Origin of the sequence: Phenylobacterium sp. (assembly GCF_019636135.1) — a bacterium.
GTDB lineage: Bacteria > Pseudomonadota > Alphaproteobacteria > Caulobacterales > Caulobacteraceae > Phenylobacterium.
In genome coordinates, this window is sequence record NZ_JAHBYD010000001.1 from 167,861 (window position 1) to 280,297 (window position 112,437).

Sequence of the window (112,437 nt, forward strand, 5' to 3'; positions counted from 1 at the left end):
GAGGTCGGAGAACTCATCGTCACGGCTCAGAAGCGCGCGCAGCGCCTCACAGAGGTGCCGGCCGCCGTCTCCGCCGTGTCTGGCGAACGACTGGAGGCAGAGCGTGTCCAATCCTTGCAGCAGATCGACGGCAAGGTGCCGAGCTTCCGGTTCGTGCGCTTCAACCTGTCCGACGCCCACCTGAACATCCGCGGCATCGGGTCCAGTCCGGACGGCGCAGCGATCGACCGCTCCGTCGCGATCTTCATCGACGACGTCTACATCGGCCGCGCCGCAGCGGCCGCCTCGGACATCTTCGACCTTGAGCGTGTCGAGGTGCTGCGGGGGCCGCAAGGGACGCTCTACGGCAAGAACGTCGTCGGTGGCGCGATCAACTACGTGACGCCGACGCCGGACGGCGCGTTTCGTGCGCGAGTGAGGGCAGGCATTGGCAATCTCGGCCAACGCGAGGCCGCCGGCGTCGTGGGCGGGGGGCTCTCGGAGCGGTTCGCCGCGTCGCTTTCTGGCTCGTACCGCGAGCGCGACGGCTTCGTCACCAACCTGTCGACGGGCAACAAGCTGGAGGCCTACGAGGCCTACACGACCCGCGGTGCTCTGGCCTATCGTGGGGCGCGTGTCCGCGCGCGGCTCTCCGTCGACTACGCGCTCTCGAAGGGCAATGGACAGGGCTGGTTCCCGAACGCGACCGCTACCGGCGCCGCGGGCATCACGCCGGCGCTGATGGTCGGCATCACGCCTCGCGCCATGTACGTCGGCCCGGACGGGTCGCAGCGTGTGGAAACCAGTGGCGTCGCGGCCAGGGTGGATTGGGATGTCGCGGGCGGAAACGTCACTTCCATCACCGCCTTCCGCCGCTCGGACTCGGACATTTCGATCAGTCTCTTCGGCGCCAACGTGCCGCGCAAGCCGAATGGGGACGTCAATCCACCCCAACCCTTCGGCCAGCTGAATGTGATCGATGAGGAGGCCGATCAGTTCAGCCAGGAGCTCCGCTACCTCTGGGAGAACGATGCGTGGACCGTGCTCGTCGGCGGCTTCTTCATGCGCGAGGAGGTCTACAGGTACGAACGAACCGACACGATCACCACGGGCACGGCCGAGCGGCTCAACATCAACGATGGCCGCACGCAAAGCACCGCGGTGTTCGCGGACCTGACCTTCCGTCCCTGGGAACGGCTCGAACTGAACGCCGGCGTCCGCTACACGCGCGACAACCGCAAGTTCGGCCTCTATCATGATGGGACGGGCACGCAGTACGGCCAGTTCCCAAGGCCTGCGCCCTTCATCACGTCGCTCGCGCACACCTGGACCGCGGTGACGCCCAAGGCGTCCGTGCTCTACCACGTGACACCGCGCATCAACGCCTACGCGCTGGTCTCGCGCGGCTTCAAGAGCGGGGGCTTCGACGGGCAGCCGAACAACATCCCCGGCCTCGACCCTATCAACTCCGAGTACGTCTGGAATTACGAGGCCGGCCTAAAGGGCTCCGCGGCCGACGGGCGCGTGTACTTCGAGGTCGCCGCGTTCCAGATGGACTACACGGACCTCCAGGCCACGACGACGCGGATCCTGTCGACCACGCCGTTGACGACGGCGACAGTCCTGCAGAATGCGGCGGCGGCGCGCTCGCGAGGCATCGAGGCGACGCTCAACGCGAAGCTGGGCCACGGCTTCAGCTTCGACGGCACGCTATCGCATCTGAACACGCGCATCACCGACTCCAACACGCGCACGACGATCGCCATCGGCAATGAGCTCGGCAACGCCCCGCACTGGTCCTATTCGGGGAGCCTTGGGTACGAGACCCCGCTGACTCCAGAGTGGGGTCTCGGCGCGAACGTCGAGTATGTTCACGTCGGTCGCACCTTCTCGACCGCCGAGAATGTACCTCAGGGCGTCAAGTCGCCGTACGGTCTGGTCAACGCCCGCATCCGCCTTACCTCGGCAAAGGGTTTCGAGTTCACCGCCTGGGGCGTCAACCTCAACGACAAGCTCTACACCGCCTATCAGGCAGCAGCGGCTGCCGTCGGCGGCCTGGCGCAGTACGCGCCGCCGCGCACCTTCGGAGTGACTGCCGGCTACAGATGGTGAGCCCGCACCACGTCGCAGAGGGCGCAGGCGCCGATCTTCCGAGTGCTGGAGCGCCAAACCTGCGGCGATCGCCGCCGCGGCTGGTGTTACTGAGCGCGGTCGAGATTTCCCGGCCGGGCGGGCCCGAGGTGCTGAAGCATACCGATCGCAACAGAAGTTCAAGTCACGCGCCTCAGCCCAAAGGTTCCTCTTCAGCCACGCCGCCGTCTACAACACCTTCAATCTCCAGCCGCACTTGATCCCCCCTTCGTCAGTGCCGCGCCGAGGCGCATCGGACCGGGGCGGCTGCCGCTGCCGTGGCCTGGCCGCCAGCGGCGAAGGGGCCTCGCGGGGTCAAGCTGACGAGACCCGTGGCGGACCTGTTCAGCATCACGGCTGGTAGGGCCTCCCACCCCCGGTTTCCGATCTGAGGCGCAAGCCGCGCGATGGCCTCTTGCCACGACCCCCGGCTCCGTCGTATTCAAATAGCGAATAAAAGTTCGTAATCCGAATAATGACAAATAGAGGGAAGGATACGCCAATGGGTCGGTCGGGACTCTCAGGACTGCTGTGCGGCGGCGCGAGCCTGCTCGCGATGATGGCGATGGCGTCGCAGGCGTGCGCCCAGGCGGCGGCGGGCGAAGGCGAGACGGCGGCGGTCGACGAAGTCGTCGTCACGGGGAGCCGGATCCAGAACCCCGGCATGACGTCGCCGACGCCGCTGACCGTGCTGGGCGCCGAGCAGTTCAAGCGCACGACGCCGTCGTCGGTGGACGACATCATCACCCAGCTCCCGGCGTTCCGCTCGAACTCGGGCGTGAACCAGGTGCAGCGCAACGCCGGGTCGATCTCGACCGGCCAGAGCCTGGCCAACCTGCGTGGTCTGGGGGCGCAGCGGACGCTCACGCTGATCGACGGCCAGCGGCCCGTGCCGACCAACGCGCAGGGCACGACGAGCACCAGCATCATCCCGGTCGGCCTGATCAAGCGGGTCGAGGTGGTGACCGGCGGCGCGTCGGCGGCCTACGGCTCGGACGCCGTGGCCGGCGTGGTGAACTTCGTGCTGAAGGACCGCATCGACCACCTGGAAGGCCAGGTCATCGCCGGCCGTTCGCAGCGCGGCGACAACGAGGAGTGGGGCGTCAGCCTCGCCGACGGCTTCTCGCTGATGGACGGCCGCCTGCACGTCGTGGTCGGGGCCGACTACAACGACAACAAGGGCGTCGGGAACATCTACAAGCGTGGCTGGGCCTCGGTGGAGGCCGGCAACTCGGGCACCCCGCTGGCGTTCGGCGCCACGCGTCCCGCCGGCACGCCGGCCTTCGGCTGGGCGACGGGCGTGGAGTACGCCACCCAGACCCCGGGCGGCGTGATCAACACCGCCAGGACCGCGACGGGCGCGACGGTGTCCCTGCTGAACCAGCTCGCCTTCGCCCCGGACGGCGGCCTCTACCGGCTGGAGCGCGGGCCGGTCTTCGGCAACCTGATGATCAACTCGTCGAGCAACCGCGTGGCCACGCCGATCGCCCAGTGGAACCTGAAGCAGCCGCTCGAAGCGTTCTCGACCATGGGCAAGGCGACCTACGACGTGAACGAGGACACCAGCGTCTTCGTGCAGGCCGGCTACGCCTGGAGCAACGTCTTCACGCTCTCGCAGTACCACCAGACCCCGACCGTCACGATCCTGGCGACCAACCCCTACCTGCCGGCCGCCACACGTGCGCTGATGCAGGCCAACAACATTGCCTCGTTCGACATGGGCCGGGTCGACACCGAGTGGCTCGGCACCTCGGCGGACAACACCTACAGGACCTTCGAGGTCTCGACCGGGATCAAGGGCAAGGTCTTCGACCGGTTCTCGTGGGATCTCTCGTACATCTACGGCCGCTCGGTCATCGACTCGAAGGTCTACGGCACCCGCGAGGCCAACCTGGCGGCCGCCGAGTACGCGGTGCTCGACGCCAGCGGGAACATCGTCTGCGGGCCGGTCGCCACCAATCCGAACTTCGCGGCCGCGCGGCTGACGAACACGATCCAGCCCGGCCTGGTGCAGCCGGGCTGCGTGCCGCTGAACCCGTTCGGCATCGGCGCCTCCTCGCAGGCCGCGCGGGACTACGTGGCCGGCCTGGAGTTCACCAAGGACGTCATGGTCCGCCACGACGTGGCGCTGAACGTCTCGGGCTCGCTGTTCGACCTGCCGGCCGGCCCGGTCGCGTTCGCCACGGGCCTCGAGTACCGCCGCGACACCCTCGACCAGACGGCCGACCCGCTGCAGATCCTGGGCCTCTACTCGTCGGGCAACAACAAGTCGTACTCCGGCAAGGAGACGGTGCGGGAAGGCTACGCCGAGGTCGAGGTCCCGATCCTGAAGGACATGCCGTTCTTCAATTCGCTCGGCGTCAACGGCGCGGTGCGCCGGACCGACTACAAGATCAGCGGCGCGGTCACGACCTGGAAGGTCGGCGGCACGTGGGAGCCGCTCGACGGCCTGCTGCTGCGGATGACCCGGTCGCGCGACATCCGCGCGCCGTCGCTGTCGGAGCTGTTCCTGGTGGGCGGCATCTCGGCCACGGGCTCGTTCGTCAATCCGTTCAACGGCCAGTCGGCGCGCCTGCCGGTGCAGACCCTCGGCAACGCGAACCTGACCCCGGAACGCGCCGACACCTTCTCGGTCGGCGGCACCTGGCGCGCGCCGTCCGGGCCGCTCTCGGGCCTGCGCGTGTCGGTCGACTACTTCCACATCAGGGTGCGCGACGTGATCGCCTCGGTGAGCGCGACGGACATCCTCCAGCGCTGCTTCCAGAACGTCACGATCTACTGCTCGGCCATCACCTTCGACAACTCGGCCTTCGGCATCTCCAAGGTGCTCACCCAGCCCTTCAACCAGTCGGTGCTGGTGGCCGAGGGCCAGGACTTCGAGGTCGGCTACCGGACCGACCTGGACGGCCTGGGCCTGCCGGGCTCGATCGACATCAACGCCTTCGCCACCCACCTTGCGCACCTGAAGACGACCGACCGGCCGGGCCCCCTGGGCATCACGGTCGACAACGCAGGCGTGCAGGCGGGCCAGTCGAAGTGGGTCGGCTCGGCCTTCATCAACTACCGGCTCGACCCGATCACCGTCGGGCTGCAGATGCGGGCGTTCTCGAAGATCCGCTACTCGGCGCTGTTCTTCGGGCCGGACGAGGACGGCTACAACCCGACGCTGTCGACCAGCATCAACAAGAACGTCTTCCCGTCGCTGGTCTACTTCAACCTGAACGGCAGCTACGACTTCGAGCGCTTCGGCCGGAAGTTCCAGGCCTTCGCCAACGTCAACAACCTGTTCGACAAGGACCCGCCGGCGCTGGCCATCGCGGCGATCAACCTGGGCGGCAACCCCTACGACTACGTCGGCCGCACCTTCAAGGTCGGCCTGCGGTTCGGCTTCTGATGATGGCCCGCGCCGCCTTCCTCCCAGCGCGGGCCGCCATGGTCCTCGGCGCCGCGATCACTGCGATCGCCGGCGCCGAGGCGAGGGCGCAACTCGTCGACTACGAGCCGGCGGCGAAGGCGACACCGGTGCAGCAGGATGCGGCGTGGCGCCTGGCGTTCCGGCCGGGGATGCAGGTGCTGACCCAGACGGTGGGCCAGTTGCGGGCAGGGGCGACGCCGGCCGTCCAGGCGCAGGTCGACGCGCTGGTCGCCGAGGCGGCGAAACAGCCCGAGCCCGAGGCCCGTCGCACGCTCTGGCGCGCGGTCGGGCTGATGGACGGGCTGGCCTGGACGCCGGAGCAGGAGCGCCTCGGCGCGGTCGCGCTGCGCACGCCGAGCCAGATCTGGACCGGCGCGGGCGACGTCCTGACCGCCGAGATGCTCTACCCCGCGAGCGGCCGTGTGACCTATGCGCTCGACCTCTACGCCAGCCAGCCGACGACGTCCGCGACCCCGAAGAAGGGGGCCCTGATCAAGCCGCTGGGACGGGGGCGGCTCGACGCCTATCCGGCGCGGATCAAGGCCGAGCTCTCCGGGCTTCCGGACGGCGCCTACCTGCTGCTGGCCAAGGTCACCGCGGGCGCCGCGACGACCGAGATCGTCCAGCCCGTCTACCTCGTGCGGGACCTGGATGCGCGCTACGCCGCCCTGAAGCGTGAGCTGGCGGGCGTGCCGGGGCACGAGGAGGCCAAGGCGCTGGCCGAGTATCCCTTCGCCCTGGCCCAGGCGATGAAGGCCGGCCGCCGCGAGGTCGTCTCGTACGACTTCCCGGCCGCGATCGAGCGCTCGTCCGACATCGTGGCCGCCCTGAAGGCGGGCCGCGATCCGGTCCGCCAGGCCACGGGGCTGCAGAACCGCGCCTACCGCTTCGCCGAGACGGGCGAGCTCATTCCCTATCAGGTCTACGTGCCCACGGGCTGGACGCCGGCGAGGCGCTGGCCCCTGGTCGTCGCCCTGCACGGCGCGAACCTCGACGAGACCAACATGCTGGGCCGCGACGGCGGCCGCATGCAGAAGCTGGCCGAGGCGCACGGCTTCGTGGTGGTCACCCCGCTGGGCTACCGCCTGAACAGCGCCTACGGCTCCGAGCGCGGCCTTGCGGGGCTGGCGGGCCGCGACATGACCCGCGTGAAGCGCAGCGAGCAGGACGTCCTCCAGGTCACCGCCCTGGTCGAGAAGGAGTTCAACATCGATCCCGCCCGCCGGTACCTGACCGGCAACTCGATGGGCGGCGGCGGCACGTGGTGGATCGGCGGCCGGCACGCCGGGATGTGGGCCGCCATCGCGCCCGGAGCGTACGGCGGGGTCATCCCCGAGGACGTCCCGGCGCTCTCGAAACTGCCGATCCGCGTGGTCGTGGGCGAGCGCGACGACCTGATGCTGGACCGCGTGCGCGAGACGATCGCCACCCTGAAGGCGGGCGGCGTCACACCTGAGTATGTGGAGGTTCCCGGCGGCACCCACGCCAGCGCGTTCGAGATCGAACTGCCGGCGATTTTCAAGTTCTTCGAAAAGCACGCCAAATAGCCCCAGCGAAATGACCATGCAGGGGCACGAGATGAGCGACGACAAGAACATCGTGAAGTCGGTGGCGAAAGCCTTCGCCGTCCTTCAGGCGTTCGGGCCGGATGCGACCGAGATGGTGCTGGCGGACGTGGCGCGCGCGGCGGGCCTCGACAACGCCGGCGCCTTCCGGCTGCTCAATACGCTCGTGATGCTGGGCTATGTGGAGCGCGTCCCCGATACGCGGCGCTTCCGCCTGACGTTCAAGTGCCTGGAGCTGGGCTTCAACGCCATCGCGCGGTCGGATATCCGCAGCCTGGCCCGGCCGCTGCTCCGCGCCATCGTGGGCGAGCGGATCGAGGCGGCCTCGATCGGCGTGCTCGACGGCCACGAGGTGGTCTACATCGAGCGCATCCAGGCGGGGCTCGAGCGGCTGGCGGTGGATATCCGCGTCGGCAACCGGGTGCCTGCGTACTCGTCCGCCATCGGCCGGGCGATCCTCTCGCGCATGCCGCTGAACGCCCAGCGCGCCATCCTCGAGGCCGCCCCGCCCCGGCGGCTGACCGACCGCACCATCATCGACGTCGACACGATCCTCGCGCAGATCGCCGAGACGGGCCGCCTGGGCTACGCCTTCTCCGATCAGGAGACCGTCACGGGCCTGCGCGTCATCGCCGCGCCCATCACCGACGTGGACGGCGTGCCCGTCGCCGCGGTCAGCGCCGCGGCCCCGGCCTTCGGCCGCACCGAGCAGGAGTTCCTGGCCGACACCCGCGACCTGACGGTCGACGCGGCCGCCCGCCTTTCCGAAGCCGTGCGCGCCGCTGGCGGCATGGCGGCCCACCGACATTCACCCTGAATCAGGAGCCCTGATCCCGTGCCGCATTCCCTCGACCTCAAGGGACTGATCCCCGCGATCGCCGTCCCGTTCCACGAAGACTTCAGCATCGATGCGGCCGGGCTCACCCGTTTTGCGCGCTGGCTCAGCGGACAGCGGGGCATCAAGGCCCTGATGACCAACGGCCACACCGGCGAGGTGTTCTCGCTGACGCCGGAGGAGCGCACGGAGGTCACCCGCATCACCGCCCAGGCCGTGGACGGCCGCGTGCCGGTCATCTCCTCCATCGTCTGCGAAGGCATCCTCGACGCGGCCGCGCAGGCCAAGGCCGCCAAGGCCGCCGGCGCCTCGGCGCTCGACATCATGCCGCCGCATCACTGGCTGCGCTTCGGCTTCCGCCCCTCGCACGTGATCGACTACTTCAACGCCATCGGCGACGCTTGCGGCCTGCCGCTGGTCGTCCACGTCTACCCGGCCTGGACCAAGGCCTCGTTCTCGTCCGAGCTGCTGGCCGAGCTGGCCGGGCTCGACCACGTGCATGCCTTCAAGATCGGCACGCGCGAGATGAACAAGTACGCCCGCGACCTGAAGGCGATCCGCGCCGCCGCGCCAGACAAGGCGCTGCTGACCTGCCACGACGAATACCTGCTGGCCTCGATGGTCCAGGGCGTGGACGGCGCCCTCGTCGGCTTCGCCTCGCTGATCCCGGGCCTGATCCAGGACCTGCTGGACGCGGTGGCCGCCGGCGACCTCAAGCGCGCCATGCAGATCCAGGGCGTGATCGATCCGCTGAAGCAGTCGGTCTACGGCGACGGCGAGCCCACCGGCGAGGCGCATGCCTGCATGAAGGCGGCCATGGCCGCCGCCGGCATCTTCGACCGCGGCACGGTGCGCCCGCCGACGGTCGCGCCGTCGCCGGAGGAACTGGCCCGCATCAAGGCCGCCGTCGAAGGCGCCGGCCTCGCCCAGCGCACCGCCGCCTGACATGGCGTCGACGTCGCCATCGGCCGTCCTGGTGACGGGCAGCCGTTCCGGCATCGGCGCGGCCATCGCCCGCCGGCTCGCCAGCGCCGGCTGGTCGGTGGTCGGCGTGGACCTGGCCGTCGATGACGGCGCCGCGCACTTCGCCGCGCAGAAGGCGGCCGATCTGACCGATCCCGCCGGCGTGGCGGCCCTGGTGGCCGACCTTCCGCCGGTCCAGGCGCTGGTCCACGCGGCGGGCTTCATGCGGACCGGCGCGCTGGCCGAACTCGACCCCGCGGACGGCGAGGCGATGTGGGCGGTGCATGTCCAGGCGCTCACGCGCCTGGGCCAGGCGCTGCTGCCGGCCATGGCGCCGGGCGGCCGGCTCGTGGCCATCGGCAGCCGCACCAGCGCGGGCGCCGCCGGCAAGAGCCAGTACGCCGCCTGCAAGGCCGCGGTCGTCGCCCTCGTCCGCTCGTGGGCCATCGAGCTCGCGCCGCGGGGGATCACCTGCAACGTGGTGGCGCCCGCGGCGACGGCGACCCCCATGCTCACGCGCGATGACCGCACCGTCGCGCCCGTCACCCCGCCCATCGGGCGTTTCATCGAACCCGACGAGATCGCGGCCTATGTCGCCTTCCTGCTCTCCCCGGACGCCGCGGCGATCACCGGGCAGGAGCTGCTCGTCTGTGGAGGAGCTTCTCTGTGACTGCGATTCTGAAGCCGGGCGTTTCGGTCGACACCCCGCGCATCGTCGATATCGTCGAGGTGACCAAGCCGATCGCCTCGCCGATCCGCAACGCCTACATCGACTTCTCCAGGATGACCGCCAGCCTGGTGGCGGTGGTGACCAACGTGGTCCGCGACGGCCGCCGGGTCGTCGGCTACGGCTTCAACTCCAACGGCCGCTATGGCCAGGGCGGCCTCATCCGCGAGCGCTTCGCCGACCGGCTGCGCGAGGCCGATCCCGCCGCGCTGCTGGACGACACGGGCGAGAACCTGGACCCCCACCGCATCTGGCGGACGCTGATGACCAACGAGAAGCCGGGCGGCCACGGCGAGCGCTCGGTGGCGGTGGGCACTATCGACATGGCGGTCTGGGACGCGGTGGCCAAGATCGCCGGCAAGCCGCTGTTCCGGCTGCTGGCCGAGCGCAGCGGGCGTGAGGCGGACCCGCGGGTCTTCGTCTACGCGGCCGGCGGATACTACTATCCCGGAAAGGACGACGACGCCCTGCGCGCCGAGATGCGCAGCTACATCGACCGCGGCTACAACGTCGTGAAGATGAAGATCGGCGGCGAGAGCCTGTCCGTCGACCGCCGTCGGATCGAGTCTGTGTTGGCCGAGATCGGCTCGGATGCGCAACTCGCGGTCGACGCCAACGGCCGCTTCGACACGCTCACCGCCATTGAGTACGCCAAGGCGCTCCGGGACTATCCCCTGTTCTGGTACGAGGAGGCGGGCGACCCGCTGGACTACCAGTTGCAGGCGGCGCTGGCCGAGTTCTATCCGGGCCCGATGGCGACCGGCGAGAACCTGTTCAGCCACCAGGACGCCCGCAACCTGATCCGCTACGGCGGCATGCGGCCCGATCGCGACTACCTCCAGTTCGACTGCGCGCTGTCGTACGGCCTGGTCGAGTACATGCGCACGCTGGAGGTGCTGGACACCGCCGGCTGGTCGCCCTCGCGCTGCATCCCGCATGGCGGCCACCAGATGTCGCTGAACATCGCCGCCGGCCTCGGCCTGGGCGGCAACGAGAGCTACCCCGACCTCTTCCAGCCCTACGGTGGGTTCCCCGACGGGGTGAAGGTCGAGGCCGGCCACATCGTCATGCCCGACCTTCCCGGCATCGGGTTCGAGGGCAAGTCCGACCTGATCAAGGTCATGCGCGAGCTGGCCGAGTAACGCGAACAAGACCCCCTCGGCGCACGCCGAAGGGAGGGAGGCGACATGGATCCGACCCATTCGCGCGAGGTGCTGATCGCCGGCTCGGTGATCGTCTACATCGTGCTGACCAGCATCCTGGCCTATGCGTTGCGCAGCCGGACCAGCGCCCAGTTCATGGTGGGTTCGAAGGCGCTGCCGGCCGTCGTGATCGGCATCCTGCTGATGAGCGAGTTCATCGGCGCCAAGTCGACGGTGGGCACCGCGCAGGAGGCCTTCGAGAAGGGCATGGCGGCCGGCTGGTCGGTCCATGCCGCCGCCATCGGCTTCCTGCTGCTGGGGCTGATCTTCGCGCGGAAGGTCTACACCTCGCAGCAGCACACCATCTCCGGGCTGGTCGAGCAGCGCTACGGCAACGGCGCGCGCATCGTGGTGTCGATCATCATGATCTATGCCCTGCTGCTGGTGAACGTGGGCAACTACGTCAGCGGGGCGGCGGCGCTGAGCTCGGCGATCCACACCGACCTGACGGTCTCGACCTTCATCATCGCGGCGTTCAGCGCGGTCTACTACGTGTTCGGCGGGCTCAAGAGCATCGCCTACGTCACCGTGCTCCACAGCCTCGTGAAGCTGGTGGGGATCGCGATCCTGGTGGGCGTCGCGGCCATGCTCAGCGGGGGGCTGGAGCCGATCCGCCATGGCCTGCCCGCCGACTACTTCAGTTGGGACGGCCTGGTCGGGCCGAACAAGATCCTCGCCTGGATCGTCGGCACGGTCGGCGCGATCTTCTCGACCCAGTACATCGTCCAGGCCATCGCCTCGAACCGCAACGAGGGCGCGGCGCGTTCGTCCGTGCTGATCGCCGCGGCGCTCTGCCTGCCGCTCGGCTTCGCGCTCGGGTTCATCGGCGTCGCCGCGCGCTACCTCTACCCGACGCAGGACAGCCTCTATGCGCTGCCGGTCTTCATCGAGCAGATGTCGCCCGCCCTGGCCTCGGTGGTCACCGTCTCGCTGGTGGCCTCGGTGCTGGTCAGCGTCAGCACGGTGGCGCTGGCGACCACGGCGCTGGTGATGCGCGACTTCTACGTCCCCTGGCGCAAGCCGGACGCCGACGCCGAGCTGAAGGCGACGCGGTATGTCGCCCTGGCCGTGGGCATGCTGCCGCTGCTCTGCGTGTTCTTCACGCCGCACATCCTGGAGCTCTCGTTCTTCACCCGGGCGCTCCGGCTCTCCATCGCCATCGTCGCCTGCCTGGGCGTCTACCTGCCGTGGCTGGGCTCGCCGCGCACCGCCGTCGCGTCGCTGATCGCCAGCGGCGTGGCGACCACCGCCTGGTACCTGCTCGGCAACCCCTACGGCGTCGACAACATGTACGTGGCCGCCGTCGTGCCCGCCCTCGTGCTGGCCGCCGACCGCCTCATCCCCGGATCGCGCAACAGCGCCGCCAAGCCCCAGGAGGCCGCCCGATGAGGATCGGCGCATCGATCGTCGCCCTGACCCTGTTCGCCGCCCCGGCCGCCGAAGCCGCGCCCGTCCCGGTCTCGAAAGAGGGGACGACCAGCATCCCGGCGATGGACGTCCCAAGCTCGGCATTGATGAGCCGCGAAGGGAACGACTCCCGCGTCGAGCACATCCTGACCGAGCGCAGCCTGTCCGGTCGCCCGACCGCGGAATTCAACGCCGCGCTGTTCGGCCCGCGCCTGGAGCGGATGAAGGCGGCCTATCCGGTGAAGATCCGCGACGCGACGATCGGCGGCGTGCCGGTCCGCATCTATGAGCCACCGAAAGGCGCGCCCGACGCGCCGGTCCTGCTCAACGTGCATGGCGGCGGTTTCGTCGGCTGCTTCGTGGAATGCGGGGGCCTGGAGTCGATCCCGATCGCGGCGCTCACCGGCCTGCGCGTGATCAGCATCGACTATCGCCTCGCGCCCAAGGGCCGGTTCCCGGAGGCGAGCCAGGACGTGGCCGCCGTCTACCGCGAGGTGCTGAAGACCACGCCGGCCACCCGGATCGGCCTCTACGGCTGTTCGGCCGGGGGGCTGCTGACGGCCCAGTCGCTGGCCTGGTTCCAAGCCGAGGGACTGCCCGCGCCCGCCGCGGCCGGCGTGTTCTGCGCGGGCGGCGATCCCGGCATGGGCGGCGACTCCCGCATCACGGGCATGCTGCTGGGCGACGGCGAGGCGCCGGCCTCCGACGGCGCCGGCGGCGCGCGCCTGGGCTACATGCGCTCGGCCGGCGCGGGCGACCCGCGGGCCTTCCCGGCCTCCGACCCGGCGACCCTGCGAAGATTCCCGCCGACGCTGGTCATCGTGGGGACCCGCGACTTCGCGCTGAGCAGCGCCGTCAACCTGCACAGCCGCCTCGTCGCCGACGGCGTCGACGCCCGCCTGCATGTCTGGGAGGGCGGCCGCCACGCCTTCTTCTACGACTCGCGCGTGCCCGAGGCGCGGGAGGCCTACGCCGTCATCGCGAAGTTCTTCACCGACCGACTTCGCTGAGCCGAACGACTGATGCGGGCTTTCCCGTCTGACGGGAATCCATGTCTTCAGCATCGGGCCGGGGCGCCGGCCTCTCTATGATCCGGATGGCGCGGAACGCCCGCCTTCCGCCGGTCGGGGGCCGAACACCAGCTCAGGCAGGACGGCTTCCCAGTCTTCACGGTGGAGACTGTCCCGATACTCCTCCTTGCTGTCCGCCCTGCGCCAGCGGACAATCGCTCCGACCTCGCCACGCAGGAAAGCGAGGCCGTCAGGAGGGGCGAAGATCCGGGACATCCGGCCGAGGCATCGCCCCTTTGCGTCATGCAGCAGCCATCCTCCGTCGTGGGCCACAAGCGTGACGGGATCGCCGACCCTGGCGGCCGCGATGGCGGCAAGCGTCGGGTGTCCGGCGCGCAGCCGCCCGGCATAGGACAAGTCGACCTGCCGCATGTCGGGCGTCTGATACCGATATCCAGGATCGTGCGAACCGTCGGCATCGACCGCCACGGGCCGTTGCAGCACCGAGTCCTGCGACGCATGCAGGTACGGATGCGCGCCGGCGCCGCCCGCCATCACGGCCAGGCTGCGGCGTGCGCGCGTCATGGCGACATAGAAGAGGCGGCGGGGTGCGTCGGCATCCTCGCCTCTCGACGGCTTCTCCCAGGCGCCGTCCAGGATCACCACGTCGTCGAATTCAAGTCCCTTGGCGCGATGGGCCGTCAACAGAAGCAGCCCTCGCTGTTCGCTCCGCGTGTCGCGGGCCCATTCGGCAAGCCATTCGATGAGGTCGGGCGCCGGCGCCTTCTTGTCGGAAAGTTCGCGGGCCAGTTCGGCGAGGCCCTCGGCGATCAGGTCGGTCCAGCGATTACGCGGCTGGTCGCCCAGCATCTCCAGCACATCCGCCACGCCGAGAAGCCGCCCGGAATCCCCACGCAACGCCGCCGCCAGCCGTTGCATCTCGCGCAGCCGCCAGATGTTCGGCAGGGTCTCGTTCGCCGTCTCGACGGGGACGCCAAGGGCTTCGGCATAGCTTCTCACCGGCTCCAGGCCTCGCCAGTCGCGCGAGATGATGGCCGTGCGCGACCAGTTCCAATCCGGGTCCAGGCGCGAGAGGCGCACGAGTTCATCCACCGCCGCGATGGCCAGCCGCCCCGCATCGCCCGACGGGCAATAGAGCAACTGCACCCGCCCCCTGGCCACCGGGTCGAGGGCGGCCATCACCCCGCCGGGCGGGTCCTTCCTGCGTTTGCCGTCGACGGTGATGTCATGGCCGGTCTTCATGCGATCCGCCGCCGGGGCGATGACCGAATTGGCCGCCGCGATGATGTGGCGGGTCGAACGGTAGTTCTCCGTCAGGAACTCGGGCTTCGCCCTGTAGTCCGCCTCGAATTGCCGAATGAAGCGGATCGACGCTCCGGCGAAGGCGTAGATGTTCTGGTCGTCGTCGCCCACCGCAAACAGGCTGAGCCGCAGATCGGGATCGTCCAGGGATCGGCCTGCGACAGCGGCGATCAACGCATACTCCTCCTGACCGATGTCCTGATATTCGTCGACGAGAATCCAGCGATAGCCGTGGATCAGCGCATCGCGCTGCGCCTCGGCCTCGACCCGGCTCAATCCCTCGCCGTTGAGCTGGCGCACGGCCTCCCTGACGATATCGTCGAAGTCGCGGCTGTCCGCCGGGGTTCCGGCGAAGCTTGCGCCGACCAGCCGCATCGCCAGCGCATGGCAGGTGGAAATGGTGACGCCATTGGCGTCGTCGCCGATGAGACGCCGCAGCCGCCCCCGGATTTCCGCCGCCGCGTGGCGGTTGTAGCTGAGCACCAGGATGCCGCGCGGGTCTTCGCGCCTCACGCGGATCAGATAGGCGATCCGATGGACCAGCGTCCGGGTCTTTCCCGCGCCCGGGCCGGCCAGCACCAGGACATTGGTCTGTTCCCGGTCGTCGCTGACGATCTTCTCCTGCACCGGATTGTCCAGGTCCTCGACGATCGCCTTCCATGAAGCGCCGGTGGTCTGGCGCCAGATCGCGCCCCCGTCGCCGGGCAGCCAGCGGCGCAGGAAGGCCTCGCGATCCAGCGTGAAATAGTCTTCCGACAGCCGCAGCGCCTGATCCATCGATGAAAGACCCTTCTCGGCATAGGCCGCCATCACATGGGTCTGGATGGTCTGCTCGCCATAATGGTCTTCCAGCGGCTCGAAGTGCTTCTGGGTGAAGGAGCCGCCGGCGGGGCGCAGGTATATCGTCATCGCCGGGCGGAATACGGTCAGCCCCTTGCCCAGCGTCACCACGCCCTGCTCGTGCAGCCATATGAGGGCGCGGTCCATGAGCTTCGTCATGTCCTTCGCCTCATCGCGCAGGAAGGCGTCGCCGTTCAGCGACGCCAGCAGATCGCCGAGGGTGGTTTCGACCTGGATGTCCTTGCCGCGCCTGCGCCTGGCGACCTTGCCTGTCAGATGCCTGAGCAGGAGCTCGGCCCCTTGCCGCCGGACCGCCGCCGTCTGCTCCAGTATCGGCCACGGCCGCTGCAACGCCACCATGAGCGTGTTGCGTGACGCCTTGCGCAGCCGGATATTGCCGCGCCCGCCGTCCTGATCGTGGCCGTCGCGGGCTATTCCGCGCAGGAGCTTCTCCACGATATCGGGCCGCACGCCGGCATGGCCCTTGTCACGCAGAACCTGACACGCTTCGGACAGATGCAACGGGAGCGCCTCCGCGCCCTCGGCATCGGGCGCGGCCTCATGCATCAAGGCGATGAGATCGGCCTCGAGGCTCGAAGCCTGCTGCAGCCGTCGCGGCGAACCGCCTTCGACGCCGACATGCACGAAGACCGTCACCGCCACATCGTTGCGCGCGACGCCCAGCACCTCCAGGTCGGCCATCGCCTTGTTCAGCGCGCCGCCGGTCAAACCGCTGACGCCCGCCAGCTCGTCCGTGGAAATCCCCTGATCGGGCGCCGCGTTCATCAGATGGCGCACGATGTCCAGAAGCTGCCTGCGCCGGGCGGCGGTGATCGTGGTCCTGTCGAGGATCGCCCTGGCCTCATCCAGCTTGCGGATGCGCAGCGACGACGGGAAGATTCGCACCCGGTTTTCCTCCCGGGTCAGCAGCGTGGCTTCTTCCAGCCAGGAGATGGCCGTCTTGACGCGCGTATCGTCGGTCGCGCTGTCGCGCTCGAACTGCTGGTCGTGTTCCGCGCGCACGACCTCGCCCGACGTGACGACCACTTCCCCCGTCTTCTTCGTTTTCTCGTCCACCCTGCGAAGGGCTTTGAGGATCGCGCCGATCTCGTGACGTGCGAGCCGCGACCGGGCGGAGAGCGAGAACTGGCGCTCCACGTCGTCGCTCGCAAACAGCAGCACACAGTCGGCATGGGCGCGGTCCCGGCCCGCGCGGCCCGCTTCCTGAAGGTAGTTCTCCAGCGATCCCGGAATATCGCCATGGATCACCAGACGGATATCGGGCTTGTCTATTCCCATGCCGAATGCGTTGGTGGCGACGACGATCCTGAGGTCGCCGACGCGGAAACGTTCCTGGACGTCGCGCTTCTCATCGGACGGAAGACCGGCGTGAAAGCGTTCGGCCGGCAACCCCTGCTGCTTCAGGAATTCAGCCACCAGCTCCGTCTGGTTCCGCGTCGCGCAATAGATCACCGCGCCCGACGCACCCTCCCGCGGCAGCTTCGCCTCGATGACGTCCAGAATGTCGTTGAGCTTGGCGCCCCGCTGCGTAGGGCGCACCTCGAAAGTCAGATTGGTGCGCACCGCGCCGCCGTTGAGCAGCATGAGGTCTGTCCCCAGGCGGGACCGGAAATGCTGCCGGATATCGCGCACCACCTCGGGCTTTGCGGTGGCGGTCAGGCAGAGCACCGGCGCGACGGGACCGTCGCCTGAGAATTCCCTGATGAACCGGCTGACGTAGCGGTAGTCCGGCCGGAAATCATGACCCCACTTCGAAACGCAGTGGGCTTCGTCCAGCACCCAGAGCCCGACGTCCCGTTGCGCCAGGACCGAACGGACGGAGACGCTGCGCAACTGCTCCGGCGAAATCAGCAGCATCGCCGCCTCGCCCATGCGTATCTGATCGAGCGCGTTCTGCCGTTCGGGCGTCGAGAGCATGCCATTGATCGTGACGGCCGACGAGATGCCCGCCCTCGCCATGCCCTGCACCTGATCCGCCATCAGCGCGACGAGCGGCGAGATGACCACCGTCAACGCCCCGATCCTATCGAACTTCGACAGCGCCGGAATCTGGTAGCAGACCGATTTTCCGGCGCCGGTCGGCAGGATGCCGAGCACGCTTTGGCCCTGCATCACTTCGTCCACGATGCGTTCCTGCAGGGAACGGCCCTTGTCGTCCGCCGGTTGGGGACGGAAGGCATCGAAGCCGAACCAGCGCGAGAGCGCGCGCCTGGGATCGTTCATCTCCCGGCACCAGGCGCAATCGGTCCTGCCGCATGTCGTATCGCGCAGATATCGGACGATATGCGAAGCCTCGGCGAATTGCGCGCGCACCCATGGGGGCATCACCGAATCGCCTCCGGCGACGGAGGTCCATGCCAGCGCATAGGCCAGGGGCCAGCCCATCTGCGGATTGGAGAGCCGTTCCAGGATCTCCTCGACCCGTCGCGCGCAGGCCCGCTCCGCCAGCAGGCGCCGGATCGCCGCCTCCGCCGCTCCGACCGACGGAACGGGCGCTCCGCGAACGGCGCTGAACACGGCGTCGAACCCCGCCGACGCCTCCGGCCGCGTGGCGAGGAAATGATAGGCCGTCAGCGCATCGGCCGCTTCGCCGTTCAGGAGCCGGAAGGCGTCGAGCTGGCTTGTGAACACCTGAAACACCAGGCGCGCGTCCAGTTCGGGATCGTTCACATGTCCGGCCTGGAGGCGGCCATCATGATGATGCTTGACGAGGTGATGATAGGGGTTGCGCGGGAAGGCCAGAGGGTTCAGCCACAGCGTATCGATGGCGACCCGCGCCGCAGCCGCCAGCCGGGGCCGTGCAGCCGCCAGATGCGGAAGATCGTGGCGCAGGATGTTGTGACCGATCAGATGGCCGGGCTCGGCCAGGCTCCCTTCCAGCCGATCCAGCGCCTTCTCCAACTGCCCCTTGCGTGACAGGATCGGTGGCGCATCATTGTAACGAACCGCCGCAAGAGCGAAAATTCGCGCCGTTCTGGGATCCACCTCAAGATCAACCGAAATGCATCGCGCCAAGAGGTCATCAAAAGCTTCAGACATGGTAAGCGAAGCATCCCATTGGCTCTTGCCCGAACCACGAGAACCGACAGCGTTGCTGCGCAAGGTCGCGGTGGTCTGGTCCAGACGCTAGTCGGAGACATCGTCGATCACATCGATGTTGGGCCTTCCGAAGCGTGCATCATCCTCGATCCCATCGGCCTTGGCCGTCATCCCGGACGATCGATACAGCAGGACGGCATCATCACTGACCTTGCCCGCCCGAAGACGTCACAACCATCCTACATGGCCCGCATGATCCGGAAAGAGCGGGAAGCGCCGGAAGAGCTCGTGGGGGGCGGAGATCAGCCAGCCGAGGCGCGGCCGGAATGAGGCGCCGCGCGCAGATCAGGGCGCCACGCCTGTGACGTCCTTCTCCATCAGGCGCGCGAACGCGTCCCTGTCGATCCCGAGGAACTCGCGGAGCAGCGCCTCGCCATGTTCTCCGAGACGGGGTGGCGGCGTCTGCGGGCGCGGCGTGCTGCCGGCGAAGCGCCAGGTCGCCCCGTTGTACTTCTGGCTTCCCAGGTCGGGACGGGAGAGTTCGCGGAACCAGTGGCGCGCCACGAGGTGCGGGTCGTCCAGGCCCTCGCGGGGGCCACGCACGACGCCGGCGGCCACGCCGAGGGCCTGCAACCGTCGCATGAGGTCTTCGGGATGGGACGTGCGGGTCCAGGCCGCGAGGTCGGCTTCGATCTCGTCCTCGAACCGGCGCCGGCCTTCGAGCGTGGCGTACCTCGGGTCGTGGAGGCCCGACGCGGCGGCCAGCGCCCGCCAGGCATCATCGTCGTGGACGGCGATGGCGATCCAGCGATCCTCGCCCGCGCAGGGGAACACGCCGTGCGGCGCCATCTGCGGACTGCGGTTGCCGACGGGGCGCGGCGCGTCGCCGACCTGGGCCTCCAACAGGCATTCGCCGATGTAGCCGACCGAGGCGTCGAGCATCGCGGCGTCGATGGCCTCGCCGCGCCCGGTGCGCCGCCGATGGACCAGGCAGACCAGGATCATGGCGGCCATCTGGAACCCGTCGATGGCGTCGGCCTGGTAGAAGCCCATCAGCACCGGGTCGCCGTCGTGGTAGGCGTGCAGGCTGTCCCAGCCGGCCAGCGCCTCGATGGCCGAGCCGTTGGTCTTGAAGAGGCTCCAGAGCCCCGTCTTCCCGAACCCCGACGACGACAGCATGACGATGTCGTCCCGCGCCTCGCGCAGGGCCGGGTAGGCCAGGCCGAACTTGTCCATGACCGTCGGCGTGAAGTTCTCGGCCACCACGTCGGCGTCGCGCACCAGCCGCAGGAACAGGTCCTTGCCCTCGGGCGAGCGCAGGTCGAGCGTCAGGTCGCGCTTGTTCAGATTGACGCTGTTGAAGGCCCAGCACCGGTTGGGCGGCGCGGCCTGCGGCGCGTCGAAGGCGGGCGGCTGCGCCGGAACCGTGCGCCAGATGTCCGGGCGGCGATGGGATTCGATCTTGATCACCTCGGCGCCGAGGTCCGCGAGCAGCAGGGTCGCGAAGGGTCCGATCCAGGCCTGGGTGAGGTCGAGGACCCGGACGCCGGCCAGCGGCGCCTCGCCCCGATCGCCGGCGCGCCTGGGCGGCTCGCGGCGGGCCCAGTCCAGGGCCTCGGGTTCCGCCGCCGGCGCGGGGACGATGGGCGCGGGCCCGGTCGCCTGGAGCAAGGCCGGCGGGCCGGGGAAGCGCAGCCGGCCCAGCCGCGGGTTGTCGCTGTCGTGGAAGAAGCCACGCTCGCCGAGCGGGTCCAGGTCGAGCAGTTCCGCGGGTGTCATCGCCTTGCCGCAGGTGACGCCGCCGACGGTCAGGGCCAGGAACAGGTCCTCGGCGCGCCAGCGGCGGGTGTGGGCGCCGAAGAAGCCGGTGGTCTTGCGGACGACCTCGGCCGGCGCCCCTTCGTACAGGTCGGGGGGAAACGCCTCCGGCGGGATCTCCAGGATCCCGGCCAGGACGTCCTTCGTCGCGGGTGCGTTGACGGCGACGGACAGCCAGCCGTCGGAACAGGGCAGCAGGCGCACGCCGCTCTCCGTGCCGCCTTCCCGGACCTTTTCGCGGCCCGAATACTGGACCTGCAGGTAGGGGACCATGCTGGCCACGGTCTCCATCGCGGAGATCTCCACGCGCTCGGCATGGCCTGTCCGTTCGCGCTTCAGCCAGGCGGCGAGGGCCGCGGTGAAGGCGTTCACGCCCACGGCGTAGGCGGTCAGGTGGCCGGGAGACCGCAGCGGCTCGCGCTCGGCCAGGCCGTTCAGCGCGAGATAGCCGGAGAGCGCCTCCACCACGATCCCGGCGCCGCGGAAGCGGCTGTACGGCCCGGAGAGCCCGAACGGCGTCACCGAGATCACGCAGAGTGACGGGAACGCATCGGTCGGCGCCGCCGGCGAGACGCCGAGGCGTTCGAGGACCGTCGCGTCGGCGTCGGTGACGAGGATGTCGGCGGCGGCCAGCAGTTCGCGGAGCCCATCGTCGCCGTCGACGCGCACGGCGCGCTTGCTGGCGGCGATCCACTCCCAGAGGAGGGAGGTTGGCGACCCGTCCACGGCCTTCGCGAACGGCGCATGCGCGCGGAGCGGCGATGGCCCGCCGAGCTCCGCGACGGCCACGTCGGCGCCCCAGGCCGCGAACTGCTTGGCGCAATAGGCGGCCGGGATATCGCGGGCGAGCTCGAGGACCCGGATGCCGGCGAGCGGTGCGCCGTCTCCGCTCACGCGGCGGCCCCGATTGCAGCGTGGAGATTGCGGTGGAAGTGGGCGATCGCGCCCTCGAACAGGCCGAACTCGAAAGCGTCGTTGGCGCCGCTGGCCAGCCCGCGCTGGATCGACTCCACGATCTCGCGGTCCTCGCGGGCGCCCTCGTGGTCCAGGGCGATGGCCTGGTCGATGCGCGCGCGGGACGTCGCCAGCGCCTCAGGCTCGGCCAGCATGTAGCGGACGTCGCGCGTCACGCCGGGCGACACCGGTTCCAGCACCACCATCAGGACCCGCTTCGGCAGGGTGGCGATCATCACGTTCGGGAAGAGGTGGTAGACGAAGGTCGAGCGGCCGGCCGCGCGCCGCGTCGCTGGCGGAAAGTCCCGCTGCTTCTCGATGTTCTGGTAGGGAAAGGTGACCCGGCTGTTGCGGCCGAAGGCCTCCACGACATTCAGGTTGTCGTATTGCAGGGGGTAGAAGCTCTGCCGGTGGGTCTGGCGGATGTGATAGCCCTCGAGGAACCCCTCGGCCGAGATCTTCCAGTTCGCCGCGACGTCCCGCTCGGTCGCCGACAGGAAGGCCATGCCCTCCGGGAACATGGCCGGCGGCTCGTCCAGGCCCGCATCCGTCGAAGGTCCGGGCTCTTGGGTGACGAAGACCAGCCCGGCGCGCTCCTGTGTCCGCAGCGGCCTGAGGCCATGGGCGGCCTTGTCGAGCCCGGGAAAGCCGTGCTCGCCGGGCAGGCCGCGCAGGGCGCCGTCCAGGCCGTAGGTCCAGCCGTGATAGGGGCAGGCGAACGACTTCTGCCGCCCCATGCCGCAGGCCACCTCGGCCCCGCGATGCCGGCAGGCGTTGCGGTAGGCCCGCGCCACGCCGTCCGCCCCGCGCACGACGAGGATCGGCGTCTGCGCGGCGGTCCGGGCCAGGTAGGCGCCGGGAGTCGGGATCGCCGCCGAGGGGCAGAACGGCGTCGGCGTGCGGCGCATCACCTGCACCTCGGCCTCGAAGCGCGCCTGCGAGAGATAGTTCGCCACCGGCTCGCGCCAGGGGCCTTCGCTCAGGTCGGTGGCCTGGCCGTCGATGTGCGCGAAGACCCGCTCGACGATCTCCGGCTCGGTCATCAGGCTCGTCATGCGGGGACGCCTCCACGCCGCGTCTCGCGGCCAGGGTGTCAGAAGCCGTCCCGGGCGCAAGCGAAGCCGGGCGGCCGATAGGTGAGCCGGCTTCACCCTTGGGCGCCGCCTGTTTTGCTTGATGGGGCGCCCGGCCGGGCCCGACACTCGGCGCGGCGGCGGCAGGCCCGACGTCGAGCGAGGTTCCGTGACCGACTTCCAGGACATCATCTACGCCGTGGACGGGCCGCTGGCGATCATCACCCTCAACCGGCCGAACTACCGCAACGCGCAGAGCTTCCGCACCAAGGACGAAATCGACCTCGCCTTCGACCTGGCCAGGGCCGACGCCGCTGTGCGCGTCGTCATCGTCCGGGGCGCCGGCGGCGTGTTCTCGACGGGGCACGACCTCGGGACGCCCGAGAGCCGGGCCTATCGCGAAGCGCTGGGCGAGAAGTCCGGGATCGAGGCCTACGACCAGTTCCGGCGCTATACCTTCGACGTCCTGCTGAAGTGGCGGAACTTCCCCAAGCCCACCGTGGCGATGGTCGAGGGCTACTGCATCTACGCCGGATGGATGCTGGCGGCCGCCATGGACGTGGTCTTCGCCGCCGACGATGCGCAGTTCCTGGGCGGCTTCGTGGAATACATGTCGCTGCCGTGGGACGTGGGCGTGCGGCGGGCCAAGGAACTGTGCTTCGAGAGCCGCTTCATCCCGGCGGCGGAGGCCCAGGCGTACGGGCTGGTGAATCGCGTCCTGCCCAAGGCCGACCTGGAGCGGGAGACCTATGCATGGGCGCGCCGGGTGGCCGAGAACAGCCCCGAGGTGTTGCGCTTCAGCAAGGTCCAGATCAACAAGGCGCAGGACGCGCAGGGGTTCTCCAACGCCCTGGAGGACTCCATCGGCGACATCCAGGCCATGCTGAACCTGCCCGGCGCCTCGTGGCGGGCCGGCGACCAGCGCCGCGCCTCGACGGTCGAGCTGGCGCTGAAGGGCCTGCGGGGCGAGCGCTTCGGCCAGGCGCCGGGGCCGCCCAAGTCCGCCGATTGAATCCGGCGACTGAAAAAAGGAACCCCGGCGCGAGACGCGCGCCGGGGCAGGACTCGCGGGGGCGCCGGGGAGCCGCCGCAGGGAGGAACAGGGTTCAGTGCTGGCTTTCGGGGAGGCGCACGACGAGGCCGTCCAGGTCCGGCGTGAGGCGGATCTGGCAGGCGAGCCGGCTGTTGCCTTCGACGCCGTCGGCGAACTCCAGCATCGAGTCCTCCATCGCCGTCCGCGCGCCGGTCCGGGCCAGCCAGGCGCCGTCCACATAGACGTGGCAGGTGGCGCAGGCGCAGGCGCCGCCGCAGTCCGCATCGATCCCCGGCACGTTGTTGCGCACCGCCGTCTCCATGACCGTGGAGCCGGCGCGCCCATCCAGCTCGTGGCGGGCTCCGCCATGCTCTACGTAGGTGACCTTGACCATCGATCGACGCTCCAATCCTGATCCTGGGTTGTGGAGAGCCGACCCCTGTCCCCACAAGAGAAACGCGCAGGGGGATCGATGAAAGGGACTCATGCGCCCGGCGGCGGAAAGCGGGCTTCCCGGCGCGTGTGTCCTACACGCAGGAGGCGTCGTCGCCGTGGGCACGGACGTCACTCGCTGTCCATATAGATTATGTAAAACAATGGAATATCGAGGTCTGGCGACCGTGATCGACGGCGCGGCGAGGCACGGGTCGTGCGCCCCGTCCACGCCGGTTCTCCAGCCGCTGGAACGGTGAACCGATCGCGCGCAGGTGGCCCAGGCCGCGCTTGACCTGGCCGCCGCCGCGCCCCGATTTCGGGGCCAGGCAAGACGCAGGCACAGGGGCGCCCATGACATTGTTCGATCTCACCGGCCGCACGGCGATCATCACCGGGTCCTCCCGCGGGATCGGCCGGGCCATCGCCGAGCGGATGGCCGAGCACGGCGCCCGGGTGGTGATCTCCTCGCGCAAGGCCGAGGCCTGCGAGGCGACGGCGCGCGCCATCGACGCCGCCTGGCCGGGCCAGGCTATCGCAGTCCCCGCCAGCATCTCGTCCAAGGCCGACCTCCAGCGGCTGGTGGATACGACGCGGGAGAGGTTCGGGCCGGCCGACATCCTGGTCTGCAACGCCGCCTCGAACCCCGTCTACGGGCCGATGGCGGACCTCGACGACGCGACCTTCCGCAAGGTCCTGGACAACAACGTCGTCGCCAACCACTGGCTGATCCACATGGCGGCGCCCGAGATGAAGGCGCGGGGCGGCGGCGCCATCGTCATCGTCTCGTCCACGGCGGGGCTGCGCGGCACGCCCGTGCTGGGCGCCTATGCGATCTCGAAGGCGGCCGACATGCAGCTCGTGCGCAACCTCGCGCACGAACTCTCGCCCCACAACATCCGGGTCAACTGCATCGCGCCCGGGCTGGTGAAGACCGATTTCGCAAAGGCGCTCTGGGACACGCCCGAGGCCGAGCAGCGCTCCAGCCGCGACACGCCCCTGCGGCGACTGGGCGAGCCCGACGACATCGCCGGCGCCGCCGTCTTCCTGGCCTCGCGCGCCGGCGGGTGGATGACCGGCCAGTCCATCGTCATCGACGGCGGCCATACCGCCTGACGGACGGGAGCCCCGGGGGACGATCCCCGGGGCTCCCGGCTCAGAAGCGCTTGGTGACCGAGACGCCGTAGAGGCGCGGGTCCAGCAGGATCACTTCGCGCGTCGAGCCCACGTTCTCGTCGGCGATGTCGAAGCCCACGATGGTGTCGCGATTGCGGATGTTCTTCACGAACGCCTGGACCGACAGGTCATGCTCGGGGACATCCACGATCAGGCTGGCGTTGAGGTTGTCCCAGGCGCGGATCCTGTCGAAGGCGGCGTTGTTGTAGCGCATCATCGTCGAGGACTGGCGGTAGTAGTCGCCGCGCAGCGTGGCGCTCCAGCCGTTGGCGAAGTCCCAGCGGTATTGGGCGCCCAGGGCCACGGTCCACCTGGGCGCGTTGGGCAGGTCGGCGCCCCTGAGGTCCTGGATCACGCCCTCGCCGGAGCCATTGGAATAGAGCGCGACGTCGGCGCCGTAGCCGTGGACCCCTGCCGACAGCGCGGCCGCCGTGGCCGGCGCGATCCCCGCCGAGGTGAGCAGGGTGGTGAGCGCCGCCGGACCGCTGCAGGCCGCGGCGCCCAGCGCCGCCGGTCCCGCCGCCTGCTGCAGCACCGCGGCGACGCCCTGGGCGTTCAGGATGCAGCCGCCGGCCGAGGAATTGGCGTAGATGTAGGTCGCGTCGCCCTGGGTCCGGTTGAAGGTGTCGACGCCGCGGCCGTCCTTGATGCGGGTGTCCAGGTAGCCGATGTTGGCGTTGAGGCGCAGGCCGTCCACCGGCGCCCACACGCTCTCGAACTCCAGGCCCTTGATGGATGCGTCGATGTTCTCGTTGAAGATCGAGCGGTTCACGCTGCGGCCGATCTGGTAGCCCTTGTAGTCGTAGTGGAAGGCCGTGAGGTTGAGCAGCAGTCGGCCGTCCAGCAGCGTGTTCTTGGCTCCCACCTCGATCGCGTTGACGAACTCGGGATCGTACGAGGCGGCCAGGCCCAGCGCGACCACGCCCGGCGGGTTGAAGCCGCCGCCCTTGTAGCCCTTGGCGTAGGACGCGTAGACCAGGGTGTCGTCGGTGAACGGCAGGTCGGGCGACCAGTCGACGTTGAAGCGGCCCGTCAATTCCTTGAAGCGGACGTCCTGGTAGGGGCCGTAGACCGGCCCGCGGCCGGCCGCGAACAGCGTGGCGCCCGAGCCTCGCGTGCGCTTCTTGTCGTCGGTGTAACGCAGGCCCACCGTGATGCGCAGGTCGTCGGCCGCCTTCCAGTAGACCTCGCCGAAAGCCGCCTTCGAGGTCAGCTCATACTGGGTCTGGTTGACGAAGTAGTTGTGGCCCGTGAAGTCGGGACTGCTCAGCGGGTCGACGTAGGCGGCGGGCTGGATGACCCGCACCGCCGCGGTGGCGATGTTCGACGCGAAGTAGGCGAGGGAGTCGGTCTTGTAGTCGAGGTAGATGCCGCCGACGTTGAAGTTGACCGGCCCGTCGAAGTCGGACTGCAGCCGCAGCTCCTGCGTCCACTGCTCGGCGTGGCCTCGTCCGCCCGACTGGCTCTGGGCGCGGTCGGTCGCGCCGAACTGCCCGTCGGTCAGGATGCCGCCGGGGGCCAGCGGGGAGGCGGCGAACGGGACCGAGGCGCGCACGGCGCCGAAGTCGCCCAGGCTGTAGGTCTCGTTCTCGTTGTAGCTGGACAGCGAGGTGACCTTGAGCGCGTCGGTCGCATCCCACTCCAGATTGAGCTCATAGATGTCGGCCCGCGGCCGGTAGACCGGACGGCCGAACACTTCGACCTCGCGCAGGTTGCGCGAGACCGTCTTGCCGCCGAACGCGTCGACGGCCTGGATGCCCACCAGGCGTCCGACGATGCCGGGGAAGGTGGCCAGGTAGTTGGTCGACCCGTAGCTCGCGTCGTCGAAGACCGAGACCGGCAGGCAGCCCGAGGTGAGCGCCGCCTGCGCCGCGCCCGTCGGCACGCCGCGCACGGTGGCGGGGCCCGGGTCCTTGGCGCAGAGCTGCTTGCGCGCGCCGCGGCTGTCGTCCTCGGCGAACGTGTCCCAGAGCAGGAAGCCGCGCAGCCGCGCGCCGGGCTCGAAGGCCAGCGTCACGCGGCCGGCCCAGATCTGGCGGCTGTCGATGTCCTGGCCGTTCAGGGTGTTCGTCGTGTAGCCGTCGCGGTCCAGGCCGAACGCGGCGATGCGCAGGGCGACCTTGTCCCCGAAGGGCAGGTTCAGGAAACCCTGGTGCTTCATGCTGTGGTAGTTGCCGAACTCGGCGGTGATCCCGGCCTGGAAGTCGCCCTGCACCGGCTTGTTGGTGATCACGTTCACGACGCCGCCGGTGGCGTTGCGGCCGTAGAGCGTGCCCTGCGGCCCGCGCAGCACCTCGACGCGCTCCACGTCGTAGAACTCGGCGTCGGCGGCCCGGTTGGTGGTCAGCGGCACGTTGTTGTGGTGGATGCCCACGCCGTCGTCGCCGCCAGTGGCCACGAGCTGGGCGCCAATGCCGCGGATCTGGAAGTTGGTGCGCAGGGACCGGCGGGTGAAGGTGAGGTTCGGCACCGACTGGACGAGGTTGCCCGCCCCGTCGATCCCCTGGGCCTTCAGCGCCTGCTGCGAGAAGGCCGAGACGGCGATCGGCACGTCCTGGACCGACTCCTGGCGCTTCTGTGCGGTGACGATCAGCTCTTCGAGAACGGAGTCGCCTTCCGCGGCCGCCACGCCCTGCGGGCACATGGCCGCGAGCGCCGCGACCGACGCCGAGACAAGCCAGGTTCTGGCCATCTGAATCCCCCCTGTTGCTTAAGACCCGGCTCTCTGCAGACGGAGCCGTTGGCGTTTCGCACCCGCGGTCGGATGCGGCTCCAGCGTCGCCACGGGGCCGGCCCGTCACAAGCGAAACGCATGATCGGATAGGTGATGTGGGTTCACCGATCCGGCCGTCGGCCAGGGATCAGGGCCAGGGATCAGGGCCAGGGATCAGGGATTGAGCGGCAGCGTCCGCGCGCGCAGCCGGCGCATGCCCGCGAGCCAGCGGTCGTAGTCGGCGGCCTTGCGCTGCATGTAGCCGGCGACCTGCGGGTGCGGGAGGATCAGGAACCGCTCGGCCTCCAGGCCCGCGATCACGCTGTCCGCGACCGCCTCGGGGCTCAGGACGCCGTCCGGCCGGTTCGCGCCCTGGCGGCTGTTGCGCAGCATCGCCGTGTCCACGCCCTGCGGGCACAGGATCGAAACCCGCACGCCCTGGTCGCCGTGGGTGATGGCGATCGCCTCGGCCAGTCCCACCGCGGCGTGCTTGGTGGTGGAATAGACGGTCCCGCCCACCTGGGAGAGCAGGCCGGCCGCCGAGATCGTCTGCAGCAGGTAGCCCTCGCCCCGGGCGACCATGCCGGGCAGCACGGCGCGCGCCGCGTGGACGTGGGCCATCACGTTGATGCGCCAGAGCCTGTCCCAGGCCGCGTCGGTCGCCGAGGCGGCCCAGGCCGGATCGGGGTCGGCGTCGCCCACGCCGGCGTTCGAGCAGAAGAGGTCGATGCGGCCGTTGCGGGCCTCCACGTCGGCGACCAGCGCCTCGACGGCGGCGCGGTCGGCGACGTCCACGGGATAGGCGACCCCGCCCACGGCCCCGGCGACGCGGCCGGCGCCCTCGGCGTTGCGGTCGGCCACGGCGATGAAGGCCGCGCCCTCCCGGCGGAAGCGATGGCACAGCGCAGCGCCGATGCCCTCGGCCCCGCCGGTGACCACCACGACCTTGCCCGCCACCTTCATGCCGCTTCCCCGCGTCGCCGTGGGGCTGCTCTGCGGCGGGCGCGGGGACGCCACAAGCGAAACGGGCCGGACGATCGGTGAGCTACGCTCACCCTGGGACGCTACGGCCGGGCGAGTTCGCCCACGATCCAGCGGCGGAACGCGCGCAGGCTCACGCGGCCCTGGTCGTTCGGCCGGTGGACCAGCCAGTAGCTGCCGTTCGGATGACGGACCGGGATCGGCTGGTGCAGCGGCTGGCCGTCCCCCCGTCCGGAGACCAGGGGCTCGAGGCCCATCGCCACGCCGATCCCCTGCTCGGCCGCCTGCAGCGCGGTGGTGTAGCTGTCGACCCAGATCGTCTGCTTCGGCCTGACCTCGCCGGCGCCGGCCTCGCTGAACCACAACGGCCACGCCAGGGGATAGGTCGTCACCTGGATGAGCGTCGCGCGCTCCAGGTCCTGCGGCGTGGCCAGCTTCAGCTTCCGCGCGATCTCCGCCGTGCAGACCGGGGTGGTGAAGATGTCCATGAGATGGGTGGCGCTCAGCCCCGGCCAGTCGCCGTCGCCGGGGCAGATGGCGGCGTCGAACAGTTCGGTCTCGAAGTCGACGCCGCGGCTGACGTTCTCGATGGAGATCTCCACCGAGGGGTTGGCGGCCACGAAGCCGCCGAGTCGGGGCAGCAGCCAGGCCGAGGCGAAGGCGGGCACGACCGCCAGTTTCAGCCGGGTGTGCGAGGGCGCCAGGTCCTTGTGCGCGGTCGCCCGCGCGAGTTCGGTGAAGGCCCCGGCCGTGATCGCCGCCAGGGCGACGCCGGCGCGGGTGGGGCGCACCATCCGGTTCGCGCGGGTGAACAGCCGGTCGCCGATCACGCGCTCCAGGTTGCGGATCCGGTGGCTCACCGCCGACGGCGTCAGGTGCAGCGCCGTGGCGGCGGCGCGGAAGCTGCCCAGCCGCACGGCCCAGTCGAACGCCTGCAGCGACAAGAGCAGGGCCGAGGTGAGGTGCGTCGGTGCGCGCGGCGCTTCCACGGCGCGCTGCAGGCGAGGCGAGGTGGAGGTCGGGCTGTTGGGCATCGCGTCGCAAGCGGAGCCCCGCCGGACGTTCAGGTCAAGCCGCGCGGTGCGTCGGATCCCACCGCATCGATGAACCTGGTTCAGCTATTCGGGCCCCTGTTTCGCTTGTGGATCGAGGCCTTGTGACGCGTTCTCGGACCCATCGTTTCGCCCCCCCGAGCGCAGGGACCTTCGCCGCAAATGACGACGCTGCTCGCCGAGACCGAGGTCGTCGCCCGGGTCTTCGACCACATCGACCACGGCACCACCGACCTCAGCGCCGACACCTGGCGCGAGCCGGTGGCCAACTACCTCTCGCCCGAGCGTTTCCAGGCCGAACTAGCGCTGATGCGACGCACGCCGACGCCCTTCTGCCCCTCGGCCATGCTGCGGGGGCCGGGCTCGTACCTGGCGCGCAGCGCCGCGGGCGTGCCGCTGGTGGCCGTCCGCGGGTCGGACGGCGTCGTGCGCGCGTTCCGCAACGCCTGCCGGCACCGGGGCGCGCAGGTGGCCTGCGGGGCGGGCCAGCAGAAGTCGTTCGTCTGCCCCTATCACGGCTGGACCTACGGCCTGGACGGCGCGCTGCGCGGCGTCCCTGGCGAACACGGCTTCCCCGGCCTGGACAAGGGCGCGCACGGCCTGGCGCCGGTCAGGGCCCATGAACACGGCGGGCTGGTCTACATCACCCAGGAGCCGGCCGAAGGCGACGACGCGGCCTATGTGGCGACCCTGCCGACGCTGTTCGGGCCGACCTACGAGCTGGTGTCGGACGTGCTGCGCGAGACCCGGGCGAACTGGAAGATCTGCGCCGAGGGCTTCCTCGAGGGCTACCACATCTACGCGACCCACCGGGACACCTTCTACCCGGCCCAGTACGACAACCTCGCCGTCATCGAGACCTTCGACCGCAACAGCCGGGTGACCTTCCCGTACCGCACGATCGAGCGCCTGCGCGGCGCGCCGCAGGACACGTGGAACACCGAGAGCAAGCTCACCTACCTCTACCACCTGTTCCCGAACGTGATGATCGCCACCCTGCCGAAGCGGATCCTGATGGTGGTGCTGGAACCCGTGCATCCGGGGCTCACCCACTACCACCGCTACACCCTGGCCCGCGCCGAGGACCTCGCGGCGCACCGCGACGCGATCGACAAGGGCGTCGCCTTCGGCCTGGAGGGCGAGAAGGAGGACCGGATGATCGTGGAGTCCATCCAGCGGGGCCTTGCGAGCCAGGGCAACGACGCCTTCGTGTTCGGCCGCTTCGAGGGGGCCATCACCCACTTCCATCGCAACCTGCACGCCGTGTTGGCCGACACGGCCTGACGACCTCCGCGCAATGGCGCGGAGCAGAAGAACAGACGACAAAAAGGGGGAAACCATGCGGAAACAATCCGCCCCGGCGCAGTCGCGCCTCGCGTTCCTGATGACCAGCGTCGCGTTCGCAGGCGCCGTGACGCCGGCCCTGGCGGCCGACGCCCCGGCCGCCGTCGAGGAGGTGGTCGTCACCGCCCGCCGCGTCGAGGAGAACATCCAGAAGGTGCCGGTGGCCGTCACCGCCATCGGCGGCGAGGCCGTGAAGGAGCGCGGCATCGTCAGCGTCACCGACGTGATGTTCGCTGCGCCCTCGGTGCAGATGACCACGGCGCTGGGGCGCCTCTCGGGCGCCTTTTCGATCCGCGGCCTGGCCGGCGGCACCCAGGTCTATTTCGCGGAGATCCCCGGCGGCCCGACCGAGAGCGCCGCGCCGTTCTACGACATCGCCAACATCCAGGTGCTGAACGGGCCCCAGGGCACGCTGTTCGGCCGCGCCAACACCGCCGGCGCCGTGCTCGTCACCCCGGCGCGTCCGGACCTCGACAGCCTCGCGGGCTCGCTGGACGTCGCCCAGGGCGGCCTGGGCCTCAGCCGCATCACCGGGGTGCTGAACGTCCCGATCATCAAGGACGAGCTCGCGGTCCGGATCGCCGCCCACCGCAACCATCTGGACGGCTACACCAAGACGCTCGGCAGTTCCGACCGCCTCAACGAGACCAATACGGAGAATGCGCGGATCAGCGCGGAGTGGCGCAAGGGCTGGTTCCGCACCTATTCGGTGTTCGACTACTACGACGTCGACCAGGCCCCGGGCGCGCCGATCCTCTCGGCGATCAACACCAGCCTCGCCATCTTCAACCTGCCGGCCAGCATCGATGCGCCCAATGGGCTGACCGTAGGGACCGCGACCTTCGGCGCCGTCTGCGGCCAGGCCGTGGCGGCCGGCCTGTCGCCCAACGTCAACGCCTGCATCGACCAGCGCCTGCGGATCGCGGCGACCTTCCGCCCGGCGCTGGAGGCCGAGTTCGCGCGCACCAGCCAGGGCGGCGACGCCGTGCGCTCGACACCGCATGACCCCTCGCTCGACCTGCGTGAGACGCTCCGCAAGCTGACCTTCGTGAACCAGTCCGAGATCGACTTCGGGAAGGTGTGGCTGACCACCGTCACCCTGCGCAACATCTTCGGCTTCCAGGCCGCGAAGGGCGCCACGCTCTGGAACACAGACGGCCTGGGCGGCCTGATCCAGAACACACTCTCGGTCTCGCCCTCGGCCGCCTACGCGTTCACGGTCTCGGGCCAGCAGGTCGGCAACCGGGTCGTCTTCGGCGTCGGCCCCTACCAGAAGGTCTACACCAACGAGACCCAGCTCCGGGGCGAGGTGGGCGACGGCCTGCTGGTCTGGAGCCTGGGCGGGTTCTATCAGCGCGCGCCGGGGGTTCAGAACTCCGAAGGCGTGCGCAACATGAACCGGGTCAACTCGGGCGTGACGCTGGCGACGCTGGGCTACAACCCCTCGTTCCCGTTCCCGGACGGCGGCCTGACGACCCAGCGGGCGGTGAACGCCCAGGGCACGCTCAACGTCAGCGGCGTGGCCCCTTTCCTCACCGCGCTCCACGTCACCGGCGGTGTCCGCAAGTCGTGGGACAAGGCCCTGGTGCTGTCCCGCACGGCGCTCACCGACATCCCGACCGGCCGCATCGTCCCGGGCGCCCAGACGCGCAGCTTCACGAAGAGCGACGGCTACAACTCGACCCTGTCGCTCGACGCGCAGGTGACGTCCGATCTCCTCGTCTACGCCGCCACGCGCAAGGGATATCGGCCGGGCGGTGTGAACCTGGGCAGCCTGGCTGTCGGCCTGCCGAACTTCACGCCGACCTATGCGCCGGAGTCGGTGCGCGACTACGAACTGGGCGCCAAGTTCGACTTCCGGCTGGGCTCGGCCGTCGGCCGCCTGAACGCCGCGGCCTATTCCACCAGGTACGGTGACATCCAGCGCACCTTCTCGGCCTCCGTGAACGGCATCGCGGTCAGCTACATCGTCAACGCCGCGGCCGCGAAGATCGATGGGCTGGAGCTGCAGGGCCAGCTCGTGTCGGGTCCCTGGAGCCTGTCGGCCAACTACGCCTACGCCGACGCGCGCTTCACCGACTATACCGCCGCCGACCCGTTCGGCCTGATCCGGCCGGGCGACGCGCGTTGCCTGCCGCAGTCGACGGCGGCCCTCTGTCTGCTGGACCTGTCGGGCAATCCGTTCGCCAATGTCTCGAAGCACCAAGGCAGCGCGACGGCGAAATACGTCCTGCCCCTCGACGAGCAGCTGGGCGAGGCCAGCCTCCAGGCCACCGTCTACATGCAGTCGCGCCGCTACTTCAGCGACACCGCCGAGCGGACCGTGCAGCAGTACGGCGAGGTCACCCGCGATGCGATCTCGCAGAAGGCGTTCGAGCGCATCAACGTGCGCGCCGACTGGAAGCGGATCGGCGGCGGGAACCTGAGCGCGGCCCTGTTCGTCAACAACCTGACGGACCGCAACTACGGCCTGACCACGATCACCCAGCTCCATTCGCTGGGGAACTCGGTGAAGATCTACGGCGAGCCGCGCACCTATGGCGTCGAGCTGCGCTACGCCTTCGGCGAATAGGCGCGGCATGTCGGGCGGCGGGCGGCTGACGTTCCGGACGCGGCTGGTCTACAGCGTGGGCGAGATCGGGGAGGGGGTCAAGAGCGCCGCGCTCGAGACCTTCCTGTTCTTCTTCTACGTCCAGGTGGTCGGCCTGCCGGGCACGCTGACCGGGGCCGCGCTCTTCATCGCGCTGATGTTCGACGCGGTCTCCGACCCGATGGTCGGCGACTGGTCGGATCGCGTCCGCACGCGGCTCGGCCGGCGGCACCCCTTCCTCTACACCGCCCCGGTCCCGCTGGCGCTCGCGCTGGTCTGCCTGTTCAGCCCGCCGCACCTGGCGGACATCCCGCTGTTCCTGTGGCTCACGGGGTTCACGATCCTCGCCCGCGTGGCGATGACGCTCTACTTCGTGCCGCACATGGCGCTGGGCGCCGAGCTCAGCCGCGACTTCGCCGAGCGGGTGGCCATCGGCGGCTCGCGGGTCTTCTTCGGCTACGTCGGCCGGCTCATGGGCATGGGGCTGGGGTTCGCGGTGTTCTTCGCCGACCGCCAGGGCTTCCGGAACGGCCAGCTCGACCCATCGGCCTATCCGCCGTTCGCCGTCGCGCTGGGCCTCCTGGTCGTCCTGTTCGTGATCGGCTCGGCCCTGGGCACCCAGAGGGTCGCGCTGCGGCTCGCCGCTGAAAACCCGGCCCCTGTGGCCAAGGCCGACGCCGGCCTGCTGCGCGCGCTGGGCCGGGCCGTCCGCTCGCCTTCGTTCCGCGCGCTCTTCAGCGCCATCCTGATCATGTCGACCTACAACGGCGTCCAGGGGGCGCTGGCGCTGCACATGAACACCTACTTCTGGCGGCTGCCGCCGGGCGAGGTGCAGTGGATCTTCTACGCCTCGATGCTGGGCTTCATGCTGGGCGTGCCGCTCGCGCGCCCGGCCGCGCGCCGCCTCGACAAGAAGGCGGCCTACGTGGGCGGCGTCGCCGGCGCGGTGGCGTTGGGCGTCGGCCCCACGATCCTGCGGCTCCTCGACCTCGCGCCGCCCAACGGCGCGCCGGAGCTGCTCGCCCTGCTGATCGGCGCGTCGTTCCTGTCGGGCGCCATCGGCTCGGTGTCGGTGGTGGTGTCGGCGGCGATGGTGGCCGACCTGGCCGACGAGTACGACTTCGAGCACCGCGCCCGACCTGAAGGCCTGTTCTTCGGGGTGGTCGCCTTCTGCCGCAAGGCCTCGCTGGGCGTCGGCGGCGCGGTGGCGGGCGTCGTCATCGACGTGATCCGGTTCCCCCAGAAGGCCGAGCCGGGCGCCGTGCCGGCCGACGCGCTGGAGCGGCTGGGGATCACCTACGGCCCCTTCATCGCGGTGGTGGTCTTCTCCGGCATGCTGCTGATGATCCCCTATGCGCTGAGCCGCAGCCGCCAGGCGGAGATCGCCCGGACGCTGGAGGCGCGCGCATGACGCCCGCGACCATGCATGAGCCCGGCTCACCTGTCCGATCATCCGTTTCGCTTGTGGAGGCGAGGGCTTCTGACACGCTGGAGCCAAAGGCCGGTGCGGACCCCGCGCCGGCTCGCCGTGGAGGAAATGGCCAGATGTCGCGCCGCGCGCCGGACCCGGGCGAGGGCCTGTGATGACCGCCGCGATGGCCTGGTGCTTCGCCGCCCTGTGGGACGCGGTGGCCGAAGCGATCCCGGACGCGCCGGCGGTCGCCGAGGGCGCGATCCGCCGCACCTGGCGCACGCACGAGGATCGGGCGGCGCGGCTGGCCGGCGCCCTGGTCGCGGCGGGCCTCGGGCCGGACTCCAAGGTCGCGATCTACGGCTACAATTCCGCGGCCTATGTCGAGGCGCTCTATGCGGTGCTCAAGGCGCGCTGCACGCCCGTGAACGTGAACTACCGCTACGCCGAGCAGGAGCTCACCTACCTGTTCGACAACGCCGACGCCGAGGCGGTGATCTTCGACGCCCGGTTCGGCCCGCGCCTGGCCGCCATCCTGCCGTCGCTGCCGAAGCTGAAGCTGCTGGTCGAGATCGACGACGGGTCGGGCGAGCGCCTGCCGCAGGCCGCGCGGCTGGAGGCGCTGGCCGAGACCTGCCCGCCGCTCGCGCCCCGGGACTATTCGGAAGACGACATCCTGATGCTCTACACGGGCGGCACCACCGGCCTGCCCAAGGGCGTCATGTACCGCCAGGGCGACTACAGCCGCGCCATGCTGGCCGGTTTCGACCGGATGGGCCTGCCGCGGCCCGCGACCCGCGAGGAACTCCAGGACGCCGTGCGCCGGCTCCAGGCCGAGGGCCGGGCGCCGGTCAGCACCCCGGCGTGCCCGCTGATGCACGGCACGGGCCAGAACGGCGGCGTGCTGATGCCGCATGCGATGGGCGGCTGCGTGGTCCTGTTCCGCAACACCCGCTTCGACGCCGACGCGCTGTGGCGGCTGGTGGAGGCGGAAGCGGTCAGCGACCTCACCATCGTCGGCGACGCCTTCGCCCGGCCGATGCTGGATGCGCTGGAGGCCGCCGAGGCCGCTGGCCGGCCCTACGACGTCTCCTCGCTGCGCCGCATCCTGTCGTCGGGGGTGATGTTCTCCCGGGAGACCAAGGAAGGGCTGCTCCGCTTCGCCGACATCACCATCATGGACAGCATGGGCGCGAGCGAGGGCGGCATGGCCGTCTCGGTCGTGTCCCGCGCCAGTCCGCCCGGCGAGACGGCCAGGTTCGTGGCCAACCCCAGCACGAGGGTCTTCCGCGAGGACGGCCGCGAGGTGACGCCCGGCTCGGACGAGGTGGGCCTGATCGCCAACGGCGGCTTCTCGCCGATCGGCTACTACAAGGACCCGGAGAAGACCGCCGCCACGTTCCGCGTGATCGACGGCCAGCGCTATTCGTTCCCCGGCGACTTCGCCAGGGTCGCCGCGGACGGCGGCCTGATCCTGCTGGGCCGTGGATCGAACTGCATCAACACCGGCGGCGAGAAGGTCTTCCCCGAGGAGGTGGAGGAGGCGCTGAAGGCGCACCCGGCCGTCGCCGACGCCCTGGTGGTCGGGCTGCCGGACCCGCGCTTCGGCGAGCGCATCGTCGCCGTCGTCGCGGCGGCGCCCGGCGAGGCGCCCGACGAAGCGGCGCTGATCGCGGCCGTCCGCGCGCGGCTCGCCGACTACAAGCGGCCGCGGGCCATCGTGTTCGCCGACGAGGTGCGCCGCGCGCCCAACGGCAAGGCGGACTACGCCTGGGCCAAGGCCACGGCCGCCGGGGCGCTCGCGCCCGCGGAGGCCGGATAGATGGCGGCCATCCAGGACCTCAGCCGCTCGGTGCGGGGCCGTGTCGTGCTCATCACCGGCGCCGCCAGCGGGATCGGCCGCGCCACGGCCCACGTCTTCGCGCGGGAAGGCGCCAGGGTCGCGGTCACCGATCGGCTCCAGGCGGACGCCGACCGCGTCGCCGCCGAGATCGGGGCCGAAGGGGGTGAGGCCCACGGCTGGGCGCTGGACGTGGCCGATGCTGCGGCGATCGCAGCCGTGGCGCCGGCCGTCGCGGATCGCTTCGGCGGCCTGGACGTCCTGGTGAACAACGCCGGGACGACGCGCGTGCTGAAGATCGACGACGCCCGCTACGACGCCGCCTGGGATGTCCTGCTGCCGATCCTGCTGGGGGCGCACCAGCGGATGGTCCGCGCGGCCCTGCCGCACCTGCGCCGCTCGGACGCGCCGCGCATCGTCAACATCGCCTCGACCGAGGCCCTGGGCGCGAGCTCGCCGGGCAGCATCTATTCCGCCGCCAAGGCGGGCGTGACAGGCCTCACCCGCTCGCTAGCCGTGGAACTGGGACGCGAGGGCATAACCGTCAACTGCATCTGCCCGGGCCCGATCCACACCGGCATGACCGCCGCCATCCCCGCCGAGCACAAGGCCGTCTACGCCCGGCGCCGCACGGCGCTGGGCCGCTACGGCGACCCGGCCGAGGTGGCCCACGCGATCCTCAACCTCAGCCTGCCCGCCTCGTCCTACGTCACCGGCGTGACCCTGCGCGTCGACGGCGGGCTGATGGTGCGCAATGCCTGACCTTTCGCGCCCGCAACGACGGAGGCCCCTGTGACCGACACCCTGGAAGCCGCCCGGGCCGACGCCTACGCGACGCCGCTGGAGGACCTCAACGTCCACCGGCGCGAGCTCTTCCGCGACGACACCCTGTGGCCCTACTTCGAGCGGCTGCGGAACGAGGCGCCCGTCCACTGGTGCGCGGCCGGCGATCCCAACCCCTACTGGTCGATCACCCGCTACGCCGACATCCTGGAGGTCAACTCGAACCACCAGGTCTTCTCGTCCGAGGACGGCATCGCGCTCGGCGACAAGCCCAAGTTCCAGAACATGGGCTTCATCGCCATGGACCCGCCACGGCACGACGCGCACCGCAAGGTCGTGAGCCCGATCGTCGCCCCGCCGAACCTCGCACGCCTCGAAGGCCTGATCCGCTCGCGGGCCGGCAGGATCCTGGACGACCTTCCCGTGGGCGAGACCTTCGACTGGGTCGACCGCGTCTCGATCGAGCTCACCACCCAGATGCTGGCCACGCTGTTCGACTTCCCCTTCGACGAGCGGCGCCGGCTGACGCGGTGGTCGAACGTCGCGTCCAGCGAGCCGGGCTCGGCCTATGTGGAGACCGCCGAGCAGCGGCAGGCCGAGCTCATGGAATGCGGCGCCTACTTCGCGGGCCTCTGGAACGAGCGGGTGAACCGGGAGCCGGGCAGCGACCTGATCTCGATGCTGGCCCACAGCGAAGTCACCCGCAACATGACGCCCGAGGAGTTCCTGGGCACCATCCTGCTGCTGATCGTCGGCGGCAACGACACCACGCGCAACTCCATCAGCGGGAGCGTCGTGGCCCTGAACGAGTTCCCCGAGCAGTACGACAAGCTGCTGGCCGATCCCGCGCTGCTCGCCAGCATGGTGCCCGAGGTGATCCGCTGGCAGACGCCGATCACCTACATGCGCCGCACGGCGCTGGCCGACGTCGAGATCCACGGCAAGACCATCCGCAAGGGCGATCGCGTGCTGATGTGGTACGTCTCGGGCAACCGCGACGACGCGGCGATCGAGACCCCCGAAGCCTTCGTCATCGACCGCGAGCGGCCGCGCCAGCACATGTCGTTCGGCTTCGGCGTGCATCGCTGCGTGGGCAACCGCCTGGCGGAGCTCCAGCTCAGGATCGTCTGGGAGGAGATCCTGAAGCGCTTCCGGCGCGTGGAGGTGATGGGGCCGCCCGACCGCGTCTATTCCACCTTCATCAAGGGCTACGAGCGCCTGCCCGTGCGGCTGCACGCCTGATGACCTACGAAGACATCCTCGTCGAGACCCGGGACGCTATCGCGCTCGTCACCCTGAACCGGCCCGAGCGGATGAACGCCTGGACCTTCCGGCTGCAGGCCGAGCTCAACCACGCCTTCGCCGCCGCCGAGGCGGACGACGCGATCCGCGCCGTCGTCGTCACCGGGGCGGGCAGGGCCTTCTGCGCCGGGGCCGACCTCTCGGGGGGCGGCCAGACCTTCGCGGGCGACGGCGCGGGCGGCATGGGCTCCGAGGCCGACGCCGCGCGGATGGCCAGGAAGGTCCAGCCCTACCGGATGCGCACGCCGATCATCGCGGCCATCAACGGCCCTGCGGTGGGCGCGGGCCTGACGCTGCCCATGATGTGGGACCTGCGCGTCGTGGCCGAGGACGCCAAGCTGGGGTTCGTCTTCAACCGGCGCGGCGTGATGCCCGACGCCGACCTCATCTGGACCCTCCCGCGGATGATCGGCTACGGCCCCGCGATGGACGTGCTGCTCACCGGCCGCATCTTCGACGGCGCGGAGGCCAGGGCGCTGGGGCTGGCGCACCGGGCGGTCCGGCGCGAGGCGGTGGTCGAGACGGCGCTCGCCCTGGGCCGCGACATCGCCGCGAACACCGCCCCGGCCTCGGTCGCGATCACCAAGCGGCTGATGTACGACTTCCTCACCGAGGGCTGGCCCGAGGCCGCCCGTCTCCAGCGCGAGATGTTCGACTGGACCGGCCGCCAGGCCGACGCCCGAGAGGGCGTCCTGTCCTTCGTGGAGCGCCGCCCGCCGGCCTGGAGCCTCTCCAAGACCCGCGACTGGCCCGAGGCCCTGGGCGACTGACCATGTCCCAAGACCTGTCCGCCTTCCGGCGAGAGGCCCGCGACTGGCTGGCGGCCAGCTTCCCCGCCACGCTCGCCGCCGACCCTGCCCTGCAGGCCGTGGACGTCCACGGGCCGCCCAACACCCATCCCGACCATGTCGCCTGGAAGCGGCGGATGGGCGAGAAGGGCTGGGGCGTCCCCACCTGGCCCAGGGCCTACGGCGGCGGCGGGCTGTCACGCGCCGAGGCGGCCGTGCTGGCCGAGGAGATGGCGCGGATCGGCGCGGCCAATCCCATCGCCGGCATGTCGGTGAGCCTGCTGGGCCCCACCCTGCTGGAGTTCGGCGACGAGGCGCAGAAGCGGCGACACCTGCCGCCGGCCGCGCGCGGCGAGACCCGGTGGTGCCAGGGCTATTCCGAGCCGGGCGCGGGCTCCGACCTCGCCGCCCTGCAATGCCGGGCCGAGGACCACGGCGACCATTTCCGGGTGACCGGCCAGAAGCTGTGGACCAGCGGCGCGCACTATGCCGACGGGTGCTTCTGCCTCGTCCGCACCGACACGACGCGGAAGCACGAGGGGGTCAGCTTCCTGCTGATCGACATGCGCGCGCCGGGCGTGGAGGCGCGGCCGATCCCGCTGATCTACGGCGGGTCCACCTTCTGCGAGGTGTTCTTCACCGACGTCGCCGTGCCGAAGGAGAACCTGGTCGGGCCGCTGAACGGCGGCTGGACGATCGCCAAGCGCCTGCTCCAGTTCGAACGCACCGGGATCGGCGGCGCCAGGGAGCGGGGTGACGCTCCGTCGCTCGCCGAACGCGCCAGGGCCTACGGCGGGGCGGCGGTGGACGGCCGCCTGCTGGACGGCGACCTGCGCGCGCGGATCTCCGCCCACGACATCGACGCCCGGGCGCTCGACCTGACCCTCGAGCGCCTGCGCGCCGAGGCTCGCGCCGGCCAGGCCGGGCCCGCCGCGGACTCGGTCCTGAAGAACGCCGCGGCCGCCGTGTCCGCCGAGCGGCGCGAGCTCCTGATCGAGATCCTGGGCGGCCAGGGGCTGGGCTGGGACGGCGACGCCTATCGGTCCGACGAACTGGCCATCGTCCGCGACTGGCTCGCCGACAAGGCCAGATCGATCTACGGCGGCACGACCGAGATCCAGAACAACGTCATCGCCAAACGCATCCTGGGACTGCCGGCCGCCTAGGTGGTCCCGTTGACGGAATGGGCCGGGAATTGTCCAGACGTTTCCGGGACCTGTTCCCCGAGAATAGGCCTAGTCGCGCAGCGATGCGGGGACCTGGCCGCCGTTCTCGGCGAGCTTCTTCCAGACCGCCCTGGAGAGGGCGATGTTCTGTTCGGCGCTGCCGTGCGCGCCGGCGTTGACGCCGAGCTCGGCGGCGAGCTCCTTGCGGGCCTCCAGGCTGGAGTCCAGATCGAGCAGTTTCAGGAGGTCGACGATCGACGTCCGCCAGTTGCCGCCGCCGCCCTTCGCGGCCGCCATGGATTCCAGGACGGCTTCGACGTCGACAGGCGCCGCCGCCGGCGCGGCAGGTGGGGCTGCAGACGTCGCGGCCGGCGGCGTGGCGGGCCGGGGCGCGGCGGGGGCGGCCGTCGCCGGCGCCGCCTTGTGGCCCGTGATCTTGTCCCAGATCTTGCCGAAGAACCCCATCGATCGAACCTCCACCTGCTGTCCAGAGGCTGATCAACGGCGCAGGATCGACCGGTGTTCCCGGCTAGTGGCCGGTCAGGTAGTCGGCGACGGCCTGCTTGTCCTCGGGCGTCAGCCCTTCGGCCATGGGCGTCATGGGGCCGCCGGTCATGGCGGCGATGATCTCGGCCGGGGTCTTCCTGGCGAGCGCGTCGCGCTGCGGGGCGCGGTCGTCGCCGGATTCGTGGCATTCCTTGCAGCGCGCCGCATAGACCTCCTCCCCGCGGGACACGGGCGCGTCCGCGGCGCCGGTTCCAGGCGCCGCGAGCGTCAGGGCCATCAGGGCCGCGCCGCCCCAGGTCGATCTCAGGCGCATCTTTGCGAACTCCGGCGGTCCATGACGCCTTCCCGGGGGCGGGCCGGCGCGTTAGGGATCGTGACTACATAACGAGAGGGAGGGAGACGTCCATGCGCGGCGGAATTTCGGGCATCCTCGGCGCGGCGGTCTTGTCGCTGGCGGCCGTCGGCGCGGCGCAGGCGCAGGTGGCGCGCTCCACGCCCGGCCAGCCCGAGGCCCGCACGGCCGTCGAGCTGATGCCGGCCAAGGGCAAGCTCACCGTGACCAGCCCGGCCTTCAGGGACGGCGGCGACATCCCGTTCGCCAACACGCAGTACCGCGGCAATCACTTCCCGGGCCTCGAGTGGACGAAGGGGCCCGCGGCGACCCGGTCGTACGCGATCATCATGCAGGACAGTTCCCTCCTGCTGCGCAACGCCCCGATCCTGCATTGGACGATGTTCAACATCCCGGCGACCGTGACCTCGCTGCCGGCCGACATGGCGCCCGACGCGAACCCAGCGGGCTCGGCCTACGGTCCGAACTACATGGGCGCGGCCAAGCCGTACACCGGTCCGCGCACCCCGCCAGGGCCGAAGGACCACTACCACTTCGCCGTCTTCGCGCTCGACACCACCCTGCCGCCGGAGGCCGGCGCGAGCTACGAGGCGCTCGCCGCGGCGATGAAAGACCATATCCTGGCCAGCGGACAGGTCGTAGGTCTGGGCGAGAAGGACCCGGAGGCGCCGCCCCCGGCGCCGCGCCCCGCGGCCCAGTAGGAGACCGACCATGATCCCGATGCGCCCGGCCCTGATCGCCGCCGCGACCCTGGCCGCCGTCGCCGGCCCCGCCTGCGGCCAGGTGGAGACCCGCCCGCCGATCACGCCCTACCAGCCCGCCTTCGCCGGCCAGACCCGCGCGCCGGAACAGAAGCTGGGCGTGGCGTTCGAGCAGACCGTGGTGACGCCGGGCCTGCAGTACCCCTGGTCGCTGGCCTTCCTGCCGGACGGCCGGATGCTGGTGACCGAGCGGCGGGCGGGCAAGCTGCGCATCGTGGGCAAGGACGGCCGGCTGACCGAGGCCGCGGTCGAGGGCGTTCCCGCGGTCATGTCCGGCGGCCAGGGCGGCCTGCTGGACGTGGCGCTCGACCCGGCCTTCAGGACCAGCCGGCTGGTCTACCTGAGCTATGCCGAGCCCAACGCCGACAACACCAACAACACCGCCGTCGCCCGCGGCAAGCTGGTGGACGGGCCGACGCCGAGGCTGGAGGGGCTGACGGTGATCTACCGCCAGCGGCCCTCGCTGAACTCGCCGCTGCACTTCGGCTCGCGGCTGGTCTTCGCGCGCGACGGCAAGCTGTTCGTCACCCAGGGCGAGCGCTCGATCCCGGCCGGCCAGAAGCAGGCGCAGGACCTGGCCAGCGGCCTGGGCAAGATCGTGCGGATCAACCCCGACGGCTCGATCCCCAAGGACAACCCCTTCGTCGGCAAGGAAGGCGCCCGGCCCGAGATCTGGAGCTACGGCAACCGCAACATCCAGGCGGCCGCGCTCCATCCGCAGACCGGCGAGCTCTGGGAGGTCGAGTACGGCCCGCAGGGCGGCGACGAGGTCAACGTGATCCGCAAGGGCCACGACTACGGCTGGCCCACCATCAGCTACGGCGTGAACTACGGCCCCGCCAAGCAGCCGATCACGGGCGGCGAGACCCAGCGGCCGGGCATGGAGCAGCCGCTCTACTACTGGGACCCGGTGATCGCGCCGGCGGGCATGATCTTCTACACCGGCAAGCTGTTCCCGAAGTGGCAGGGCAGCATGCTGATCGCCGGCAAGCAGCCGCAGGGCCTGCCGGGCGGATTCATCACCCGCCTCACCTGGAAGGGTGAGAAGGTGGTCGGCGAGGAGCGGATCGACGTTCCCGGCGGCCCCTACAACTGGCGCGACATCCGCCAGGGGCCGGACGGCGCGGTCTACCTCCTGAAGGACGGCCCGGCCGGCGCCATCGTAAAGCTGACGCCAAAGGGGTGAACGGGTAGAATTGCGGTTGCGAATTAGTCGCAACAACGTACCGTGGCCGGCAAGGCTGCGGACGCGACCCCTTATCGCCTGTTCGACCTGACGCTGGTGCGGCGCGCGGCGCTGACGCCCTGCCTCACGCGCTTCACCTTCACCGGCCCCGACATGGCGCGGATGACCACCATCGCGCCGGACCAGCGGATCAAGGTGTTCTTCCCGGACTCCCGGGGCCGGGCGGCGGACATCCCGCGGCGGCCCGACTGGTACGCGTGGTGGAAGGCGCAGCCGGAGGCGGACCGCTCGCCGATGCGGACCTACACCATCCGCGCGCTCCGGCCGGCCGCCGCCGAGGTGGACATCGACTTCGTGCTGCACGGCGAGACGGGGCCGGCGTCGCGCTGGGCCATGCGGGCGCAGCCGGGCGACGCGGTGCAGATCACCGCGCCGGATCGCGCCTTCGCCGGCGAGGCGGGCGGCTACGAGTGGAAGCCGCCGCGCGACGTGCGCGACGTCCTGCTGATCGCCGACGAGACGGCCCTGCCGGCGCTCTGCGGCATCCTCGAGGACCTGGCGGCGTGGCCGGCGCCGCCGACCGTGCAGGCGTTCATCGAGACGCCGGGGCCGGACGACCGGCTGCCGCTGCCGGCCTGGCCCCGCCTCAGCGCGACCTGGATGGACCGGGCGGGCTGGGCCGAGGACGAGCCGCCGATGGTCGCGGCCGCACGGCGCGCGCGCCTGCCGCAGCCGAACGCGGTGGGCCAGGCGCTGCCCGACGTCGACGTGGACGCGGGCATCCTGTGGGACCGCGCCGAGGCGCACCGGCACGGCTTCTACGCCTGGGTGGCCGGCGAGGCGGGCTCGGTGCTCGCCATCCGCCAGCACCTGGTGAAGGACCGCGGCCTCGACCGCCGCACGCTGAACCTGATGGGCTACTGGCGCAAAGGCCGCGTGCTGGACTAGGGCCGATCCTGGCCGCCCGCCCTGCGGGCCTTCTCCCTTGCGTGAGAAGAGCTTGCCCGGACTCGATCCGGGGTATCGGCCACGGGCTGACAGAAGCGCTGACCTGTTGGCGCAGCCTGCGCCGCAGGCGCCCTGATTCTCACCACCAAGACCACGAAGACCACGAAGGGAGCCCGTTGGCGCTACGCTCAGCTCATCCGCGACGCCTTCGTGACCTTCGTGGTCTTGGTGGTGAGAATCAAAACGGCGCTGCGGCGCGCTCGAAGCCGACAGGCCCGGGGCAGGCTCTTCTCCCTGATGGCAGAAAGACGACCGGATGACCGCTGTGCGGCCGTGGACCGTGGATCGTTCCTACGGCTTGAGCTGCGAGGCGAGGTATTTGCGGACGCCTTCGCCGTAGGGCGGCCTGAGCGCCTTCATCGGCCCGAGGTCCTTCTTGAGCTGCTTGTAGATCGCCTTGCGGTGGCTGAACTCGCGGAAGCCGTCGTGGCCGTGGTAGCTGCCCATGCCCGAGGGCCCGACGCCGCCGAACGGCAGGTCCTCCTGCGCCACGTGGAAGATCACGTCGTTGACGGTGACGCCGCCGGAGGTGGTGTGCTCCAGCACCTTCGCCTCTTCCGCCGGATCGGCGCCGAAGTAGTAGAGGCCGAGCGGCCGCTCGTGGGCGTTCACATAGGCCAGCGCGTCGTCGAGGGTGCGGTAGGTCATCACCGGCAGGACGGGGCCGAAGATCTCCTCCTGCATCACCTTCATCTCGTCGGTGGGATTGAGGATCAGCGTGGGCGGGATCTTGCGGTGCTCCTGCTGGCTGAAGTCCTCGCCCGCGGGGTTGATCTCGACCACCTCGGCGCCCTTGGCGCGGGCGTCGTCGACGTAGCCCTTGATGCGCTCGTAGTGCCGCTCGGCGATGACGGAGGTGTAGTCGGGGTTGTCCTTGACGGTCGGGAACATGGCGGCGACGGCGGCCGTCGCCTGCCCTACGAACTCGCCCACGCGGTCCTGCGGCGCCAGCACGTAGTCGGGCGCCAGGCAGATCTGGCCGGCGTTCAGGGTCTTGCCCGCCATGACGCGCGCGGCGGTGGTGGCCATGTCGGCCGAGCGGCCGACGATCACCGGGCTCTTGCCGCCCAACTCCAGGGTCAGGGGCACCAGGTTCTCGGCGGCGGCCTTCATCACATGGCGCGCGATCGACGTGGCGCCGGTGAAGATCAGGTGGTCGAAGGCGAGGCCGGAGAAGGCGTGGCCGACGTCCGGTCCGCCTGTGAAGACCGCGATCTCCTCCTCGTCGAAGGCCTCGGCGAACATCTTCGCCATCAGCTCGGAGGTGGCGGGCGTGAACTCGGACGGCTTGATCATGGCGCGGTTGCCGGCCGCCAGGATGCCCGCCAGCGGCGAGAAGGTCAGGTTCACCGGGAAGTTCCACGGGCTGATCACGCCGACCGTGCCCTTGGGCTGGAAGCGCACCTCGGCCTTGGCGCCGAACAGGCCCAGGATGGCCGGCGTCGGCTTCCGCTTCTCGGGCCTCATCCAGGCGCGCAGGTGGGCCTTGGCGTGCTTCAGCGGGCCGATGGAACCGGCCACGTCGGTGATGCCGCTGACCTCGGGCGCGCGGGCGCCGAAGTCGGCGGTCAGCGCGCGGACGATGTCGGCCTCGTGCTTGACCAGCAGGCCGATGCAGCGGTCCAGCCGGCCGATCCGCACCTCGGCGCCGGGCGCGCCGTCACGGATGTGCGCCGCCTTCTGCCGCCGCAGGACCTCGGACATGCGGGCCGCTTCGCTCATCGCCGTATCCTCCCCGATATGGTGTGCATGCTGAGCGGGAAAGACGGTCGCCGTCTATGGTGTCGCGACGTCAGTGCTCGGCGGGGCCCGTCTTTGCGGCCCTCGCCAGGGCCAGCAGGATGACCGCGGCGGCGAGGCCGGCGGGGGCGATGGCGAGGAAGACCTGGCCGGGACTGGCGCCGGCGTTGCGCAGTTCGCCGGCGATCAGGGGCCCGAAGATCGAGCCCAGGCGCCCGACGCCGACGGCCGCACCGGCCCCGGCGGCCCGCAGGTGGGCGGGGTAGAGCGTCGGCGCCACGGCGTAGAGCGAGAACTGGGCGCCCATGACGAAGAAGCCGGCGGCGGCGCTGAGCGCGAAGATGGCGGCTGGCGCATCGGCGCCGGCCAGGGCGGCCATGGCCGCGGCGAGGCCGACGTAGGCGACGGCGAGCGGCCGGCGCCAGCCGAAGCGGTCGGTGATCGCGCCCACCAGCAGGCTGCCCACGACGCCCGCGATGTTGAAAGCCATGGCCGCGGCGAAGCCTTCGGACGGCGGGTGGCCCTTGTCGACGATCAGGGTCGGGAGCCAGTTCAGGGCGAGGTAGAGCACCACGAGCGTCAGCATGAAGGCCGCCCAGACCAGCACGGTCGCTACGGCGCGGCCCTCGCCGAAGAGGGCGCGGGCGAGGCTCCTGTCGGCGGCTGCGTCGGGCTCGGGCCGGGTCTCGGGCAGCAGGAAGATCAGCAGCGGGATCAGCGCGAGCGGCGCGGCGCCGCCGGCGAGGAAGATGGCGCGCCACTCCAGTTCGGGCCCGGCCAGGCGGGCGATGAGGGCCGAGGTCGCGCCGCCCACCGGCATGCCGCAGAACATGGCCGCGACGGTGGCGGCGCGTCGTTCGGGGCGGCTGATCTCGACGGCGACGGCGATCAGGTTGGGCATGGCGCCGCCGAACCCCAGCCCGGTGGCGAAGCGGGCCAGCAGCAGGGTCTCGTACGAGCTGCTCCAGGCGGTCGCGAGCGAGAACAGGCCGAACGCGGCGACCGAGGCGATCAGCACCGGCTTGCGCCCCGTGCGGTCGGCGAGCCAGCCGCCCACGAAGGCGCCGACCACGAGGCCGATCATCGCGGCGCTGCCCGCCCAGCCCATCTGCGCGGGACCGAGGCCGAGCTCCGGCGTCATCGTCGGCGCGGCGACACCGAAGGCCTGGATATCGTAGCCCTCGACCGCCGCGATCAGGAAGCAGACGAGGACGACCAGTCCCGCACCCTTTCGCGCGGCGGCGCCTGCGGCCGATGTCATGCTCCGTTCCCCCCGACTCTGCGGACCCGACCATGCGTCAGGCGCGGGCGCTTCGCCACGGGTTTGGACGCTCGCCGCCACACCCTCGCCGGAAACCCGGCCGAGCTTCACGCATTCAGGGAACCGGCGTGTCGCCGACGAATGGGACGCTTCAAGGAGAGACGCATATGCGCAACCGACTGATCGCCGCGGCCGTGTTCGGCGTGACCGGCCTTTCGCTGGTGGCGGTGGCGCCGCCGGCCGAAGCGGCCAAGCGCGTGCTCGTCTGCAAGGACGTGAAGAAGAAGGCCAACAAGGGCACGGTCATCGGCGCGCTCGCCGGCGGCGTGCTGGGCAACCAGGTCGCGGGCCACGGCGCGCGCACCGAGGGCACGGTGATCGGCGCCGGTGTCGGCGCGGTCGCCGGCCACCAGATCGCCAAGTCCAACGCCAAGAAGAAGCGCTGCCACTACGAATACCGGTGACGTCGTCCCGCCAGCGGACGGAGGGTCAGTCGCTCCAGTCGCGGCCGAAGCGTTCGATGAGGGCGAAGGCGCCGGAGGGGCCCCAGCTCCCGGCGGCGTAGGGTTTGGGCGCGAGGCCGGCCTCGGTCCAGGCGTCGGCGACGCCGTCGACCCAGCGCCAGGCCTCCTCCACCTCGTCGCGGCGGACGAAGAGGGTGGCGTCGCCGTGCAGGGCGTCCACGAGCAGGCGCTCGTAGGCGATGCGGCGGCGCGAGCCGGGGCCTTCGTAGGTCGACAGCAGCGAGAGCGACAGCGGCATCGACTGGAGCCGCATGCCGCCCTTGGTCAGCCCCGGCGCCTTGTTCATCAGCGTGAGCTTGATGTCCTCGTCCGGCTGCAGGTCGATGACCAGCTTGTTGGCCACGAGGTCGTCGGACGAGGCCTGGCCGAAGATCGAGTGCGGCACCGGCTTGAACTGGATGGCGATCTGGGTGCGCTTCTCGGGCATGCGCTTGCCGGTGCGCAGGAAGAAGGGCACGCCGGCCCAGCGCCAGTTGTCGATGTCGGCCCGTAGCGCCACGAAGGTCTCGGCGCCGCTCTTCTGGCCCCGCTCGCTCTCGTAGCTTGCGGCCTCCTTGCCCACGACGACGCCGGGCGTGTACTGGCCGCGCACCGACTTCTCGGCGGCGTCGGCGCGGCGGAAGCGGCGCAGGGACCGCAGCACCTTCACCTTCTCGTTGCGCACCGAGTCCGGCTCCATGTCGGCCGGCGGCTCCATGGCGACGAGGCAGAGGAGCTGCAGCATGTGGTTCTGCAGCATGTCGCGGAGCGCGCCGTACTCGTCGTAGTAGGGCCAGCGGGCGCCCACGCCCTCCGTCTCGGCCACCGTGATCTGCACGTGATCGATGGAGAGCGAGTTCCAGAGCGGCTCGAACAGGGTGTTGGCGAACCTGAGCGCGATCAGGTTCTGGACCGTCTCCTTGCCCAGGTAGTGGTCGATCCGGAACACCTGGCTCTCGTCGAAGACCTCCGACAGCGAGGCGTTGATGCCGCGCGAGGTCTCCAGGTCGCGGCCGATCGGCTTCTCCAGCACGATGCGGCTGCCCGGCGTGGCGAGCCCCGCCGCGCCCAGCGCGCAGGCCACCTTGATGTAGAGGCTGGGCGAGATCGCCAGGAAGAACAGCGGGGCCGTCGCGCCGTCGAGGGCGGGCGCGAGGGCGGCGACGCCCTCGGCGCTGGTGGCGTCGGCGTGGACGTAGTCGAGCCGCGCGGAGAACCGCGCCCAGACCGCCTCGTCGATCGTCTCGGCGCGCTCGTCCAGCGCCTCGCGGACCGTGTGCAGGAAGGCGTCCCGGCTGAGGTCGGCGCGGGCCGTCCCCATGATCCGGACGCCGGCCGGCAGGAAGCCGTCCGCGTCGAGGAAGTAGAGCGAGGGCAACAGCATCCGGCGCGAGAGGTCGCCGGTGGCGCCGAACAGAACGATCGCATCGGCCTGGGACGGGGCGGCCTTGGACGGGGCGGGCATCGCGGCTCCTTGACCCTGCGGGAACGCCGGAAGAAGCGCGCGGGCTGCGCCGGGTCAAGCGTTCCTGCGGCGCTTTCACAAATCAGCGAGGCCGGATCGTTTGCTGCGCCGCAGCGTTGTGCATCGGGACGGGTGGGAGAGTGATGTCGCTTGAGTCGCCAATGCTGAGCCTGCCCGCGCCGAAGCCGCTTCGGTTCGCGGACTCGGCGCTTTTCCTCGATCTGGACGGCACGCTGGCCCCCATCGCCGCGCGGCCGCAGGACGTGCGTCCGGACGGCCGGCTCACCCGCCTGCTGGAACGCCTGCACGAGAGCCTGGGCGGCCGCCTGGCCGTGGTCAGCGGCCGGACCCTCGCCGACATCGACCGCATCCTGGAAGGCCGCGTGACGTGCGCCGCCGCCGTCCACGGGCTGGTCCGCCGGGACTGCGACGGCGCGCTGCACGAGACCGCCGCGCATCCGGGCCTGGCGCGCGCCGCCGAAGCGCTCGGCGCCTTCGTCGAAACCGATCCCGGCCTGCTGCTCGAAGACAAGGGGGCGAGCGTCGCCATCCACTTCCGCCTGGCCCGCGCCCGCGCCGGCGAGGCCCGACGCCTGGCGCAGAAGCTCGCCGCCGAGACCGGGCTCGTCCTCCAGGACGGCGACATGGTCGAGGAGCTCCGCCCGCCCGGCCCGTCGAAGGGCGACTCCATCCGCGCGTTCATGGCGACGCCGCCCTTCCGCGGCGCCATCCCCATCTTCGCCGGCGACGACACCACCGACGAACACGGCTTCGCCGAGGTCGCGCGCCTGGGCGGCCACGGCGTGCTGGTCGGCCGTCCGCGCCGCACCGAGGCCCGCTACGGCCTGCGCAACGTCGAGGACGTGCTGGCCTGGCTGGAGGCGGCGAAGTAGATGGGCCAGCGGCTGATCGTCGTCTCCAACCGCGTCAGCCCGCCGAGCGGCGAGGGCGAGGAGAGCGTGGGCGGCTTGGCCATGGCGCTGGCCGCGGCCTTGCGCGAATACTCCGGCGTCTGGTTCGGCTGGTCGGGCCAGACGACGCCGAAGTTCACCGGCGAGCTGAACGTTCAGGAGGTGGGCGGGGTCACCGCCGCCACGGTGGACCTCGAAGAGGTCGACGTCGACGAATACTACAACGGCTACGCCAACAAGACGCTCTGGCCGCTGTTCCACTACCGCACCGACCTGGCCGCTTTCGATCGCGCCTTCGGCGAAGGCTACCGGCGCGTCAACCGCCGCTTCGCCGAGACCCTGAGGCCGCTGATCCAGCCCGACGACCTGATCTGGGTGCATGACTACCACCTGATCCCGCTGGCGCGGGAGCTGCGCGCGCTGGGGGTCAAGAACCGGATCGGCTTCTTCCTGCACGTGCCGTGGCCGGCGCACCAGGTGATGATCAACCTGCCTCGCCACCGCCAGCTCGTGGCGGCGATGTTCGACTACGACCTCGTGGGCTTCCACACCGCCGAGTACCAGCAGGCGTTCGAGGAGTACGTGCTGAACGAAGCCGAGGGCATGACGCCGCGCGCGGGCGAACTGCGCGCGTTCGGCCGCCTCCTCGAAGTGGGCCACTTCCCGATCGGCATCGACGCCCCCGACTTCGCCCGCATGATGAAGACCGGCCGGGCGCGGCGCATGCGCGACCTGATGCGCGCCCACACCGTCTTCCGCCACCTGATCGTGGGCGTGGACCGGCTGGACTATTCCAAGGGCCTGGAGGAGCGGTTCCTCGGCTTCGAGACCTTCCTCACCCAGAACCCGGACCTGCGCCGCGAGGTCCTGATGCTGCAGATCGCGCCGCCGTCGCGGGAGTCGGTCGAAGCCTACCAGGAGATCCGCGGCCGGCTCGACGGGCTCTCGGGTCGGATCAACGGCGAGTTCGCCGACGTCGACTGGGCGCCGTTCCGGTGGGTGAACCGCAACTACCGCCGCGACGAGCTGGCCGGCATCTACGGCGCGGCCCGCGTCGGGCTCGTGACCCCCCTGCGCGACGGCATGAACCTGGTCGCGAAGGAGTATGTGGCCGCGCAGGACCCCGAGGATCCCGGCGTGCTGATCCTGTCCCGGTTCGCCGGCGCCGCGCGGCAATTGGGCGACGCCCTGCTCGTCAACCCCCACAGTCCCGAAGAGATCGCCGAGGCGCTGAAGCGTGCGCTCGGCATGGAGAAGGCCGAGCGCGTCCGCCGCTGGCGCGCGCTCTTCGAGAACGTCACCACCGAAGACGTCACCGCCTGGCGCGACAGCTTCGTGGCCGCGCTTGCCGGCAAGGGCGTGCTCAAGCCGGCGATGGTGGTGTGATCCAACGAAACCGGCGCCGCCCAACTCGACACCAAGCCCACCAAGGCCACGAAGAGGCTGGCGCCGACCTCGGTCTCAGCCCGCGTAGCCGTCGACGATGTAGACGCGGCTGGTCGAGGTGGCCTCGCGGATCGGCAGGATCGCCAGGTACTCCGGCGAGGTGCGCCAGGCCCGCGCCGCCTCGCGGCTCTCGAAGCGCAGCACCACGAGCTTGTCGGGCGGGCCGGGGCCGTCGACCCGCTCCGGGTCCCCGCCGCGGATCACATATTCCCCGCCGTACTTCGCGAGGATCGCGGGCACCTGCTGCGAATAGGTCTGGAACCGCTCGGGCTCGGTGACGACGATCTCGTTGATGACGTAGGCGGCCATGCCGGCGAGGCTAGCGTGCGGGTCGGCGGCGCGCCATCCGGCCGTCGCGGCGAAGGTTCCCCGCGGCCCGCCGCCCGACACAATCGGGAAACAGCCGGGGGCTAGGTCAGACCGGAATTCGAAGATGTGGGGGGGAAGCCATGATCGTCCGCTCGCTGGCTGCGGCCGTCCTGTCGTTCAGCCTGCTGGCCGGGCCCGCCCTGGCCCAGGCGCCCGGCGGCTACCAGCCGCCCGCCGCGGCGCCCGCGGGCGCGCCGGCCACGCTGACGATCGGCCAGGGGGTGCTGAAGGGGTCGCGCGCCGAGGGCGTGGACTACTTCTACGCCATCCCGTTCGCGCCGGCGCCGGTGGGCGACCTGCGCTGGCGGCCGCCCGGCGCGGCCCCCGCCTGGACCGGCGAGCGCGACGCCACCGAGGCGCCGCCCAGTTGCCAGTCGAACGAGGACTGCCTCTACCTGAACGTCGTGCGGCCCGCCGGGGCGAAGCGGGGCGCCAGGCTCCCGGTCATCGTCTGGATCCACGGCAGCGCCTTCCGCGTCGGCCAGGCGATCGGCGCGTTCGGGGCCGACACCGAAGGGACCGAGTTCGCGAAGAAGGGCGTCATCGTCGTCGGCGTGAACCACCGCCTGGGCCGCGCCGGCTGGTTCGCCCACCCCGCGCTCACGAAAGAGCCGGGGCTGACCGCCAACTACGGCAACATGGACCAGATCGCCGCCCTGAAGTGGGTGCAGGCCAACATCGCCGCGTTCGGGGGCGATCCGCGGAACGTGACCGCCGTGGGCGAAAGCGCCGGGGCCATGGGCATCCTCAACATGATGATCTCGCCTGAGGCGAAGGGGCTGTTCCAGCGGGCGGTCGTGGAGTCGGGCTTCGCGCGCACCACGCCCACGCCCCTCGCGGACGCCGAGGCGACCGGCGTGAAGCTGGCCGAAGCCGCCGGCGTGACGGGCGACGGGCCCGAGGCGGCCGCGGCGCTGCGCAAGCTGCCGCTGAGCGCGCTGGGCGGGGCCGGCCGCATCGGCGCGCCCGGCGGGCCGTTCCCGGTGATGGACGGCAGGCTCTACGCCGAGACGGTCATCCAGGGCTTCACCGCGGGCCACGAGGCGAAGATCCCGCTGATCATCGGCGGCAACTCGCACGAGGCCAGCCTGGTGCGGCCGACGGCGGCGATGCTGGCGGCCCAGCCCGCCGAGCGGCAGGCGGCGCTGATGACGGTGTTCGGGGACGACAAGGGCAAGGCGATCAACGACTTCGTCACCGTCCAGTCGATCACCGAGCCCGACCGCGCCATCGCCCGCCTGCACGCGAGGAACGGCGCCCCGATGTGGCTCTACTACTTCAGCTACGTCCCGGCGGCCGAGGCGGCGCGCAAGCCCTATGGCGCGGCCCACGTGGACGAGGTCCGCTTCGTCTTCGGCCAGCCGCGGGCCTCGTTCGCGGGGGAAGACCTGCCGCTCTCCGACGCCATGAACCGGTACTGGGCCAACTTCGCCAGGACCGGCCGCCCCGGCGCCGTGGGCGGCGTCGCCTGGCCGAAGTTCGACCTCGCCCGCGAGGCCCAGATCGAGTTCGGCGCCGAGGGGCCGAAGGTCCGCGAGCACCTGTTGAAGGACTGGCGCGACTTCGTCGAGGCCCAGGCGAAGTAGAGCCTCCCCATCCCGCTGCGGTCGACCAGGCCGGTCTCGGGGTCGCGCCGAATCCGTTCGGCGTTCCGTCGCGCAACCGACACGAGGCTGTCGCACGCCCCGGTCCATACTGCCGCCCGTGTAATGGAGGCGTGCATGCTCGATACCGGGTTCGAGGTCCGCGACACGGCGATGGTCCTGACGGCGGCCTATGTCCTGTGGGGCGGATGGCTGGTGACCGCGGCCGGCGTCGTCGCCTGCCGCCGCCTCATGAGGACGCCGGGCTCGCGCCGGCGCGGCGCAGAGCTCCTGGCCGCGACCTTCGCGCCGGTCGCCCACATCGCGCTCTGGGCCGCGATGGCGCGCTTCGCCGACGGCGGAAGCGACATGGGGACGGCCGGGTTCGCGGCCGCCGCCGGCCTCCACCTCCTGATGGTCTTCGCCGGGCCGATGGAGGCGATGCGCCGGGCCGCCGCCCTGCCGCCGCGCGCCGGACGGCCCACCCGCCTTACGGTGCGATCCGCAGGGACGGCGGCGCCGAGCGCTGCTGCGCGTCGAGCGGGCCTCGCCTGAAGCCCTCGCGCACGCCGCCGGGCGAGCCGAACTCCAGCAGGCGGTCGGTCCTGGCGTCGTAGGCCGGCCAGTCGGCGCAGGGGCGGCCGGTCCTGGCGAAGTCGACCCAGCAGCCGTGCATGCGGGCGGCCATGGCGCGGTCCTCGTCGCTGACCGCGCTCATCGGCGTGCGCCGGCCCCAGTATTCGAAGACGTACTGGATCTCGGCGGCGTGGGCGGCGCGCGTCATGCCCGACGAGCGGAAGCGGCTGCCGACGTAGGAGAAGTGGTAGAGGTACGCGGGCTTGCCCGTCGCCGCGCGGCCGGCGATCCAGCGGGCGGGGGCGCCGAACATGCGGTCGGTGAAGCGGTCGCGGTCGGCGTCGGTCCTGAGCTGCTCGCCGGGGCCCAGCAGGCCGCCGAACGCGACGGCGTCCTCGCCCGAGTTCCAGCCGATGATCAGGGGCGCGTCGATGGCGCGGCCGCGCCTGAACGCCTGGGCGGGGCTCAGCGTCATCAGCTTGCCGTCCTGGAACGGGCCGTAGTCGCCGGCGAGCGGGACCAGCTTCTCGAACGGGATCTCGCGCAGTTGCGCGGCGGTGGCGTTCGGCGGCGCGCCGGCCTTGACGAGCGCCTCGGCGCCCGCGGCCTCCATCGTCGCCAGCGAGCGCGGCGGCGACCAGCCGCCGCCCGACTGCACGATGGCGCCCTTGAAGAGGCCCCTGGCGCCCGGCGTCGCGAGCAGCGCCAGCACGCTGGCCCCGCCCGCGCTCTCGCCGAAGACGGTGACGTTGGCCGGGTCGCCGCCGAACGCGGCGATGTTCCGCCGCACCCACTTCAGCGCCGCGATCTGGTCCATCAGCCCGAAGTTGCCCGTGGGCTCCGCGCCCGCCGCCTTGGTCAGCGCCGGATGCGCCAGGTAGCCCAGCGCCCCCAGCCGGTAGTTGATCGAGACCAGGACCACGCCGTCGCGGGCGAAGTTCTGGCCGTCGTAGACCCAGCCGGCGCCGACCCGGTGGCCGCCGCCGTGGATCCACACCATCACCGGGGCCTTCTTCACCGCTTTCGGCGCGAAGACGTAGAGCTGCAGGCAGTCCTCCGAGACCGGCCCGTTGGCGCCGCCGAAGGCATTGGGCGAGCCGTCGGCGTTCATCGGCTGCGGGCACGACGGGCCGTTCTTCGTGGCGTCGCGCCGGCTGCTCCAGCGCGTCGGCGCCTGCGGCGGCCGCCAGCGGAGCGCGCCGACAGGGGCCGCGGCATAGGGTACGGCGCGGAAGATGTTCGCCCGATCGGTCGCCTCGCCGGTGACGATCCCGGTCTGCGTCCTCGCCGTCGGGGCCTGGGCCCACGCCGCCCCGGCCGCCGCCAGCCCGAACGCCGCCGCCAACCCCGCGAGCTTCCGCATGACGCCTCCCGTGACCTGCGCCGGAACTAGGCCCGTTTTGCGCGCGGGCGGCAACGGCCGTCCTTTCGGCCACGGCGGCGGAGGCGGCGGGCCGCCGGCCTGATTCCCCGTGGGACCTTGACTCCGATGTCCCGAGGAATAGAACAAAGTCGGAACATAAGGAGTCCCGAAGCCATGTCCGGATCTCGCGGCAGGCTGGCCGCGATACGGGCGACGATCGCGGCCCTGGAGGCCGGCGGGCGGCCGGACGCAGGCGTGCTGCCCTTCGGCGACGAAGGGCTGGACGGGCGGCTGCCGGGCGGCGGACTGGCGCTCGGGCGCTGGCACGAGATCGTGGGCGTGGGGCTGGAAGCCGAGACCAGCGCCGCGCCGTCGGCGTTCGCCGCGCTGATGGCCGCGCCACTGGCGAAGAAGGGCGAGGCGGTCTGGGTGCTGCGCCGCGACGACCTCTGGGCGCCGGGGCTGGAGGGGCTGGGCTTTCCGCCCGAACGGCTGATCCAGGTCTGCGCCCGCGACGAGGCCGAGGCGCTGGCGGTGATGGAGGACGCGCTGGGGACCGTGGGCGTCTCGGCGGTGTTCGGCGAGGTCGAGGCGGTGGACCTGACCGCGGGGCGCCGGCTGCAACTCGCCTGCGAGCGGCGCGGGACGACGGGGTTCGTGATCAAGCGCCGGCCGTTCGGCGGGACCGGCAAGGCCGAGGCGGCGGGCTCCGTCACCGCCAGCCGCTGGCGCGTGAAGTCGGCGCCGTCCGAACCGGCGGCGGACGAATTCGGGCTGGGCGCGCCGCGCTTCGAAGTGGCGCTGGAGCGCTGTCGCGGCGGGCGGACCGGCGCATGGATCCTCGAGGCCGATCGGGCCTATTCCTGGGAGGCAGGCGATGTCGCGCATCCTCTGCGCCTGGTCGCCGACCTGGGCGATCGCGAACTGGCGCCGGCGAGCGGGCGCCGCAGAGCAGCCTGACGCGCCGCTCCCGCCGTTCGCACTGGTCGAGACGGTGAAGCAGGCGCGCCGGCTGGCGGCGGTGTCGCGCGAGGCGATGGCGCTGGGGCTCCACGCCGGCCAGAAGGCGACCGACGCGGCGGCCCTGGTCCCGGACCTCGTGACCGCCGACGCCGAGCCGGAGGCCGACGCCGAGGCTCTGCGGGCGCTCGTCGACTGGTGCGTGCGGTTCTCGCCGGCGGTGGCGGCCGATGCGCCCGACGGGCTCTTCCTCGACATCTCGGGGGTCTCGCACCTCTGGGGCGGCGAGGCGGGGATGCTGGCGGACTTCCGCGCGCGGCTCGCGGACAACGGTCTGCCGTTCCGCCTCGCCATCGCCGACACGCCGGGCGCCGCCTGGGCCCTGGCGCACTATGGGCCGGACGGGACCATCGCGTCGCCGGGCTGGCAGGGCGAACTCCTGAGGCCGTTGCCGCCGCAGGCCCTGCGGCTCGACCCGGACGCCGCCGCCCAGATCCAGCGCCTGGGCCTGCGCCGCGTGGGCCAGCTCATGGAGATCGCCCGCGCGCCGCTGGGCCGCCGCTTCGGCCGGGCGACGCTGGAACGGCTCGACCAGGCGCTGGGCCGCAGCGCCGAGGCGCTGGCCTTCCGCCGCCCGGCGACGCCCTGGGTCGCGCGGCTGGCCTTCTTCGAGCCGATCAGCGCGCCCGAGGACATGGCGCGCGTCACCGAGGACGTCACCGCCAGGCTCTGCGCCCGGCTGGAGCGCGAGGGCCGCGGCGGGCGGCGCTTCGAGATCGCCTTCCACCGGGTCGACGGCAAGACGCCCAGCCTGGCCGTCGGCCTGTCGCTGGCGGGGCGTGACGCCAGGCGGATCGCCCGGCTCCTCCAGCCCAGGCTGGAGACGGTCGACCCCGGCTTCGGGATCGAGTCGGTGACGATCTGCGCCTACGCCGTCGAGGCGGTCTCGGGCCGCCAGGCGCGGCTGGACGCCGGTCAGGACCCCGCGGTCGAGGATGGCCTGGCCCCCCTCGTCGACCGCCTGGTCAACCGCCTGGGCCCCACCCGCGTCTTCCGCGCCCGCCCGCGCGAGAGCCATGTGCCGGAGCTCTCGGTCGGCCGCGACCTGCCACTGGAGACGCCCACAGCCGAAACACCTCCGTGGGACCGCGAGACGCCCCGGCCCGTGCGCCTGTTCCGCCAGCCCGAGCCGCTGGAGGCGGTGATCGCGCTCACCCCCGACGACCCGCCCAGCCAGTTCCGCTGGCGCGGCCGCGTACACCGCGTGCGCCGCGCGGAGGGGCCGGAGCGCATCGCCCGGGAATGGTGGAAGCAGGACATCGGCGACGTCTCGGTGCGCCACGTGCGCGACTACTACCGCGTGGAAGACACGGGCGGCGGCCGCTTCTGGCTGTTCCGCTCGGGCCTCTACCAGCCGGACGAGCCCGCCAGGTGGTGGCTGCACGGGCTGTTCCCATGACCCGTTACGCCGAACTCCAGGCCACCACGAACTTCTCGTTCCTGCGCGGCGCGTCGCACCCGGCGGAGCTGGTGACAGAGGCGGCCGCCCTGGGCGTCGAGGCCGTGGGGATCTGCGACCGGAACTCGCTGGCCGGGGTCGTGCGGGGCTGGCGGCGGCAGGAGGAGCTGCGCCGGCAGGGCGCGAAGGTGCGCGCGCTCACCGGCTGCCGCCTGGACTTCGCCGACGCGACGCCCAGCCTGCTCGTCTATCCCTCCGACCGCGAGGCCTACGGGCGGCTGACCCGCCTGCTCACCGTCGGCCAGCGGCGCGCGGAGAAGGGCGCGTGCGAGCTGCACTGGGAGGACTTCCGGGCGGCTGCGGAGGGCCAACTGGTGCTGGTGGTCCCGCCCGAGCGGCTGGACGAGCGTTTCGAGGGCGAGCTCGCCCGCATCGCCGGCGAGCTGCCCGACGTCTGGCTGGCCGCCTCGCGCCGCTACGGCGCGCGCGACCTGCACCGCCTCTCGCGCCTGGCGGCGCTCGCCGAGCGCCACGGCGCGCCGATGACAGCCACCAACGACGTCCACCACCACGGCCCCGAACGGCGGGCCTTGCAGGACGTGCTCACCTGCATCCGCGAAGGCTGCACGATCCACGAGGCGGGCCTCATCCTGGCCGCCAACGCCGAGCGCCACCTGAAGGCGCCGCAGGAGATGGCGCGCCTGTTCGCGAAGTTCCCCGGCGCCGTCGAGCGCAGCGCCGAGATCGCCGACCGCATCGGCTTCGACCTCTCCCAGCTCCGCTACGAATACCCCGACGAACCGGTGCCGCCCGGCAAGACGGCGATCCAGCACCTGCGCGACCTCAGTTGGGCGGGCGCCGCGAAACGCTATCCCGGCGGGCCGCCGCCGCATGTCGCCCGCATCCTCGAGCACGAGCTCGACATGATCGCGCGGCTCGACTACCCCAACTACTTCCTGACGGTGCACGACATCGTGCGCCACGCCCGCGACGAGCTGGGCATCCTCTGCCAGGGCCGTGGCTCGGCCGCCAATTCGTGCGTCTGCTACTGCCTGGAGGTCACGGCGGTCGATCCGACTCAGCCGGGGCAGGAGCTGCTCTTCTCCCGCTTCCTTTCCGAGAACCGTGGCGAGCCGCCCGACATCGACGTCGATTTCGAGCACGAGCGGCGCGAGGAGGTGATGCAGTACGTCTACGCGCGCTATGGCCGCCACCGCGCCGCCATCGTGGCGACCGTCATCCACTACCGCCCGCGCATGGCCATCCGCCAGGTGGGCAAGGCGCTGGGGCTGACCGAGGACATCACCGCGGCGCTGGCGGGCACGGTCTGGGGGTCATACGGCGACGACGTGCCGGACGAGCATATCCGCCAGGTCGGGCTGGACCCCGACGCGCCCGAGATCCGCCGCGCCACCGCGCTCGCCCAGGAGCTGCTCAAGTTCCCCCGCCACCTGTCGCAGCACGTGGGCGGCTACGTGCTGACGAAGCGCCGGCTGGACGAGACGGTCCCCATCGGCAACGCGGCCATGGAGGACCGCACCTTCATCGAGTGGGACAAGGACGACATCGACGCGCTGGGCCTCATGAAGGTGGACGTCCTGGCGCTGGGGATGCTGACGGCGCTTAAGAAGGCCTTCGATCTCCTGCCCCCGCTCAAGGACGGGTCGCGGGTGACCGACATCGCCCACATCCCCCAGGGCGAGGCCGCCGTCTACGACATGCTCTGCAAGGCGGACTCCATCGGCGTGTTCCAGGTGGAGAGCCGGGCGCAGATGTCGATGCTGCCGCGGCTGAAGCCCAGGACGTTCTACGACCTGGTGATCGAGGTGGCGATCGTCCGCCCCGGCCCGATCCAGGGGGACATGGTGCATCCCTACCTGAAGCGCCGGGAGAAGCCCCACCTCGTCGACTATCCCCGGCCGGGGCCGGGATATCCGCCGGACGAGCTGGAAAACATCCTGAAGAAGACCCTGGGCGTGCCGCTCTTCCAGGAGCAGGCGATGAAGATCGCCATCACGGGCGCCGAGTTCTCGGACGACGACGCCGACGGCCTGCGCCGCTCCATGGCCACCTTCCGCAACCTGGGGAGCGTGGGGGACTACGAGGAGAAGTTCGTCGGCGGCATGACCCGCCGCGGCTACGACCGCGACTTCGCCGAGCGGTGCTTCAAGCAGATCGAGGGCTTCGGCAGCTACGGCTTCCCGGAGAGCCACGCGATCAGCTTCGCGCTCCTGGTCTACGCCTCGGCCTGGGTGAAGTGCTTCCACCCCGACGCCTTCCTGGTCTCGCTGCTCAACAGCCAGCCCATGGGCTTCTACCAGCCGGCCCAGCTCGTCCGCGACGCGCGCGAGCACGGCGTGGAGGTGCGTCCGCCCGACGTGATGTTCAGCGACTGGCATTCGACGGTCGAAGAGAAGGACGATCCGCGGGAAAAGCTTCGGCCCGTCCGCCTCGGCCTGCATCAGGTCAAGGGGCTGAAGAAGGATGCCGACGAAGCTGCGCTCGTCCGCGCCCGCGAAGCCGGGGCGCGCTCGGTGCAGGACTTCGCGCGGCTGGGCGGCTTTTCCCGCCGCTCGCTGGAGCTGCTGGCCGAGGCCGACGCGTTCCGCAGCCTGGGCCTTTCCCGGCGCGAGGCGCTGTGGGCCGTGAAGGGCCTCTCCGGCGAGTGGAACGCGGAGAAGGCCGCGCCGCTGCTGCTGCGCCAGAAGACCCGCGAGGCGCAGGTGCTGCTGCCCTTCATGAGCGCCTCGCAGCGGATCGCCGAGGACTACCGCACGACCAGCCTGTCGCTGAGCGGCCACCCGGTGGAGTTCTTCCGCGAGGACCTGGCGCGCGAGGGCGTCGTCACCTGCGAGACCCTGAAGACGGTGCGCGACAAGACCCGCCTCGCCGTGGGCGGCCTGGTCCTCGTCCGCCAGCGGCCCGGCACCGCCAAGGGCGTGGTCTTCATGACCCTGGAGGACGAGACCGGCATCGCCAACATCGTCGTCTGGCGCGACGCCTTCGAGGCCAACCGGCGCCTTGTCATGTCGTCGTCCTTCGTGGTCGTCCACGGCCAGGTCCAGAGCGTGGACGGCGTCGTCCACCTGGTCGCCGAACGCTTCACCGACCTCTCGGGCCGCCTCTCCGAGCTCCGCGACGACGAAGCCCCCGTCGCCGCCCGCTCCAGGGTCACCGGCCGCCTCATCCGCAGCCGCGATTTCCACTAGATGAAGGGGGTACGCCGAGCCGACGACGTCCTGCGCCGCAGGCGCTGTCGTTTCGAACCCCCAAGGCCACCAAGGGCGCCAAGGTCGGCGCCGGCCTCTTCGCAGCCTTGGTGGGCTTGGTGTCGAACAGGCGGCGCTGACGCGCGCCCGGGACCGGATGACGGCTAGAACTTCAGCGTGCGCGCTTCCTTCACGTGCGGCAGGGCCTGGATCCTGGCCAGCAGGGCCGGCGTCGGCTCCTGGTCCACGCCCACGAGGGCGATGGCGTCGTCGCCGGCGTCGATGCGGCCCAGGTTGAAGGTGGCGATGTTGACGCCCGCCTCGCCCAGCAGGCCGCCCAGCGCGCCGATGAAGCCCGGCTTGTCCAGGTTGTTGACGTAGAGCATCCGCGGCGAGAACGGCGCGTCGAGGTCCATGCCCTTCACCTCGACCACGCGCGGCGCGCCGGCCTGCACCGTGCCCGCGAACGAGCGCTTGCCCTTCTCGGTGGTGACGGTGATGCGCATCAGGCTGTCGTAGATCGGCGAGTCCTCCTGGCGGCTCTCGGAGACGGTGATGCCGCGCTCCTTCGCCACCGCCGGCGCCGAGACCATGTTGATCTCCGCCAGCATCGGCCGCAGCACCCCGGCCAGCGCCGCGGCGCTGAGCGGCTTCACGTTCAGCGTCGAGACCTGGCCCTCATAGGCGATGTCGACCGCCAGCACGCCGAAGTCGAGCATCTGGCCGGCGAGCGCGCCCAGCTTCTCGGCCAGCGCCACGAAGGGCTTCAGGCGCGGCGCTTCCTCGGCCGTCACCGAGGGGCTGTTCAGCGCGTTGGTCACGGCGCCGGTCAGCAGATAGTCGCTGATCTGCTCGGCCACCTGCAGGGCCACGTTCTCCTGCGCCTCGTTGGTCGAGGCGCCGAGGTGCGGGGTGGCGACGAAGTTCGGCGCGCCGAACAGCACGTTCTCCCTGGCCGGCTCGACCGAAAAGACGTCGAAGCCCGCCGCGCCGATGTGGCCGCTCTCCAGGCCGGCGCGGAGCGCCGCCTCGTCCACCAGGCCGCCGCGGGCGCAGTTGACGATCATCACGCCCTTCCTGGTCTTGGCCAGGTTCTCGGCCGACAGGATGTTGCGGGTCTTGTCGGTGAGCGGCGTGTGCAGGGTGATGATGTCGGCCCGCGCCAGCAGCTCGTCCAGCTCGACCTTCTCGACGCCCATCTCGACGGCGCGCTCCTCCGAGAGGAACGGGTCGTAGGCGACGACCTTCATCTTCAGGCCCAGCGCCCGGTCGGCGACGATGCCGCCGATGTTGCCGGCGCCGATCAGGCCCAGGGTCTTGGCGTAGAGCTCCACGCCCATGAAGCGGTTCTTCTCCCACTTGCCGGCCTGGGTGGAGACGTCGGCGGCGGGCATCTGGCGGGCCAGCGTGAACATCATCGCGATCGCGTGCTCGGCGGTCGTGATCGAGTTGCCGAAGGGCGTGTTCATGACGACGACGCCGGCGGCGGTGGCGGCCGGGATGTCGATGTTGTCGACGCCGATCCCGGCGCGGCCGATCACCTTCAGTTTCTTCGCCGCGGCGATGACGTCCTTGTTGGGCTTGGTGTCGGACCGGACGACCAGGCCGTCGTAGTCGCCGATGACGGCGATCAGCTCGTCCTTCGAAAGGCCGGTCTTGATGTCGGTGTCGACGCCGCGCTGCTTGAAGATGTCGACGGCGGCGGGGCTCAGGCTGTCAGCGATGAGAACGCGGGGCATGGTGAATCTCTTTTCTCCCCTCCCCCTTGCGGGGAGGGGCCGGGGGTGGGGGTGCGTTCGGAGAGGCGGTGCGATCACCCCCATCCCCGACCCTTCCCCGCAAGGGGGAAGGGGGCTTGGTTCAGGCGGCTTCGAGTTCGGCGGCGAGGGACGCGAACGCCCAGTCGAGCCAGGGGGTCAGGGCGTCGACGTCGGAGGTCTCCACCGTCGCGCCGCACCAGATGCGAAGGCCGGCGGGTGCGTCGCGGTAGCCGCCGATGTCGAGGGCCACGCCCTCCTTCTCCAGCCGCGACGCCAGCGTCTTGGCGAAGTCGGCCTGCGCGTCGTCGGACAGGCCGGCGATGCGCGGGTCGACCACCTTGAGGCAGACCGAGGTGTTCGAGCGCGTGGCCGCGTCCTCGGCGAGGAACTCGACCCACGGGGTCGCGGCGACCCAGTCGGCGAGGATCGCCAGGTTCGCGTCGGCGCGGCGCTGCATCTCGGTCAGGCCGCCGATCCCCTCGGCCCAGCGCAGGGCGTCGATGGCGTCCTCCACGCAGAGCATGGAGGGCGTGTTGATCGTGGCGCCCTCGAAGATCTCGAGATTGACCTTCCCGCCCTTCGTCATGCGGAACAGCTTCGGCAGCGGCCGGTCGGGCGTGTAGCTCTCCAGCCGGGCCACCGCGCGCGGGCCCAGGATCAGGACGCCGTGGGCGCCCTCGCCGCCGAGGGCCTTCTGCCAGGAGAAGGTCACGACATCGAGCTTGGCCCAGTCGAGCGCCTGCGCAAACGCGGCCGAGGTGGCGTCGCAGATGGTGATGCCCTCGCGGTCGGCGGCGATGAAGTCGGCGTTCGGCACGCGCACGCCCGAGGTGGTGCCGTTCCAGGTGAAGACCAGGTCGGCGTCCTTGCGGACCTTGGTGAGGTCGGGAAGCTTGCCGTACGGCGCGTCCAGCACCTCGGCCGGGATCTTGAGCTGCTTGGTCACGTCGGTGACCCAGTCCTTGCCGAAGCTCTCGAAGGCCAGGAGCTGGACCGGCTTCGGCCCCAGCATCGACCACAGCGCCATCTCCACGGCGCCGGTGTCGGAGCCGGCGACGATGCCGACCAGGAAGTCATCGGGGACCTGCAGCACCTCGCGGGTGCGGTCGATGGCTTCCTTCAGGCGCGCCTTGCCCAGCTTCGAGCGGTGCGAGCGGCCGAGGACGGCGTTGGCCAGGTTTTCGGGGGACCAGCCGGGGCGCTTGGCGCAGGGGCCGGAGGAGAACTCGGGACGCGCGGGACGCATCGCGGGCTTCGCGAGGGTATTCATATCGATGTCTCCCATCCTTGCAGATGAGCAGCGCCCCGTTGGGAGGGCGTGGCCCGCGGCGCAAAAGCTCCCGTTCCGCCCGCGGCGCAAGTGAAACTTTACTAACGGGGTATGAAGCCGGGCTGATGGCGACGCCGCGCGCCTCGGCGCGGGGTGGCGGCGGCTGCGACGATGTGATCCAAGCGCGGCCATGCAATCTCGGGCGGCCTTCGACTGGGTGGTGATGGCCGTGCTGGTGGCCATCTGGGGCTCGGGATTCGCCTTCCTGAAGGTCGCCACCGAGCACATCGACCCGCTGTGGACCTCGGCGATCCGCACCGGCGTGGCGACGCTGACGCTGGCGGTCGCGTTGCTGGCGCAGGGCCAGCGGCTGCCGCCGCTCCGCCACGCGGCGTGGCGGGCCTACCTGTTCCTCGGCGCGGTCGGCATGGCGATCCCGCTGGGGTTCTTCGCCTACGCGTCGCAGCGCACGCCCAGCGCCGTGGTGGCGATCTGCAACGGCGCCTCGCCGATCTTCACCGGCGTGCTGGCCCACATGTTCCTGGCCGGCGACCGCCTGACGCCGCGCAAGACCCTGGGCATCACGGTCGGATTCGCGGGACTGATCGTCCTGGTCGGGCCGCGGCTGGCCAGCGGCGCGACGGTCGAGGCGCTGGCGCTGTCGGCGGCGATCTTCGGCGCGCTGCTGTACGCGATCTCGAACGTGGCGACGCGGGTTGCGCCCCACGTTTCCGCGTCGGCCGGCGCATTGATGATGGTCGGCTGGGCGTTCGTGGTGGCCCTGGGGCTGGCGATCGCCTTCGAGGCGCCGCCCGCCTGGCCGATCCCGGCGCCGTCGCTGGCGGCGGTGCTGATCCTGGGCTCGGTCTCCACCGGCCTTTCGAACATCGGCTACGTGTTCCTGGTGCAGCGCCGCGGCCCGCTGTTCATGTCGATGTCGATCTACCTGGCGCCGCTGATCGCCACCGGCCTCGGCATGGCGGCGCTGGGCGAGCGGCCGGGCTGGCCGGCGTTCGTGGCCCTGGGTCTGATCCTGGGCGGCGTGGCCCTGGCGACGATCGCGCCGCGGCCGGCGGCCGAGCCGGCCTGACCCGCTAGGCGGCGGGCTCCTGGGCGGTTGTCGCGACCGCCGCGGCGCGGGCCTTCGCGCGTCGCGCACGCCGGGCCCAGGCGACGGCGGTGCCGATGATCAGGCACCACACGATGCCCGAGAAATTCACGTTGTTGACGATGGCGTGGAGGCGGTCGTTGTCGGGCCGGCTCGTCACCAGGTAGTACGAGTGGAGCGAGAACTGGGCGGCGTAGAACAGCATCACGCCCCCCATCCACGGCGCCCCGTAGCGCAGGGTCACGGCCAGCAGGGCGACGGCCGCGAGGCCGTCGTTGGCGAAGCGGATCGTGCCCTCCAGGTCGGGCAGGAACTCGGCCACGAGGATGCCGACCACCATGTTGGCCACGACCACCGCGGCCGCCAGGCGTTCCGCGACGCCGCCCTTCCACGTCGCGAACAGCACGCCGGACGCGACGAAGAGGATCAGCAGTTGTGCGATCAGTGACGTAGGCATGATTAAGCGCCCCTAATGCGGATTAGAGGCGCCTAACCAGTTAATCTATTGCAATGATCCGCCGGTAACCCGGCGCGAACTTGCTTCAGCCGACTTCGCGGAGCGTCGTCGCGGTGCGAGCGGCGGCTTCCGGCGGCTTGTCCTGGATATCCATCTTCGTGCGGATGCCGAGGCGAAGCTTGGCTTCGTTCAGCTCGTTGTGGACGCCGACCATGGCGGTGCGAGCTTCGCTCAGCGCCTTGATCGCTTCCATCATCTTCACCTGCACGTCATCGGCGAACACCATCGACGCATTCACGTCCTGGCGCGCCTTCAGCATCTCGCTGAGCAGTTCGGCGGCTTCGACCATCGCGCCGTCCACGGCCGCTTCGGTCGTGAACAGCTTCTTGGCCACGCGCTGGGCCACGAAAACCTTTTCCATGTGGAAGTACCCCTAGAGTTACCCGACACCCGTTAAGGTAAAGGAAAGGTTACCGCACACGCAATCGATTCATGGGTTGTTAACCATAAATTTGCCTGCGGCAGGTTGTAGCGTGGCGCCAAAGGCACAGTGAAGCTGGACCACGCTGGGTTGCATTTCCGCGATGGAAGCGAAGCGTTAGGACTCGGCGGGCTAAATTCGCGGCCATGAACGTCCTCTGGGACAGCGCGGACGACGACGAGGCGCCGAAGGGCTCGGCGCCGACGGCGACCTTCCATGCGCGCGTGGCGGGGGTTGGCCTCGTCACGACCGTCGTCGTGCTCGTCGCCGCCTGCCTGACCTTCATGCTGCAGCAGTGGGCGGTGGCGCGCACCCAGTCGCACCGCTTCCACGACGACCTGACGGTCATCGCCGCCGAGGCGGGCGCGTCGCCCCTCGCGGCCGGCGACCTCGCCGACCTCGCCCACGATGTCGGGACGCTGAAGGTCAGCCGCGACGTCATCTCGGCCCGCGTCACCGACGCCGCGGGCCGGGAGGTGCTGCGCTTCCAGACCCGCGAGCCGCGGAAGGACTCCACCGAGACCTTCGTCCGGAACATGACCGCCGGCGGAAAGACGGTGGGCCAGCTCGCCGTGACGGTCGAGCAGCCGTCGCTCGCGCCGATGCTGCCGCAGTTCATCGCGCTGACCTTCGTGCTGCTGTTCGGCGGCGTGGGCGTGGCGCTGTTCCTGGCCCGCAGCCTGGCGCACCGGGTGATCAAGCCGGTCCAGACGCTGTCCGAGGGCATGCAGGAGATCGCGGCCACCGGCAGCTTCACCCCGGTGAAGGTCGACGCGTCGGACGAGCTCTTCCAGAGCCTGACCGAGAGCTTCAACCACCTGCTGGCCAAGCTGGAGGCGCGCGAGGGCGACCTGAAGGCCGCCATGCGCGAGCTGGAGCTGGCGCGCGACGCCGCCAACGCCGCCAACGTGCTGAAGACCCAGTTCCTGGCCAACATGAGCCACGAGATCCGCACCCCGCTGAACGGCGTGCTGGCCATGGCCGAGGTGATGGCGCTGGGCACGCTGGACCAGGTCCAGCGCGATCGCCTCGACGTCATCCGCCGCTCGGGCGGCCTGCTGCTGGCCGTGCTCAACGACGTGCTGGACCTGTCGAAGATCGAGGCCGGCAAGCTCACCCTGTTCGAGGACGACTTCGACCTGGAGGTCGCGATCAACCAGGCGCGCGACAACTTCCAGGTCATGGCCCAGGCCAAGAACCTGGACTTCCAGGTCGAGATCGCCGACGCGGCCAAGGGCTGGTGGCGCGGCGACGCCGACCGGCTGAGCCAGATCGTCGGCAACCTGCTGTCGAACGCCGTCAAGTTCACGCCGTCGGGCGCCGTCATCGCGCGCGTGGACCAGGGCGCCTCGGGCGGCCTGAAGCTGACGGTCCAGGACACCGGCGTCGGCATCGCGCCCGAAAAGCTGCCGAGCCTGTTCGAGAAGTTCACCCAGGCCGACAACTCGGCCACCCGCCGCTTCGGCGGCACGGGCCTGGGCCTCGCCATCTGCCGCGAGCTGACCCAGATGATGGGCGGCTCGATCGACGTCGAAAGCCTGGAAGGCTGCGGCTCCACCTTCACCGTCGAACTGCCGCTGACCCGCGGCAAGCCCGCCGCGCTGCAGGCGGCCGAGCCGGCCCATGCCTCGGACGACGGCGACCTGCGCATCCTGGCCGCCGAGGACAACCCGACCAACCAGCAGGTGCTGGCCGCCGTCCTGGGCTCGCTGGGCATCGAGGTGCATATCGTGCCCGACGGCAAGGAGGCCGTGGAGGCTTGGCGCACCGGGACCTACGACCTCGTCCTGATGGACATCCAGATGCCGGTGATGGACGGCATCACCGCGGCGTCCAGCATCCGCGAGGCCGAGCGCGCCACGGGCCGCCGCCGCACCCCGATCGTGGCGCTCACCGCCAATGCGCTCACCCATCAGGTCGAGGAATACCTCGCCGTCGGCATGGACGCCCACGTGGCCAAGCCGATCGAGATCGCCAAGCTCTACGACGCGATCTCGGCGGTCCTGAACGCCGCCGCCACCGACGGCGTCTCGCCCAGCCAGGCCGGCGCCGCGGCCTGAATCCCGGCAGGCCGCCTGTCTCATTCGTAATGTAGGTGAACGAAATCCGACCGGGCGGCTCAGAACCGTTTCAGCCGCCGGGTGTTTTCCTCTGCCTCATGGATGCCGGCTCCCCCTGGCTCCAGACGGAACAGGAGACACCAGATGAAGAAGATCGCTCTCATTGCTCTGGCCGCCGCCTCGCTGGGCGCGGTCGCCGCCCCCGCCGCTGCGCAGGACTATCGCCATGACGGCTATCGTCACGACGCCGGCCGCTACGACCAGCCGCGCTGGGACTACCGCCATGACTGGGATCGCGGCTTCAACGTGAACCAGATGCAGAACCAGCTCAACGACCGCATCTTCCGCGGCATCCGCAGCGGTCGCCTGACCCAGAGCGAGGCGCGGAGCCTCCGCAGCCAGTTCCAGGAGATCGCGCGGATCGAGGCGAACTATCGCCGCGGCGGCCTGAACGCCTCGGAACGCCGCGACCTCGAGCGACGCCTGGTGGCCTTCGAGACCCGCCTCGATCGCCAACTGCGTGACGGCCAGTACGCCCGCCGCTAGCGGCTGAGGCCCTAACCCCCGCCGGGTTCGCGCCCGGCGGAGAGCGAAGCGCCCCCGGAGCCCGGCTCCGGGGGCGTCTTTGCGTGTCAGAGGCGCAGGGTCGCCTCGGCGACGGTGACCGCGCGGCCACGGATCAGCACGCGGTCGCCCGCCAGTTCGCACTCCAGGTCGCCGCCCCGGCCCGGATAGGCCTGGTGGTAGCGGAGCGCCGCGCGGCCCAGCTTCGCCGAGAACAGCGGCGCGAGGATGCAGTGCAGCGACCCGGTGGTGGGATCCTCCGGGATGCCCGAACCGGGTGCGAAGAAGCGGTCGACGACATCGTAACCGGCGCCCTGCGGCGCGATCGCCGCGACGCCGACGTTGCCACGACCGCCCGTGGCGGCGCTTGACACGGCGTTCAGCGCCGCGAGGTCCGGCTTCAGGGCCCGGATCGCCGCCTCGTCCTCGAACACCGCGATCAGGTACGGCCCGGCCCAGACCTCGCTCGGCCGCGCGGCAAGCGCCTCGGCCAGCCCCGCGGGCTCCTCCGTCCGCACCGGCGGCTGGGAGGGAAAGTCCATTTCGTAGCCCTCGCCGGCGCGCGCGAGCGTAAGCGGCCCCGACCGGGTGTCGAAGGTCGCCTTGTCCGCGGCCAGCCCGAGTTCGCCGAACAGCACATGGCCCGAGGCCAGGGTCGCGTGCCCGCACAGCGGGACCTCCAGCATGGGCGTGAACCAGCGCAGGCCGAACCGCGCCGGGTCCGGCGTCTTCAACAGGAAGGCGGTCTCGGCCTGGTTGTTCTCGGCGGCCAGCGCCTGCATCCAGGCCGCGTCGGGCCAGGCCTCGAACGGCTCGACCACGCAGGCCGGGTTGCCCCGGAACGGCCGGGCGGCGAAGGCGTCGACGGTCCATTGGCGCATGAGGGCCTCCTCGAAGTCCGGCCTCACGACTTGCGGCCGCCCGCCCACGGCGGCAAGAGCCACTTCCCCTGTCCCGGACCGCCGGAGCCGCCCATGCCCTACGAGATCAGCGACGACCCGCAGCGGTCCGGCCTCGCCCGCGCGCCCGGCTGGATCAGCGGCAAGAGCTACTGGGGCCACCGCGACGTCTACACGCCCGGCCGCTGAAGAAGACTCCCTCAGTACGTCATGGCCGGGCCTGTCCCGGCCATCCAGACGCGTCGGCGGAGCAGGAGAAGACACGGGCGCCGCCGCCGCACTCCGTTCTGCATGACCGGTGTCTATGGATGGCCGGGACAGGCCCGGCCATGACGTTCCTTGTAGGTTCAGCACCGACCACCGGTCGACAGGCCTAGCGGATCACCTCGATCTCGGGCCAGCGCGCCTTCGCCGAGCCGGCGATCCTGTCGTAGTTCGGGCTCAGCCGGCTCGGGTTCGGCCGCAGCCGCATGGCGAAGAGATCCTCCAGCCCGAACGGCGCATGCACGGTCATGCGGTCGTCGCGGCCGAGGCGCACCCCCACCGCGAACACCGGGCTCACGAACCGGGTCAGCGCCTCGGCGCTGCTCGCCAGCGGCGAATAAGGCTCGCGGAAGTGTCCCTCGAACCAGACATGCACCCGGGCCTGGTTGCGCACCTCGACCATCTCGCGCAGCGGCGGCTCGAATTCGGCGGCGACGCGCCGGATCACCGCGTCCTCGGCCTCGTAGCTGATGTCGGAGGCGTCGTGGTAGGCGACGTCGTAGTCCTTGATCCCATAGTCCAGCGGCCGGCCGGTCAGGTCGTTGAACACCCGCTGGTAGATCGCGCCCGAGAAGACCAGCCAGTCCGGCAGGTCGAGGACAGCCAGGGTGCGCAGCGCCTGCATCAGGGGCCCGGACCGCCGCAGGACCGCCTCCAGGCGCGCCGCGTCGCTCACGCCCGCCCCCGCATCGGCCAGCCGTGGTCCAGCGGCCCGTGGCCGGCGCCCAGGCCCGGCGCGCGCAGCATCGCCTCGTGTACGTAGTCCCAGGCCCGCGCCACCGCGGCGGTCAGCGGCAGGCCCTGCGCCAGCCCCGCCGCGCACGCCGACGCGAGCGTGCAGCCGGTGCCGTGCGTGTGGCGGCTTTCGATCCGCTCGCCTTCGAACACCGTCTCGCCGTCGGGCGTCATCAGCACGTCGGCGACCCGGTCGCCCGGCACGTGGCCGCCCTTCATCAGCACCGCCGACGCGCCGGCCGCCAGCAGCGCCTCGCCCGCGCGGCGCAGGTCGTCTGTGGTGGCGCAGGCGATGCCGGTCAGCGCCTCGGCCTCGGGCGCGTTCGGCGTCAGCAGCGCCGCGCGCGGGATCAGCCGCTCGCGAACCGCCGCCACCGCCTCGGCCGCCAGCAGCGAGGCGCCGCCCTTGGCCACCATGACGGGATCGACCACCGCCGCCACGCCCGCCTCGTCCAGCAGTTCGGCCACCAGGGCCACTGTCGCGGCGTCGCCCAGCATGCCGGTCTTGACCGCGTCGGCCCCGATGTCGGAGAGCACCGCGCGCGCCTGCGCCGCCACCACCTCCAGCGGGATCGGGTGGACGCCGGTGACGCCGAGCGTGTTCTGCACCGTCACGGCGGTGATCGCGGTCGCCGCATAGCCGCCCAGCGCGGTCACGGTCTTGATGTCGGCCTGGATCCCCGCCCCGCCGCCGGAGTCGGAGCCGGCGATGATGAGGACGCGGCCTGGAGTCATGCGTTCGCGATAGCGCGCGCGGCCCGCGAATGCATCGGGATTCACGCAGGATCGCTTCGCTGACCTGTAGAAGGAAGGGCTGGAGTTTGTGGGAACAATATGGAAACATCTGCAATGTGCATCGGCGTCGCGGGAACGGCGGGTCGCGGCCGATGGTGCGAAGGAAATTCCCATGGAGCGCGTCGTGGTCCCCCATCGCTTCCGCGACGCCGCTGAAGCCGTCCACCGGGATGGCGGTTGTGGGTGAATCGAAAGCGCTGGGGACATCCCCGCGGCGCGGGTTGCCCCGGACGGGCGACGCACGGCATGACGGGGGCATGGCGCGTGAGATCGTTCTCGACACCGAGACCACGGGGTTCGACCCGCTGACGGGCGACCGGCTGGTCGAACTGGCGGCGCTGGAGATCGAGCAGTTCGTGCCGACCGGGCGCAGCTTCCACGTCTACATCGACCCCTGCCGCGACATGCCGATCGAGGCCGAGAGGATCCACGGGCTCTCGGCGGCGTTCCTGCGCGGCAAGCCGCGGTTCGAGGACGAGAGCGTCGTCGACCGGTTCCTGGAGTTCGTCGGCGACGCGCCCATCATCGCCCACAACGCCGCCTTCGACCGGGGTTTCGTGAACTGGGAGCTGCAGCGGTGCGATCGCGCCGAGATCCCGGACTCTCGCTGGATCGACACCCTGGGGCTCGCCAAGCAGCGCTTCCCGGGCATGCACAATTCGCTGGATGCGCTCTGCAAGCGCTTCAAGATCTCGCTCAGCGAGCGCGAGAAGCACGGCGCGCTCATCGACGCCAAGCTGCTGGCCGCCGTCTATCTCGAGCTGAAGGGCGGCCGCGAGCGGCGGCTGGAGCTCTCCAGCGCCACGGCGTCGGGCGCTGTGACGATAGCCGCCCGCGTCGAGTACGGCGCACGGCCGCGCCCGCTCGCGCCGCGCTCGACCGAAGCCGAGCGCGCGACCCATGCGGCGTTCATCCGCGACAAGGTGAAGGGCGAGGCGCTCTGGGACCCGTTCGGCCTGGAGGGCGTGCTGGTCGAGGCGGGGGCGGAAGAGAAGGCCGCCTGACCCCTACGCGTGGCCGACCTGCGGGTCCTGTTGCGCCTTGCGGGCGGCGTAGACGCCGGCGAAGTCGATCGGGTCCAGCAGGAAGGGCGGGAAGCCGCCTTCGGACGTGACCTCGGCGATGATGCGGCGGGCGAACGGGAAGAGGTAGCGCGGGCACTCGATCAAGAGCACCGGCTCCATCTCGTCGGGCTGCACGCCGGAGATCTGGAAGACGCCGCCGTACAGCAGCTCGACGTGGAACAGCGGGCCGTCGGTGCGGTTGGCGCGGGCCGAGAGCTTCAGGTCCACCTCGAACAGGCCGTCCTCGCGGCCGCGGGCGTTCATCTCGACGCCGAGGTCGATCTGCGGCTGGTCCTGGCTGGGGCGCAGCGCGTCGGGCGCGCGGGGGTTTTCCATCGACAGGTCGCGGATGAACTGGGCGAGGATGCGGATGCCGGGCTCGGCGGAGCCTTCGGGCGCGGCCGCGCCGGCGTCGATGTCGGTCATGGGGAGGCGGAAATCTCTCTGGTTCGCGGCAGGAGGCGCGCGTGTTCGGGGCACGCGGCTATCATGTGGTCGGCGGCGATGCAACGTCGCCCCTGACGCGGACGTTCCGTCGGACTATATAGCTATGAATGGGCGTATAAGGTCCCGTACGCTCAGACCGCCTCGACAGGGTCCCGACCGAAAGCCGCTCGTTGCAAGTCCTCGAACTGATCATCTTCGCCGGCCTCGCGGCCATCGTGCTGTACCAGCTCTATTCGGTGCTGGGCCGGCGCGTGGGACGCCAGCCCGAGGATCAGCAGGCCACGGCCGACGCCAAGGTGCGGCCGCCGCGCGCCCCGGCGGGGCTCATCGACCCCGTGGACGACGGCGTGGAACTGACCGGCCTGGCCGCCGTGAAGGCCAAGGATCCGGCCTTCGACATGACCCGCTTCCTGGGCGGCGCGAAGGGCGCCTACGAGATGGTGGTGAAGGCCTTCGCCGAGGGCGACAAGGCGACGCTGCGCAACCTGCTGGCGCCGCCGGTGATGGCGAGCTTCGAAGGCGTGATCGACCAGCGCGCCGCCGAGGGCCGCACCGAAAGCGTCGAGTTCCTCCAGGCGCCGCGGGCGGACCTGGAGAAGGCCGAGGTCAGCGATGGCGACCTCGCGCGCCTGACGGTCCGGTTCCTGGCCGAGTTCCGCAGCCGCACCAAGGGGCCGGAGGGCGAGGGCGTCGACGACCGCCGCACCGCCGAGCTCTGGACGTTCGAACGCCGCCTCAAGAGCCGCGACCCCAACTGGACGCTCGTCCACGTGGACGCCGCCGAAGCGTGACCCTCCCCGGCTGGCGAGTGACGACGGCGAGCCTCGCCGCGCTCAGCCTCGCCGCCTGCGCCACGCCCTACGAGCACGGCCCGGTTCCGCCGGGCTATCCGCAACCGCCGCCGCCCGCCGAGACGCGCCCGCCTCTCCCGCCGGAAGAGGCGCCGCGCCGCGTGGAGCTGTCCGAACTGCCGGGTTGGACGGCCGACGACCATGACGCGGCGTTCGGCGCCTGGCGCGCGACCTGCCAGGCCAGCCGCGATCCGGGCCTCGCCGAACTCTGCCGCCGGGCGAAGGCGGTGCGCGATGTGGCGCCGGGCGTGGGCCGGCCGTTCTTCGAGGCGTTCTTCGTCGCCGAACGTGTCGGCGGCGAAGGGGTGCTCACCGCCTACTTCGCGCCGGTCTATCCGGCGCGGCGCAAACCCGACGCCGAATTCAGCGCGCCGGTGCGGCCGCGCCCCGCCGACCTGCGCGTCGATGGGACGGCGGTGCTTCAGGTCCAACCGGACGGGACCACCGCGCCCTATCCCGACCGCGCCGCGATCGAGGCGTGGCCCAGCGATGACGCCCTGGCCTGGATGCGGCCCGAGGATCTCTTCTTCCTGCAGGTGCAGGGCTCGGGGACGCTGACGTTCGAGGACGGCCGGCGGCTGAAGGCGCTCTACGCCGCGCACAACGGGCGCACGTTCGCCGGCATCGCCAACCCGATGCGCGACCGCGGGCTGCTGCCGCGCGACAATACCTCGGGCGATGCGATCCGCGGCTGGCTGGCCGCCCACCGCGGGCCCGAGGCCGACGAGATCATGCGGCTGAACCCGCGCTACGCCTTCTTCCGCCTGGCGCCCGACGACGGCCAGCCGCCGGTCGGCGCGGCCAACATCCCCCTACCCCGCGGCCGCGCGGTGGCGGTGGACCCGGCGTTCCACGCCATGGGCGAGCTGCTCTGGATCGACGCCAATGCGCCGCTGCTGGCGGGCGCCTTCCCGAGCTACCGGCGCGCGGTGACGGCGCTCGACACCGGCGGCGCGATCAAGGGCGACGTGCGGGCCGACCTCTACCTGGGCGAGGGCGATCAGGCCGGCGCGGAGGCCGGGCGCGTGCGCCACACCCTGAAGCTCTGGCGGCTGGTCCCGCGGTGAAGCGTCATCCGACGCCGGAAGAGCTGCACCTGTGGGGCAAGGTGGCCGCCACGGTGCATCCGCTGCAGGGCCGCGCCGAGCCCCGCAAGGCGCGGGCCCAGACCCTGGACGCGCCGGCCCGCATCGCGCCGAAGGACCTGAAGCCTGTTCGCGATGCGCGGCGCGGTGCGCTGGAAGGCATCGAGCCCAACCGCCGCCACCGGATCGCGAAGGAACGCGAGGAGATCGGCGGCCGGATCGACCTGCACGGCCTGACGCAGGACCGGGCGCGCGTGGCGCTGGAGGGCTTCCTGGTGCGGGCGTGGGACGACGGCTGGCGCGCGGTGCTGGTGATCACCGGCAAGGGCGTGCAGGGCGACGGCGTGCTGAAGCGGCGCGTGCCCGACTGGCTGGGCGCGCCTGAGCTCTCGCACATCGTGGCCGGCCTGTCGGAAGCCGCGCGCCACCACGGCGGCGCCGGGGCGCTCTACGTGGCGCTGAAGCGCAAGCCGAAGCTCTAGCCTCTCCCCACCGCTGTCATCTCTCATCGCCGTCATCCCGGTTTGGGCGTAGCCCAAGACCGGGACCCAACCGTCCGGCGTATCGATGGTGGGAGAGCGGCCCGGCGGTCAGGGGCCAGATCACCAGCTCAGAGCACCGGCGGGTTGGGTCCCGGTCTTGGGCTCCGCCCAAACCGGGATGACAAACGGGGGGTGGCCAGGGAGCGCGAACTACGCCCGCGAGGCCTTTTCCTTCAGGCCGCTGGTTCCCTCGCGGGCCTCCAGGCGTTCGGCGACTTCGTCGAGGCTGACGCCGGCGGCGGCGATGACGACGAGCCAGTGGTAAATCAGGTCGGCGCTCTCGTGGGTGAGGGCTTCGCGGTCGCCCTGGGCGGCGGCGATGACGGTCTCGACGGCTTCCTCGCCCATCTTCTTGGCGGCGCGGTCGAGGTCGCCCAGGAGCTGGGCGGTGTAGGAGGTCGAGGTGTCGCCGCCGCGGCGGCTCTCGATGGTTTCGGCCAGGCGGCCGACGACTTCCGTGAAGCGACTCATGCTGCGGCTTGCTCCGTGATCCGGACGGGGATGCCGGCGGCGGCCATGGCGGCCTTGGCTTCGCCGATGCCGACCTCGCCGAAGTGGAAGATGGAGGCGGCCAGCACGGCGTCGGCGCCGGCCTGCACGCCCTCGACCAGGTGCCTGGCGGCGCCCGCACCGCCCGACGCGATGACCGGCACGCTGACGGCCTGCGAAACGGCGCGCACTAGGTCGAGGTCGTAGCCGGTCTTGGCGCCGTCGCGGTCCATGGAGGTGAGCAGGATCTCGCCGGCGCCCTTCTCCACCGCCTCGACCGCATAGGCGACCACGTCCAGGCCGGTCGCCCGGCGACCGCCGTGGGTGTAGACCTCCCAGCCGTCGTTGCGCCCGCCGGGACCCGTGCGCGTGGACCCGTGCTTCGCGTCGATCGCCACGACGGTGGCCTGGCTGCCGAAGGCGTCGGCGCAGGCCGAGATCAGGTCGCGGTTCTCCACCGCCGAGGTGTTGATGCTGATCTTGTCGGCGCCGGCCAGCAGCAGGCGGCGCGCGTCCTCGACCTTGCGGATGCCGCCGCCGACGCTGAGGGGCATGAAGCAGACCTCCGCGGTGCGCGCGACGACATCGAAGATCGTGTCGCGGTTCTCGTGGGATGCGGTGATGTCGAGGAACATCAGCTCGTCGGCCCCGGCGGCGTCGTAGGCGCGGGCCTGCTCGACGGGATCGCCGGCGTCGCGCAGGGAGACGAACTGCACGCCCTTCACCACCCGGCCGTCCTTCACGTCCAGGCAGGGGATGACGCGGACCTTCAGCGTCATGCGGCGACGCCCAGGGCTTCGGCGGGGTCGATGGCGCCGTTGTAGAGGGCGCGGCCGAGGACGGCGCCGGCCACCGGCGCGCCCTTGCGCGCCTTCAGGCGGTGGAGGTCGTCGACGCTGGCGAGGCCGCCCGCGGCGATGACGGGGATCGCCACCGCGTCGGCGATGGCCCCGAAGGCGTCGACGTCGAAGCCCATGACCGTGCCGTCGCGGTCGATGTCGGTGATGATGAGGGCGGCGACGCCGGCGTCCTCGAAGCGCCTGGCCACGGTGATCGCATCGAGGTCGCTGTCGGCGGTCCAGCCGTTCACCGCGACCTTGCCCTTGCGCACGTCGACGCTGACGGCGATCTGCTCGGGATAGGCCAGCGCCGCGGCGATGACGATGTCCGGCTGCTGCACCGCCACCGTGCCCAGGATCACGCGGCTGACGCCGGCCTCGATCCAGCGCTCGACGTCCTTCAGGGTGCGGATGCCGCCGCCGAGCTGCACGGGCACCGACACCGACGACAGGATGGCCTCGACGCCCCGGGCGTTGATCGCCTCGCCCTGCACCGCGCCGTTCAGGTCGACCACGTGGATCCAGTGGAAGCCGGCGTCGGCCCACTGCTTCGCCTGCGCGCCGGGGTCGGCGTTGAACACGGTGGCCGTCGAGAGGTCGCCGTGCAGGACGCGCACGCACTGGCCGTCCTTCAGGTCGATGGCGGGGTAGAGGATCACGGACGCCACTCCAGGAAGTCGGCCAGGAGCCTCAGGCCGGACGCTTGCGATTTCTCGGGGTGGAACTGCACCCCGGCGAGGTTGTCCCGCGCCACGGCGGCGGGGAACCGGCCGCCGTGGTCCACATAGGCCGCCACATCGGCGGTGTCTTGCGGATACATGGCGAACGAGTGGGTGAAGTAGACGGGCGCGCCGGCGCGCAGGCCCGCCAGCACCGGCAGGCCGCTCACGGCCTCGAGGTTGTTCCAGCCCATGTGCGGGACCTTCAGCGCCGGGTCGGACGGGGCGATCTTCCTCACGTCGCCGTCGATCCAGCCGAGGCCGGGGGTGACGCCGAACTCCAGGCCGCGCGAGGCCATGAGCTGCATGCCGACGCATATTCCCAGGAACGGCGCTGCGCGCCGGATGACGGCATCGTTCAGCGCCTCGATCACGCCGGACCGGGCGGCGAGCGCGTCCATGCAGGCCTTGAAGGCGCCGACGCCCGGCAGGACGACGCGGTCGGCCCTGGCGACCGCCTCGGGATCGTGGGTGACGACGATGTCGGCGGTCCCGGCCGCCGCGCGGACCAGGGCCTTCTCGGCCGAGCGCAGGTTGCCCGACCCGTAGTCGATCAGGACGACGGTCTGGGTCACGACGACCTTCCTGCGCGCCGTCGGCGCCGTCGAATTGAACCGCGGAGATCGCGGAGATTCGCAGAGATGTCGGCGCGGCGCGGATCGCTCCGCGCATCTCCGCGATCTCTGCGGTTTGAAGGATGGCGCTGCCGCGCCACCGGGGCTGGGGGCGGCGCTGCAGTCATGAAGGAACTACAGCACGCCCTTGGTGGAGGGGGCGTGGCCGTGGGTCTTGGGGTCGAGCTCGACGGCGGCGCGGACCGCGCGGGCCAGGGCCTTGAAGCCGCTCTCGGCGATGTGGTGGGAGTTCGTGCCGTACAGGCACTCCAGATGGACACACGCGCCGCCGTTCATGGCGAACGCGTGGTGGAACTCCTTGAAGAGCTCGGTGTCCATGTCGCCGACCTTCGGCGTCCTGAACTCGACCTTCCAGATCAGGTAGGGCCGGTTGGAGAAGTCGATGGCGCAGCGGCTCAGCGTCTCGTCCATCGGGATGTAGGCGTGGCCGAAGCGGCGGATGCCCTTGAAGCCGTCGAGGGCTTCCTTGATCGCCTGGCCGAGCACGATGCCGGTGTCCTCCACCGTGTGGTGCATGTCGATGTGCAGGTCGCCCCTGGTCTCGACGTCGAGGTCGATGCCGCCGTGGCGGGCGAAGCTGTCCAGCATGTGGTCGAAGAAGCCGATGCCGGTGGAGACCTTGCTGACGCCGGTCCCGTCCAGGTCCACGGCGACGCGGATCTGGGTCTCCCTGGTGTTGCGGACGACCTCGGCCTTGCGGCTCATGACAACCCCCGAATTACAGACCGCGACTCGCGGCGAGGTCCTTCAGCGAGACCTGCGGCCGCGGCCCGTAGTGCGAGATCACCTCGGCCGCCGCCAGCCCGCCCAGCCGCGCGCAGTCGCGCAGCGAACGGCCCCGGGAGAGGCCGAAGAGGAACCCGGCCGCGTATTGGTCGCCCGCGCCGGTGGTGTCCACGACTTTCTCTATCGCCTCGGCCGGCACGTGCAGGGTTTCGCCCTTGGAGAGCACCACCGAGCCCTTCTCGCTGCGGGTGACGGCGGCGAGCTCGCAGTGGCGCAGGAGCTGCTCGCAGGCCTCGTCGAAGTCGGCGGTCTCGTAGAGCGCCAGCAGCTCGGCCTCGTTGGCGAAGAGGAGGTCGACCTGGGTCTCGATGAAGCCCTTCAGGCCGCCGCGGTGGCGCTCGACCACGAAGCTGTCGGAGAGGGTGAGCGCGATCCTGCGGCCGGCGCCGTGCGCGAGACCAGCCGCCTTGGCGAAGGCGCGCCGCGCGGCCTCGGCGTCGAACAGGTAGCCTTCCAGGTAGACCACCTTGGCGGCCTCGACGGTGGCGACGTCGACGTCGTCGTCGGTGAACTCCACCGAGGCGCCCAGGAAGGTGCACATGGTGCGTTGCGCGTCCGGGGTGACGTTGATCATCGAGACCGCGGTGGCCGGGCCGCCCGTGAGGGGCGCGTTGTCGAACCTGGCGCCGATGGCGCGCATGTCGTGCGCGAAGACGCGGCCCAGCGGGTCGTCGGCCACCTTGCCCATGAAGGCGCCCCTGCCGCCGAAGCTGGCCAGGCCCGCGATGGTGTTGGCGGCCGAGCCGCCCGAGGCCTCCACCGCCTCGCGCATCTTCGCGTAGAGGGCCGCCGACTGCCCGGCGTCGACCAGCATCATGGCGCCCTTGGTCAGCCCGTTCTCGGCGAGGAAGGCGTCGTCGCACGGCGCGATCACGTCGACGATGGCGTTGCCGATCGCGGCGACGTCGTAGGTCTCGGGCATAAGCAGGCAATCCCCTCGGGCCAGGGCGCGCCGATTACAGGGAAAAGGTCGGCGAAGCTAGGCGCCGGCCGTGACGTCCAGGAAGGGGGCACGACCGTCTGAGGTTCAGGCTAGGTCGCCGGCGGCGGCTTCGCGGCGGCGGCTTCGGTCTTCAGACGCTGCACCATGTCGCCCGAGAGGTAGCCGTCGGCCGTGAAGCCGCGGGCCTTCTGCCAGCTCCGCAGAGCCTTGCGCGTGCCCATGCCGACCACGCCGTCGGGCTGGCCCGCGTCGAAGCCCAGGGCGTTCAGCGCGCGCTGGGCCGTCATCCGGTCGACGAGCGACAGCGGCGTCTCCTGCGGCCAGGCCCGGGTCAGCGGCGGCGCGCCGGCGAAGCGGTCGGCCAGCAGGCCCACGCCCAGCGCGTACGACAGGCTGTTGTTGTACTGGCGCAGCGCGAAGTGGTTGGGGAACAGCAGGAAGATCGGCCCGCCCGCGCCGGCCGGCGCCGCCAGTTGCGCCCGGGCGTTCGTGTCGGCGTCGGCCCAGGGCCGCCCGTCGGCGGGCTTCACGCCCTGCGCCGCCCACTCGGCGGGCGTCAGCTTCGGCCCCTCGGTCACGCTGTAGTCGAAGCGCGCCGGCACGCTGACCTCGCGCGCCCAGCTCTGTCCGCGCGCCCAGCCGGCCTTGGCGAGCAGGTTGGCGGCCGACGCCAGGCTGTCGGCGCTGGAGCCCCAGATGTCGCGCCTGCCGTCGCCGTCCTGGTCGACGGCGGTGGCGAGGAAGGTCGAGGGGATGAACTGCGTCTGCCCCATCGCCCCGGCCCACGAGCCGCGCAGGCGCGCCCGCGGCTGTTCGCCCGACTGTATGATCTTGAGCAGGGCCACGATCTCGCCCTCGGCCCAGCCGCGCCGCCGGCCCTGCGCCGCCAGCGTCGCGAGCGAGCGCAGCGTGTCGTAGTCGCCCTGGATCGAACCGAACCCGCTCTCCAGCGCCCAGACGCCCAGCAGGATGTCGCGCGGCACCCCGTAGCGCTGCTCGATCGCGCCCCAGACCGGCATCGAGGCGTGATAGCGCTGGCCGATGGCCACCCGGTCGGCGGTCACCACGCCGCGCAGGTAGTCGCCGATCGGCTTGGAGAACTCCGGCTGGCGTGAATCCGCCCCCGCCACGCGCGGATCGGGCGTCAGGCCGGCCATCTCGCGGCGGAAGACCGCAGGCTCGATCCCGGCGGCCATCGCCCGGCTCTCGAAGTCCGAGGCCCAGGCGTCGAAGGTCTGGTCGCCGGACGCCGTCGGCGGCTGGATGCTGGCCTGCGCCGGCGCGGCCTCGCCCACGGATGCGCCGACGCCGGCCATCGGCGTCGAGCCGCCGGGCGCCATCGGCGAGGCGCAGCCGGCCAGGAGCAGCATCAGGGGCAGTCGAAAACTCATCCGGCTGAATCTAGGGTGCGTCGGCGCGGCGCCCAATCACTTCGGTGTCAGCGCGGCACGCGGCGAGGGGGCGGCGCAGGTTGACTTGCCGGGACCCGCCCCGTATATGCGCGCGCTCTGTTTGACACCGGCCGGGTTCCCGGCCCGATGAGATTTGGGTCCATGAAGGTCAGAAGCTCGCTCAAGTCGCTCAAGACGCGTCACCGCGACTGCAAGCTCGTGCGCCGCAAGGGCCGGGTCTACGTCATCAACAAGACCGATCCGCGCTTCAAGGCCAAGCAGGGCTAAGGCGACCGTCGGCCTATGCCGAAGGCCGTTCTCTGGGACTTCGGCAACGTCATCGTGCGCTGGAGCCCGCGCACGCTCTACGACAAGATCTTCCCCGACGCCGCCGAGTGCGAGCGGTTCCTTTCGACCGTCTGCACCATGGCCTGGCACGCGCCCACCGACTGCGGCGTGACCTTCGCCGACAACGTCGCGGCCCTCGTCGAGGCCCATCCCCAGCACGAACCGCACATCCGCGCCTGGCACGAACGCTGGGACGAGATGTTCTCCGGCCCGATCGCCGAGACCGAGGCCGCCATCGAGGCGCTGCACGCCCGCGGCGTGCCCCAGTACGGCCTCTCCAACATCAGCCACGAGACGCTCCACTCGACGCTGGCCATGAGCCCGGCGTTCGGCCGCCTCTCCGGGCTGGTCGCCTCAGGCTTCGAAGGCGTCATGAAGCCCGACCCGGCGATCTTCCGCCTCTGCTGCGAGCGCTTCGGGCTGGCGCCGGCCGACTTCTTCTTCGTCGACGACAGCGAGAAGAACATCGCCACCGCCCGGGACATGGGCTTCGACACGCTGCACTTCACCGACCCGGCGGCGCTGCGTCCCGCCCTGGAAGCCCGCGGCCTTCTCTGACCGTCGCACGGCGGATCGGGTCACGCCGTTACTCAAAACGGGTGATCCGGCGCGTCCTCGCGGCCGGCCTGCGCGTAACGGCGAGGCTGGCACGCGATGTGCCGGGTTCGGGAGGAACGCAACCGACGTCGTCCCAAACCGACACAGACACGGATACAGACCGCCATGACCCGCCTCAGCGCCTTCCTCGCCGCCACCGCCCTCGTGGCGATGGCCAGCCCCGCCGCCGCCGCGGTGAACGTCACGCTCTCGAACCAGGGCCAGCCGTTCGCGCTTCCCGACGGCCAGGAGCTGATCGCCACCTTCGACGACGCCAACAACCCGACCCAGGTGTTCGTCGACGGCGTCACCCTGACGCTCATCGGCGCGACCGTCGGCGTGAACGAAGGCGGATCGGGCTACTCGGGCACGCTGCCGAACGACGACACGCACTATCTGACCGTCCCGGGCGGCGCGACGGCGACCTTCGAGTCGCTGCGCCTGATGTCGAGCTTCAGCCTCTTCATGGGCTCGCCCGACACCTACAACCAGATCGAGTTCTTCGGCGACAACGGCTACCACGAGGTGCTCTCGGGCGCCGACATGTTCCTGGGCGACACCAACCAGGACTGGGGCTGGGGCAAGCGCGTGAACTTCGACTTCGGCGGCTACAACGTGAACAAGATCGTGCTGTCCTCGTCGGGCAACTCGTTCGAGGTCGACACCGCCGCCGGCGCGTTCGCCGCGGGCGTTCCGGAACCGGCGACCTGGGCGCTCATGATCGGCGGCTTCATGGCCACGGGCGTCATGCTCCGCCGCCGCCGCGCCAACCTTTCTCTCGCTTAGACCTCTCTCCTCTGGGCGAGATCAACTGAACCCCCTGTCTTCCCCGGCGGGGGGGTTCTTTTTGCCCGAAGGTCCACGGGCGGGCGGCGGGGGAAAACGGGGATAACTCGCCGGCGCCGCTTGGCGGCGGGCGTCCTTCTCGCCTAGAGGCTTTCCCATGGCCGACGACGCTTCCGCACACCCCGACATCCTGAACGCCACCGCGCAGGGACAGCTCAAGAGCATCATCGAGCGCATCGAGCGCCTCGAGCAGGAGAAGGCCGAGATCGCCGAGCAGATCAAGGAAGTGAAGGCCGAGGCCAAGGGCAACGGCTTCGACGTGAAGATCATCAACAAGGTGATCCGCATCCGCAAGCAGGACCGCGCCAAGCGCCAGGAGGAGGAGGCGATCCTCGACCTCTATCTCTCCGCGATCGGCGAAATCTGAGGAAGAAGCCGCCGGCTTCGCCCTTCGAGGCGCGCAAGGCGGCGGCCAGGCGGGCCGCCCTCAACGCCCTGAAGCGCGCCCGGCGCGCCGCCGACAAGGCCGGCGTGACGCTCTCCGACTGGGAGGGCGAGTTCCTCAGCGAGGTCTCCGACCGCGTGAAGACCTACGGCCGCGCCTTCGGCGACCCCGAGAAGGGCGCGGCGGGCGAGGCGCTCTCGATCATGCAGGCGGTGAAGCTCAAGGAGATCACCGCCAAGGCCAAGGGCGAGAAGACGGGGATGCGGCGGACGCCCCTCCGGCGCCGCAAGGCCGAGGACTAAGGCGCGGGTAACCATCCCTTTTCACGATGTCTTGGCCGCGTTCGGGCCTAATCCCCGCGTGACGACATCGCGTTCCATACGGGCGGCCGTGGCGGCGCTGGCGGGCCTGGGCCTCCTCGCCGGGCCCGCGTCGGCGGCCGAGTTCACCGAAGACCGGCTGGCCGTGGTCATGGACCAGGTGTTCGGCCAGGGCGCGTGGCGCCTCACCGGCGGTTACCGTACGCCGGCCCGTGAGGAGCAGTTGCGGGCCCAGGGCGCCAAGACGGTCCGGCCGGGCGGGATCTCCAAGCACTCGATGGGGCGGCCGGATGCGCCGGGCGCCTACGACGTCGTCGTCGACGGCATGAAGCCGTCGGAGGCGGCGGCCCGCCTGCGCGCGGCCGGCGCCCCGTTCGCCCGCTACATGCCCAAGGGCCGCCACGGCGCGCAGGGGCCGCACCTGCACGTCGAGCCCTTCGGGTTCGGCGAGGAGGCCCCCGAGGGCCCCGCCACCATCCTTCTGGCCGACGCCGACGCGCCGAAGGAAGGCCGCGCGCTGTCGGTCACCATCGTCATGCCCCGCAGCGGCGCCGCCAGCCTGGCGGCCGCCCGCGAGCACCTGGCCGGCGTGCGCGCCGAGGCGCTGAAGGATCGCGCCGACGCCCAGCTCGAACTCGCCCGCGCCTACATGGTGGGCTACGCCGTGCCGCGCGACTTCGCCGAGGCCAAGACCTGGCTGATCTCCGCCGCCGCCAACCCCGGCGCCGACCCGCAGACCCGCGGCGAGGCCGAGGACACGCTCGCCCAGATCCCGGCCCTGATGGACGCCGACCGCGCCCAGCGCCCGGCCCACTACGCGGCGCTCAGGGCCGGCGCGGCGGATCGGTAGCGTTACGCCATCTGATCAAGATGCAACGTCATCCCCCGGCTTGTCCGGGGGACCCATTGGGCTGTGAGTTAGGGGAAACGCGCGGCTGCACCGCCGCTGTTCGACGCCGCGCGCACAGCCCAGTGGGTGGCCCGGACAAGCCGGGCCATGACGTTCAGAGGTAAGCGAGAGAGCCCTACGCCGCTTCCGCGTCGGCCTCTTCGGGGGCGCCGCCCTTCACGAGCTGTTCGAGGCCCTGTTCGCGGACCTTGCGGTAGAGCGTCGAGCGGCCGATGCCGAGGCGGCGGGCCACCTCGCTCATGTGGCCGGCGTAGACCTCGATGGCGAGCCGGATCATGTCGCGCTCGACCTCCTCCAGCGTGCGCAGGTGGCCGCGGCCGTCGAGGACGCGGACCGGCTGGTCCTGGGCGATCGCGGCGCCGGGCGCGGCGACCACGGTCGGGGCCGGCGCCGGCGTGTATTCCGGCGGCGGCGCGGCGACGCCCGAGATGGCCGGGAAGTCGTGCGGCTGCAGGTAGGGCGCGTCGGCGAGCACGATGGCGCGGTAGACCGCGTTCTCGAGCTGGCGGACGTTGCCCGGCCAGTCGTAGGCGGTGAGGAACGCCAGCGTCTCGGGCGAGGCGGCCACGACCGACTTGCCTTCCTCGACGTTGAAGCGGCGCACGAAGGCGTCGACCAGGGCCGGCACGTCCTCGCGGCGCTCGCGCAGCGCCGGCGCCTCGATCGGGAAGACGTTCAGCCGGTAGTAGAGGTCCTCGCGGAAGCGGCCTTCGGAGACCGCGTTCGACAGGTCGCGGTTGGTCGCCGAGACGATGCGGACGTCCACCTTGATCGAGCGCTTGGCGCCGATCGGGTCGATCTCGCTCTCCTGCAGGGCGCGCAGCAGCTTGACCTGCATGTCGAGCGGCAGCTCGCCCACCTCGTCGAGGAACAGGGTGCCGCCGTTGGCCTCCTGGAACTTGCCCAGGTGCTTGTCGGTGGCGCCGGTGAAGCTGCCCTTCTCGTGGCCGAACAGGATCGACTCGACGAGGTTCTCGGGGATGGCGCCGCAGTTCACGGCCACGAACGGCTTGCCGGCGCGCTCGGACGAGCCATGCACGGCGCGCGCGATCACTTCCTTGCCGACGCCGCTCTCGCCCGTGATCAGGATCGGGATCGACGACTTGGCCGCCCGCTCGCCCAGCCGCTTGACCATGGTCATGGCCGGCGAGCCGCCGATCAGGTCGTTGAAGGTGGTACGGCCCGTGGAGTGCTTCTTCAGGCGCTCGACCTCGCTCTTCAGCGAGCCCATCGACAGCGCGTTGCGGATCGAGACGGTGATGCGCTCGGGGCTGGCCGGCTTCACGAAGAAGTCGCAGGCGCCGGCCTGCATGGCCGACACGACGGTGTCGATCCCGCCCGTGGCGGTCAGCACGATCACCGGCAGGCCGAAGCCGCGGGCGCGCATTTCCCTGAGCGTGTCCTGCCCCGAGATGCCCGGCATCACGAGGTCCAGCAGCACCACGTCGACCGACGCGCCGGACGTCAGGTGCTGGATCGCCTCGTCGCCGCTCTGGGCGTGCGCGACGGCGAACCCGTCGCGCTCGAGGACCGCCTGGATCAGACGGCGCTGGGTAGGATCGTCATCGACGACCAGGACCGTTTTGGCCATATGAAAACACCCACCGGACTGGACGCTCACCGTTCTGGCGAGGCCTTGTTCTTGTCCCCGTTTGGTACAGGGCAAGAGTAAAGGCGGCGTTTCGCAGACCCTGTTCAGGGGTTAAGCGGTTGGGTTTCCGGAATCTGAAGATGGGGCAGGAAGACCTGCACGAACGGACCGATGGCGAAGGCGCGGACGACTATGCGGAGCGCGCCGCGAGGCCGGCGAAGAGCTGGATGAGGCGGCGGGCCAGCATTGGTCTGGCCAGATGCTGCGAAGTGGACCTGTAAACCGGCGCCAGTTCTGCCAGGCTGGCCGCATGAGACGCATCGGACCCGCTTCCGTCACGCGCCTCCTCGGCGCCTGGCGCGGCGAGGGCGGCGCCGGCCCCGCCTACCGCCAGCTTGCGGACGGGCTGCGCCTGCTGATCCTCGACGGCCGCCTGCCGCTGGACGTGGTGCTGCCCGGCGAGCGGGAGCTGGCCACGGCGCTGGAGGTCAGCCGCACGACGGTGACGGCCGCCATGGCCCGCCTGCGCGACGATGGCTTCCTGGAACGGCGCCAGGGCGCGGGCGCCCGCACGCGGCTGCCCGCCGGCCCCGGCGCGCGCGGCGGCGGCCTGATCGCCGGCTCCGAGGGCGACGGCCTGATCGACATGGCCTCGGCCGCCCCGCCGGCCGCGGACGCGGTCCACGCCGCCTTCGCCGCGGCCATCCAGGCGCTGCCCGCCCACCTGCCCAACCACGGCTACGGCGCGATCGGCCTGCCCGTCCTGCGCGAGGTGCTGGCCGAGCGCTACACGCGCCGCGGCCTGCCGACGGCGCCCGGGCAGATCATGATCACGTCGGGCGCCCAGCACGCCCTGGCGCTGATGATCCGCCTGCACTGCGGGCCCGGCGACCGCGTGGTCATCGACCACCCGACCTATCCGCACGCCATCGACGCGATCCAGCGCGCCTCGTGCCGGCCCACGCCCGTCGGCCTGCCCGGCGAGGGCTGGGACGTCGAGGGCGTGGCCGCCGCCTTCCGCCAGGCGGGCCCGCGGCTGGCCTACTTCATCGGCGACTTCCACAATCCGACCGGCCGCTGGATGAGCCCGGAGACCCGCGCCGCCATCGCCCGCGCCGCGGCCCAGACCCGCACGGTCGTCATCCTCGACGAGACCCTGGTCGACCTCTGGCTCGACGCCCCCATCGCGCCCTACGCCTTCGACGAGCCGGCCGAGGGGCTGGTGCGCGTCGGCTCCACCGGCAAGAGCTTCTGGGGCGGCCTGCGCCTGGGCTGGATCCGCGCCGACGCCCAGACGATCCAGGCGCTGGCCCCGCGCCGCGTCTCCATCGACCTGGGCTGCCCGCTGGTCGAGCAGCTCGCCGCCGCGCACCTGCTGACCACCGACGAGGACGGGCTCGCCGCCCGCCGCGCCCTGCTGCGCGCCCGCCGCAACCACCTGGTCGGCGAGGTCCGCCGCGTTCTGCCCGACTGGAAGGTGGCCTCGCCGCCGGGCGGCCTCTGCCTTTGGGCCGAGCTCCCGACGCCGGTCTCCAGCGCGCTCGCCGCCACCTCCGAGCGGTTCGGCGTGCGCCTCGCCGCCGGTCCCCGCTTCGGCGTCGACGGGGCGTTCGAGCGCTTCACGCGGTTGCCCTACACGCTCGCCCCCGACGTCCTGACCGATGTCGTCGGCCGTCTCGCCCAGGCCTACACGCGCCTGCGACCGGCGCCGTCAGGCGCGCGTTCCTCGATGGGCGCCGTCATCTAGACCCCCTTCCTGGACGTCATGGCCGGGCTTGTCCCGGTCACCCATGGACACCGGTCGCGCCGAACTGGCGGTGACGCCGTCGCCGCGGGCCGGCCTGTTTCGCCCGCGCGTCTGGATGGCCGGGACAGGCCCGGCCATGACGCCCCGAGGTGGGAGTGGCGCGACGATGGCGGGAACGGATCGGCGGGCAGGGGAAGTTCCGCAGCGACATGCTTGCCCGGCGCGCGGGCAGGGGCATAGTGCGCTCACTGAACGCCGATCATTCGAAGAAATCGGCTGCTGGGAGGGCGCTATGAAGCTGATCCGTCTGGGCCTTGCGCTCGCACTGGCCGCGACCGTGGCCGCCTGCAACAAGCCGCCGGGCGCCGTCGACGACAAGCGCCTGACCGCGGCCGCCGGCAACGGCGAGTGGCTGAGCTACGGCAAGGACTACAACGAGCAGCGCTTCAGCCCGCTCGACAAGGTCAACGCCGGGAACGTCAAGGACCTGGGCCTCGCCTGGTACGCCGAGTTCGACACCGACCGCGGCCAGGAGGCGACGCCGCTGATGGTCGACGGCGTGCTCTACACCTCGACCGCCTGGTCCAAGGTGTTCGCCTTCGACGCGAAGACCGGCAAGCAGCTCTGGACGTTCGACCCGAAGGTCGAGGGCTCCAAGGGCTTCGACGCCTGCTGCGACGTGGTCAACCGCGGCGTCGCCATCTGGAAGGGCCGCGTCTACGTCGGCACGATCGACGGGCGCCTGATCGCGCTGGACGCCAAGACCGGCGCGGTCGCCTGGGAACAGCAGACCACCGACAAGTCCAGGCCCTACACCATCACCGGCGCCCCGCGCGTGGTGAAGGACAAGGTGCTGATCGGCAACGGCGGCGCGGAATACGGCGTGCGCGGCTACGTCAGCGCCTATGACGCGGCCACCGGCAAGCTGGCCTGGCGCTTCTACACCGTGCCGAACCCGACCGGCGCGCCCGACGGCGCGGCCTCGGACAAGGTCTTCAGGGAGAAGGCCGCGGCCACCTGGTCGGACGGCGAGTGGAAGGAAACCGGCGGCGGCGGCACCGTCTGGGATTCCATCGTCTACGACCCGGCGCTGAACATGGTCTACATCGGGGTCGGCAACGGCAACCCGTGGAACCACCAGCGCCGCTCGGGCGGCAAGGGCGACAACCTCTTCCTGTCGTCGATCGTGGCCCTCAACGCCGACACCGGCGAGTACGTCTGGCACTACCAGACGACGCCCGGCGAGAGCTGGGACTACACCGCCACCCAGCAGATCATGCTGGCCGACCTCGATATCGGCGGCGCGCCGCGCAAGGTGCTGATGCAGGCGCCGAAGAACGGCTTCTTCTACGTCATCGACCGCACCAACGGCCAGCTCATCTCGGCCAAGCCCTACGCCAACATCACCTGGGCCACCGGCGTCGACATGTCGACCGGCCGGCCTATCGAGAACCCGGCCGCCCGCTACGAGAAGGCGATGGTCATGCAGGTGCCGGGCCCGCTCGGCGCCCACAACTGGCAACCGATGGCCTACAACGCCAAGACGGGCCTCGTTTACATCCCGACCAACGTCACGCCCTTCGCCTACACCGACGACAAGAGCTTCTCGTACCGGCCCGGCGCCTGGAACGTGGGCGTCGACTTCCTGGCCAACGCGCTGCCCACCGACGAGGCGACGCTGAAGGCCACCATGGCCCTCATCAAGGGCAGCCTGGTGGCCTGGGACCCGGTGCAGCAGAAGGCGGTCTGGACGGTCGACCACCCGTTCTTCTGGAACGCCGGCGTGCTCTCGACCGCGGGCGGCCTGGTCTTCCAGGGCGACGCCGAGGGCGAGCTCGCGGCCTACGAGGCGGCCAAGGGCGGCAAGCTCTGGAGCTTCAAGACCGGCAACGGGATCATCGCCGCGCCGATGACCTACGAACTGGGCGGCGAGCAGTACGTGGCCGTCATGGTCGGCACCGGCGGCGGCGGCCAGATCTCGGCCCCGGCCTCGATGCCGGTCCGCTCGCGCCTGCCGGGCCGCCTGCTGGTCTTCAAGCTGGGCGGCAAGGCGACGGCCCCGGCCTTCCCGGCCCCGGCCCAGCCGCCGTTCCAGCTCACCGGCGTCAGCTCGAAGGGCGACGTGAAGCACGGCTTCGCGCTCTTCCACCGGAACTGCCAAGTCTGCCACGGGCCGAACGCCTCGGGCGCCTGGCTGCCCGACCTGAAGCGCTCGCCGATGCTGCAGACCGAGGCCAACTGGAAGGGCGTGCTGATCGACGGCGCCAGCGCCGCGCGCGGCATGGCCAGCTTCAGCCGGTTCCTGTCGCCGAAGGACGCGGAGGACATCCGCGCCTACGTGATCACCGAGGCCCAGGCCGCCGCCAAGCTCGCCGAAACCGGCGCCCCGCCCGCCCCGGCCACGCCGATCGGCCGCGACTGACGATCACCTACGGGCCTCCGCGCAAGCGGAGGCTCAGTCCTTCTTGAACCGCGGAATACGCGGAAGGACGCGGAAAGCGATTCCTTCCTCGTGAGCGGAGGCTCAGTCATTTGAACCACGGATTTCACGGATTTCACGGATGGAGTCCGGCGCTGATCCGTGTAATCCGTGCAATCCGTGGTTCTTGAAATTGCCGCCGCTTCGCGGCCGGTTCCGCGGCCTTCCGCGTATTCCGCGGTTCCCTGAATCGGAAGGCCCGCTTCGCGGCCGCCGGCCTGGGCTAGAACGCCCCGCCGCGGCCCTGGCCGCCCGTGAACCGCGTGGCGCCCTCGACGTGGGAGCCGGTGCGCAGGGTCTCCAGGCCGAAGCGCACCTCGGCGGCGGTCGCCGCGTCCCAGTCCAGCGACCACTGCGCCAGCGCCGAGAGCCGGTCGTTGCGCATGCAGAGCTGCGGGAAGGCGCCGATCTGCCGGGCCAGCTCCACCGCCGCCGCCAGCGCCTCGCCCTTCGGGACGACGCGGTTCGCGAGCCCCATCGCCAGCGCCTCCTGCGCGTCCACCGGCCGGCCGGTGAGGATCATGTCCATCGCCCGCGAGTGTCCGATCAGCCGCGGCAGCCGCACGGTGCCGAGGTCGATCAGCGGCACGCCGAAGCGGCGGCAGAACACGCCGAAGAACGCCCCCTCCGCCGCCACCCGCAGGTCGGCCCAGCAGGCCACCTCCAGCCCGCCCGCGACGGCGGGCCCCTCGACGGCCGCGATCACCGGCTTGCCGAGCCGCAGCCGCGTGCAGCCCATCGGCCCCAGGTCGCCGTCCTCCCGGATCGGGTTGGCGTCGGCCCGCGGCCGGCCGCCCGCGATGGCCTTCAGGTCGGCGCCGCCGCAGAAGTAGCCACCACGGCCGGTCAGCACCGCCACGTCCAGCCCTTCGTCGGCGTCGAAGGCCTTGAAGGCGTCGTAGAGCTCGCGGGCGGTGGCGCCGTCGACGGCGTTGCGCCGCTCGGGCCGCTCGATGGTGACGATCGCGATGCGCCCGTCGTGCTCGACGCTCACATTGCCCATGGCCCGGCTCCTTTTTCGAAGGCCCGGCATCGTGGCGCTTGCGACCGCGCGGAAGGCAAGACCAAATGCCCGCCACACCGGAGGAGTGGGCGTCATGAGCAAGGCCGAGAAGCTGGGGTTCTCCGTATCGCGGCTGGCGCGCATCGACCGCCTGCTGCAGGAGCGCTACGTCGGCCCGGGCAAGCTGCCCTGCGCCCAGTTCGTCCTCGCCCGCGGCGGCGAGGTGGTCCACCAGACGCTGCTGGGCCAGCAGGACCCAGAGCGCGGCGTGCAGATCGCCGACGACACCGTCTACCGCATCTATTCCATGACCAAGCCGATCACCTCGGTCGCGCTGATGCAGCTCGTCGAGGAGGGGCTGGTCGCGCTGGACGACCCGGTCGCGAAACACATTCCCGAGTGGAAGGACCTGGCCGTCTTCTCCGCCGGGACCGGGCCCTACCTGACCACGCCCTGCGCGCGGCCGATGCAGGTGGTCGACCTGCTGCGCCACACGTCGGGGCTGACGTACGGCTTCCAGAACCGCACCAACATCGACGCCGCCTACCGCAAGCTGAAGCTGGAGGCGATGCACGGCGGCCATGACCTCGAGACCATGATCCAGCTCATGGCCAAGGTCCCTCTGGAGTTCTCGCCGGGCGAGGCCTGGAACTACTCGGTCTCCACCGACGTCTGCGGCTACCTGGTGCAGAAGATCGCCGGCAAGCCGCTGGACCGGGTGTTGCAGGAGCGCATCTTCGACCCGCTGAAGATGGTCGACACCGGCTTCCATGTCCGCGACGACCAGCGCGCGCGTTTCGCCGCCTGCTACGACGCGGTCCCCGGCGGCGGCATGAAGCTGCAGGACGACCCGCAGAAGAGCCCCTACCTCGAACCGCCCGCCCTGCTCTCGGGCGGCGGCGGTCTCGTCGGCACGGCGGCCGACTACCTGCGGTTCGCCAATATGCTGCTGAACCGCGGCGAACTGGACGGCGCCCGCATCCTGGCGCCCAAGACCGTCGACCTGATGGCGTCCAACCACCTGCCCGGCGGCGCCGACCTGACCCAGGTCTCGCGCTCGCTGTTCTCGGAGAGCACCAACGCCGGCGTCGGCTTCGGCCTGGGCTTCGCGGTGGTCTTCGACCCGCCGCAGACCCTCATCCCCTGCAGCCTGGGCGAGTTCTACTGGGGCGGCGCGGCCTCCACCGCCTTCTGGGTCGACCCGATCGAAGACGTCACCGCCGTCTTCATGACCCAGCTCCTGCCCTCGTCCAGCTACCCCATCCGCCGCGAATTGCGGACGCTCGTCTACTCGGCGCTGATGGAGACGAACGGGTAGCGCGAGCGCGGGAGGCGGCGCCTGCCTGGCGCCGGCCTTCTCACTTCTCTTCGAAGGCCCAGGCCTTGATCAGTTGGTGGGCGATGGCCATCGGCTGGGGGCAGAAAGTGTCCGTGTACTCGCCGCGGACCAGCGCCCTGGCTTCCTCGCGGGAGAACCAGCGCACTTCGGAGAGCTCGGTCTGGTCGGGCCGCGCGTCCTCGTCCTCGACCTCGGCGATCAGGCCGATCATCAGCGACGACGGATAGGGCCAGGGCTGGGTCGAGTGGTAGCGCACCGAGACGGTCTTCAGCCCCGCCTCCTCGTTGAGCTCGCGGGCGCAGGCCTCCTCGATCGACTCGCCGGGCTCCAGGAAGCCGGCCAGGGCCGAGAACATGCCCTTGGGCCAGATCTCCTGGCGGCCGACCATGCAGCGGTCGCCGTGGACGGCCAGCATGATCACCACCGGATCGGTGCGGGGGAAGTGCTCGGCGTCGCAGGCCGGGCACTTGCGCTTCCAGCCGCCGTCCATCGCCTGCGAGGGCTGGCCGCAGCTTGCGCAGTACTGGTGGCGGCGGCGCCACTCGAACATCTGCTTGGCGGTGGCCAGGATCGCCGCGTCGGTGTCGGGCAGCCGCAGCGCGATCTGGCGCAGGTCCATGAACTCGCCCAGCCCCTGCAGCGGCCCTTGCGCCGGGTCTGACGTGCCTTCGAGGTCCACCGCGAAGACGGCGGTGTCCTTCCAGAGGCCCATGAACAGCAGGCGCTCGGGGCCGCCCGAAAGCTCGTCGACCATCTTCGCGGGCAGGTAGGCGATCTGCACGCCGCCCTCCTTGGTCTTCTCGACCAGCGGCTTGCCGTTCCAGATGGCGAGGCCCAGCGAGTCGGACGAGCCGAGCTGTCCGGCCAGCCAGTCGGCGTCGGCGCGCCGCTCGGACGCCCGGTTCAGCGGATTCCCGGCGAAGGTGTTCTGGAAGAAGGAAAGGGCCATGGGGCGCTATCTAGGGGGCTGAGGGCCGGCGCATCAACACGTCTTGGCGGTGCGGCGGATTTCGAGCGGCCCGTCGACGCCGTTGGCTTCAGACCCCTGGTCAAACGGCTGTTCGTCCGCCACATGTTTCGGCAAGGGTCCCCATTCCGCGCCTAGCAGGAGCCTCCGCATGGCCGACGACGCCGCGAAACCGCCGCCCAATCGCCCCGCCGACTACGTCCCGCCCAAGGTCTGGCAGTGGAACAAGGAGAACGGCGGCCGCTTCGCCGCCATCAACCGCCCGATCGCCGGCCCCACGCACGAGAAGGTCCTGCCGGTCGGCGAGCACCCGTTCCAGCTCTACTCGCTCGGCACGCCCAACGGGGTGAAGGTGACGGTGATGCTCGAGGAGCTGCTGGCCGCCGGCCACAAGGGCGCCGAGTACGACGCCTGGATGATCAACATCGGCCAGGGCGACCAGTTCGGCTCGGGCTTCGTTGAGATCAACCCGAACTCGAAGATCCCGGCGCTGCTGGACCGGTCGGACCCGGCCAGGCCGTTCCGCGTGTTCGAGTCGGGCGCGATCCTGCTGCACCTGGCCGAGAAGTTCGGCGCCTTCCTGCCGACCGAGCCCGCGGCCCGCGCCGAGGTGATGTCGTGGGTGATGTGGCTGATGGGCTCGGCGCCCTACCTGGGCGGCGGCTTCGGCCACTTCTACGCCTATGCGCCGTTCAAGATCGAATACGCCATCGACCGCTTCGCCATGGAGGCCAAGCGCCAGCTCGACGTACTGGACCGCCGCCTCGCCGAGAGCGAGTACCTGGGCGGGTCGGAGTACACGATCGCCGACATGATGGTCTGGCCCTGGTACGGCCTCCTGGCCAAGGGCGGGGCCTATGAGGCCGGCGAGTTCCTGGACACCCAGAGCTACAGGAACGTCCAGCGCTGGACCGACCAGATCGGCGCCCGGCCGGCGGTGAAGCGCGGCCGCGTGATCAACCGCGCCCTGCCCGAGCGCCACTCGGCGGCCGATATCGACAAATTCCTGGCCGAACAGGACGCCAAGAAATAGCCGAGGCCGCGCAGCAGCTTCGATTCAGAACCACGGATTTCACGGATTGCACGGATGAGGCCCGCGCCAATCCGTGAAATCGGTGAAGTCCGTGGTTCAAAATGACTGAGTCCCCGCTGGCGCGGAGGCTCCAAGAGCGCTTCGGGAGAACGTCGTGGAACTGAAGGACAAGATCGTCGTCGTCACGGGCGCGGCGAGCGGGATCGGGCGGGCGCTGTGCGTGCGGTTCAAGGCCGAGGGCGCGAAGGCCATCGTCTGCGCCGACCGGGACGAGCCGGGCGCGAAGGCCACCGCCGCGATGGTGGGCGGCCGGGCGTTCAGGACCGACGTGTCGAAGGAGGAGGACATCAAGGCCCTCATCGACACCGTCGAGGCCGAGGTCGGGCCGATCGACCTCTTCTGCTCCAACGCCGGCATCGGCGTGGGCGGCGGTGCCGAGACGCCGAACGACGACTGGCAGCGCATCTGGGACATCAACGTGATGGCCCACGTCTGGGCCGCGCGCCACCTCGTGCCCCTGATGGCGGCGCGCGGCGGCGGCTACCTGATGAACACCGCCTCGGCGGCGGGCCTGCTCAGCCAGATCGGCTCGGCGCCCTATGCGGTGACCAAGCACGCGGCGGTGGGCCTGGCCGAGTGGCTCTCGATCACCCACGGCGACCAGGGCATCAAGGTCTCGGTGCTCTGCCCCCAGGCGGTGAAGACGGCGATGACCGCGGGCAACCCCGACGGCGTGGCCTCCATCGACGGCATGATGGAGCCCGAGGTTCTGGCCGAGAGCGTGGTCCGCGCCATCGAGGCCGAGGAGTTCCTGATCCTGCCGCATCCCGAGGTGCTGCAGTACATGCGCAACAAGACCGCCGACTACGGCCGCTGGATCGGCGGCATGCGCAAGCTCAATCGGCGGTTCGCGGGGTAGACCCGTCCGCGCCGCCGGCACCGCCGCCGTTTCGGCAGAACGGTTCTGCAATCATGCTCAGTGCGCGGCGGCGCGGCCGGCCTTAACTGTGGGGCTCAGAAGGAGCTACCCACGTGACCACCGGCCTCTCCCTGATGACCCTCGGCTTCGCCGTCGTGATGTCGATCCCGCTGTTCGGCCCCATGCTGATGCAGGCGCTCGGCTAGACCCTCCGCGGCGTTCCGCCCCTTGCCCTCGGCGGTCCGATCCGCCATATGCCGCCACGGAGATCGGCGGCGGACGAGCGCCTCGCCAACCTGGTCAGGGCCGGAAGGCAGCAGCCACAACGAATCACGCTTCGGGTTGTCGTTCGGTCTCCACCTTCCCCCTTTCCCGTCGAAGTAGGCCGGCGCAGCGCCGGTGGGTCAGGCGGTCGCCCGGGGACGCCGCGCGTTCAGTAGGTCACGGCGGCCGCGCAGGACCGCGCCCGCGCCGCCGAACCCCGCGATCATCATCGCCCAGCCGGCCGGCTCGGGCACGCCGGGGACGGTCGCCGCGGGCATGAACGTGAGCATCGCCGTGTAGGCCGCGCCGCCGCCGCTCGCCCCGCTCAGCACCAGATGCTGCGCCGAACCGCCGGTGACCTGCACCCCGTTCAGGAAGTTGAACTCGTTCCAGCCGGCCGAACCGGACTCGAACGCCTCGCCGTTGAAGGTGATCGTCGACCAGGTGATGTTCTGGCTGTCGCCGCTCATCGTCGAGATGACGACGAAGTCCGCCCGCCCGGTCGGCAGGGTGAAGTCGAAGGTGTCGGTGAAATTGGCGTCGGTGACGCTGTCGTTGCCGAAGGTGATGGTGAAGCCGCCATCCGCGCCGACAGGTCCGTAGGTCACGTAGGTCGCCGCCGCAGCCGCCGACGCCGACAGGGCGACGGCGGCCAATGAGGCCGCGAAGCTCGATGCAAGCCGTTTCATTACTGGTACTCCGCATTGTCGGCCGCCGCCCCGCATGTCCGCGCCATGACGGCAGGGATGCGTGGGCCGGCAGCCAGGAACGGCGAGACCCTGCCTCTGCCGCCGCACGGAGTCCAGTAATTATGAAACTAGTATAAAAGAATCCACCGTGGCGCCGGAGGCGCCGCATTCGCGAGCACATGCTCGACCCCGGCCACCGCGCGGTCGCCGTGGACGAGGCCCAGCAGGGTGCGGTGGTCGGCCTCGGCGACCGCCTCGATCATCGGCGCCTTCGACCCGCGCGCCGGGGCCTGGCGCACCTCGTCCCACATCGACATCGCCGGCGAGCGCGGCCCGGCGGTGACGACGGCGATCGGCCACTCGGGCCGCAGCGGCCCTGCGGCGGCGGCCTGCGCGGCGGCGGCGCGCCAGCCCCGCACCTCGGCATAGGCGGTGCGGCTCTGGCGGCCGGATATGAACCCGCGGCGCTTCTCGGCCCTGCCCTGCGGCGGCAGGCCGATGCGGTCGCCCCACCAGTAGAGCGGCTTGGTCAGCCCCACGCTGCCGGCCACGGCGCCCAGGCGCGCCAGGCCCAGCATGCGATCGGCGAACCGGCTGGCCTCGCGCCGCTCGACCATCTCGGGCGTGACCGCGTCGAGGAGCACCAGACCCACCACCTGGTCCGGGTGCGAGGCCGCGAACTGGCGCAGGTACAGTCCCGCCATCGAATGGCCCATCAGGACATAGGGGCCGGGCTCGCCCGAGGCGGCCATCAGCTTGCTGAGGTCGCCCACGATGGCGTCGCCGTCGCGCGGCGCCGGGCCGGCTTCGGAATAGCCCATGCCGGCGCGGTCGTAGGCGCAGGAGCGCAGGCCCCTGGCGGCGAGCTTCTGCTGGATGGCGGCGAAGTCGGCGGCGCCGCTGAACGCGCCGGATTCCATCCAGACCACGGGCCGCGCGCCCTTCGGCCCCTCGCAGACCAGGCGCAGCCTGTGGCCGCCGACGTCCACCATCTCGCCGCGCGGCTTGTAGCTGCGGCTGATCACCTCCGCGGCGACGGCGACCGCGCCCCACGCCGCGGCGGCCACGGCGGCGAGGACGAGGAGCGAGGCGAGCAGGATGCGCAGCATCCGGATTGCTTAGGGCCAATCGACCTTCAGTTCACCAAGCTTGGCCAACGAGAACCGGTCCTGATCCGGCTGTGTCAGCCGCAGGCTGACGGATGAACGGGCGCGCTGAGCCTTCGACGCTCTGCGTGCGGCAGGCGCAGGATGAACCACAGAAAGCACGGAAGGACACAGAAGAGGCTCCGTGTGGTCCGCTGCCTTCCGTGTTTTCTGTGTTTTCCGTGGTTGAATCAGAACGGCGCTGCGCGCGCCACCTTCTCCCCGGCGGGGAGAAGGGTGCTCGTCCGGGCCGCCGGATGTCGATTGGTCCTGGCCCGTTTGGCGCGTGTCCCGCCACCCTGCGCGCTTTCCACCGAACTTTCGGGCCGTCCCCCTTTGCCGGGAGGGAAGCCTCCCGTTAGATGGCGGGCATGGGCGACGACTTCGAGCGCGACGATTCCCCGCCGGAACGGGATCCGAACACGCCCGACATGTTCGGCGGCCCGCCGCCCGCGCCGAAGGCGCCGGACCAGGAAGAGTCTCCGCCCGTTGGGGGCGCCGCCTACACCGTCATCGCGCGGAAGTACCGGCCGCGGTCGTTCGACGACCTCTACGGCCAGGAGGCGATGGTGCGCACGCTGCGCAACGCCTTTGCGTCGGGCCGGATCGCTCACGCCTTCATGCTCACCGGCGTCCGCGGCGTGGGCAAGACGACCACGGCCCGCCTGCTGGCGCGCGCGCTGAACTACGAGACCGACGCCGTCCACGAGCCCACCCTCGATTTCAGGGAAGAGGGCGTCCACTGCCGCTCGATCATCGAGGGGCGGCACATGGACGTGCTGGAGCTGGACGCCGCCAGCCGCACGGGCGTCGGCGACATCCGCGAGCTGCTGGAAGGCGTGCGCTATGCGCCCGTCGAGGCCCGCTACAAGGTCTACATCATCGACGAGGTCCACATGCTGTCGACGGGGGCGTTCAACGCCCTCCTGAAGACGCTGGAGGAGCCGCCGCCGCACGCCAAGTTCATCTTCGCCACCACCGAGATCCGCAAGGTGCCGGTGACCATCCTGTCGCGCACCCAGCGGTTCGACCTGCGCCGGGTCGAACCCGACGTGCTGGTCGGGAACCTGGAGATGATCTGCGAGAACGAGGGCGCGCGCGTCGAGGCCGATGGCCTGATGCTCATTGCACGAGCTGCGGAGGGTTCGGTCCGGGACGGCCAGTCCATGCTGGACCAGGCGATCGTGCAGGCCGAGCCGGGCCAGACGGTCACGGCGGCGTCCATCCGCGACATGCTGGGCCTGGCCGACCGGGCGCAGACGATCGGACTCTTCGAACAGCTCATGCGGGGCGAGGCGGGCGCGGCCATCGAGACGTTCCGCCAGCTCTACGGCTACGGCGCGAACCCCGACCAGGTGGTGATGGACCTGCTGGACCACGCCCACGGCGCCTCGGTCGCCAAGGCGATCGGGCCGAACGCGCTGGTGATGCCGAAGGAACAGGCGTTGCGGCTGGCGGCGGTCGGCGCGGCGGTCTCGGCCGGCGTACTCTCGCGGGTGTGGCAGCTCCTGCTGAAGGCCTACGACGAGGTGCGGCGCGCGCCGGATGCGGCGGCGGCCGTCGACATGGCGCTGATCCGGCTGGCCTATGCGGCCGACCTGCCGGGGCCGGAAGAGGCGCTGAAGCGCCTGACGAGCGGCGAGCCGATGGGCGGCGCCGGGCCGACGGGCGGACCTTCCGGCGGTGGCGGCCCCACGGCGCGGCAGGGCGGGATCGCGACCTCCGCGGTGGCCCGCCAGGCGATGCCGCTGTCGGCGCCCGCCACCGAGCCGGTGGCCGAGCTCAAGACCTTCGAGGACCTGCTGGCGCTGATCGACCGGCGGCGCGATATCCGGCTGAAGATGGACGTGGAGCGGTTCCTGCGGCCCATCAGCTTCCGGCCGGGCGCCATCGAGTACGAGCCCGCGCCCGGCGCGCCGAACGACCTGGCGCAGCGGCTGGTGTCGCGGCTCAAGGACTGGACGGGCGAGCGGTGGCTGCTGTCGACGCAGGGCGGCGGCGGGGCCGAGAGCCTGTGGGAGAAGCAGAAGCGCGAGCAGCGCGAGGTGCGCGCCGAGATCGAGCAGGACCCGTTCGTGCAGGCCGTGATGGACGCCTTCCCGGGCGCCGAGATCGTGGGCGTCCGCAACCTGGAGACGGCCGCCGAGGCCGCCGCCCCGGCCGACGCCGCGCCGCCGGAGGAGGACGGCGACGACGAATGAGGCGGCGAAGCCGCTTGAATCGAACCGCGGAATACGCGGAATGGCGCGGAAGGACGGATGCGATTCCGCGTATTCCGCGGTTTCTTCAGGACAGCGCCTGCGGCGCAGCAAGTGGATGTGATGAAAGACCTCAATTCCCTGATGAAGCAGGCCCAGGCCATGCAGCAGCGCATGACCGACGCCCAGGAGAAGATCGCCGCCCTGGAGGTCGAGGGCACGTCCGGCGGCGGGATGGTGAAGCTGACGCTGAGGGGCACGGGCGAGCTGGCGCGCGTGGAGCTGGACGAGAGCCTGATGGCGCCGGGCGAAGGCGAGGTGGTCGCCGACCTGATGGTCGCCGCCCATGCCGACGCCAAGCGCAAGCTGGACGCCGCCCAGGCCGAGCTGATGCGGGACGCCGCCGGCCCGCTGGCCGGGCTCAATATTCCCGGCATGCCGAAGTTCTGACTTGGCCGCGTCCGCCGGACCCGAGATCGAGCGGCTGATCGGGCTGCTGGCCAAGCTGCCAGGGCTGGGGCCGAGGTCGGCGCGGCGCGCGGCGCTGGCGCTGCTGAAGCGGCGCGACCAGCTCCTGCTGCCGCTGACGGACGCGATGGGCGAGGCGGCGCGGCGGGTGAAGACGTGCCAGGTCTGCGGCTCGCTCGACACCCAGGACCCGTGCGCGATCTGCGCCGACGGCGTGCGCGACGGGGCGCTGATCTGCGTGGTCGAGGAGGTGGGCGCGCTCTGGGCGATGGAGCGGGCGGCGGCGTTCCGCGGGCGCTACCACGTGCTGGGCGGGCTGTTGTCGGCGCTGGACGGCGTCGGCCCGGACGCGCTGAAGGTCGGCCCCCTGGTACACCGGGCGAGCGCGCCGGAAGTGCGCGAGGTGATCCTGGCGCTGCCGGCCACCGTCGACGGCCAGACCACCGCGCACTACCTCGCCGAGCGGCTCTCGAACGCCGACGTCAGCGTCACCATGCTGGCCCGCGGCGTGCCGGTGGGCGGCGAGCTCGACTGGCTGGACGACGGCACCATCGCCCAGGCGATGCGGGCGCGGCGGCCGGCCTAGCTCCCGCGACACGACTCGTGCTATGGAACATAGCATGAACGCGTTTCTCTTCGTCGCCGTCCTGATGACGCTGATCGCGGCCGGGGCCGTCGCCTGGGCGCTGCGCGAGCGCGGCCGGGCCCACGCCGCCGAGCTGAAGGCGAAGCTGGTCGAGGGGCACGGCGACCTGCTCGCGGCCCAGTTGACCCAGCAGGCGTCGAGCCTCGCCGAGGAGATCCTGAAGCGGAACGAGGAGCAGGTGCGCAGTCGCGAGCAGCTCGCGCAAGCGCGCCTGGAAGCGCAGTTGAAGCCGGTAGCCGAGAGCCTGGAGAAGTTCCAGGCCCAGGTGACGGCGGTCGAGAAGGCGCGCGCCGAGGAGACCGGCGGCCTGAAGGAGCAGATCCAGAGCCTGCTGGCCGCCTCGACGGCGACGCAGGACGAGGCCCGCAAGCTCTCGGCGGCGCTGCGGCGCGGGGCGGGCGTGCAGGGCCGTTGGGGCGAGCAGACGCTGCGCAACGTGCTGGAGGCGGCGGGCCTCTCGGGCCGGTTCGACTTCGAGGAGCAGGCCTCGACCGACACCGAGGAGGGCCGCCGGCGGCCCGACGTGACGGTGAAGCTGCCCGGCGGCGGCCTCTTCGTCATCGACGCCAAGTGCTCGCTGAACGCCTTCTTGGAGCTGCAGGACGCCGCCGACGACTTCGCCCGCGATGCGGCCGGAATGCGCCACGTGCAGAGCGTGAAGGGCCACATCCAGGGCCTCTCCGCCAAGGCCTACTGGGACCAGTTCGAGGCTTCGCCCGACTTCGTGGCGATGTTCGTGCCGCTGGACTCGGCGCTGGCGGCGGCGCTGGACCGGGCGCCTGACCTGATGAACGACGCCATGGACCGGCGCGTGGTGATCGTGACGCCGACCACCCTCTTCGCCCTCTGCAAGGCGGTGGTCTACGGCTGGCGCGTCGAGGAGCAGGCGGCGAACGCTCAGGCGATCGCCGACCTCGGCAAGGAGCTCTACAAGCGCATCTCGGTGATGGGCGCGCACGCGGGCTCGGTGGGCAAGGCGCTGGAGGCGGCGGTCTCCCGCTACAACCAGTTCGTGGGCTCGCTGGAGACCCAGGTGCTGACCCAGGCGCGGCGCTTCGAGGACCTGAAGGTCGACCACCAGGGCAAGGAGGTCGGCGAGCTCGCCGTCGTCGAGGCCGGCGTACGCCCGCTGACCAAGCTGCTGGAAGCCGAGGCGCCTACCGTCCGGCTCGCGGCGAGCGGCGAGTAGTCGCCTGCTGCTTGTCCCACCTTGACGCTCAACTATCCCCCGCTTACCTGCCCGCCATGGCCCTTCGCGAGATCATCGTCGTTCCCGATCCCCGCCTGAAGCAGGCGTCCGAGCCCGTCCAGGCGGTCGACGACGAACTGCGCGCGCTGATGGACGACATGCTGGAGACCATGTACGCGGCGCCCGGCATCGGGCTCGCCGCCATCCAGGTCGCGGTGCCCAAGCGCGTCATCGTCATGGACCTGGCCCGCGAGGGCGAGGAGCCGCAGCCGCGCTACTTCGTGAACCCCGAGATCCTGTGGGCCTCCGAGGAGACCGCGCCGTACGAGGAGGGCTGCCTGTCGGTGCCCGAGATCTACGACGAGGTGGAACGGCCGGCCCGCGTGAAGCTGCGCTACCTGAACTACCGGGGCGAACAGATCGAGGAAGACGCCGAAGGGCTCTACGCGGTCTGCATCCAGCACGAGATGGACCACCTCGACGGCGTCCTCTTCATCGACCACCTGAGCCGCCTGAAGCGCGAGCAGGCGATCAAGAAGGTGAAGAAGCAGGCGAAGGCGGCGTAGCGACGAAGTCGCGTTCCCTCCCTTCAGGGCAGGGCAATCGCATATGGCTTGTGGGCGGCTTGTCCGCCCGATTCTTGAACCGCAGAGATCGCGGAGACACGCAGAGAGGGGCGCGGATCCACCGGAATCCTCTGCGTATCTCCGCGATCTCTGCGGTTTGACTGCCGGCCTTTCGGCCGCCCGCATCCATATGCGATTGCCCTGCCCTGAAGAGGAGGGATGTTCAGCGCTTCGCGTCCTTCGCATCCCTGGCGTCGGCGGCCTTCTTGCCCTCCGCCTCGGCCTTGGCCAGGCCGTCGCGGGCGCCGGCGGCCGCTCCCTTGAGCACGGACTTCGTGGCGTCGGCGGCGTCGCCCGCCGCGTCCTTGAGCTCGGCGCCGGCCTTCTTGATCTCGGGGCTGTTGGCGGCGTCCTTGGCCTTCTGGCCGACGCGGTCGGCGGCGGCCTTCACGTCGGCGGCGGTGTCCTGCCGCTCGGTCTTGCTGCAGGCGCCGAGCGCGAGGGCGAGACCGACGGCGGCGGCGAACATGATCCTGGACATGGGCGGGCTCCCTTGAGGCGTCGGCGGGTGAACGGCTCCGCTTGCGCGCAAGTTCCCTTGGCCGCTCGGGGCGGCTAAGAGCGGGCCGATGCGTCTCGCCTTCCTCGGCACACCCGACTTCGCCGTCACCGCGCTCGCCGCCATCGTGGCGGCCGGGCACGAGGTGGCCTGCGCCTACTCGCAGCCGCCGGCGCCGCGCGGGCGCGGCCACGGGCTGAAGCCGTCGCCGGTCCACGCCTTCGCCGAGGCGCACGGCATTCCCGTCCGCACCCCGGCGTCGATGCGCGACCCCGCCGAGATCGCGGCGTTCGCGGCGCTGGACCTCGACGCGGCGGTCGTGGTGGCGTTCGGCCAGATCCTGCCCGGCGCGGTGCTCGAGGCGCCGCGGCTGGGCTCGTACAACGTCCACGGCTCGCTCCTGCCGCGCTGGCGGGGCGCCGCGCCGATCCAGCGCGCGATCATGGCCGGCGACGCGGTCACCGGCGTGCAGGTGATGCGGATGACCGAGGGGCTGGACGAGGGGCCTGTGCTCTCGACGGCGACCGTGCGGATCGGCCCGCTGGACACGGCCTCGACGCTGCACGACCGGCTGGCGGCGGCGGGCGCGGACCTGATCGTGCGCACCCTGCCGGAGATCGAGGCGGGGACCGCCGTCGCCACGCCCCAGTCCGGGGAGGGCGTGACCTATGCGAAGAAGATCAGCGCCAGGTTCGCGCGGCTCGACTGGACGAAGCCCGGCGCGGTGCTGGACCGCAAGATCCGCGGCATGTCGCCGTTCCCGGGGGCGTGGTTCGAACTCCCGACCGAGAAGGGGCCCGTGCGCGTGAAGGCGCTGCTGTCGCGGTTCGAGGACGAGGCCGGCGAAGCGGGCGTCGCCCTGGACGACCGGCTGCTGGTCGGGACGGGCGAGGGCGCGGTGCGGCTGCTGCGCGTGCAGCGCGAGGGCAAGGGCCCGCAGGACGCCGACGCCTTCCTGCGCGGCCATCCCGTGCCCGCGGGGACGAGGCTCGGCTGATGCCCCGCTACCGGCTCCTGATCGAGTACGACGGCCGGCCGTTCCACGGCTTCCAGGCCCAGGCCGGCCTGCCGTCGGTGCAGGGCTCGCTGGAGCGGGCGGTGAAGAGGTTCTGCGGCGAGGACCTGCGGGTCGGCGCCGCCGGCCGGACCGACACCGGCGTGCATGCGACCGGCCAGGTGGTCCACGTCGACCTCGCCAAGGACTGGCCCGCCGAGACGGTGCGCAACGCGCTCAACTTCCACCTGCTGCCCGATCCGGTGGCGGTGATCTCGGCCGAGGTGGCGGAGGCGGGCTGGCACAGCCGGTTCTCGGCGACCGAGCGGCGCTACCGCTACCGCATCCTGAACCGCATGGCGCCGCCGGCCATCGACCAGGGCCGCGTATGGCACGTGAAGAAGCCGCTGGACGCGGAAGCGATGCACGACGCGGCCCAGGCGCTGGTGGGCCACCACGACTTCACCACCTTCCGCGACCTCGCCTGCCAGGCCAGGTCGCCGACGAAGACGCTGGACGTCGCCGCCGTGCGCCGCGAGGGCGAGGAGGTGATCCTGGAATTCGCCTCGCGCTCGTTCCTGCACCGCCAGGTCCGCTCGATGACCGGCACGCTGGCCGAGGTCGGCGTCGGCCGCTGGACGAAGGCGGACGTCGCCGCCGCCCTCGCCGCCCGCGACCGCAAGGCCTGCGGCCCCGTCGCGCCGGCCGAAGGGCTGTACCTCACCCACGTCGGCTATTGAGTTCCTCTCCCCCCGCGAAGCGGAGAGGGAGAGGGCAGGGAGAGGGCGGCTCGGCGCTTTGCATCGCGCCGCTGGTGGACCGAGGATCCTCGCTGAACCTCCCGGGACGCTCCACCGCCTGAGCCACCCTCTCCCTGCCCTCTCCCTCTCCGCTTCGCGGGGGGAGAGGAGGGCGCTACACATTCCTCTGACTCGAAAACCGGAGACCGCCCCCATGTCGCAAGGCCCCTGGAACCATCACATGCGCAGCGCCGGCGTCTCGGACGACATCGACTTCGAGATCAAGGGCGAGGAGCTGCAGTTCGTCGAGATCGAGCTGGACCCCGGCGAGAGCGCCGTCGCCGAGGCCGGCGCCTTCGTGTGGAAGGACGCCTCGGTCGAGATGACCACCATCTTCGGCGACGGCTCGGGCCAGCAGGGCGGGTTCATGGGCTCGCTGCTGGGCGCCGGCAAGCGCCTCCTGACCGGCGAGAGCCTGTTCACCACGGTCTTCACCCACCAGGGCCGCGGCAAGGCCAAGGTGGCGTTCGCTTCGCCCACGCCGGGCGCGATCCTGCCGATCAAGCTGGACTCGGTGGGCGGCACGCTGATCTGCCAGAAGGACAGCTTCCTGGCGGCGGCCAAGGGTGTCTCGATCGGCATCGCCTTCCAGCGCAAGATCATGACCGGCCTGTTCGGCGGCGAAGGCTTCATCATGCAGAAGCTGGACGGCGACGGCTGGGTGTTCGTGCAGATGGGCGGCACGCTGGTGGAGCGCGAGCTGGCGCCCGGCGAGCAACTGCACGTCGACACCGGCTGCCTGGCCGCCTTCACCCCCAGCGTTGACTTCGACCTGGAGATGGTGCGTGGCGTGAAGAGCATCTTCTTCGGCGGCGAGGGCCTGTTCTTCGCGCGGCTGACCGGGCCCGGGAAGGTGTGGATCCAGTCCCTGCCGTTCGCGCGCCTCGCCGGGCGGATGCTGGCGGCGGCGGGGCCGGCCGGGCAGAACCGCGGCGAGGGCTCGGTGCTGGGCGGCCTGGGCGACCTGATCGGCGGCAACCGCTAGGCTGGCGAGAGCGCGGGGAGGCTGAGGATGCGGTGGATCGGGCTGGCCGGGGCCCTGGCCTTGGCGACGGCGGCGCAGGCGCAGGTTCCGGCGGCGCCGGCCGACCCGATCGGCGGCGTCTTCGCGCGGTTCAAGGCGGACGATCCGGGCTGCGCGGTCGGCGTGGAGCAGAAGGGCCAGGCGCCGGTCTACCGCGGCTTCGGCTCGGCCGATCTGGAGCATGGCGTCCCGATCACGCCCGACACGATCTTCGAGGCCGGCTCGGTCTCGAAGCAGTTCACGGCCGCCGCGATCCTGCTGCTGGCCGCCGACGGCAAGCTGGCGCTCTCCGACGACATCCGCAAGTACCTGCCCGAGATGCCGGACTACGGCCGGCCGATCACCATCGACATGCTGCTCAGCCACACCAGCGGCCTGCGCGACTGGGGCGAGGTGGCGGCGCTGGCCGGGTGGCCCAGGACCAGCCGCATCTACACGCCGCAGGAGGTGCTGCTGATCGCGGTGCGGCAGAAGGGCCTGAATTACACGCCGGGCGAGGCCTACTCGTACACCAACACCGGCTACAACCTGGCCGGGCTGATCGTGCAGCGGGTGAGCGGGCGCACGCTGGCCGACTTCACGAAGGAGCGCCTGTTCCAGCCGCTGGGCATGACCCACACGAGCTGGCGCGACGACTTCCGCCGCGTGGTGCAGGGCCGCGCGATCGCCTACGAGCCGGGCCAGAACGGAAGCTGGCTGCAGGAGATGCCGTTCGAGAACACCTACGGCCACGGCGCGCTGCTGACGACGGTCGGCGACCTGCTGATCTGGAACCGGGCGCTCTCCGAGGGCCGCCTGGGCGCCGGGATCGCCGAGAAGATGGCCGAGCGTGCGACGCTCACCGGCGGGCGGCGGATCACCTATGCGCGGGGCCTGATGGTGCTGTCGTGGAGCGGGCGCGAGGAGGTCTCGCACTCGGGGGCGACGGCGGCCTACCGGGCCTGGCTGGCGCGCGTGCCGTCGACGGGGCTGTCGGTGGCGCTGCTTTGCAACCGCGCCGACGTCAATCCGGTCCAGGTCGGCCATCGGGTGGTCGACGCAGTGGCGCCGCCGCCTGCCGCGCCCACCGCGGCGCGGCTGGCGTCCGAGCCGGACCTGGCGCGCATCCCTGGCGCCTACGTCGACGAGCGGACCGGCAATGTGCTGCGCGTCGTGGCCGACAAGGGCGAGCTGCGCGTGCGTGGCGGCGGCGCTTTCCAGCCGCAGGCAGAGGCGGGTCGCTACACGGGCGGCGGCATGGACTTCACCTTCGCGGGCGACACGGTGAAGCGTGTGGACCCGGCCGGCGAGACGGTGACCTTCGCGCGCAAGGCCGAATGGAAGCCAGAGGAGGCCGACCTCCTGCCGCTGGCCGGCGCCTATTCCAGCCCCGAGGCGGGCGGCGTGCTGGTGGTGAGCGTGAAGGGCGGCGTCGCCGTGATCGCTCCGGCCGACCGGCCCAGCGCGCCCTATGTCATCCAGCCGCTCTACAGGGACGCCTTCCAGGGCGACGGCAACCTGATCCGCATCGTGCGCGACGCGAAGGGCAAGGTCACGGCGCTGCGCTTCACCAACAGCCGCGTCTACGCCCTCGACTTCCGGCGGGTGGACGCGCGGTAGCGCTCCCTCACCAAGGAACGTCATGGCCGGGCCTGTCCCGGCCATCCAGACACGCCGACCCCAAGCAAGCTCGCAGCGGCGCCTGGTGCGGGCCACCTCCGCACGCCTGTGCGTCTGGATGGCCGGGACAAGCCCGGCCATGACGTTCAAGAGGAGGTTTTAGAACCACGAACCCACACGAAGGCCCACGAACGCGCCCTGCCGGCCTCACACTCCGCAGCCCTCTCCCCGCAGCCTCGCCGGACGAGCACTTCAGACCGTCCGCCGCACAGGCGCGTTCGTGTTCGTTCGTGGTTGAACCAAGCGCGCGCGCCGCGCGCCCTTCTCCCCTCCCCGAACGTCATGGCCGGCCTTGTGCCGGCCACCCATGAGCACCGATCCCGGAAGGCTCGCAGCGGCGCCCGCCGCGGGCCGCTTCCGCACGCCTGCGCGTCTGGATGGCCGGGACAGAGCCCGGCCATGACGTTCAGGGGGTGGGGAGCGCGTTCGTGCGGCCAGGGCGACGCCCCGCCTCGCAACTGCGCCGCCAGCGACTATATTGCGCCGATGCCTGATGCGAATATCCCCGACGACGTCGTCGGCGCGTTCCAGATCGAGGGGGAGCCCGTCCGCGGACGCGTGGCGCGCCTGGGCCCGGCGATCGACGAGGTCCTGCGCGGACACGACTATCCCGAGCCGGTCGCCAACCTGCTGGGCGAGGCCTGCGCGCTGGCCGCCCTGGTCGGCTCCAACCTGAAGTTCGAGGGCCGCCTGATCGTGGAGGCCCGCGGCGACGGGCCCGTGCGCTACGTCGTGGCCGACTACGACACGAGCGGAGGCCTGCGCGGCTATTGCCGGTTCGACGCCGAAGAGGTGGCGCAGGTCAGCGGCGGCTTCCAGCGCCCGGGGGCCAAGACCCTGCTGGGCGACGGCGTCTTCATGATGACCGTCGACCAGGGCCCGGAGATGGACCGCTACCAGGGCATGACCGCCATAGAGGGCGAGACCCTGGCGCTCTGCGCCGAGCAGTACTTCGCGCAATCCGAGCAGACGCCGACGCGCGTGCGCCTGGCCGTGGGCCGCGAGGACGGCGCGTGGCGGGCCGGCGGCTTCCTGATCCAGTACATCGCCGCCGATGACGCCCGCGGCGAGACGGTCGAGGCGTGGAACCGCACGCAGGCCTTCTTCGAGACCATCGGCGAGGACGAGCTGCTGGACGCGGGCCTGTCGTCGGAGACGCTGCTCTTCCGGCTGTTCCACGAGGACGGCGTCCGCGTGTTCGGCTCCAGGCCGTTGCGCGCCTTCTGCCGCTGCAGCGAGGAGCGGATCATCACCGTGCTCAAGAGCTTCGACGCCGCCGAGCGCGACGACATGGTCGAGGCCGACGGCAAGATCCGCGTCACCTGCGAATACTGCAGCCGCGTCTACGCCGTGGAGCCCGCGGCGCTGCTGGCGGCTTAGGCCGCGTCCAGCGCGCGGCTGACGTCGCGGACGAGGTCGCCGGCGCCTTCGAGGCCCACGCTCATGCGCACCCAGCCCTCGGTGAGGCCGATCTCCAGGCGTTCGGCTTCGGGCATGGAGCGGTGGGTGGTGGTGCAGGGGTGCGTGGCCATCGACTTGGCGTCGCCGAGGTTGTTGGAGATGTCGAAGATCTCCAGCGCGTCGAGGAAGCGCCAGGCGGCTTCGCGGCTGCCCAGGTCGAAGGCCACGACGCTGCCGCCGCCGGTCATCTGGTTGGCGACGATCGCGGCCTGCGGATGGTCCGGCCGGCCGGGATAGACGATCTTCTTCGTCTTCGAATGCGCGGCGATGGCGTCGGCGACCTTGCCGCAGGTCTCAGTCTGGCGGCGCACGCGCAGCTCCAGAGTCTCCAGGCCCTTCAGCAGCACCCACGCGTTGAACGGCGAGAGCGCCGGGCCCGTGTGGCGGTGCATGTCCTTGTAGGCGTCGGTCAGCAACTGGGCGTCGCCGAGGATCGCGCCGCCGAGGACGCGCCCCTGGCCGTCGATGTGCTTGGTGGCCGAATAGACGACGACGTCGGCGCCGAGCGCCAGCGGCCTCTGGAAGATCGGCGTGGCGAAGACGTTGTCCACCACCAGCTTGGCGCCGGCCGCGTGCGCCACCTCGGCCACGGCGCCGATGGCGGTGACTTCGAGCAGCGGGTTGGCCGGGCTCTCCACCAGGAAGCACCGGGTGTTGGGCCGCACCGCGTTCTTCCAGGCCTCGATGTCGGTGGCGTCGACGTAGGTGGTCTCGACGCCGAAGCGCGGCATCCATTCCGACAGGATCCAGCGGCACGAGCCGAACAGCGCCCGGCCGGCCACGATGTGGTCGCCGGCGCGGACCAGGCCCATCAGCGAGAGCTGCACGGCGGCCATGCCCGAGGCGGTGGCCTTGCAGGCCTCGGCGCCTTCCAGCAGGGCGAGGCGGTCCTCGAACATCTGCGTCGTGGGGTTGCCGAAGCGCTGGTAGATGAAGCCCGGGCCGCCCGCGAACCGCTCGTCGGCGGCCTGCGCGCTCTCGTAGGCGAAGCTCTGGTTGAGGAAGAGGGCTTCCGAGATCTCGCCGTGCTCGGTGCGCATGAGGCCGCCGCGCACCGCTCGGGTCTCGATTTCCCAGTCGCGCGGATCTTCAGCCATCGGTGGCCTCCTTGGTGCAAGGACGCCGCTTGAACGGCAGGGGCGAGGCCGGGTCAAGGGCCGGTTTTCACCAACTTCCCCGCGTGAGCCTTGCAACACCCGCGTTCTGCGCTAAGGCTTCGCCGCCCATGAGCGAGATCACCGCCCCGGGCATCCTGCCCTGCCAGTCCATCGAAGCCCTGATCGCCGGCGGCGCGATCGCGTCCGCGACCCCCTGGGAGGCCGACCAGGTGCAGCCCGCGAGCCTCGATCTGCGCCTGGCCGGCAAGGCGTGGCGGGTGCGCGCCTCGTTCCTGCCGCGGCACGGCACGGTGCGCGAGCGGCTCAGGGAAGTGCGGATGCACGAGCTGGACCTCACGGCCGGCGCGGTGCTGGAGCGGGGCTGCGTCTACATCGCCGAGCTGCAGGAGCGGCTGACGCTGCCGAAGGGGATCTCGGCGCGGGCCAACCCGAAGAGCTCGACGGGCCGCGTGGACGTGTTCGTGCGCGTGATCACCGACCACGGGCACGCCTTCGACGACGTGGACGAGGGCTACGACGGGCCGCTCTACATGGAGATCGCGCCGCAGACCTTCTCGGTGCTGGTGCGCTCGGGCACGCGGCTGAACCAGTTGCGCCTGAAGGCCGGCGAGCCGCCGCGGCTGCGCACCGAGAGCGTCGGCGTCGACCTGACGGGCGAGATCGCCGGCTTCCGCGGCCGCCGCCACGCCGGCGTCGTCGACCTGGACCACGAGGACGGCCACGACCCGCGCGACTTCTGGGAGCCGCTGGTCCCGCGCAACGGCCAACTGCTGCTGGACCCCGGGGAGTTCTACATCCTGGCCTCGAAGCAGGCGGTGGAGATCCCGGTGATGGAAGCGGCCGAAATGACGCCGATCGACCCCTCGGTCGGCGAGTTCCGGGTGCATTACGCCGGCTTCTTCGATCCCGGCTTCGGGACCGACGAGGCGCACGGCAAGGGCAGCAAGGGCGTGCTGGAGGTCCGCAGCCACGAGACGCCGTTCATCCTGGAGGACGGCCAGACCGTGGCGCGGCTGGTCTACGAGCCGCTGACCGAGAAGCCGACGCGGCTCTACGGCGACCTGGGCTCGCACTACCAGCGGCAGGGCCTGAAGCTCTCGAAGCACTTCCGCGTCTGGACGCCCTGAGGCGAAACGGGCGCGAGCCTCGCCGCCCGCGCCCTTCGTCCGTCAGGCGGGGCTGAGCCCGCCGCCGGCCCGCACGGGCAGCAGCCCGGCCTCGGCCTTGTCGATCGCGTCCTTCACGTGCAGCCGGCGGCGGCGCAGGGCCTGCAGCCGCATCGCGTCGGGATGCGGACGGCGCAGCTCGGTGCGGATCTGCTGTTCGAGCTGGCGATGCCGATCGCGCAGATGCCAGATGCGGTAGTGTTGCATGTGCTCCTCCTGTGTGGAGGCGCGCCCGAAGCCCTTTGGAGCCTG

Annotated in this window: 96 protein-coding genes and 1 other RNA gene (1 of these 97 running past the window's edge); 60 read left to right on the plus strand and 37 right to left on the minus strand. The window is 71.0% G+C overall.

What is annotated here, in order from left to right:
* The 9 genes from KF737_RS00770 to KF737_RS00810 all read left to right on the plus strand — a co-directional run.
* A protein-coding gene (locus tag KF737_RS00770) for a TonB-dependent receptor (RefSeq protein ID WP_296449212.1) crosses the window boundary here: on the plus strand, window positions 1-2,091 show its 3' portion. It extends 114 nt beyond the left edge of the window; only the last 2,091 of its 2,205 coding nucleotides appear in the window; its start codon lies beyond the left edge, outside the window; its stop codon occupies window positions 2,089-2,091.
* A 520-nt stretch (window positions 2,092-2,611) separates the two neighbouring features.
* Window positions 2,612-5,503 (plus strand): TonB-dependent receptor, encoded by a 2,892-nt coding sequence (locus KF737_RS00775; RefSeq protein ID WP_296449215.1) that lies wholly within the window; start codon window positions 2,612-2,614, stop codon window positions 5,501-5,503.
* A gap of 38 nt (window positions 5,504-5,541) precedes the next feature.
* Window positions 5,542-7,071, plus strand: coding sequence for a PHB depolymerase family esterase (locus tag KF737_RS00780; RefSeq protein ID WP_296449218.1), 1,530 nt, complete (start codon window positions 5,542-5,544; stop codon window positions 7,069-7,071).
* A 31-nt stretch (window positions 7,072-7,102) separates the two neighbouring features.
* Complete coding sequence (locus tag KF737_RS00785) at window positions 7,103-7,906, plus strand: IclR family transcriptional regulator (protein WP_296449221.1); 804 nt, start codon at window positions 7,103-7,105, stop codon at window positions 7,904-7,906.
* Between the two features lie 18 nt (window positions 7,907-7,924).
* Window positions 7,925-8,869 (plus strand): dihydrodipicolinate synthase family protein, encoded by a 945-nt coding sequence (locus KF737_RS00790; protein ID WP_296449224.1) that lies wholly within the window; start codon window positions 7,925-7,927, stop codon window positions 8,867-8,869.
* A gap of 1 nt (window position 8,870) precedes the next feature.
* Window positions 8,871-9,557 carry an SDR family NAD(P)-dependent oxidoreductase gene (locus KF737_RS00795; protein WP_296449226.1) on the plus strand — a complete coding sequence of 229 codons (687 nt, stop codon included), beginning with the start codon at window positions 8,871-8,873 and terminating at the stop codon, window positions 9,555-9,557.
* Window positions 9,554-10,756, plus strand: coding sequence for a mandelate racemase/muconate lactonizing enzyme family protein (locus tag KF737_RS00800; RefSeq protein ID WP_296449229.1), 1,203 nt, complete (start codon window positions 9,554-9,556; stop codon window positions 10,754-10,756). The genes KF737_RS00795 and KF737_RS00800 overlap by 4 nt, the downstream gene beginning before the upstream one ends.
* A gap of 45 nt (window positions 10,757-10,801) precedes the next feature.
* On the plus strand, window positions 10,802-12,205 hold the full coding sequence (locus KF737_RS00805) for a sodium:solute symporter family protein (RefSeq protein ID WP_296449232.1): 1,404 nt from the start codon (window positions 10,802-10,804) through the stop codon (window positions 12,203-12,205).
* Window positions 12,202-13,233 carry an alpha/beta hydrolase gene (locus tag KF737_RS00810; protein WP_296449236.1) on the plus strand — a complete coding sequence of 344 codons (1,032 nt, stop codon included), beginning with the start codon at window positions 12,202-12,204 and terminating at the stop codon, window positions 13,231-13,233. Before KF737_RS00805 ends, KF737_RS00810 begins: the two co-directional genes overlap by 4 nt.
* Window positions 13,234-13,308: 75 nt before the next feature.
* Here the strand turns inward: KF737_RS00810 and KF737_RS00815 are convergent, their stop codons facing one another.
* The 3 genes from KF737_RS00815 to KF737_RS00825 form a co-directional block, all read right to left on the minus strand.
* Complete coding sequence (locus KF737_RS00815) at window positions 13,309-18,456, minus strand: RecQ family ATP-dependent DNA helicase (protein ID WP_296449241.1); 5,148 nt, start codon at window positions 18,454-18,456, stop codon at window positions 13,309-13,311.
* 345 nt (window positions 18,457-18,801) lie between these two features.
* A complete protein-coding gene (locus tag KF737_RS00820; protein ID WP_296449244.1) occupies window positions 18,802-21,168 on the minus strand; it encodes a CoA transferase in 2,367 nt (788 codons plus the stop codon).
* Entirely contained in the window at window positions 21,165-22,283 is a 1,119-nt protein-coding gene (locus tag KF737_RS00825; RefSeq protein ID WP_296449247.1) for an aromatic ring-hydroxylating dioxygenase subunit alpha, read from the minus strand. Before KF737_RS00825 ends, KF737_RS00820 begins: the two co-directional genes overlap by 4 nt.
* A gap of 187 nt (window positions 22,284-22,470) precedes the next feature.
* Between KF737_RS00825 and KF737_RS00830 the strand changes: the two genes are divergently transcribed.
* Entirely contained in the window at window positions 22,471-23,313 is an 843-nt protein-coding gene (locus KF737_RS00830; RefSeq protein WP_296449251.1) for an enoyl-CoA hydratase-related protein, read from the plus strand.
* Window positions 23,314-23,407: 94 nt separating this feature from the next.
* Here KF737_RS00830 and KF737_RS00835 read toward each other — a convergent pair whose 3' ends face one another.
* On the minus strand, window positions 23,408-23,728 hold the full coding sequence (locus tag KF737_RS00835; RefSeq protein ID WP_296449253.1) for a 2Fe-2S iron-sulfur cluster-binding protein: 321 nt from the start codon (window positions 23,726-23,728) through the stop codon (window positions 23,408-23,410).
* Between the two features lie 392 nt (window positions 23,729-24,120).
* Here KF737_RS00835 and KF737_RS00840 point away from each other — a divergent pair, with 392 nt between their 5' ends.
* The gene (locus tag KF737_RS00840; RefSeq protein ID WP_296449257.1) at window positions 24,121-24,882 is read left to right on the plus strand and encodes an SDR family oxidoreductase; all 762 of its coding nucleotides are present in this window, start codon (window positions 24,121-24,123) and stop codon (window positions 24,880-24,882) included.
* A 40-nt stretch (window positions 24,883-24,922) separates the two neighbouring features.
* Here the strand turns inward: KF737_RS00840 and KF737_RS00845 are convergent, their stop codons facing one another.
* The 3 genes from KF737_RS00845 to KF737_RS00855 all read right to left on the minus strand — a co-directional run bounded on the left by KF737_RS00845 (window position 24,923) and on the right by KF737_RS00855 (window position 29,670).
* Window positions 24,923-27,634, minus strand: coding sequence for a TonB-dependent receptor (locus KF737_RS00845; RefSeq protein WP_296449259.1), 2,712 nt, complete (start codon window positions 27,632-27,634; stop codon window positions 24,923-24,925).
* Between the two features lie 195 nt (window positions 27,635-27,829).
* The gene (locus KF737_RS00850; RefSeq protein ID WP_296449262.1) at window positions 27,830-28,618 is read right to left on the minus strand and encodes an SDR family oxidoreductase; all 789 of its coding nucleotides are present in this window, start codon (window positions 28,616-28,618) and stop codon (window positions 27,830-27,832) included.
* Window positions 28,619-28,719: 101 nt separating this feature from the next.
* A complete protein-coding gene (locus tag KF737_RS00855; RefSeq protein ID WP_296449265.1) occupies window positions 28,720-29,670 on the minus strand; it encodes a LysR substrate-binding domain-containing protein in 951 nt (316 codons plus the stop codon).
* Between the two features lie 180 nt (window positions 29,671-29,850).
* Between KF737_RS00855 and KF737_RS00860 the strand changes: the two genes are divergently transcribed.
* The 8 genes from KF737_RS00860 (at window position 29,851) to KF737_RS00895 (ending at window position 40,912) form a co-directional block, all read left to right on the plus strand.
* Window positions 29,851-30,972, plus strand: a complete 1,122-nt coding sequence (locus KF737_RS00860) for an aromatic ring-hydroxylating dioxygenase subunit alpha (protein ID WP_296449268.1) — start codon at window positions 29,851-29,853, stop codon at window positions 30,970-30,972.
* 55 nt (window positions 30,973-31,027) lie between these two features.
* Window positions 31,028-33,604, plus strand: a complete 2,577-nt coding sequence (locus KF737_RS00865) for a TonB-dependent receptor (protein ID WP_296449271.1) — start codon at window positions 31,028-31,030, stop codon at window positions 33,602-33,604.
* Window positions 33,605-33,611: 7 nt separating this feature from the next.
* On the plus strand, window positions 33,612-35,033 hold the full coding sequence (locus tag KF737_RS00870; RefSeq protein ID WP_296449274.1) for an MFS transporter: 1,422 nt from the start codon (window positions 33,612-33,614) through the stop codon (window positions 35,031-35,033).
* A gap of 172 nt (window positions 35,034-35,205) precedes the next feature.
* Entirely contained in the window at window positions 35,206-36,855 is a 1,650-nt protein-coding gene (locus KF737_RS00875) for an AMP-binding protein (RefSeq protein WP_296449277.1), read from the plus strand.
* Window positions 36,856-37,635: an SDR family NAD(P)-dependent oxidoreductase gene (locus KF737_RS00880; protein ID WP_296449279.1), complete on the plus strand. Its 780-nt coding sequence runs from the start codon at window positions 36,856-36,858 to the stop codon at window positions 37,633-37,635.
* A gap of 30 nt (window positions 37,636-37,665) precedes the next feature.
* Window positions 37,666-38,898 carry a cytochrome P450 gene (locus KF737_RS00885; RefSeq protein ID WP_296449282.1) on the plus strand — a complete coding sequence of 411 codons (1,233 nt, stop codon included), beginning with the start codon at window positions 37,666-37,668 and terminating at the stop codon, window positions 38,896-38,898.
* Window positions 38,898-39,728, plus strand: coding sequence for an enoyl-CoA hydratase-related protein (locus KF737_RS00890; RefSeq protein WP_296449285.1), 831 nt, complete (start codon window positions 38,898-38,900; stop codon window positions 39,726-39,728). Before KF737_RS00885 ends, KF737_RS00890 begins: the two co-directional genes overlap by 1 nt.
* A 2-nt stretch (window positions 39,729-39,730) precedes the next feature.
* Window positions 39,731-40,912, plus strand: a complete 1,182-nt coding sequence (locus tag KF737_RS00895) for an acyl-CoA dehydrogenase family protein (protein ID WP_296449288.1) — start codon at window positions 39,731-39,733, stop codon at window positions 40,910-40,912.
* A gap of 69 nt (window positions 40,913-40,981) precedes the next feature.
* Here KF737_RS00895 and KF737_RS00900 read toward each other — a convergent pair whose 3' ends face one another.
* A complete protein-coding gene (locus KF737_RS00900) occupies window positions 40,982-41,377 on the minus strand; it encodes a DUF3597 family protein (protein ID WP_296449292.1) in 396 nt (131 codons plus the stop codon).
* A 64-nt stretch (window positions 41,378-41,441) separates the two neighbouring features.
* Window positions 41,442-41,732, minus strand: coding sequence for a cytochrome c (locus tag KF737_RS00905; RefSeq protein WP_296449295.1), 291 nt, complete (start codon window positions 41,730-41,732; stop codon window positions 41,442-41,444).
* A gap of 92 nt (window positions 41,733-41,824) precedes the next feature.
* Between KF737_RS00905 and KF737_RS00910 the strand changes: the two genes are divergently transcribed.
* The 3 genes from KF737_RS00910 to KF737_RS00920 are packed head-to-tail and all read left to right on the plus strand — an operon-like array spanning window position 41,825 to window position 44,666.
* Window positions 41,825-42,472: a YbhB/YbcL family Raf kinase inhibitor-like protein gene (locus KF737_RS00910; RefSeq protein WP_296449298.1), complete on the plus strand. Its 648-nt coding sequence runs from the start codon at window positions 41,825-41,827 to the stop codon at window positions 42,470-42,472.
* A 10-nt stretch (window positions 42,473-42,482) separates the two neighbouring features.
* The gene (locus tag KF737_RS00915; RefSeq protein WP_296449301.1) at window positions 42,483-43,718 is read left to right on the plus strand and encodes a PQQ-dependent sugar dehydrogenase; all 1,236 of its coding nucleotides are present in this window, start codon (window positions 42,483-42,485) and stop codon (window positions 43,716-43,718) included.
* Between the two features lie 42 nt (window positions 43,719-43,760).
* Window positions 43,761-44,666, plus strand: coding sequence for a siderophore-interacting protein (locus tag KF737_RS00920; protein ID WP_296449304.1), 906 nt, complete (start codon window positions 43,761-43,763; stop codon window positions 44,664-44,666).
* 351 nt (window positions 44,667-45,017) lie between these two features.
* On the opposite strand, the gene KF737_RS00925 is transcribed toward KF737_RS00920, so the two are convergent.
* Window positions 45,018-46,448 carry a coniferyl aldehyde dehydrogenase gene (locus KF737_RS00925; protein ID WP_296449307.1) on the minus strand — a complete coding sequence of 477 codons (1,431 nt, stop codon included), beginning with the start codon at window positions 46,446-46,448 and terminating at the stop codon, window positions 45,018-45,020.
* Window positions 46,449-46,518: 70 nt separating this feature from the next.
* Window positions 46,519-47,727, minus strand: a complete 1,209-nt coding sequence (gene mhpT / locus KF737_RS00930) for a 3-(3-hydroxy-phenyl)propionate transporter MhpT (protein ID WP_296449310.1) — start codon at window positions 47,725-47,727, stop codon at window positions 46,519-46,521.
* Window positions 47,728-47,894: 167 nt separating this feature from the next.
* On the opposite strand from mhpT, the gene KF737_RS00935 reads away from it, so the two are divergent.
* Window positions 47,895-48,191, plus strand: coding sequence for a glycine zipper 2TM domain-containing protein (locus tag KF737_RS00935; RefSeq protein ID WP_296449313.1), 297 nt, complete (start codon window positions 47,895-47,897; stop codon window positions 48,189-48,191).
* A 25-nt stretch (window positions 48,192-48,216) separates the two neighbouring features.
* Here the strand turns inward: KF737_RS00935 and zwf are convergent, their stop codons facing one another.
* On the minus strand, window positions 48,217-49,695 hold the full coding sequence (zwf, locus tag KF737_RS00940) for a glucose-6-phosphate dehydrogenase (protein ID WP_296449316.1): 1,479 nt from the start codon (window positions 49,693-49,695) through the stop codon (window positions 48,217-48,219).
* Between the two features lie 161 nt (window positions 49,696-49,856).
* On the opposite strand from zwf, the gene otsB reads away from it, so the two are divergent.
* Window positions 49,857-50,588: a trehalose-phosphatase gene (gene otsB / locus KF737_RS00945; RefSeq protein WP_296449319.1), complete on the plus strand. Its 732-nt coding sequence runs from the start codon at window positions 49,857-49,859 to the stop codon at window positions 50,586-50,588.
* Complete coding sequence (locus KF737_RS00950; RefSeq protein WP_296449322.1) at window positions 50,589-51,992, plus strand: trehalose-6-phosphate synthase; 1,404 nt, start codon at window positions 50,589-50,591, stop codon at window positions 51,990-51,992.
* 75 nt (window positions 51,993-52,067) lie between these two features.
* On the opposite strand, the gene KF737_RS00955 is transcribed toward KF737_RS00950, so the two are convergent.
* Window positions 52,068-52,361 (minus strand): DUF1330 domain-containing protein, encoded by a 294-nt coding sequence (locus KF737_RS00955; protein ID WP_296449326.1) that lies wholly within the window; start codon window positions 52,359-52,361, stop codon window positions 52,068-52,070.
* Between the two features lie 140 nt (window positions 52,362-52,501).
* Between KF737_RS00955 and KF737_RS00960 the strand changes: the two genes are divergently transcribed.
* Window positions 52,502-54,007, plus strand: coding sequence for a carboxylesterase family protein (locus KF737_RS00960; RefSeq protein WP_296449329.1), 1,506 nt, complete (start codon window positions 52,502-52,504; stop codon window positions 54,005-54,007).
* Between the two features lie 135 nt (window positions 54,008-54,142).
* A complete protein-coding gene (locus KF737_RS00965; protein WP_296449332.1) occupies window positions 54,143-54,559 on the plus strand; it encodes a hypothetical protein in 417 nt (138 codons plus the stop codon).
* Here the strand turns inward: KF737_RS00965 and KF737_RS00970 are convergent.
* Complete coding sequence (locus KF737_RS00970; RefSeq protein ID WP_296449335.1) at window positions 54,495-55,943, minus strand: carboxylesterase family protein; 1,449 nt, start codon at window positions 55,941-55,943, stop codon at window positions 54,495-54,497. The genes KF737_RS00965 and KF737_RS00970 overlap by 65 nt on opposite strands.
* A gap of 174 nt (window positions 55,944-56,117) precedes the next feature.
* Here KF737_RS00970 and KF737_RS00975 point away from each other — a divergent pair, with 174 nt between their 5' ends.
* From KF737_RS00975 to KF737_RS00985, 3 genes are read left to right on the plus strand one after another with little or no spacing between them, the layout of a single operon-like run.
* The gene (locus KF737_RS00975) at window positions 56,118-56,903 is read left to right on the plus strand and encodes a protein imuA (RefSeq protein WP_296449338.1); all 786 of its coding nucleotides are present in this window, start codon (window positions 56,118-56,120) and stop codon (window positions 56,901-56,903) included.
* Complete coding sequence (locus tag KF737_RS00980; protein WP_296449339.1) at window positions 56,821-58,362, plus strand: DUF6504 family protein; 1,542 nt, start codon at window positions 56,821-56,823, stop codon at window positions 58,360-58,362. The genes KF737_RS00975 and KF737_RS00980 overlap by 83 nt, the downstream gene beginning before the upstream one ends.
* Window positions 58,359-61,571, plus strand: a complete 3,213-nt coding sequence (locus tag KF737_RS00985; protein ID WP_296449342.1) for an error-prone DNA polymerase — start codon at window positions 58,359-58,361, stop codon at window positions 61,569-61,571. The genes KF737_RS00980 and KF737_RS00985 overlap by 4 nt, the downstream gene beginning before the upstream one ends.
* Window positions 61,572-61,735: 164 nt before the next feature.
* Here KF737_RS00985 and serA read toward each other — a convergent pair whose 3' ends face one another.
* Both serA and KF737_RS00995 read right to left on the minus strand, forming a co-directional pair.
* Window positions 61,736-63,310, minus strand: coding sequence for a phosphoglycerate dehydrogenase (gene serA / locus KF737_RS00990; protein WP_296449345.1), 1,575 nt, complete (start codon window positions 63,308-63,310; stop codon window positions 61,736-61,738).
* Between the two features lie 121 nt (window positions 63,311-63,431).
* Window positions 63,432-64,601, minus strand: coding sequence for a phosphoserine transaminase (locus tag KF737_RS00995; protein WP_296449348.1), 1,170 nt, complete (start codon window positions 64,599-64,601; stop codon window positions 63,432-63,434).
* Between the two features lie 190 nt (window positions 64,602-64,791).
* On the opposite strand from KF737_RS00995, the gene KF737_RS01000 reads away from it, so the two are divergent.
* Window positions 64,792-65,691 carry a DMT family transporter gene (locus KF737_RS01000; RefSeq protein ID WP_296449351.1) on the plus strand — a complete coding sequence of 300 codons (900 nt, stop codon included), beginning with the start codon at window positions 64,792-64,794 and terminating at the stop codon, window positions 65,689-65,691.
* 4 nt (window positions 65,692-65,695) lie between these two features.
* On the opposite strand, the gene KF737_RS01005 is transcribed toward KF737_RS01000, so the two are convergent.
* Window positions 65,696-66,166, minus strand: a complete 471-nt coding sequence (locus KF737_RS01005; RefSeq protein ID WP_296449354.1) for a hypothetical protein — start codon at window positions 66,164-66,166, stop codon at window positions 65,696-65,698.
* An 85-nt stretch (window positions 66,167-66,251) separates the two neighbouring features.
* The gene (locus KF737_RS01010; RefSeq protein ID WP_296449356.1) at window positions 66,252-66,587 is read right to left on the minus strand and encodes a hypothetical protein; all 336 of its coding nucleotides are present in this window, start codon (window positions 66,585-66,587) and stop codon (window positions 66,252-66,254) included.
* A 206-nt stretch (window positions 66,588-66,793) separates the two neighbouring features.
* On the opposite strand from KF737_RS01010, the gene KF737_RS01015 reads away from it, so the two are divergent.
* Entirely contained in the window at window positions 66,794-68,707 is a 1,914-nt protein-coding gene (locus KF737_RS01015) for an ATP-binding protein (RefSeq protein ID WP_296449359.1), read from the plus strand.
* Window positions 68,708-68,851: 144 nt separating this feature from the next.
* Window positions 68,852-69,253, plus strand: coding sequence for a hypothetical protein (locus tag KF737_RS01020; protein WP_296449362.1), 402 nt, complete (start codon window positions 68,852-68,854; stop codon window positions 69,251-69,253).
* Window positions 69,254-69,339: 86 nt separating this feature from the next.
* Here the strand turns inward: KF737_RS01020 and KF737_RS01025 are convergent, their stop codons facing one another.
* From KF737_RS01025 to thiD, 3 genes are all read right to left on the minus strand, one after another.
* A complete protein-coding gene (locus KF737_RS01025; protein WP_296449365.1) occupies window positions 69,340-70,152 on the minus strand; it encodes a PhzF family phenazine biosynthesis protein in 813 nt (270 codons plus the stop codon).
* A gap of 391 nt (window positions 70,153-70,543) precedes the next feature.
* Window positions 70,544-71,059, minus strand: coding sequence for a nucleotidyltransferase family protein (locus KF737_RS01030; protein ID WP_296449511.1), 516 nt, complete (start codon window positions 71,057-71,059; stop codon window positions 70,544-70,546).
* A 47-nt stretch (window positions 71,060-71,106) separates the two neighbouring features.
* Window positions 71,107-71,904 (minus strand): bifunctional hydroxymethylpyrimidine kinase/phosphomethylpyrimidine kinase, encoded by a 798-nt coding sequence (gene thiD, locus KF737_RS01035; protein ID WP_296449368.1) that lies wholly within the window; start codon window positions 71,902-71,904, stop codon window positions 71,107-71,109.
* 317 nt (window positions 71,905-72,221) lie between these two features.
* Here thiD and dnaQ point away from each other — a divergent pair, with 317 nt between their 5' ends.
* Window positions 72,222-72,968, plus strand: coding sequence for a DNA polymerase III subunit epsilon (gene dnaQ, locus KF737_RS01040; protein ID WP_296449370.1), 747 nt, complete (start codon window positions 72,222-72,224; stop codon window positions 72,966-72,968).
* A 3-nt stretch (window positions 72,969-72,971) separates the two neighbouring features.
* Here dnaQ and secB read toward each other — a convergent pair whose 3' ends face one another.
* The gene (secB, locus tag KF737_RS01045; protein WP_296449373.1) at window positions 72,972-73,454 is read right to left on the minus strand and encodes a protein-export chaperone SecB; all 483 of its coding nucleotides are present in this window, start codon (window positions 73,452-73,454) and stop codon (window positions 72,972-72,974) included.
* Between the two features lie 191 nt (window positions 73,455-73,645).
* Here secB and timA point away from each other — a divergent pair, with 191 nt between their 5' ends.
* Genes timA through KF737_RS01060 form a run of 3 tightly spaced genes read left to right on the plus strand, consistent with a single transcriptional unit; the run spans window position 73,646 to window position 75,893 of the window.
* Window positions 73,646-74,266: a TIM44-related membrane protein TimA gene (gene timA / locus KF737_RS01050; protein ID WP_296449376.1), complete on the plus strand. Its 621-nt coding sequence runs from the start codon at window positions 73,646-73,648 to the stop codon at window positions 74,264-74,266.
* A 17-nt stretch (window positions 74,267-74,283) separates the two neighbouring features.
* On the plus strand, window positions 74,284-75,393 hold the full coding sequence (locus KF737_RS01055) for an MltA domain-containing protein (RefSeq protein WP_296449379.1): 1,110 nt from the start codon (window positions 74,284-74,286) through the stop codon (window positions 75,391-75,393).
* Window positions 75,390-75,893, plus strand: coding sequence for a Smr/MutS family protein (locus tag KF737_RS01060; RefSeq protein ID WP_296449383.1), 504 nt, complete (start codon window positions 75,390-75,392; stop codon window positions 75,891-75,893). Before KF737_RS01055 ends, KF737_RS01060 begins: the two co-directional genes overlap by 4 nt.
* A 210-nt stretch (window positions 75,894-76,103) precedes the next feature.
* On the opposite strand, the gene KF737_RS01065 is transcribed toward KF737_RS01060, so the two are convergent.
* The 7 genes from KF737_RS01065 to KF737_RS01095 form a co-directional block, all read right to left on the minus strand.
* Complete coding sequence (locus tag KF737_RS01065) at window positions 76,104-76,424, minus strand: phosphoribosyl-ATP diphosphatase (protein WP_296449385.1); 321 nt, start codon at window positions 76,422-76,424, stop codon at window positions 76,104-76,106.
* A complete protein-coding gene (gene hisF, locus KF737_RS01070; RefSeq protein WP_296449387.1) occupies window positions 76,421-77,221 on the minus strand; it encodes an imidazole glycerol phosphate synthase subunit HisF in 801 nt (266 codons plus the stop codon). Before hisF ends, KF737_RS01065 begins: the two co-directional genes overlap by 4 nt.
* Entirely contained in the window at window positions 77,218-77,940 is a 723-nt protein-coding gene (gene hisA / locus KF737_RS01075; RefSeq protein WP_296449390.1) for a 1-(5-phosphoribosyl)-5-[(5-phosphoribosylamino)methylideneamino]imidazole-4-carboxamide isomerase, read from the minus strand. Before hisA ends, hisF begins: the two co-directional genes overlap by 4 nt.
* Window positions 77,937-78,575, minus strand: a complete 639-nt coding sequence (gene hisH / locus KF737_RS01080; RefSeq protein ID WP_296449393.1) for an imidazole glycerol phosphate synthase subunit HisH — start codon at window positions 78,573-78,575, stop codon at window positions 77,937-77,939. Before hisH ends, hisA begins: the two co-directional genes overlap by 4 nt.
* 174 nt (window positions 78,576-78,749) lie before the next feature.
* Window positions 78,750-79,340, minus strand: coding sequence for an imidazoleglycerol-phosphate dehydratase HisB (gene hisB / locus KF737_RS01085; protein WP_296449395.1), 591 nt, complete (start codon window positions 79,338-79,340; stop codon window positions 78,750-78,752).
* 13 nt (window positions 79,341-79,353) lie between these two features.
* Window positions 79,354-80,343, minus strand: coding sequence for an adenosine kinase (locus tag KF737_RS01090; protein ID WP_296449398.1), 990 nt, complete (start codon window positions 80,341-80,343; stop codon window positions 79,354-79,356).
* A 110-nt stretch (window positions 80,344-80,453) separates the two neighbouring features.
* The gene (locus KF737_RS01095; protein ID WP_296449399.1) at window positions 80,454-81,755 is read right to left on the minus strand and encodes a lytic murein transglycosylase; all 1,302 of its coding nucleotides are present in this window, start codon (window positions 81,753-81,755) and stop codon (window positions 80,454-80,456) included.
* A gap of 162 nt (window positions 81,756-81,917) precedes the next feature.
* Between KF737_RS01095 and ykgO the strand changes: the two genes are divergently transcribed.
* From ykgO to KF737_RS01125, 6 genes are all read left to right on the plus strand, one after another.
* On the plus strand, window positions 81,918-82,043 hold the full coding sequence (gene ykgO / locus KF737_RS01100) for a type B 50S ribosomal protein L36 (protein WP_012523667.1): 126 nt from the start codon (window positions 81,918-81,920) through the stop codon (window positions 82,041-82,043).
* A gap of 15 nt (window positions 82,044-82,058) precedes the next feature.
* Window positions 82,059-82,661 (plus strand): HAD family phosphatase, encoded by a 603-nt coding sequence (locus KF737_RS01105; RefSeq protein WP_296449408.1) that lies wholly within the window; start codon window positions 82,059-82,061, stop codon window positions 82,659-82,661.
* 165 nt (window positions 82,662-82,826) lie between these two features.
* The gene (locus KF737_RS01110) at window positions 82,827-83,486 is read left to right on the plus strand and encodes a PEPxxWA-CTERM sorting domain-containing protein (protein WP_296449411.1); all 660 of its coding nucleotides are present in this window, start codon (window positions 82,827-82,829) and stop codon (window positions 83,484-83,486) included.
* A 157-nt stretch (window positions 83,487-83,643) separates the two neighbouring features.
* Window positions 83,644-83,913 carry a DUF2312 domain-containing protein gene (locus tag KF737_RS01115; RefSeq protein WP_296449414.1) on the plus strand — a complete coding sequence of 90 codons (270 nt, stop codon included), beginning with the start codon at window positions 83,644-83,646 and terminating at the stop codon, window positions 83,911-83,913.
* Complete coding sequence (locus KF737_RS01120) at window positions 83,910-84,233, plus strand: hypothetical protein (protein WP_296449514.1); 324 nt, start codon at window positions 83,910-83,912, stop codon at window positions 84,231-84,233. Before KF737_RS01115 ends, KF737_RS01120 begins: the two co-directional genes overlap by 4 nt.
* Before the next feature lie 58 nt (window positions 84,234-84,291).
* Complete coding sequence (locus KF737_RS01125; RefSeq protein ID WP_296449417.1) at window positions 84,292-85,101, plus strand: hypothetical protein; 810 nt, start codon at window positions 84,292-84,294, stop codon at window positions 85,099-85,101.
* 175 nt (window positions 85,102-85,276) lie between these two features.
* Here the strand turns inward: KF737_RS01125 and KF737_RS01130 are convergent, their stop codons facing one another.
* The gene (locus KF737_RS01130; protein WP_296449419.1) at window positions 85,277-86,752 is read right to left on the minus strand and encodes a sigma-54 dependent transcriptional regulator; all 1,476 of its coding nucleotides are present in this window, start codon (window positions 86,750-86,752) and stop codon (window positions 85,277-85,279) included.
* A gap of 310 nt (window positions 86,753-87,062) precedes the next feature.
* Between KF737_RS01130 and KF737_RS01135 the strand changes: the two genes are divergently transcribed.
* Together KF737_RS01135 and KF737_RS01140 are read left to right on the plus strand one after the other, a co-directional pair.
* Window positions 87,063-88,499 carry a PLP-dependent aminotransferase family protein gene (locus tag KF737_RS01135; RefSeq protein WP_296449422.1) on the plus strand — a complete coding sequence of 479 codons (1,437 nt, stop codon included), beginning with the start codon at window positions 87,063-87,065 and terminating at the stop codon, window positions 88,497-88,499.
* A gap of 292 nt (window positions 88,500-88,791) precedes the next feature.
* Window positions 88,792-90,921 carry a PQQ-dependent dehydrogenase, methanol/ethanol family gene (locus KF737_RS01140; protein ID WP_296449425.1) on the plus strand — a complete coding sequence of 710 codons (2,130 nt, stop codon included), beginning with the start codon at window positions 88,792-88,794 and terminating at the stop codon, window positions 90,919-90,921.
* Between the two features lie 280 nt (window positions 90,922-91,201).
* Here the strand turns inward: KF737_RS01140 and KF737_RS01145 are convergent, their stop codons facing one another.
* A complete protein-coding gene (locus tag KF737_RS01145; RefSeq protein WP_296449428.1) occupies window positions 91,202-91,981 on the minus strand; it encodes a crotonase/enoyl-CoA hydratase family protein in 780 nt (259 codons plus the stop codon).
* A 94-nt stretch (window positions 91,982-92,075) separates the two neighbouring features.
* On the opposite strand from KF737_RS01145, the gene KF737_RS01150 reads away from it, so the two are divergent.
* Window positions 92,076-93,299: a serine hydrolase gene (locus tag KF737_RS01150; RefSeq protein WP_296449431.1), complete on the plus strand. Its 1,224-nt coding sequence runs from the start codon at window positions 92,076-92,078 to the stop codon at window positions 93,297-93,299.
* A 40-nt stretch (window positions 93,300-93,339) separates the two neighbouring features.
* Here KF737_RS01150 and nudC read toward each other — a convergent pair whose 3' ends face one another.
* The gene (gene nudC, locus KF737_RS01155) at window positions 93,340-94,269 is read right to left on the minus strand and encodes an NAD(+) diphosphatase (protein WP_296449434.1); all 930 of its coding nucleotides are present in this window, start codon (window positions 94,267-94,269) and stop codon (window positions 93,340-93,342) included.
* Window positions 94,270-94,438: 169 nt separating this feature from the next.
* Between nudC and yghU the strand changes: the two genes are divergently transcribed.
* The 3 genes from yghU to ffs all read left to right on the plus strand — a co-directional run bounded on the left by yghU (window position 94,439) and on the right by ffs (window position 96,601).
* Window positions 94,439-95,320: a glutathione-dependent disulfide-bond oxidoreductase gene (gene yghU, locus KF737_RS01160; protein ID WP_296449437.1), complete on the plus strand. Its 882-nt coding sequence runs from the start codon at window positions 94,439-94,441 to the stop codon at window positions 95,318-95,320.
* Between the two features lie 154 nt (window positions 95,321-95,474).
* Window positions 95,475-96,239 (plus strand): SDR family oxidoreductase, encoded by a 765-nt coding sequence (locus KF737_RS01165; RefSeq protein ID WP_296449440.1) that lies wholly within the window; start codon window positions 95,475-95,477, stop codon window positions 96,237-96,239.
* A 263-nt stretch (window positions 96,240-96,502) separates the two neighbouring features.
* An RNA gene (gene ffs / locus KF737_RS01170) (signal recognition particle sRNA small type) lies at window positions 96,503-96,601 on the plus strand.
* Window positions 96,602-96,643: 42 nt separating this feature from the next.
* Here the strand turns inward: ffs and KF737_RS01175 are convergent.
* Both KF737_RS01175 and KF737_RS01180 read right to left on the minus strand, forming a co-directional pair.
* Window positions 96,644-97,192 (minus strand): FxDxF family PEP-CTERM protein, encoded by a 549-nt coding sequence (locus KF737_RS01175; RefSeq protein WP_296449442.1) that lies wholly within the window; start codon window positions 97,190-97,192, stop codon window positions 96,644-96,646.
* 128 nt (window positions 97,193-97,320) lie between these two features.
* Window positions 97,321-98,301 carry an alpha/beta fold hydrolase gene (locus tag KF737_RS01180; protein ID WP_296449445.1) on the minus strand — a complete coding sequence of 327 codons (981 nt, stop codon included), beginning with the start codon at window positions 98,299-98,301 and terminating at the stop codon, window positions 97,321-97,323.
* Between the two features lie 398 nt (window positions 98,302-98,699).
* Between KF737_RS01180 and KF737_RS01185 the strand changes: the two genes are divergently transcribed.
* The 5 genes from KF737_RS01185 (at window position 98,700) to KF737_RS01205 (ending at window position 103,404) form a co-directional block, all read left to right on the plus strand.
* Complete coding sequence (locus KF737_RS01185; protein ID WP_296449448.1) at window positions 98,700-100,538, plus strand: DNA polymerase III subunit gamma/tau; 1,839 nt, start codon at window positions 98,700-98,702, stop codon at window positions 100,536-100,538.
* Window positions 100,539-100,658: 120 nt separating this feature from the next.
* Window positions 100,659-100,985 (plus strand): YbaB/EbfC family nucleoid-associated protein, encoded by a 327-nt coding sequence (locus KF737_RS01190; RefSeq protein WP_296449451.1) that lies wholly within the window; start codon window positions 100,659-100,661, stop codon window positions 100,983-100,985.
* 1 nt (window position 100,986) lies between these two features.
* Window positions 100,987-101,589, plus strand: a complete 603-nt coding sequence (recR, locus tag KF737_RS01195) for a recombination mediator RecR (RefSeq protein WP_296449454.1) — start codon at window positions 100,987-100,989, stop codon at window positions 101,587-101,589.
* A 34-nt stretch (window positions 101,590-101,623) separates the two neighbouring features.
* On the plus strand, window positions 101,624-102,838 hold the full coding sequence (locus KF737_RS01200; protein ID WP_296449457.1) for a DNA recombination protein RmuC: 1,215 nt from the start codon (window positions 101,624-101,626) through the stop codon (window positions 102,836-102,838).
* Window positions 102,839-102,894: 56 nt separating this feature from the next.
* Window positions 102,895-103,404, plus strand: coding sequence for a peptide deformylase (locus KF737_RS01205; protein ID WP_296449460.1), 510 nt, complete (start codon window positions 102,895-102,897; stop codon window positions 103,402-103,404).
* Window positions 103,405-103,627: 223 nt separating this feature from the next.
* On the opposite strand, the gene KF737_RS01210 is transcribed toward KF737_RS01205, so the two are convergent.
* Complete coding sequence (locus KF737_RS01210) at window positions 103,628-103,945, minus strand: cell surface protein (RefSeq protein WP_296449463.1); 318 nt, start codon at window positions 103,943-103,945, stop codon at window positions 103,628-103,630.
* A gap of 88 nt (window positions 103,946-104,033) precedes the next feature.
* Here KF737_RS01210 and fmt point away from each other — a divergent pair, with 88 nt between their 5' ends.
* From fmt to KF737_RS01235, 5 genes are all read left to right on the plus strand, one after another.
* Window positions 104,034-104,960, plus strand: a complete 927-nt coding sequence (fmt, locus tag KF737_RS01215; protein WP_296449465.1) for a methionyl-tRNA formyltransferase — start codon at window positions 104,034-104,036, stop codon at window positions 104,958-104,960.
* Window positions 104,960-105,697 (plus strand): tRNA pseudouridine(38-40) synthase TruA, encoded by a 738-nt coding sequence (gene truA / locus KF737_RS01220; protein ID WP_296449468.1) that lies wholly within the window; start codon window positions 104,960-104,962, stop codon window positions 105,695-105,697. Before fmt ends, truA begins: the two co-directional genes overlap by 1 nt.
* 214 nt (window positions 105,698-105,911) lie before the next feature.
* Window positions 105,912-106,742: a TIGR00266 family protein gene (locus KF737_RS01225; protein ID WP_296449471.1), complete on the plus strand. Its 831-nt coding sequence runs from the start codon at window positions 105,912-105,914 to the stop codon at window positions 106,740-106,742.
* Between the two features lie 27 nt (window positions 106,743-106,769).
* A complete protein-coding gene (locus KF737_RS01230; RefSeq protein ID WP_296449476.1) occupies window positions 106,770-108,380 on the plus strand; it encodes a serine hydrolase in 1,611 nt (536 codons plus the stop codon).
* Window positions 108,381-108,926: 546 nt separating this feature from the next.
* Window positions 108,927-109,820, plus strand: coding sequence for an Hsp33 family molecular chaperone (locus tag KF737_RS01235; protein ID WP_296449479.1), 894 nt, complete (start codon window positions 108,927-108,929; stop codon window positions 109,818-109,820).
* Here KF737_RS01235 and metZ read toward each other — a convergent pair.
* Window positions 109,817-110,998 (minus strand): O-succinylhomoserine sulfhydrylase, encoded by a 1,182-nt coding sequence (gene metZ, locus KF737_RS01240; RefSeq protein ID WP_296449481.1) that lies wholly within the window; start codon window positions 110,996-110,998, stop codon window positions 109,817-109,819. The genes KF737_RS01235 and metZ overlap by 4 nt on opposite strands.
* 128 nt (window positions 110,999-111,126) lie before the next feature.
* On the opposite strand from metZ, the gene KF737_RS01245 reads away from it, so the two are divergent.
* Window positions 111,127-112,146, plus strand: a complete 1,020-nt coding sequence (locus KF737_RS01245) for a 2'-deoxycytidine 5'-triphosphate deaminase (RefSeq protein WP_296449484.1) — start codon at window positions 111,127-111,129, stop codon at window positions 112,144-112,146.
* Between the two features lie 42 nt (window positions 112,147-112,188).
* Here the strand turns inward: KF737_RS01245 and KF737_RS01250 are convergent, their stop codons facing one another.
* Window positions 112,189-112,392 (minus strand): DUF465 domain-containing protein, encoded by a 204-nt coding sequence (locus KF737_RS01250; protein ID WP_296449486.1) that lies wholly within the window; start codon window positions 112,390-112,392, stop codon window positions 112,189-112,191.
* Between the last annotated feature and the right edge of the window lie 45 nt (window positions 112,393-112,437).

Excerpts from the sequence above, each read along its gene's own strand:
- thiD (WP_296449368.1), bottom strand. The coding sequence starts at position 71,904 with ATGACTCCAGGCCGCGTCCTCATCATCGCCGGCTCCGACTCCGGCGGC.
- zwf (WP_296449316.1), bottom strand. The coding sequence starts at position 49,695 with ATGCCCGCCCCGTCCAAGGCCGCCCCGTCCCAGGCCGATGCGATCGTT.
- KF737_RS00825 (WP_296449247.1), bottom strand. The coding sequence starts at position 22,283 with ATGACGAGCCTGATGACCGAGCCGGAGATCGTCGAGCGGGTCTTCGCG.
- KF737_RS01030 (WP_296449511.1), bottom strand. The coding sequence starts at position 71,059 with ATGCAGGCGCTGCGCACCCTGGCTGTCCTCGACCTGCCGGACTGGCTG.
- KF737_RS01110 (WP_296449411.1), top strand. The coding sequence starts at position 82,827 with ATGACCCGCCTCAGCGCCTTCCTCGCCGCCACCGCCCTCGTGGCGATG.
- KF737_RS00845 (WP_296449259.1), bottom strand. The coding sequence starts at position 27,634 with ATGGCCAGAACCTGGCTTGTCTCGGCGTCGGTCGCGGCGCTCGCGGCC.
- KF737_RS01205 (WP_296449460.1), top strand. The coding sequence starts at position 102,895 with ATGGCCCTTCGCGAGATCATCGTCGTTCCCGATCCCCGCCTGAAGCAG.
- KF737_RS01025 (WP_296449365.1), bottom strand. The coding sequence starts at position 70,152 with ATGCGCCAATGGACCGTCGACGCCTTCGCCGCCCGGCCGTTCCGGGGC.
- KF737_RS01190 (WP_296449451.1), top strand. The coding sequence starts at position 100,659 with ATGAAAGACCTCAATTCCCTGATGAAGCAGGCCCAGGCCATGCAGCAG.
- KF737_RS00935 (WP_296449313.1), top strand. The coding sequence starts at position 47,895 with ATGCGCAACCGACTGATCGCCGCGGCCGTGTTCGGCGTGACCGGCCTT.
- KF737_RS01210 (WP_296449463.1), bottom strand. The coding sequence starts at position 103,945 with ATGTCCAGGATCATGTTCGCCGCCGCCGTCGGTCTCGCCCTCGCGCTC.
- KF737_RS01250 (WP_296449486.1), bottom strand. The coding sequence starts at position 112,392 with ATGCAACACTACCGCATCTGGCATCTGCGCGATCGGCATCGCCAGCTC.
- KF737_RS00810 (WP_296449236.1), top strand. The coding sequence starts at position 12,202 with ATGAGGATCGGCGCATCGATCGTCGCCCTGACCCTGTTCGCCGCCCCG.
- KF737_RS01010 (WP_296449356.1), bottom strand. The coding sequence starts at position 66,587 with ATGGAAAAGGTTTTCGTGGCCCAGCGCGTGGCCAAGAAGCTGTTCACG.
- KF737_RS00950 (WP_296449322.1), top strand. The coding sequence starts at position 50,589 with ATGGGCCAGCGGCTGATCGTCGTCTCCAACCGCGTCAGCCCGCCGAGC.
- KF737_RS00995 (WP_296449348.1), bottom strand. The coding sequence starts at position 64,601 with ATGAATACCCTCGCGAAGCCCGCGATGCGTCCCGCGCGTCCCGAGTTC.
- mhpT (WP_296449310.1), bottom strand. The coding sequence starts at position 47,727 with ATGACATCGGCCGCAGGCGCCGCCGCGCGAAAGGGTGCGGGACTGGTC.
- fmt (WP_296449465.1), top strand. The coding sequence starts at position 104,034 with ATGCGTCTCGCCTTCCTCGGCACACCCGACTTCGCCGTCACCGCGCTC.
- KF737_RS00910 (WP_296449298.1), top strand. The coding sequence starts at position 41,825 with ATGCGCGGCGGAATTTCGGGCATCCTCGGCGCGGCGGTCTTGTCGCTG.
- KF737_RS01230 (WP_296449476.1), top strand. The coding sequence starts at position 106,770 with ATGCGGTGGATCGGGCTGGCCGGGGCCCTGGCCTTGGCGACGGCGGCG.
- KF737_RS00875 (WP_296449277.1), top strand. The coding sequence starts at position 35,206 with ATGACCGCCGCGATGGCCTGGTGCTTCGCCGCCCTGTGGGACGCGGTG.
- KF737_RS01150 (WP_296449431.1), top strand. The coding sequence starts at position 92,076 with ATGAGCAAGGCCGAGAAGCTGGGGTTCTCCGTATCGCGGCTGGCGCGC.
- KF737_RS00775 (WP_296449215.1), top strand. The coding sequence starts at position 2,612 with ATGGGTCGGTCGGGACTCTCAGGACTGCTGTGCGGCGGCGCGAGCCTG.
- KF737_RS01185 (WP_296449448.1), top strand. The coding sequence starts at position 98,700 with ATGGCGGGCATGGGCGACGACTTCGAGCGCGACGATTCCCCGCCGGAA.
- hisF (WP_296449387.1), bottom strand. The coding sequence starts at position 77,221 with ATGACGCTGAAGGTCCGCGTCATCCCCTGCCTGGACGTGAAGGACGGC.
- KF737_RS01175 (WP_296449442.1), bottom strand. The coding sequence starts at position 97,192 with ATGAAACGGCTTGCATCGAGCTTCGCGGCCTCATTGGCCGCCGTCGCC.
- KF737_RS00975 (WP_296449338.1), top strand. The coding sequence starts at position 56,118 with ATGTCCGGATCTCGCGGCAGGCTGGCCGCGATACGGGCGACGATCGCG.
- KF737_RS00840 (WP_296449257.1), top strand. The coding sequence starts at position 24,121 with ATGACATTGTTCGATCTCACCGGCCGCACGGCGATCATCACCGGGTCC.
- KF737_RS00960 (WP_296449329.1), top strand. The coding sequence starts at position 52,502 with ATGATCGTCCGCTCGCTGGCTGCGGCCGTCCTGTCGTTCAGCCTGCTG.
- KF737_RS01015 (WP_296449359.1), top strand. The coding sequence starts at position 66,794 with ATGAACGTCCTCTGGGACAGCGCGGACGACGACGAGGCGCCGAAGGGC.
- KF737_RS00955 (WP_296449326.1), bottom strand. The coding sequence starts at position 52,361 with ATGGCCGCCTACGTCATCAACGAGATCGTCGTCACCGAGCCCGAGCGG.
- KF737_RS00905 (WP_296449295.1), bottom strand. The coding sequence starts at position 41,732 with ATGCGCCTGAGATCGACCTGGGGCGGCGCGGCCCTGATGGCCCTGACG.
- KF737_RS00780 (WP_296449218.1), top strand. The coding sequence starts at position 5,542 with ATGGTCCTCGGCGCCGCGATCACTGCGATCGCCGGCGCCGAGGCGAGG.
- KF737_RS00965 (WP_296449332.1), top strand. The coding sequence starts at position 54,143 with ATGCTCGATACCGGGTTCGAGGTCCGCGACACGGCGATGGTCCTGACG.
- KF737_RS00815 (WP_296449241.1), bottom strand. The coding sequence starts at position 18,456 with ATGTCTGAAGCTTTTGATGACCTCTTGGCGCGATGCATTTCGGTTGAT.
- ykgO (WP_012523667.1), top strand. The coding sequence starts at position 81,918 with ATGAAGGTCAGAAGCTCGCTCAAGTCGCTCAAGACGCGTCACCGCGAC.
- serA (WP_296449345.1), bottom strand. The coding sequence starts at position 63,310 with ATGCCCCGCGTTCTCATCGCTGACAGCCTGAGCCCCGCCGCCGTCGAC.
- KF737_RS01225 (WP_296449471.1), top strand. The coding sequence starts at position 105,912 with ATGTCGCAAGGCCCCTGGAACCATCACATGCGCAGCGCCGGCGTCTCG.
- KF737_RS01005 (WP_296449354.1), bottom strand. The coding sequence starts at position 66,166 with ATGCCTACGTCACTGATCGCACAACTGCTGATCCTCTTCGTCGCGTCC.
- KF737_RS01200 (WP_296449457.1), top strand. The coding sequence starts at position 101,624 with ATGAACGCGTTTCTCTTCGTCGCCGTCCTGATGACGCTGATCGCGGCC.
- KF737_RS01235 (WP_296449479.1), top strand. The coding sequence starts at position 108,927 with ATGCCTGATGCGAATATCCCCGACGACGTCGTCGGCGCGTTCCAGATC.
- KF737_RS01130 (WP_296449419.1), bottom strand. The coding sequence starts at position 86,752 with ATGGCCAAAACGGTCCTGGTCGTCGATGACGATCCTACCCAGCGCCGT.
- KF737_RS00895 (WP_296449288.1), top strand. The coding sequence starts at position 39,731 with ATGTCCCAAGACCTGTCCGCCTTCCGGCGAGAGGCCCGCGACTGGCTG.
- KF737_RS00915 (WP_296449301.1), top strand. The coding sequence starts at position 42,483 with ATGATCCCGATGCGCCCGGCCCTGATCGCCGCCGCGACCCTGGCCGCC.
- KF737_RS00985 (WP_296449342.1), top strand. The coding sequence starts at position 58,359 with ATGACCCGTTACGCCGAACTCCAGGCCACCACGAACTTCTCGTTCCTG.
- KF737_RS01020 (WP_296449362.1), top strand. The coding sequence starts at position 68,852 with ATGAAGAAGATCGCTCTCATTGCTCTGGCCGCCGCCTCGCTGGGCGCG.
- KF737_RS00925 (WP_296449307.1), bottom strand. The coding sequence starts at position 46,448 with ATGAGCGAAGCGGCCCGCATGTCCGAGGTCCTGCGGCGGCAGAAGGCG.
- yghU (WP_296449437.1), top strand. The coding sequence starts at position 94,439 with ATGGCCGACGACGCCGCGAAACCGCCGCCCAATCGCCCCGCCGACTAC.
- metZ (WP_296449481.1), bottom strand. The coding sequence starts at position 110,998 with ATGGCTGAAGATCCGCGCGACTGGGAAATCGAGACCCGAGCGGTGCGC.
- KF737_RS01000 (WP_296449351.1), top strand. The coding sequence starts at position 64,792 with ATGCAATCTCGGGCGGCCTTCGACTGGGTGGTGATGGCCGTGCTGGTG.
- KF737_RS00865 (WP_296449271.1), top strand. The coding sequence starts at position 31,028 with ATGCGGAAACAATCCGCCCCGGCGCAGTCGCGCCTCGCGTTCCTGATG.
- KF737_RS00900 (WP_296449292.1), bottom strand. The coding sequence starts at position 41,377 with ATGGGGTTCTTCGGCAAGATCTGGGACAAGATCACGGGCCACAAGGCG.
- KF737_RS01115 (WP_296449414.1), top strand. The coding sequence starts at position 83,644 with ATGGCCGACGACGCTTCCGCACACCCCGACATCCTGAACGCCACCGCG.
- KF737_RS00890 (WP_296449285.1), top strand. The coding sequence starts at position 38,898 with ATGACCTACGAAGACATCCTCGTCGAGACCCGGGACGCTATCGCGCTC.
- KF737_RS00835 (WP_296449253.1), bottom strand. The coding sequence starts at position 23,728 with ATGGTCAAGGTCACCTACGTAGAGCATGGCGGAGCCCGCCACGAGCTG.
- KF737_RS01180 (WP_296449445.1), bottom strand. The coding sequence starts at position 98,301 with ATGCTGCGCATCCTGCTCGCCTCGCTCCTCGTCCTCGCCGCCGTGGCC.
- KF737_RS00795 (WP_296449226.1), top strand. The coding sequence starts at position 8,871 with ATGGCGTCGACGTCGCCATCGGCCGTCCTGGTGACGGGCAGCCGTTCC.
- KF737_RS00870 (WP_296449274.1), top strand. The coding sequence starts at position 33,612 with ATGTCGGGCGGCGGGCGGCTGACGTTCCGGACGCGGCTGGTCTACAGC.
- nudC (WP_296449434.1), bottom strand. The coding sequence starts at position 94,269 with ATGGCCCTTTCCTTCTTCCAGAACACCTTCGCCGGGAATCCGCTGAAC.
- KF737_RS00850 (WP_296449262.1), bottom strand. The coding sequence starts at position 28,618 with ATGAAGGTGGCGGGCAAGGTCGTGGTGGTCACCGGCGGGGCCGAGGGC.
- KF737_RS00970 (WP_296449335.1), bottom strand. The coding sequence starts at position 55,943 with ATGCGGAAGCTCGCGGGGTTGGCGGCGGCGTTCGGGCTGGCGGCGGCC.
- dnaQ (WP_296449370.1), top strand. The coding sequence starts at position 72,222 with ATGGCGCGTGAGATCGTTCTCGACACCGAGACCACGGGGTTCGACCCG.
- otsB (WP_296449319.1), top strand. The coding sequence starts at position 49,857 with ATGCTGAGCCTGCCCGCGCCGAAGCCGCTTCGGTTCGCGGACTCGGCG.
- KF737_RS00880 (WP_296449279.1), top strand. The coding sequence starts at position 36,856 with ATGGCGGCCATCCAGGACCTCAGCCGCTCGGTGCGGGGCCGTGTCGTG.
- secB (WP_296449373.1), bottom strand. The coding sequence starts at position 73,454 with ATGACCGACATCGACGCCGGCGCGGCCGCGCCCGAAGGCTCCGCCGAG.
- KF737_RS01245 (WP_296449484.1), top strand. The coding sequence starts at position 111,127 with ATGAGCGAGATCACCGCCCCGGGCATCCTGCCCTGCCAGTCCATCGAA.
- KF737_RS00855 (WP_296449265.1), bottom strand. The coding sequence starts at position 29,670 with ATGCCCAACAGCCCGACCTCCACCTCGCCTCGCCTGCAGCGCGCCGTG.
- KF737_RS01095 (WP_296449399.1), bottom strand. The coding sequence starts at position 81,755 with ATGAGTTTTCGACTGCCCCTGATGCTGCTCCTGGCCGGCTGCGCCTCG.
- hisB (WP_296449395.1), bottom strand. The coding sequence starts at position 79,340 with ATGAGCCGCAAGGCCGAGGTCGTCCGCAACACCAGGGAGACCCAGATC.
- KF737_RS00805 (WP_296449232.1), top strand. The coding sequence starts at position 10,802 with ATGGATCCGACCCATTCGCGCGAGGTGCTGATCGCCGGCTCGGTGATC.
- truA (WP_296449468.1), top strand. The coding sequence starts at position 104,960 with ATGCCCCGCTACCGGCTCCTGATCGAGTACGACGGCCGGCCGTTCCAC.
- KF737_RS01105 (WP_296449408.1), top strand. The coding sequence starts at position 82,059 with ATGCCGAAGGCCGTTCTCTGGGACTTCGGCAACGTCATCGTGCGCTGG.
- KF737_RS01140 (WP_296449425.1), top strand. The coding sequence starts at position 88,792 with ATGAAGCTGATCCGTCTGGGCCTTGCGCTCGCACTGGCCGCGACCGTG.
- KF737_RS01145 (WP_296449428.1), bottom strand. The coding sequence starts at position 91,981 with ATGGGCAATGTGAGCGTCGAGCACGACGGGCGCATCGCGATCGTCACC.
- KF737_RS00860 (WP_296449268.1), top strand. The coding sequence starts at position 29,851 with ATGACGACGCTGCTCGCCGAGACCGAGGTCGTCGCCCGGGTCTTCGAC.
- KF737_RS01090 (WP_296449398.1), bottom strand. The coding sequence starts at position 80,343 with ATGCCCGAGACCTACGACGTCGCCGCGATCGGCAACGCCATCGTCGAC.
- KF737_RS01065 (WP_296449385.1), bottom strand. The coding sequence starts at position 76,424 with ATGAGTCGCTTCACGGAAGTCGTCGGCCGCCTGGCCGAAACCATCGAG.
- KF737_RS00980 (WP_296449339.1), top strand. The coding sequence starts at position 56,821 with ATGTCGCGCATCCTCTGCGCCTGGTCGCCGACCTGGGCGATCGCGAAC.
- KF737_RS00785 (WP_296449221.1), top strand. The coding sequence starts at position 7,103 with ATGAGCGACGACAAGAACATCGTGAAGTCGGTGGCGAAAGCCTTCGCC.
- KF737_RS01135 (WP_296449422.1), top strand. The coding sequence starts at position 87,063 with ATGAGACGCATCGGACCCGCTTCCGTCACGCGCCTCCTCGGCGCCTGG.